Source organism: Pseudoxanthomonas sp. SE1, from assembly GCF_029542205.1.
Taxonomy (GTDB): Bacteria; Pseudomonadota; Gammaproteobacteria; order Xanthomonadales; family Xanthomonadaceae; genus Pseudoxanthomonas_A.
Genome location: NZ_CP113783.1, coordinates 2,528,487 through 2,637,895, shown reverse-complemented (window position 1 = coordinate 2,637,895; position 109,409 = coordinate 2,528,487). Strand labels below are relative to the sequence as shown.

Genomic DNA, 109,409 nt, shown 5'->3' with positions numbered 1-109,409 from the left:
CGACTGGGGTTATCCGGACCGTTCGGACCGTTTCCTCGAACTGGACGACTACATCAACCGCTTCATCGACGGCGCAGTGGACCACCTGTGCGACAGCAGCGGTCGCGATGCGGTCAACGTGCTGGGCATCTGCCAGGGCGGCGCGTTCTCGCTCTGCTATGCCTCGCTGCACCCGGAGAAGGTCAAGAACCTCATCACCATGGTCACGCCGGTGGATTTCCACACGCCGGACAACATGCTGTCGCACTGGACGCGCGAGCTGGACGTGGACCTGTTCGTCGAGGCGCTAGGCAACGTGCCGGCCGACATGATGAACGCCTGCTACCTGATGCTGAAGCCGTTCCGGCTGAACCTGCAGAAATACGTCGGCCTGGTGGACATCCTCGACGACAAGCGCGCCATCGAGGACTTCCTGCGCATGGAGAAATGGATCTTCGACTCGCCTGACCTGGCGGGCGAGGCCTTCAAGCAGTTCATCAAGCAGTTCTACCAGCGCAACGGATTCATCAAGGGCGGCATCGAGATCGGTGGCGATGCGGTGGACCTGGGCTTCGTCGACATGCCCGTGCTGAACATCTACGCCGAACAGGACCACCTGGTGCCACCGGATGCCTCGCGCGCGCTGAAGGACGTCGTGGGTACGGCGGACTACACCGAGCTGAGCTTCAAGGGCGGACATATCGGCATCTACGTGTCCAGTCGCGCGCAACGCGAAGTGCCGACGGCCATCCACCACTGGTTGGGCCAGCGCGCGCGCTGACCACGCGCGCCGCGCCTTTCGTAGGAGCGACGTGAGTCGCGACCGCACGGCCCGATGCTCCAGCATCCCATCGTTCGCCTACCGGGCGCGTTGCGACGCGTTCACGATCGCGATACCCGGGATCCATCGCGGCGCGATCGCGACTCACGTCGCTCCTACGAAAGAAAACGGCACGCTTCCTTCACCTGTCTTGCGCCAGGGTAATCACATGCTGTCACGCCTCACCGTCGCCGCCTGTCTGCTCGCCTTCGTCGGGCCGGTGCTGTCCGCACCGTCGGCGACCGCTAAACGCGAGATCCAGGGTTTGATGGAAGCGCTGTCGGCGTCGTCGTGCGAGTTCCAGCGCAATGGGACCTGGCATGGCCGCGACGAGGCGCGCAAGCACCTGCAGCGCAAGTACGACTACCTGCTGAAGCGCGACCTGGCCGACACCGCCGAGCAGTTCATCGAACGCGCCGCCAGCAAGAGCAGCATGAGCGGGCGGCCCTACCAGGTGCGGTGCCCGGGGCAGCCGGCGCAACCGGCGGCGACATGGTTCAAGGCCAAGCTCGATGCGCTGCGTGGTTCAGGCGCACCCGGCGGCTGACGCGCTAGACTTGGCCACGGACAATCGTGGGGAGTTGCTGGCGATGAATGACACTGCTTCCAAACCGTTCGCACGTTCGCTGAACGACCGCATGATCGCGGGCGTGATGGGCGGCATCGCGCACCGTTACGGATGGAGCCCCACGCTGCTGCGGGTCATCTTCGTGATCGTGTCGATCGCGTCCGCGGCGTTTCCGGGCATCCTGGTCTACCTGATCCTCTGGCTGCTGATGCCCAACGAACAGGACTGACCCATGGCGCCGGCCGGGCTCTGGATCGCGCGCGTACTCGGCGTCGTGTGGGCGGTGCCCAATACGCTGGTCGGCCTGATGGCGGGTGTCGCCGGAATGGCGTTTGGCGCGCGCGCGGAATGGAGCCGGCGCGACTTCGCACTGGTGTTCCACCGCTGGCCGTGGGGACCTGGCGGCGCCATCACCTTCGGCAACAGCATCCTGCACACGGGCGACACGCTGGAGTCCGAGTGCATCACCTACGAGCACCGTGCCGGCCATCGGCAGCACCCGCCCATCCGCCTGGGCGACCATGAACGCGCGCACGTCTACCAGTACATGGTGCTGGGGCCGCTGTTCCTGCCGGTCTACCTGCTGTGCGGCGGTGTCAGCGTGCGCAATCCCTTCGAACGCGCCGCTGACCGTTACGCGTTGACCGGCAAGGGCTGGTGGCCCTCGGGTTCGCCCTAGGTCAGTGGTGCTTCGCGCGACCCGAGCCCGACTTCTTGCCGCCGCCATCCTGCTTGTTGACGGTGGCCCAGGCGATGCGTTCGGCATCTTCCTTTGAACGGCCGCGTTCGCGCTCGCTTTCCTCGATGTGTTCCGCCTGGCGTTTCTGTTTTCCGGTGTAAGCGGATTTGTCGCCGCGGGGCATGATGGCGCTCCGTTGTGGATGTGCCGCCAGCCTGCAATCCGCCGCGTAATCGCGGCATGACGGCGATGTCAACGGCATGCAAAAGCGTGGCGGATGTTCAGCGTTGCAGGCGCTCGAACGAGAACAGTGGCCATAGCGGATGCTTGCGCCGCTCGATCAGTGCGCGCAGCAAGCCGGCACCGAGCATGCTGTAGGTGATGCCATTGCCGCCGTACGCCATCGCAAAGTGCACGCGCGGCCCCCATTGCGCGTGCGGACCGAAGAAGGGCAGGCCATCGGCGGTCTCGGCGAACGTGCCGGCCCATGAGAAGGCCGGCGTGATCTCAAGCCCCGGGAACAGATCGTGCAGTCGCTTCAGCAGCGTCCGTGCCTTCTTGTGGACGCGGGCATCGCGTTTGGCCGGGATGTCCACGGCATCGTCTTCGCCGCCCAGCAGCAGGCGACCATCGGCGGTGCTGCGCGCATACAGGTAGGGGCGTGCGGTTTCCCACAGCAGTGTGTCGCGCAGAAAGCCGAGTTGCCCATCCGGCAATGGATCGCTGATGACGGCATAGCTGCTGCGATTGCGCGCCACGTTCTGCCGCAGCCAGTGCTGGCTGGCATAACCGGCGGCGACCACGAGATGCGAGGCGCGCACGCTGAATCCCGTTTCGGTGCGCAGCGTTGCGCCACGCGATGTCGCATGCAGGTCTGTCACGCGTGTGCGGTCGAACACCGCGCTGCCCTGGCGCTGCAGGCGCTGCAGCAGCCGGTGCGTCAGCCGGTACGGATCCACGCGTGCGGCATGGGCGCTGAGCAATGCGGCTTCCGCCTCGAAACCGTAGTCTTCGCGGACGCGATCCGCGGACAACAGCGTCACGTCCAGTTTGTGGCGCACGCGCAGGGCATGCTCTTCCTTCATCGGTCGGACATCGCGACGACGGCTGGCGTAGTACAGGCTCTTGTTGCGCGCGAACCCCACATCGCGCCACGGTGCAGCGACCTCCCGCAGCTGGTCGATGGCCCCGGCGCAGGCGAGGTAGGCGAGGGCGGCATCGTCTTCGCCATAGCGCTTGGCCAGGTCGACCATGTGGGTGTCGATTTCGTACTGCAGCAGCGCCGTGCTGGCGGCCGTGCTGCCCCAGCCGATGTCGCGCTGCTCGAGCACCGCGACATCGAAGCCATGTTGCGCGAGTTCATCTGCGATCAGCGCACCCGTGATGCCGCCACCCAGCACCGCGACATCGCAGCGATGGTCGGACGCCAGTGGCGGGAAGGCCTGCATCAGGCCATTGCTGACCGCCCAGAAGGGATACCCGCTCTTGAGATCCATGCACGTCCCGCGCCATCACGATGCCGCCATGCTGGCAGGGACGGCAGCAGGGCGGAGTGAAAGCGTTGTGCGGTCAGCGCGGCAGCGCGCCTTGCAGGAACAACTCCACCGATGCCAGCGCCTGGGCTTCCAGCGTGTCGACATCGGGCAATTGCGGGCTGCCGGCGGCCAGCCGGAAGATCTGGTCGCCGAACAGGCTCATGTAGAACTGCGCCGCCGCTGCCTTGGGCGATGCCAGTTGCATGCGTCCGGCGGCCACCTGCTGTTCGAAATAGTCCGCAAGCGTGGCGCGGATGGACGCCACCGCGTGGTCCAGGAACCAGTCGCGCAGGGCGGGGAAGGATTGCCCCTCGCCGATCACGATGCGGTAGACCACCTGCGAATCGGTACGCGCCATCACCTGCGCCATGCGGATCGCCACCCGGCGCAGCGCCTGTTCGGGCGGCAGCTCGGTCAGGTTGAGGTCGCTGAGCAGGTGGATATGCATGTCCAGCCGGCGCTCGAGGATCGCACTGGCCAAGCCCTCCTTGTCGCCGAAGATGCGGTACAGGGTGGCCAGCGAGCCACCGGCGCGGGCGACGATCTCGCTCAGTCGCGCATGCTGGTAACCCTTTTCGGCGAAGACGTCGGTAGCGGCGTCGAGGAACTTCTCCGCACGGATCTCACCACGGCGGCACAGGTCCACCTGCGGGCGCGGACGCAGCGGCGAAGCCGGCGAGGACGCATCGTTGAAAACGTTTTCCAGATATTCGGTAGAAATGCTCACGGGAACTCCCTGCGCACGTCCGGTTGCGACGATATCCGCAGCCTAGCAAAAAGGTCATGTGACTGTTGCAACGGCGTTACATCCGGAGGGCGACCCTGCGGGCGTCCGACCGGCGCGAAGCCTCGCGGCCTTGGCCTAGACTGCGTGTCGGGGCCCACGGGCCGACGGACGGGAGTGGACATGCGGCGGATATCGGGATGGGCGCTGGGCGTCCTGCTGTGCATTTGCGTGACGACGGAGACGGCGTGGGCGCAAACCTGGGTGATCGAGCGGGCGACGGTGGTCGCATCGCCCGACGCTGCACCGCTGGCCGACGCCGTGGTGGTGGTACGCGACGGCCGCATCGCGTCGGTCGGCTCCGGGAGCGAGGTGGAGGTGCCGGGCGATGCGCGGCGTATCGATGCGGCTGGCCGGGTGCTGGTCGCGGGCTTCTGGAATAGCCACGTCCACTTCCTCCTGCCCGGGCTGACGGAGGTGGCCGAGGCACCGGCCCCGGTGTTGGAGCTTGAAGTCCGTTCGCTGCTGTCGCGCTGGGGTTTCACCAGCGTGTTCGACCTGGGCGGCCTGCCGGGCAATGCGCGCCGCCTGCGCGCGCGCATCGAGGCGGGTGAACTGCGCGGCCCGCGCATCCTGACGGTGGATGCGCCTTTCTATCCTGCCGACGGCACGCCGCACTACGTCCGCGACGTGATGAAGCAGCACGGCGCCCCATCGGCCGAGGTCGCCACACCGGAGCAGGCGCGCGGGCGCGCTCGCGCGCAGCTGGAAGAGGGCGCTGACGGCGCCAAGCTGTTCATCGGTGCCCTGGTCGGCGGGCCCCAGGGTGTCGTGCACATGACGCCGGCGGTCGCAGGTGCCGTGGCCGAGACGGCGCATGCCGTGGGCCGTCCGGTGTTCGCTCATCCCAGTACGACGCAGGGGCTGGAGATCGCCCTGCAGGCGGGCGTGGACGTGTTGGCGCACAGCACGCCCATCGACGGTCCCTGGCCCGAGGACATGGCGGAACGGCTGGTGGCGGCCGATGTCGCACTGGTGCCATCGCTCAAACTGTTCGAAGTCGAGTTGCGCAAGGAAAGCCTGCCGCCGCCGGTCATCGAACGCTTCCTGGGCATCGGTCAGCAGCAACTGCGCGCGTTCCGCGAAGCGGGCGGGCAGGTGTTGTTCGGCACCGACGTGGGCTACATCACCGACAGCGATCCGCACCGCGAGTACGCGCTGATGGCCGGCGCCGGCATGGACTGGCGCGCGATCCTGACCAGCCTGACGACGGAGCCGGCACGCCGCTTCGGCCATGCCGCGCGCAGCGGCCGCATCGCGCCGGGCATGGATGCGGACCTGGTGCTGCTGGGGCACGACCCCGCCACCGATGTGCTGGCGCTGGCCGACGTGGTGTGGGTGATGCGCGCGGGCCAGATCCAGTACGAAGCCGCCGAGTAACCGCGCGCGGCTCAGAGGTACCGCGTGATCGCCGGCGCCTGCTGCCAGCTGTCGTGCGCCCCGTCCACGTAGGTGATGGGGGCGGCGTCCAGCTCCTCGGGCGTGGCGTCTTCCAGGCACCCCAGGTTGACGCCGTAGATCCGCTCGCCATCCGGCACGTTGTTGCCGATCCCGAACGGCCGCACGCCACAGGTACGGCAGAAGTGATGCGAGTTGCGCAATGAATTGAACCGGTATTCGACCAGCTCGCCTTCGCCGGCCAGCAGGCGGAAGGCGTCCGGCATCACGATGGCCGGCCAGAACCGGTTGCGCCGGCACACCGAGCAGTTGCAGCGGTAGGTGGGCAGGGTCAGATCGATGTCCGCCTCGAAGCGGACCGCGCCGCAATGGCAGCTTCCCCGATAGGTCTTCAGCATGCGGCCTCCCGTGCCGATATCGTTCCGGGGGCTGACGGGGTCGCCCCGCCGTGCCTGGCCGATGGGCGGGAGCATACCGGACCCCTCCACTCCCGGAGTCCCGCATGCTGCAGACCCTCGACGTTGCCGAGCTTCGGCCCGGCATGTACGTGCAGAAGCTGCTGGGGCCGTGGATGCAGCACCCGTTCTGGCGCACCTCGTTCGTGCTGGACGAGGCGCGCCTGGCGCAGCTGCAGGACAGCGGCGTGGAGCAGGTGGTGGTCGACCTGTCGCGCAGTCGGGGGGACGGAGAGGACGGAGGCGAGGAAGAGGCCGTTTCCTCACCCGTCGACGCCGCGCCCGTGGCCGAACCTGCGGAAGCGCGGCGACGCCTCATCGTGCCCGACAGCACGGTCAGCCTGGCCTCGGAGCTGGCCCGCGCACGCCGCATCTGCGATGAGGGTCGTGAAGCCGTGGAAGCCATGTTCCGCGAAGTGCGGCTGGGCAACGGCGTGGATGCCGGTCGCGTGCTGCCCCTGCTGGACGAGATCACCGGCTCCGTCGATCGCCACCCCACGGCGCTGGTCAGCGTGGCGCGGCTGAAAGACGCCGACAGCTACACCTACCTGCACTCGGTCGCCGTCGGCGCGCTGATGGCCATGCTGGCGCGGCAGCTGCAGTTGCCGGAGGAGCAGGTGCGCGATGCGGCGCTGGGCGGTCTGTTGCACGACATGGGCAAGGCCATGCTGCCGCAGGAGGTACTGAACAAGCCCGGCAAGCTGACCGATGAAGAGTTCGACATCGTCCGCCAGCACCCGGTCCATGGCGAACGCCTGCTGCGCGAGGGCGGCGTGACCCAGGAGGCGATCCTGCACATCGCCCGCCACCATCACGAGAAGATCAATGGCGCCGGCTATCCGCAGCGATTGTCCGGTGCGGAGCTGCCGCTGCTGACCCGCATGAGCGCCATCTGCGACGTCTACGACGCCATCACCTCCGACCGCCCGTACAAGGCCGGCTGGGATCCGGCAGAGTCGCTCCGCCGCATGGCCAGCTGGCAGGGCCACTTCGACGAGATGCTGATGAAGGCGTTCGTGCGCAGCATCGGCATCTATCCGATCGGCGCCCTGGTGCGGTTGTCCAGCGACCGCCTGGCAGTGGTGGTGGAACAGAGCCCGGCCACGCTGCTGGCGCCGCGCGTGCGCGTGTTCTATTCCGCCAAGTCGCGCACGCACCTGCTGAGGGTCGACGTGGACCTGGCCACCGCGGGTGAGCGCGAACGCATCGTCGGCGTGGAGTCGCCTGCCAAGTGGGGTTTTCGCGACCTGGAGAAACTCTGGCTGCCCTGAGCGCCTGTCGCTGTCGATCCCGGCCGCATCCGTTCGTCGCAAGGTCAGTTCCCATGCCCCAGGAGGCAGACCATGCGATTCCTTTCGATGATCCGGATCGACGAAACCACCCGCCAGCAGCCCAGCGAGCGGCTGATGACCGACATGATGGCGTTGATCGGCGAGATGTCCGCCGCAGGCATCCTGCTGGATACCGCAGGCCTGCTGCCCACCGCGCAAGGCGCCCGCGTCCGCTCGCGTTTCGGTGAGATCCGGGTCACCGACGGTCCGTTCACCGAGGCGAAGGAGGTCATCGGCGGCTATGCCATCCTGCGTGCCGGTTCACTGGACGAGGCCATCGCCCACACCCGCCGTTTCCTCGACGTGCATGGTGATGAATGGGACATCGAGTGCGAAGTGCGCCCCATCGAGGAACCGCCCGCCGACGCCCTCATCGCCAGCTGACCCGAGGAGAAACCCCATGCAGACCTACACCGGCAGTTGCCATTGCGGCGCCGTGCGCTTCGAGTGCGACCTCGACCTCGCCGCCGGCACGCGTCGCTGCAACTGCAGCTTCTGCCTGAAGACGCGCATGTGGAAGGTGTTCGCCCTCGGCGAGGGCTTCCGCCTGCTCCACGGCGCCGACGCCCTGTCGGATTACCAGGCCCACGCTTCCGAATGGCCCGCCGGCCATGTGCACCACTACTTCTGCCGCCATTGCGGCGTGCGCGGATTCAGCAAGGGATACCTGGAGATGGCGCCCTTCAACGGCTGGTTCCACGCCGTCAACGTCGCCACCCTGGAGGGGTTGGACGATGCACGGTTCGCCGCCATCCCGGTGCAGTACGAGGACGGTCGCCACGACGACTGGGACCATCCGCCGGCATCGCCGTCGTACCTGTAGGTGCCGGCCCAGTGTGGACTTCCGGCACGTGTACGGAGCGCGGACCTTCCCCATGATCGCTCTCCGTCGATGACGCGACCGAAGGCGAACGCCATGTCACTGCTGTCCCTCGTCCTGGCCGCCGCCAGTGCTTCCGCTCCGGCCACGCCAGCAGCCGATCCCGCCACGCTCGCCGCCATCGAGGCGACCTGCTTCGACTACGTCGACGGCCAACTGGAAGGCGATCCGGCGCGCGTGGCGCGCGCGCTGCATCCGGACCTGGCCAAGCGCGCTGTGCTCGGCGATACACCGGACGAGCGCCTCGGCCTGCGCCGCATGTCGAAGGAAGAACTGGTCAGCCTGACCCGGCAGGGCGTTCTGAAAACGCCGAAGGAGGCCTGGAACCGCACCTGCCGCGTGCTCGACGTCACCGCCGAGACGGCCGCTGTGCGCCTGGAGACCCCGTGGTTCGTCGACCACTTCCACATGGGGCGGTTCGATGGACGCTGGATCATCGTCAACGCACTGTGGCATTCGAAGCCACGTTGATCACCCGGCAGCAAGTGCCTTGGCCGCCTTGTGGAACAGCAGAGCGGACGACAACCATGCAACGACATACAGGCCAGTGAAGGTCAGCACGAACGCGGGCGATTCCTGCGTCGCCATGCCCGTCGCGATGCCGCCTGCCGCCATCTGTGCCAGCGCCATCGCGACAAGCACGTACGACATCCCGCGCGCCTGCAGTCTGGCAATCCCGGTGCCGATGGCGCCGACCGCCAGTACGCCAAGGAAGAGCAGGTTGGCACGATGGTCCGGCTCATCGACGATGCCGACCGCCAGGTTCGCCCACAGCATCAGGAAGGCGGCGCCGATTGCGATCATGCTGGCCAGCAGGTAGCTGGGGACGCGCGTCACCCGCGTGGTGGCCTCGAAAGCAGCGCAGACGGTCAGCAGCATCGCGCCGGAGACCACGAAGTCGCTGCCGGTCCAGGCAACCTCATCCGTGAAGCGCATCGCCAGCCATGGGGCCAGCAGCAACAGGGCCGCGCCACCCCAGATCACAGGCCGGAGAACGCGGATCCATGCGAGCGCGTTGGGGTAGGTGTCGTGGGTCATGACCATGTCTCCGGTGTCGGCGGCGGGTGCGCCGGACGCAGGATCGGCTGCCGGCGTGCGCCGGTGAGGGGGGCTGTGTGAAGCGAGTGCGAAGTGCAGGGTCGGCGTCGATGCCGGTCCGCGAACTCCCGGTTAAACTCGGCGCCCGTTCCGGGGAAACTTCGTCCATGCGTTCTTTAGTCCTGTCGTGTCTGCTGCTGTCCATTGCGATGCCCGCCCATGCTGACGGCACCACGGAGGCGCGGGCGCTGTTCCAGCGCTATGAGCAGCTGGCCGCCACCTACGATCCGGCCTTCGCCGATCTCTACTGCGATGCGGCACTGGTGCGCAACACGCGGCGCTTCCCCGACGGCACCGAGCGCACGCTGGAGTTGCCGGCGGCGCAATACAAGGATCTCGTACGCGCAGCGATGCCGGTCGCCCGACAGCGCAGCGACCGCAGTACGTTCTCCTCGGTGGCGTTCACGCGCGAAGGCGATGCCGTGCGCATCACCGCGTCCCGCTATTCGCTGCTGAAGGATTACACAAGTCCGATATCGCTGAAGGTCGCTGCGTGCGACGGTGGCGCCTGGGGCATCCTGGAAGAGATCAGCGAAAGCCGTCCCTGACGGACGCGCGCTTCAGCGCGTGGCCGGCCGGTGCGCATAACTCAGCACGCGCGTGACCTGCCATTGGCCGTCGCGTTCGCGCCAGACCATCACGAAGTCGGCTTCGCCTTCGCAGGTGCCGGACGACAGCGCGCAGAACCGGTGCGTGCCCTGCGCGATCGCACCGAAGCCCTTGATCGGGAACACCGCCAGCGTGCCCGGTACGCGTTCGCGCCGATAGTGGCCGCACACGTTGGCGCGTGTGCGCTCGATCATCTCGTCGCGGGTCCACGTGACGCCGCCGTTGTCGTGGTAGAACTCCACGGCCTCGTCGAAATAGGCGGCATGTTTCGCCAGTTGCGCGGGGTCGGCGCAGGTGTTGAACGAGCCGAACACCGCCGCATCCAGTGCATCGATCACCTGCGTGAGCTGTTCGGGCGTGCGTTCGGCCGCAGCGGCGGATTCCACCGCGCCGAACAACAGCACGGTGCCCATCAGGCCCGCCAGCGCGGCCTTCGCCACACGTGACCGGACGGCGCTCATGCCGACACCAACGGTGCGCGCGGACGCCCGCCCAGCAGCCGCGCCGGCAGCATCAGCACGGCGTGCAGGAAAGAGAACAGGGCGGAGAAGGTGATGCCCACCAGACGGAACGGCAGCGACAGCAGCCACACCAGCGGCCACGCCACCAGCGCCAGCAGGGCGAGCGGCCAGCACAGCACGAACAGCAGGCACCAGGCGAGCAGGGCGATGAGGGTCTTCACGGAGAGGCTCCTTCGGTCGGCGCGCCACCAACGGGCGGCATGCGGACAGCGTGCCGGGGCAGGGTGCGGCGGACAATGCGCGCGCGACGAAAGCACGGCACGGGCGACCAAGCCCGGTGCATGGTGGACGAAATATATCTGTGCGCAGGCCTCCGCGACCCGGTGTTCAGTCCGCAGCGTTGATCGTCTGCAGCAACTGGGTGACCCGGTAGGGCTTGGGCAGGTAGCGCACGCGGTCCGGCAGCGGCGGCAGTTCCGCGCGCGGATGGCCCGAGGCGAGGATCACCCGGGCATCGGGATGCAGGGCGGCGGCTTCCCGCGCCACATCGATGCCGGAGATGTGGCCCGGCATGGCCATGTCCGAGATCACGACGTCGAAACGCGTGCCGTCGTGCAGGCATGCCATGGCCTTCTGGCCATCGATGGCCGTCACCACCTCGAACCCGGCGATCTCGAACGCATCGGAGAGGATGTCGAGCAGGTCGGCCTCGTCGTCGATCAACAGCATGCGTCTGGCGTCGGTCATTCCGGGTCTCGTGGCACGGGAAGGCAAAGGGAAACCGTGGTGCCTTCGCCGGAAGCGCTTTTCAGTTCCGCGAATCCGCCCGACTGGCGCGCGAATCCGAACACCTGGCTGAGGCCCAGCCCGCTGCCCTTGCCCACCTCCTTCGTGGTGAAGAAGGGCTCGAACACGCGTGCCTGGTCGTCCGCCGGAATGCCGTCGCCGTTGTCGCTGACTTCGATGCAGATGAAGCGGCTGGCGGCCGCATCCGCGGCATGTGGCGGCGCACACTCTCGCAGCGTCGCCGTGATCGCGATGTGACCTCCGGCGGGCATCGCGTCGCGGCTGTTGGACACCAGGTTCAGCAACGCCGCCTCCAGTTGCTCCCGGTCCACGTCGATCCCGGGCAGATCGTCATCGAAGCGGGCATACAGGGTCACGCCGTCGTGGCATGCGCGTCGCAACGTGTCCATCGCCTCGTGGATGACGGTGGCCACCGAATGCCGTTCCGACACCAGCACGCGTCCTGTGCCGAAGGTCAGCAACTGCCGGGTGAGCAGCGCGCCACGCTCAGCCGCCCGCATCGCGCCCTGCAGATGCTTCTTCGCCTTGGGCTGCATCGTGTAGTGATCCACGAGTTCCAGGCTGTTGATGATGATGTTGAGCAGGTTGTTGAAGTCATGCGCCAGGCCCAGCGTCAACTTGCCGACGGCTTCAAGCTTGTGCGCCTGCAGGAGGGCATCGCGGGATTGTTCCAGCCGTTCCTGGTCTTCGAGGCGGTCGGTGATGTCGCGCGTGACTTTCGCGTAGCCGACCAGCACATCGTCCTGCCAGATGGGGTCGATCACCACGCTGGCATGGAACACGGCGCCGCCCTTGCGCACGCGCCAGCCCTCGGCGGTGAAGCGTCCCTCCTCGCGCGCGATCCGGAGGCCCCGCGCGGGTGCGTCGCTGGCGATGTCTTCCGGCGTGTAGAAGCGCGAGAAGTGGGTGCCGATCACCTCTTCCCGGGTGTAGCCCTTGATGCGCTCGCCGCCGGTATTCCAGCTGCGCACATGGCCTTCGGTGTCCAGCATGTAGATGGCGAAATCGACCACGCCGTCGATCAGGCGTTTCAGCTGTTGCGTGTCGTCGTCCAGCAGCGGGATGGCGGCGGCATCGCCAAGGGCACGCGGTGTGCGCGCGGGATCGGGCCCGGCGGCCGGCGGCGACGTGTCGGACATGATCGGCGGACGAGGCGTCAGGAGACGGGCGGCAGTTCCGCGACCGCGCGGATCAGGGCAGACTGGCGTTCCAGCATCCAGCGCGTGGCCCACGCCGCACCGGCCTCCAGCGAGCGCACGGCCACCTGCTCCTGCGAAATGCCTTTGCCCGAGACCAGGATCCTCGCCATCCACCCCTGCCGTTCGGGGCCGATCTCGACGATGGGCCGGCCCTGGCATACAAGGGTCCTCCGCTGGTTTTCCACCTGCCACGAGAAACCCTCGGGCAACGGAGCCGATACGCGCGTGATCACGATGGATTCCCCTGGGACGTGATGCACCTTCGCACGGACCGCGTTCCCGATGCGTGACGAAACGCAGCCCCACACGCCCGGCCGGGCCTCACGCGTCCTTTGCCTTGGGCCGATGCTGGGTTACGGGGGGGATGCGTAGTCCGCCAGCACTTCGCCGTCCACCGCGACCAGGTGGTCCAGGCGGATGCGTTCGCCGGTGTCGAGTTCGGCGTACTCGCTGCCGCCGCTGGCGTACAGCGCGACGATCCGTGCGTTGCGCTGCTGCAGCACGCCGTCTCCATCGATGAACCGGATCGAGGCCGTGCGGCGTCGTGTCGCCGTGGCTTCCAGTACGTCGTGGAATTCGCAGTTGATCGGTGCGTAGGGCGTGGAGGGCCGGGTCATGGCGTGGCGCCTGGGCAGGTGGGCGCGCAGGGCGCGGGGTGGAGTATCGTGCGCCCGGAAACGCCGGGAAGGGAACCGCCAGCCATGGAACACGACACGTGAGCACGCCGGTACAAGGCCGCACGGGCCAGGATCCCGATCTGCTGCGCCGCCTGTTGCGCGCGAAGGATCGGATGGATGCCGCCTCGCACGAAGCCTGGCCTGTGCAGCGCCTCGCGCGCGTGAGCCATGTGTCCGAGGCGCACTTCGCGCGGTCCTTCAAGGATGCCTTCGGCATTCCACCGCACCGCTACCTGCTGACGCGCCGCATCGAGCGCGCCAAGGCGCTGCTGCGCGACACCGATACGCCCATCCTCGACATCGCCCTGCAGACCGGATGGAACAGTCTGGGCACGTTCGGCCGTACCTTCCGCGACATCACCGGCGAAAGCCCGGGTGCACTGCGCGCGCGTGAACAGGCCGCGCGCCACGCGCTGGAATGCGTGCCGCACTGTTATGTCAGCGCCGCCTACCGGCCCGACCTCACCACCGCAGTTTCGGAGAAGCGACGGCAGGAGGGCGGTGATACAAAAGCGCCCTCATCCACGCAGGAGGTTCCATGAGTCAGGGTATCGGGGTGGTCGGTCTGTATGTCCGCGATCAGGACGAAGCACTGGCGTTCTATGTCGACAAGGTCGGGTTCCGCGTGCATACCGATGCGCGCAACGGCGACTACCGCTGGCTGACCGTGCAGCATCCGGACCAGCCGTCCGTGCAGCTCGGTCTGTTCAAGGCACAGGCGCCGGTGCTGGACGACGCCACCGCACAGGCGGTCAACGCGATCGTCGCCAAGGGCGCCATGCCACCGCTGGTGCTCAACGTGGACGATTGCCGCGCCGAGTACGAGCGCATGCGCGCCAACGGCGTGGAGTTCACCCAGGCGCCGGAAGCGCGCTACGGCAACGTCGATGCCAACTTCCGCGACCCCTCGGGGAACGGCTGGAAGATGATCGAGTCCCGGCGCGCGGCGCACTGAGTGTCCACGCCATCGTGCCGCTTGCGCAGGAGATCGCTATGAACGGGAGCGCGTGGATCCGTCAGTTCCACCGTTGGCTGTCCATCACCTTCACGTTGACGGTCATCGCCAACCTGCTGGTCATGGGGCAGGAAAAGATCGCGCTGTACGTCGGGCTGTTCACGCTGCTGCCGTTGGCGTTGCTGCTGCTCACGGGCCTGTATCTGTTCGCACTGCCGTATCTTGCGAGGCGGCGCAGCGGCGCAAGCAGCGGGTAGGTCGACGCTCGACCGGTTCCGTCACCCCGCCCAGCAGAGGACGCCCGATGAAGTATCTGATTTCCTTTCCCAGCGCTGCGATGGTCGTATCCGGCGACGAACTTGAAGCAGCGGGTCGCGAGTCGCGCGCGGTGATCGAGCAGGCGAAAGTCGCGGGGGTGTACGTCTTCGGTGGAGGCATCGACGAGAGTGTGTCGCCGATGCTCGTGTCGGGCGATGGCGCTGTCGCCGAGGGCGGATACCCGTGGGCGCCGCCGCTCAACGGCGGTTTCACCGTACTCGAACTGCCATCCCGCGAGGAGGCCATCGCCTGGGCGGCGCGCATCGCGAAGGCGTGTCGCTGCGATCAGGAACTGCGGGTGTTCATGTTCGATCCGGCGTCGTGAGGCGGTGGGCGCGCGGTCAGCGGGATAAGGTGGGCTGAGCCTGCGAAGCCCGACATCGGAGTGTCGGACGATGCGCGATGTTGGGCTTCACTTCGTTCAGCACAGGCTATTGAGGGTGTTTTCCGCTAGCTGCGCACTATGCGGAGGCAGTCGCCCTCAGTCCTCGATGGCTTCCACGCCCTGTCGATCCAGTTCCGCCAGGCGATCGCGCATGGTGGTGAGTTGCTCGGGCGTGTGACCGATCCAGCCCTTCACTTCGGCGACCACGCGCAGTGGATCGCGCGTCCGATACGACCGGGTTGGATTGCCCGGGAAGCGCTGGTTGGTGAGGTTGGGATCGTCCTCGAACGGGCCGGTCGGTTCGACAATGTAGATGTGCCCGTGGCCTTCGCCGACAGCGAGTTCCGCGCCCCAGGTGGCCGCTTCCAGCATGGCGGTGAGGTAGACGTACCTGGCGATGCGGCGCTCGCCGAAGTTGGAGGTGTAGCCCGCGACGATCAGGTCGCCGGGAGCCAGTTTCGCCTTGGTGCCGTGGTAGTAGATCTCGGTATCGCGCATAGGGGGTGGTGTTCCGGTGGCCTGCCGTATCGACAGGCCGGCGATACTGCAGTCCGCACCGGGCCTTGCCGCAAGCCCCCGGGGGTTATATAAATTGATGGTGGGAGGCGCAGCGCGCCTCCCTTTTTTGTGCGCGGATCGCGATATCGGGTGCGAAGCACGGCCTGCCAGCACGCAGGATGGGTTGAGCGAAGCGATACCCATCGTCGTGAGCCGGCACGCTGCGATTGATGGGTATCGCCTGTGGCTCAACCCATCCTACGGCGCTTTTTGTGCTTTGCGATGACGCGAATGGCTGGCAGGATGGAGGCAGGAATGTCGTGTCGCTTGGGAGTCGGTCAGTCATGAAGCAGCTGTCCCGCATCGTGGTTTCTTGTGTGTTGCTGTGCGGCCTGACCGCCTGCGGTTGTGTGGACGAATACGTCGACACGCTGCCATCTCCCGACGGTACGCTGAAGGCCGAGCTGCGCCATTGCGGCTGCAGCCTGACCACCTACCGGCGCACGCAGGTGACGGTGCTGGAGTCTTCGCGCAAGGCCGAGTGCATGGCCTCCACCGGCGTTGCCGGGTTCGATGCCCCCTTCGACCATGCACCGCTGAAGTTGCGGTGGCTGTCCAACGACACGTTGCATGCGAGCTACCCGGACTATCCCGACTTTCCGCAGACGCAGTACAGCGCGGGTGATCCGGCGAGGCCCAAGGTGACGCTGGTGTTCCAGGGCGAGCCTTAGCGTGCGCTTGGCTGATGACTGATGCCCGGCATGCGCCGCGCTATGGCGTCGCGAGGTTCACCGGTCGTCCGGAAGCAATTGCGCTCTGCCCCCTGTTTCCTGGCCCAACCCAGGGTTCTACTCAACTTGGCGAGAGGCCCGGTCACCCGCACGGCGGGCTTCTTCAATCCAATCCAGGGCTTCGCGGTAGCCGTCTTCGCTTTCCAGGACGCGGTCCGTCAGGGGCCTCCCTGTCAGTGTGAAGTACGCACCGATGTCCGCAGGCGTGAGTCCGGCGGCCTCAGCGGCCTGGTGGAACAGGTGCCAGCGCATCGCGCGCTTCTCGAGTTCGTAGCGCGGCCAGAACTCTGGAAGGACCTCTGCACCTGCGCGTACGCGACTGACCGGCTCTCCCAGGCGCTTGTCCTTGGGGGCGAGGCGCTTGGCTGCGGCGAGGAGCAGGTGCGCCATATCCTGGCGCTCTACTGACCCATTCGTTGTCTGCAGCTGGCCTGCACACCGATTCAGGGCAGCGGATAGCTCGCGGAGCGAGGCCTGGATGTACGGGTTCGGGTGGTCTTTTATCATCGTTCGTCAGTGCACGGGCCGCGAATAGCGCCCATCCATCAAGGTAGACGTCTGACGAGGCCGTTTCCCTATGGCGATGGGTGCGATATCTCCCACGGCGATGAACCCGATGTTCGCGAACTTAACCCGCAGCACATGGGATGGCTTGAGCGAAGCGATACCCATCGTCATGATGCAGATACGCTGTGATTGATGGGTATGGCCTACGGATCAACCCATCCTACGAGACTGCGCGACGGAGAAGAAATGACGGGTTATGGTCGTCCCGAAACAGTACATGTGGAAAATGACTGGTACGACGGCCCGCGCGCCGGCGTTGCTAACATCGGCGGCGAGCCACATCGTTTCAAGTCCCTTTTCGACGAGACGGATGATGAGTACCTGGGGACGTTCCTCGTCTGGCCGTTAGAGGAGGAAGTGCTCGATCTGGAGCGTGAGCAATGGCAGATATTCGTCGCTTGGAACGCGCGCTACGAATCAGGTGAGGTAAGCGGCGATTCCCATCCGGGATATCACGGAACGAACGCTCGCTGGGATGAAATCGAGGCCATCCTCAAGCCCGGAAGGGACGAAATTCCCGCATCTGCCAGGCGAGCCATCGCTGAAATGACGTACCTGGATCGCGAGGTCCGCTACGCGAACTCCGGGCCCGCTTACATGCTGGGCTGGAAATTTCTGGAGAACGGATAGGTCGCTTTGGCCGCAGGCGATATCCGTCATTGCACTTGGCTGAGTCATGGGAGGTGAGCCACGTCGTCGTCGAACGCGGCCTGCGTCTTGCCCATCCTCTGAAAAAGCCCAAGCGCCACAAACGAAAAAACCCCGGGAGCCCGGGGTTTGATCTTGGTGCCGAAGGTGGGACTCGAACCCACACGCTTTTAAGGGCGGCGGATTTTGAGTCCGCTGCGTCTACCATTCCGCCACTTCGGCGCGGACGCGGAGTATAGCTGAGCCAGGCCCCCTACCGACAGGGGCAGGGTCCCGCAGCGCCTCAGTTGACCTGGTCCGTCCCCAGCAACCGCTCGCCCCGGCGCTGCCAGCCGTCCGTGCCGGCCTCTTCCTCCGGCGTGAAGATCCCGCAGCGGACCATCGTGCGCTGGTACACATGCAGACTGACCGCAACGGCCTTGTCGCTGGGATTGCGGATGGTGTGGTACTCGTGCGGCGGGATCAGGCTGCCCGCCGAGCCCGTGCCGGCCTCGATGGTGCCCGCCGGCACGAAGCGGTAGCGCACATCGTCGTGCTCCGCCAGCTCGTACTGCGTGATCTCCAGCCGCCCGCGCCACACCCCTTCCACACACCACATCCCCGAATGATCGTGGATCTTGGTGCCCTGGCCCGGCCCCCACGTCATCGCGATCACGCTGTAGCCGTGCTCCGGACTGGTGTACAGCTCGCGGCGCGCGTAATGGTCGGAGATCGGCTCCAGCACGCAGGACGGCAGATGCACGTCCTCGTCGCAGATCAGTTCGCACAGCGACTTGCGCAGCGCATCGGTGACGGCACGGTCGTCGCCAAGGGCGACGGCGGCGTCCAGCGACGCGATCAGCTTGTCGGCGCCGGGGAAATCGAGGGTCATGGGACGAGCCCGGTGAAAGTGTGGGCCCATTTTAGCCGCGTGGGGCGGGGAGGGCGTCGTGCGGTGCGGGATGGGTTGGATGAGCCCCTCTCCCGTCGGCGACCGAAGGAAGTCCCTGTGGGAGAGAGGGGTTGGGGTGAGGGGCGGCGGAGTGGTGAGGATTCGGCGGCTCGCACACCCTCATCCGGCGCTGCGCGCCACCTTCTCCCGGAGGGAGAAGGGAACGGCGGGTGCTCATACCCCTGCCAGAAACCCTGCCACTGCCGGCCCGAACCGCTCGAAATCCACCAGGAAGGCATCATGCCCCTGTGGCGATTCCAGCGGCAGGAACTCCGCCTGCGCCCCACCGGCCGCGAGCCCCTCGGCGATCTGCTGCTGCTGTTGCAGCGGGAACAGGATGTCGGTGGCCGCCCCGATCGCCAGCGCACGCTGCACGCGGATCTTGGCCAGCCCCTTCATCACGTCGCCGTCCGCGCGGTCCTCACCGGCGTATTCCGCCAGATCGAACCAGTCCATCGACCGGCTGAGATAGAGATAGCAATTGGGATCGAAGCGGCGCACGAACCGGCGCGCATGGCCTTCCAGATAACTCTCCACCTGGAACTCCAGGCCGAACGGATCCTCGTCCGGACGGTCCGACTCCAACCGCACGCGACCGAAGCGGCCATCCCACTCCAGCGCCGAACGGTAGGTGATCACGCCCAGCTTGCGCGCCATGCGCATGCCGGATTCCGGATACGTCTCATCGTCGTACTGGCCGTGGTTCCATTGCGGATCCAACCGGATCGCCTCGCGCTGCAGCGAGCGGATCGCGATGGAGAACGGCAGCGCCTGCGCACTGCCGGAGATGTTGATGTGCGTGCGCGCCGCGCCCGGGTGCAACAGCAGGTAGGCCAGCGCCGTCATCCCGCCCATCGAGTTGCCGATGATGCAGGCCAACTGCTCGATGCCCAGCCTGCGCACCACGTCGAAGGCCGCGTTGGCGCCGTCTTCCACCGACAATTCGGGGAAATCGAGGCGGTAGAGGCCACCCGTATCCGGATTCACCGAGGCCGGGCCCGTCGAGCCCTTGCAACTACCCAACGAGTTCACGCAGACCACGAACCAGCGGTCGGTGTCGATCGGCTTGCCGGGGCCGAGCATCGCTTCCCACCAGCCCTCCGCTTCGTTGCCCGGATTGCGCGCCGCATGCGCATCCGGCGACAGCCCGGTGACGATCAGCACCGCGTTGTCGCGGCGCTCGTTCAAGCTGCCCCAGGTTTCATACGCCATCCGTGCGCCGTGCAGCGCACCGCCGCGCTTCATGAGGAACGGCGAGGGCAGGGGATGGAAGCGGGTGCCGGGGGGGATGAATTCGGTCATGCGCCAAGTGTAGCGATCCGTGCGGCGCTATTCGCCCTGCCAGTGCACGCCGACACGGACTGGCAGGTGGTCCGAACCGATGTCGGGGCCGCGTTCCGCGTCCGTGCCGGCAAACTCGGACGAGACAAGCACGTGATCGATGCCGATGCCGAACCAGCCGCCGGTCTCGCTGGGATAGGTAGGTGCCCATCCTGAAACGCGACGCAGGGAGCGCAGGTCGCTGCCGAGCAACGCACTGGACCACGGCGTGGCATTGAGGTCGCCGGCGACGATGGTCGGTCGGGCGGTTGCCGCCAAGGCGAGTTCGCGCAGCAGGCCATCGCGTGCCTGATACTTGCGCGTGGCCATCGGTGGTTTCGGGTGTGCGGCGATGAAATGGACGATATGGCCGTCGATGTCGATATCCGCCTCCATCCGCAGTGCGCCCAGTCGGTCGGGCAGCACACGCACGTTGTGCAGTGGATGGTCCGAGAGCACGCCCAGGCCGGGCGGCGATGCGAGCGGATGCAGCGCGTAGTGTGCGAAGCCGCCGTACTGCCGTTCGGCCAGCGCGGCAGCGTAGTTCGGCGACAGTTCGGTCAGCACCACGAGGTTGGCCGGCTTCCGACGCAGCCAGTCGAGCAGTGCGGCGGGGTCTTGCTGGCGGATGTTGACGTTGGCGACCGCCACCACGAGATCCGGCGATTCCTGCGAGTGCGGCGCGACGGGACTGGCGGTGAGCCATGGCAGGGCCAGCAGTGGCAGGCCGAGCAGCCAGCGCCTGTCGCGTACGGCGCCGAGCAGGCAGGCGATTAGCCAGGCGGCGCCATAGAGCGGCTGCCAGTGCGAGAAAAGGTCCAGCGCCCAGCCGATGGATCCTTGGCCAGGCATCCATGCGCGTTGCAGCGGGAGCAGCAGTCCGAGCAGCGCAGGTGCGGAGAGCCAAAGCGCTAGCCGTGATACGACGCGTGCGCGCTTCATGCAGTGGGCAGGAGATGGATCATCGCCGGAGTGTAGGGAAGGCGGCTTATCGATGCCATGTCGTGCAGGTGCAAGCAGGGCACGGATACATCGCAACGCAGTGTCCGTATCCCTCGCCCTGCGCAGCGGGGAGAGGGTGCCCAACGGGTGGGTGAGGGGCGAACGGAGTGGGAATGCTCGCGCTGCGATTGACGGTCAACGCGCGTCTACGGCGGTGCGCGGAGGGTTCTGCGCGAAGAGCGCCCCTCATTCGGCCTTCGGCCACCTTCTCCCCGCTTCGCAGGGAGAAGGAACATCCCGCGCGAAGAAGGAAATGCTGTACTTACGGCACCACGCGGTCGATCGTCAGCGTGTAGGTGTTGCCGGCCTTGACCTCGGCGGTGACGGCAGCGGCTTCCAGGTCGCCGGTCTGCGCAGCAGGACCATTGCCCTTGGCGATGCGGGCGACCAGCTGCACCTGCGGTAGCTGCGAGAGCTTCAGCGTGGGCATGGGGCTGTCGCCGTCGCCGAGCGGCACGGTTACCGGGAAGGTGTCCACCGGCAGGCGTTTGGCGGCGACCGGCATCGGCGGGCCACCCACCTGGCGGGCGAACACGAACAGCGTGTCGCCCGGCGCCAGCTTGTCCTTCAGGGCCGGCGCCAGACCGACCGTGACCGTGAGCAGTGCAGGTGTGGCGTCGGCGACGGGTGCCGGCGCCGTGTCCGCCAGTGGCGGCAGGCCGGCGTCGGTACGGGCTTCGTTGATCTGCGTGCGCAGGGTGGCGGCGGTGTTCGGGTCGACCTTGGCCAGCAGCGGCTCCCAGGTCTTCGCCGCTTCCGCATGCTTGCCTTCCTGTCGCTGCGCCAGGCCGACGAACCACAGCGCCCGCTGATGATCGGGATTGATGGCGATGGCCTTGTCCAGCAACGCCATCGCCTGCGCGTCGAGCTTGCGTTCGGCGTTGTTGAACAGCCGTGCCTGCGCGGCTTCGACCAGCAGGTCGGCGTCGGTCGGCAGCAGTTGCACGGCGCGCTCGAAGGCTTTCAGCGCATCGTCGTAACGTTGCAGCGCGGCGTAGGACTTGCCCAGCAGGCGCCAGCCTTCCGGCTCGTTGGGCTGCTTCGCGAGCTCGGCTTCGAGCTGGGTCACGGCATCGTCCAGCGTCGTGGGCATTGCGGCGGTGGCCTGCGGCGACAGCGCGGCAGGCGTGCCCACCACGCGGTACAGCGCGAACGTGGCGATGCCGAGTGCGGCGACGCCGCCCAGCACCAGCCCGCGCGCGTCGCGCCACAGCGGCCACAGCACCGCCAGCAGTACGGCGGCGGAGAGCACGATGGAGAGGATCACGAACGTGGTCATCACCACTCCTGATTGTCGTCGTCGGTGGTCGGCGCGGGTTGCTTCGCGCGCTTGGCGACGATCCGGCCGACCCAGACACCGCCGGCCAGCAACAGCAGCAGGGGGCCGAACCACAGGATGTACGTGCCGGGTGCGACCTCGGGTTTGTACAGCACGAACTCGCCGTAGCGTTCGACCAGGAACTGCTTCACCTGCGCGTCGTCCTTGCCCTGGCGCATCAGGTCCAGCACTTCACGCCGCAGGTCGTGCGCGATCTGCGCATTGGAATCGGCCAGCGACTGGTTCTGGCACATCACGCAGCGCAGTTCGGCGGTGAGTTTGTGGAAGCGGGCTTCCTCGGTGGCGTCGTTGAACTGCAGCGGGGTGGGGTCGCTGGCCTGCGCGAAGGCGGGCAGCGCGCAGAGCGCCAGCAGCAGCGCTAACACGCCCCGTAGAGCCGAGCTTGCTCGGCTGCTCTTGGTTCCGGCATCGCGCAGCCGAGCAAGCTCGGCTCTACGGGGGGCACGTGGGGTGGCGAACATGTTCATCGGCCGGCTTCGATCTTTTCCAGCGCCGGGATCAGCTGGTGGTCGATGATGGCCTGATCGATGGCGCCGACGTGCTTCCAGCGGATCACGCCGTTGCCGTCGACGAGGAAGGTTTCCGGCGCGCCGTAGATGCCCCAGTCGATCGCCGTGCGGCCCTCGATGTCGGCGATGACCATCATGTACGGGTTGCCGAACTGCTCCAGCCAGCGCAGCGCATCCTCGCGTTCGTCCTTGAGGTTGTAGCCGATGAAGCGCACGCGCTTGGTCAGCGCGAATTGCGTGAGGATGGGGTGTTCGACGCGACATTCGGGGCACCAGCTGCCCCACACGTTCATCACGTAGGGCTGGCCGGCCAGGTCGGCGTTGGTGACGCGCTTGGCGGGGTCGTGCAGCAGCGGAAGGTCGAACGCGGGCGCGGGCTTGCCGATCAGCGGCGACGGCAGCGCGTCGCGGCCGGCACGGTCGGACTGCGACACGCCGTAGTACAGCAGGCCCATCAGGCCGACGAAGAACAGGCCGATGATGACCAGGGCGAACGTCAGCGCGCCGCGCGAACGCGGTGGCGAGGGCGGAAGTTCGGATGCGTTGTTCATGCGGGTCGCGCCTCGGAGCTGCGGTGGTTGCGGAACCGGCGGTCGGCGGCGGTGACGAAGCCGCCGAGGGCCATCAGGGCGGCGCCGAGCCAGATCCAGCGGACGAAGGGTTTGATGTGCACGCGCAACGCCCAGGCATCGTTGCCGAGCGGCTCGCCGATGGCGACGTAGACATCGCCCAGCACGCCGGGCTTGATGCCGGCTTCGGTCATCACCTGGCCACCGCTGGCGTAGGCGCGCTTTTCCGGATGCAGCAGCACCACCGGCTTGCCATCGCGCAGCACCTGCACGTGGCCACGGTCGGACAGGTAGTTGGGGCCCTGGGTTTCGTCCACGCCCTGGAAATGGAATCCCCAGCGGCCTACTTCGACGGTCTGGCCGGGTTTCACTGCAAGTTCGCGCTGCACGTTCAGCGCTTCCACCAGCAACGCACCGACCAGGAACACCGCGATGCCGGTATGCGCCAGCGTCATGCCGAGCATCTCCGGAGTGAAGCGGCCGTTCGCGCGCAGGCGCGACCAGACGAAGCGCAGCGTGCCCAGGCCGACCCAGGCGGCACCCAGGATGCCGGCGGCAGCCTTGAGCTTGCCCTGTGGCGCCACGAAGTAGGCGAGAACAGCCAGCACGATCGACAGCAGCGCCCATGGCAGCAGCATCGCGCCCAGGCGGGAGGCCTTGTCGCGCTGCCACTTGGTGAGCGGACCGAACGGCACCAGCGCCACCAGCGGTGCCATCAGCACGATGAACAGCAGGCTGAAGTAGGGCGGGCCGACCGAGATCTTGCCCAGGTCGAGCGCATCGGCGATCAGCGGGTACAGCGTACCCAGCAGGATCATCGCGCAGGCCGCGGTCAGCAGCAGGTTGTTGGCGAGCAGCAGGGTCTCGCGCGCGTTGACGGCGAAGTACGACTTCTCCGATGCGTCATCGGCCAGTTGCGGCGCGCGCCACGCATACAGCAGCAGCGAGCTGCCGATCACGATGCCGAGGAAGATCAGGATGAAGACGCCACGCGTGGGATCAGCGGCGAAGGCGTGCACGCTGGTGATCACGCCGGAGCGCACCAGGAACGTGCCCAGCAGCGAGAGCGAGAACGCCGAGATGGCGAGCAGCAGCGTCCAGCCGCGGAACGCGCCGCGCTTCTCGGTGACCGCCTGCGAATGGATCAGCGCCGCGCCGACCAGCCACGGCATGAAGCTGGCGTTCTCGACCGGATCCCAGAACCACCAGCCGCCCCAGCCGAGCTCGTAATACGCCCACCAGCTGCCCAGCGCGATGCCCAGCGTCAGGAAGCCCCAGGCGACGTTGGTCCACGGCCGCGTCCAGCGCAGCCAGCGCGCATCCACGCGGCCGTCGAGCAATGCGGCGATGGCGAACGCGAACGGCACCACGAAACCGACGTAGCCCACGTAGAGCAGCGGCGGATGGATGATCATCCCCGGGTCCTGCAGCAGCGGGTTGAGGTCGCGGCCTTCGCCCGGTGATGGCAACAGGCGGATGAAGGGGTTGGACGTGAAGATCAGGAAGGCGAGGAAGCCGATGGCGACTACGCCCATCACGCCCAGCACGCGTGCGATCACGACGTCCGGCAGTCGTCGCGAGAACAGCGCCACGGCGCCGGTCCAGATCGCCAGCACCAGCGCCCACAGCAGCAGTGAGCCTTCGTGCGAGCCCCACACCGCGGTGTAGCGGTAGACCATGGGCAGCAGGGAATTGGAATTGTCGGCCACGTACTTGACCGAGAAGTCCTGCTGCACGAACGCGACCGTCAGCGCGATGAAGGCCAGCATCACCAGCCACAGCTGCGCGTAGGCGGCCGGGCGCGCCACGTCCATCCACGCGGATTTGTTGCGATGCGCGCCGGCCAGCGGCAGCACCGACTGCAGGATCGCGACCAGCAGCGCCAGGATCAGCGCGATTTGTCCGAGTTCAGGGAGCATCGATCATCCAATCCCTCTCCCTGCGCAGCGAGGAGAGGGTGCCGAAGGCGGGTGAGGGGCGAGCGGAGTCGCGGGTGTTCAAACAACAGGTCTGCGTCCGGGCGCGCTGACTGGGCTTCAAGCACATGTGCCGTGAAGCAAAAGCGCCCCTCATCCGCCCTCCGGGCACCTTCTCCCCGCGAGCGGGGAGAAGGGAGCGACCGGCAGGTGCGAGGGTCAATTCGGCGCCCCGGCAGGCGCGGCCGGCACGTCATGCTTCTGGTGCGCCTTGCCCATCTTGTCGGCGACTTCCTTCGGCATGTAGGCCTCGTCGTGCTTGGCCAGCACGTCGGTGGCGACGAACACACCGTCCTGCATCGAACCGGTGGCGACCACCGCCTGCCCCTCGCGGAACAGGTCGGGCAGGATCTTGTCGTAGCGCACCGTCAGCTGCGCATCGCCGTCAGTGACGCCGAACTGCGAGACCAGCGAGCCGGGTTCGCGCTTGAACGAGCCTTTCTCGACCATGCCGCCCAGGCGGAAGCGCGATTCGCCGGCTTCGCCGCGCAGCACTTCGGCCGGGGTGTACAGGTAGGCCACGTTGCGTTGCAGGGCCATCGCGATCAGCGTGGTGGCGATGCCGGCCACCACGACGGCAAGCAGCACGAACAGCAGGCGGCGGCGGCGGACGGGGTTCATCGGTCAGCGTTCCAGGTCGGTGGGGGCGGCGCTGCGGCGTGCGTCGCGCGCCACGCGTTGGCGGGCGGCGCGCAGTTCGCGGCGCACCTGCAGGCGCGGGGCGAGGAAGTCCCAGCCCAGCACCACGGCGAACACGGCGTAGGCGCCGATGACGTATTCGAGGTAGCTCACGGCGCGGCTCCCTTGCTGGCGGCGAGTTTCGCCACCCAGTCCTTGCCGGCTTCGCGGCGCAGGTTGTCGGCGCGGGCGCGCGCCAGCAGCGAGCCGGCGAACCAGAATTTCGTCGCGACCACCATCAGCACCAACGGCAGGATCATGCTGTCGTCCATGCTGGATTCGCCGAACACGCGGATGGTCTGGCCCTGGTGCAGCGAGTTCCACCACACCACCGAGTAGCGGATCACCGGCAGGATCGCCACGCCGACGATGGCCAGCAGGCCGGCCGCGCGCGCGGCGTTGCGGCGGTCGTCGATGGCGCCGTACAGGCCCATCACGCCCAGGTAGAGGAACAGCAGGATCAATTCGGTGGTCAGGCGCGGGTCCCAGTCCCACCAGGTGCCCCACATCGGCTTGCCCCAGATGCTGCCGGTGGCCAGCGTGATGACGGTGAACGCGGCGCCGGTGGGCGCGCACGCCATCGCCAGGATCTCGCACAGCTTGATGCGCCAGACGAGTGCGATGGCGGCGTAGAAGGCCATCAGGCCGAACACGAACATGCTCATCCACGCGCTGGGCACGTGGATGTAGAGGATGCGGAAGCTGTCGCCCTGCTGGTAGTCGGCCGGCACCACGAACAGCGCCTGCCACAGGCCCAGGCCGAGCAGCACGATCGCCGCCAGATAGCACCACGGCGTCCAGCGCGCCGCGAAGCGGTCGAAGTACGGGGGCGAACCGAGTTGGTGGAACCAGCGGACGAGGGGATTCATGCGGCGGCGTGGGTCTTCAGGTCAGGGCGATGCGGATCGCCGCGGCGGCGGCCACGGGCGCCAGCAGCAGCGAAAGCAGCAGACCGGCGCCCAGCCAGAGGAGGGCGCCGGAGGCATCCAGCCCTTGTGCGCTGGCGGCGACGGCGCCCGCACCGAACACCAGCACGGGTACGTACAGCGGCAACGCCAGCAGGGCCACAAGGATACCAGAGCGCCTCATGCCGACCGTCAGCGCCGCGACCACCGCGCCCAGCAGGCTAAGCAGCGGCGTGCCCAGCGCGAGCGTGGCGAGCAGCATCGGCAGTTGGCTGTGCGGCAGGTGCAGCATCTCGCCCAGCAGCGGCGTGGCCAGCACCAGTGGCAGGGCGGTGGTCGCCCAGTGGGTCAGCACGCGCACCAGCACCAGCCAGGCCAGCGGTACCGGTGCGAGGATCCATTGTTCGAGCGAGCCGTCCTCGGCGTCGCCACGGAACAGGGTGTCCAGCGACAGCAGGCCCGCCAGCAGCACGGCCACCCACACCACGGCGGGCGCGACCTTCGACAGCACCAGGGGCGCGGTGCCCAGGCCGAGGGCGAACAGCACCACCACCAGCAGCGCGAACAATGCCGGCTGCAGTGCATCGCCACGGCGGCGCCACAGCAGTTGCACGTCGCGGACGACCAGCGCGCGGGCGGTCTGCAGCAGGGACGGCGCGGTGCTCATGCCGGGCGCTCCATCACCAGCATCCGCGTCTGCACCGGTGGCGCGGCGTAGGCGCCGTGGGTGGTGACCAGGGCGGCACCGCCATCGCGCAGATGGGCCGAGATCATCCGGTTCACCAGGTTGATGCCTTCCAGATCGAGGTTGGCGTAGGGCTCGTCCAGCAGCCACAGCGGCGACGGCGACAGCCACAGGCGGGCGAGCGAGAGCCGCTTCTTTTGCCCCGCGGAGAGCTGGCGGGCGAGGGCGTCCTCGTACCCGGCCAGGCCGACCATCGCCAGCGCGTTGCCGGGCATCTGGCGGGCGCGGCGGCCATGCAGGCCGCAGAGGAAGTTGAGGTTTTCCAGTGTGTTCAGGTCGGCCTTCAGTGCGGGCAGGTGGCCGAGGTAGGCCATCGCATGCGCCCGGCGCGACGGTCCGGCGGGCTGTCCGTCGATGTCGATCTGGCCGGCATCGGCCCGCAGCAGGCCAGCCAGCACGCGCAGCAGCGTGGTCTTGCCAACGCCGTTGCCGCCCTGCACCAGCAGCGCCTCGCCCGCGTCCACGGCGAAATCCAGCGGCCCGAAGACCGGCTCGTCATTGCGCGAGAACGCCAAGGCGCGGGCGGCCAGCAACGGCGGGTGGCGGGAAGCGGCGTCGGTCATCGGATCGGGCGTTCCCGGGCGGGAGGCTGGGGTGTCCTGGGGCTCAATCGCCCATTCTAAACGGAGGGGCCGGTCCGGCCGCCTGCGACAGACGGTCGCGGTCCGTCACCCCACCCAGTCGGTATGCAGGTCGCCGTCGGCCTGCGGCGGGCGCGGCCACATCATCCGCAGTCGCACCGGCGTGTCGGCGTGCCAGAACAGCGTGCCGCCCTGGCCGAACTCGCGCGCCAGGGCGTCGGCCTGTTCCAGCGTGGCGTCCAGCACCAGGCAACCGTGCTCGACCATGCCGCCCTGGTTGTTGCAGCCCAGCGCCGGGTGGAATGACAGCCCCAGCGTGTGCAGGCGCGCGTGCAAACGCTCCTGCGCGGCGTCGTTGACCGGGCGCGGCGCCTCGCCGGGTGGAGGATTCCACGCGGTGATGAACAGATAGCGGGTCGCCATGACCTGGCGTTCGACGTCCGGCGCGGTCGAGCCGGTGCGGAACAGCCATTCCTGCCGACCCACGGTGACGAAGTAGTGCGCGGCAGCCCAGGCCGTGGCCAGCCGTGCGCGTTCCGCCTCGGGGACATCCCCGAGGGTCGTGCCGGCAGCGGGAACGCGGTGGTCGGCCATGGCCGCATCATCGCGCGTAACGCCCAGCGCGTACACTCCGTGTTCCCCTTCATCGAGTGCCCGAACCAGGATGTCCCAGCCGCAGACCAAGCTGCCCAAGGTGGGCACCACCATCTTCACCGTGATGTCGCAGCTCGCCGCCGAGCACGGCGCGGTCAACCTGGGGCAGGGTTTCCCGGACTTCGCGGTGCCGCAGCGGCTGGTGGACGAACTGGATGCCGCCATGCGCGCCGGCCACAACCAGTACGCACCGATGACCGGTGTGGCGCCGCTGCGCCAGGCCATCGCGGAGAAGGTGCTGCGCTGCTACGGCCGTGAAGTGAACCCGGATACCGAGATCACCGTGACCAGCGGCGCCACCGAGGCGCTGTTCAACGCGATCCACGCCGTGGTGCGCCCGGGCGAAGAAGTCATCGTGCTGGACCCGGCCTACGACAGCTACGAACCGGCCATCGACCTGGCGGGTGCGCGTGCCGTGCATGTGCCGCTGGATCCGCAGACGTTTGCGGTGGACTGGGACCGCGTGCGCGCCGCCATCACGCCGAAGACGCGTCTGCTGATCATCAACAGCCCGCACAACCCGTCCGGCGCGATGTTCGACGATGCCGACATCCGCGCGCTGTCGTCGCTGCTGGAAGGCACCGGCATCTATCTGATTTCCGACGAGGTCTACGAGCACATCGTGTTCGACGGCCGTCGCCACGAATCGATCCTGCGCTATCCGGAACTGGCCGCGCGTGCGTTCGTGGTGTCCAGCTTCGGCAAGACCTACCACTGCACCGGCTGGAAGATCGGCTACGCCATCGCGCCGCCGGCGCTGAGCGCGGAGTTCCGCAAGGTCCACCAGTACAACGTGTTCTGCACGTTCGCCCCGGCGCAGTTCGCGTTCGCCGCGATGATCCGCGACGAGCCGGAACACTACGAACAGCTGGGCGCGTTCTACCAGGACAAGCGCGACCGCTTCCGCGAACAGCTGCTGGGCACGAAGTTCACGCCGCTGCCGGTGCCGGGCGGGTATTTCCAACTGGTCGACTATTCCGCGGTCAGCGACCTACCGGATGCCGAGTTCGTGAAGTGGCTGACCGTCGAGCACGGCGTCACCGCGATTCCGCTGTCGCCGTTCTACGAGACGCCGCCGGTCGGGCAGCGCCTGGCACGCCTGTGCTTCGCCAAGAACGAGGCGACGCTGGATGCGGCGATCGCGCGGTTGAAGACACTCTGATCCCTGTAGGAGGGGCTTTAGCCCCGATGCCTTCGCCGGGATATCCGGAAGATTGATGGAAAAGCGTCGGGGCTAAAGCCCCTCCTACAATGCACGTCCTTTCCGACACGATCAGGAATACCGAACCCATGCAGGACCTTCGCATTTCCCTCGTCCAGGGCGAAACGCGCTGGCACGACCCGGCAGGCAACCGCGACTACTACGGCGGCTTGATTGCGCCGCTGGCGGGACAGAGCGATCTGGTGATCCTGCCGGAGACGTTCACCAGCGGCTTCAGCAACGAGGCGATCGACCAGGCCGAGGGCATGGACGGCGCTACCGTCGCGTGGATCCGCGAGCAGGCCACGACGTTGGGTGCCGCCGTTACCGGCAGCGTGCAACTGCGCACGCCGGAGGGTGTGTTCAATCGCCTGCTGTTCGCCACGCCCGACGGCGCGTTGCAGTACTACGACAAGCGCCACCTGTTCCGTTATGCGAACGAGCACAAGCGGTATGCAGCCGGCAATCAGCGCCTGACGGTGGAGTGGAAGGGCTGGCGGATCAATCCGCTGGTCTGCTACGACCTGCGCTTCCCGGTGTTCGCGCGCAACCGCTACGACGTGGAGCGGCCGGGGCAACTCGATTTCGATCTGCAACTGTTCGTCGCGAACTGGCCGGCGCCGCGCGCGTATGCATGGAAGACGCTGCTGCGGGCGCGGGCAATTGAGAATCTCTGCTACGTGGGGGCGGTCAATCGTGCGGGCACGGATGGCAATGGGCACGCTTACAGCGGCGACAGTGCGGTGATCGATTTCTTGGGCCAGCCGGTGGTGGAGTTGCCGGCGGGCGAGGGTGTGGCGACGTCGACGATCTCGGCGGAGGCCTTGGCGGCGCATCGGGAGAAGTTTCCGGCGATGCTGGATGCGGATAGGTTCGAGCTGCGCTGAGCGCAACGTCTCCGCGCGTCGAAGCCCCTCTCCCTGCGGGAGAGGGGTGGGGGTGAGGGGCAACGGAGTCCGTTACCTGTGCGGACCTTGGGCGTGTCCATAGTCGTTTGGGACGTGCTGGCCTGACGGGAAGGTTCTTTCAGCGTGCAGGCATGGCGCGCTCGCCGCGGGGCCCTACTTTTCTTTGCGTGTGCAAAGAAGAGTAGGCAAAAGAAAGCACACCCCGGCGGTCCGCCCGCCGCAAGCGGCGGGTGCGCAGTCCCGGCGGGAATTTCCGGAAGACACATCCTGTGTCATCCGGAAACGACGCACATCCTTGTGCGTCGCCCCTGCGGGGTTTGACCCGCCGTGACTGCCGGACCTCAGGGGCCCCAACAGCCGCACCTGAAGCATCGTGCGCGGGTTTCTTTTTTTGCTCTTGCCTTTGGGTCCCCTTGAGGCACGGCGAGTGGGCCGGGTAAAACCCGTAGGGCGCCGCCATGGATGGCGGCGTTTTCGTATGGCACAGGATGTGCCTTACGGAAACTCCCGGACCGCTCGCGAACCCGGAGCGCGCAGCGCGGAGGGCGTGCCGCCTGGGGTGTGTTTCTTTGGTTCCTTTCTTTGCACAAGCAAAGAAAGGGACGCCCCCGCGGCGAGCGGCACCATGCCTAAACCCACGGCTACTTCGCAGCAAACTCATGAGCCCAATAGGCTCATGGGCGCGTGTGTGTATCGCGTTCGCGGCGGTTGTTGTCGAATCGCGGGACATCAGGCGTGTCGTCTTCGTTGCCCCTCACCCCAACCCCTCTCCCGCAGGGAGAGGGGCTTCAAACTCAAGCGCTTTTCTGCGGCAGGATCTGGCACACCGCCTGGCACATCACCAGCACGCGTCCCGCGTCATCGCGGACCTCACCGGTCAGGAACAGCTGGTTGCGCGTGCGCTCCACCAGCCGCGCACGGCAGGTGATGTGCGGCATGTCCGGCGTCACCGGTCGCAGGTACTGCGTGTTGAGCGACGTCGTCACGCTCGGCGGGGCGATCAGGTACGAGAACGGCCCAAGCGTGTTGTCCAGTGCGGCGACGATGAAACCGCCCTGCATGTGCCCGATCGGATTCTGGTAGCGCGGCAGCACGGGAAAACGCATCGCCAGCGATTCGCCTTCCACGTAGGCGACCGGCTCGCCCTGCATGTCGAGCAGGCATGGCGGCGGGATCTGCAGCGGCGCACCGGCCGGCAGGCGCGCGCGCAGCAGGGCGTTGATGTCGGTGCCGTCGTTCATGGCGTGAAGCTCAGCTCGAACGAGGTGAAGAAAGGCGCGCGCCCTGGCGCCGACAGCGTCCTGCCCGCGATCTGCTTCTGCACGCAGATCGCCAGGGGCGTCGCGCCTTCCCGCCACGTACGTACCACCTTGCCGGTGGCGTCCAGCTCCGCAACGACCACGAACGGCGAGGTGTCCGCCGTGGGGGTCGCGCATGCGCTGACGCCGGCATCGAGCGCGATGGCCTGCGCATCGCGCAGCGAGGCCGCCTGCTCCGGTGCCAGCGCGGCTTCGTCGGCATCCGCGCGTTGCTTGGCTTGTGTGTAGTCGAGCGTTGCCTGTGCGTGCGCCACGGAAGCGCAGCACAACCCGAATGCGAGCAGGAGGTGTTTCATCACCGGATGCTCCTCACGGCGCTTTCGGCGGTTCGATCCGCCAGATCTTGCCGTCGTCTTCATCGGTGACCACGTAGACGTTGCCGTCCGGCCCGACGCGGACATCGCGCACACGCTCACCGATCTCGTTGAGCAGGCGTTCTTCGCCGACCACCTTGTCGCCGTCCAGGGTCAGGCGGATCAGGTTGCGTTCTGCCAGCGAGCCGAGGAACAGGCTGTCGTTCCAGGGGCTCTCCGGGCGTCCGGTATAGAACGCCATGCCGGACACACCCGGGGATTTCTCCCACAGGTGGTGCGGTTGCTCCATGCCGTCCTTCGCCTTGCCTTCCGCTTCCGGGATCGGCTGGCCGGAATAATTGATGCCGTGGGTGATGACCGGCCAGCCATAGTTCCTTCCGGGCTGGGGCAGGTTGATCTCGTCGCCACCGCGCGGGCCATGCTCGCTCTGCCAGAGCGTGCCGGTGCGCGGGTCGCGCGCCATGCCCTGCATGTTGCGGTGGCCGTAGCTGTATATCTCGGGGCGCGCGCCGGACTGGCCGACGAAGGGATTGTCCTGCGGCACGCTGCCGTCCAGGTTGAGGCGCACCAGCTTGCCCTGCAGCTTGTCGAGTTCCTGCGACATCGCGCGCTTGTTGCGCTCGCCCTGGCTGATGAAGAGGTGGCCGGCATCGTCGAAGACCAGGCGCGAGCCGAAGTGGTTCGGGCCATCGACCTTCGGTTCCTGGCGATAGATCACCTTGACGTCGGCCAGCGCGCCGTCGGCCAAGGTGCCGTAGGCCACGGCGGTGCCGGCGGTGCCGTCGTCGCCCGGCTCGGCGTAGCTCAGATAGATGCGCTGGCTGCTGGCGAAATCCGGCGCCAGCACCACGTCGAGCAGGCCGCCCTGGCCGGTGGCGAAGACCTTGGGCACACCCGTGATCGGCGCGGACACCGCGCCATCGGTGCCGACGCGTCGCAACTGCCCGCTGCGTTCGGTGACGAGCATGCTGCCGTCAGGCAGGAACGCGAGCCCCCAGGGATGATCCAGGCTGCTCGCCACCTGCGTGGCCCGGACCTGGCCCTTGGCGCTGGTCAGCGTCTGCGTGGGCTGGCTTGCGGGTGCAGGCTGCTCCGCCGCGGCGGTGGCGTTGCCTTTGGCTTCACCGTTCGCTGACGAATTGCACGCGGCCAGCGGCAGCGCGAGAAGCAGGGCGGTGGCGAGTCGATGGGATGCGTTGCGCAACGTCGTATCTCCTGTGGGGAACATGATCAGCGGTAGCCGTATCAGCGGTAACCGGCGGCCTGCAGTTCGAACAGTTCGGCATAGCGGCCGCCTTCGGCCAGCAGTTGTTCGTGGGTGCCGCTGGCTTCCAGGCGTCCTTCATCGAGGACCAGGATGCGGTCCGCCATGCGTACGCTGGAGAAGCGGTGCGAGATCAGCACTGCGGTCCGATTGTCCGACAATTCCTTGAAGCGTTGGAAGACCTCGAATTCCGAGCGGGCGTCCAGCGCGGCGGTGGGTTCGTCCAGGATCATCACCTGCGCATCGCGCATGTAGGCGCGCGCGATGGCGATCTTCTGCCATTGCCCGCCGGACAGGTCCACGCTGTTCTTGAAGCGGCGGCCGATCATCTGCTCGTAGCCCTGCGGCAGCCCGGCGATCACTTCGTCCGCCATCGAACGGGCAGCGGCGTCGCGGATGCGGGCCTGGTCGTGCATCGCGTCGATCTGGCCCACGCCGATGTTCTCGCCTGCAGTCAGGTGGTAGCGCACGAAATCCTGGAAGATCACGCCGATGTTGGCGCGCAGGTCGTCGATGTCGTAGTCGCGCAGGTCGCGCCCGTCCAGCAGGATGCGGCCCTCGTCCGGGTCGTACAGGCGCGCCAGCAGCTTGACCAGCGTGGTCTTGCCGGCGCCGTTCTCGCCGACCAGCGCCAGCACTTCGCCGGCCCGCAGTTCGAAGTCCAACCCCCGCACCGCCCAGCGTTCGGCATCGGGATAGCGGAAGCCCACGTTCTCGAAGGTGAAGCCACGGGTGATCGGCTTCGGTACCGGGATGGGATCGTTGGGCGAGGTGATCTCCGGTTCGATCTCGAAGAACGAAAACAGGTCGTCCAGGTACAGCGCCTGGCCCGCGACCTGTGAAAAGCCGACCAGCAGGCCTTCCAGCAACTGGCGCAGGCGGCGGAAACTGCCGGCCAGGAACGTCAGGTCGCCGATGCTGAAGTCGCCGCGCACCGTGCGCCAGGCGATGTAGCCGTAGGCCACGTAGTAGCCCAGCGTGCCCAGCGCCGCCAGCAGCGTGCCCCAGACCGCGCGGCGTCGCGCCAGTGCGCGGTTGGCGATGAAGAACTTGTCGGCCAGGGTGCGATAACGGCTGATCAGGAAGCGGTGGAGGTTGAAGATCTTCACCTCTTTCGCCGTTTCCACGCTGGCACCCATCTGCCGCATGTACTCCAGCTGCCGCCGCTCCGGCGTCCACTGGAAATTCAACGAGTAGCCCACCGCATTGAAGTGCGCCTCGCCGATGAAGGCGGGGATCAGCGCCACCGCCAGCAGCACCATCAGCCAGGGCGCATACACCAGCAGGCCCGCGGCGAAGCCGACCACGGTGATGGCGTCCTGCACCTGGCCGAACAGCTGGCTCATCAGGTTCATGCGGCCCATGGTCTGGCGGCGCGCGCGGTCCAGCTTGTCCTGCAGGTCCGGGTCTTCGAAGTCCTCCAGGTCCAGCGTGGCCGCGTGTTCCATCAGGCGGATGCTGGTGGCGTTGGTGAACAGCTCCGACAGCAGGGCGTCGGCGTAGCTCACCATGCGGCCCAGCAGGTCGGACAGGATCGCCAGCGCGAACTCCACCGCCAGCAACCACAGCAGGTGGTCCAGCACGCCGCTGCGCCAGGCAGTCAACAGGCCTTCCTGCGGCACGCCGGCGCCGACCAGACGGATGGCTTCGTCGATGATCAGCTTGCCGATGTACAGCGTGACGATGGGCAGCAGGGCGCGGATCACGCGCAGGCCCAGGCTGGCGGTGGTCAGGACACGGCTGGTCTGCCAGATCTGGCGCAGGAAAGGCGCCAGGTTGCGCATCGCGTCGAAGCGCTCGCGCAGGTTGGGCTTGTTGGCGGGGCGCGGAGCGGCGCCCTTGGGCTTGCCCGTGGGCGGTGGGGACGAGGCCATGCGTGGATTGTGCCTGCCCGGGATGGGTTTTGGGTGAAAGCCCGACTGTCTGCGGGGTGGGAGCGACGTCAGTCGCGATCAGGGATTGCGTCCGTCAAGTCGCGACTGACGTCGCTCCCACGGTGGCCTCTGGGGCATCATCGGGAAGCGGCGCGGATCGCGACTGACGTTTTCCGTGCATCCGCGCCCCACGGACGCGTCGGTGCCCGTAAGGCGAGAACGCGCCGCAGCGCGGCAGCAGCGGCGAACGATCATGCCGGAAGCGACGCGGATCGCGACTGGACGTTTTCCGTGCATCCATATCCGATTGCTCGGGGAAGCGGTATGACCCCGTTCGATCGGACCTCTCCAGGTGACGGACAACGCCAGCCGCGATCCGCGCCGCCTCGCAAGGCGATGCCGAGCGCTCAGCGCATCGCGACGGCCAGCGATGCCGGCTGGATGCTGACCGCCTGGCCGGGCTCGACGCGTTCGCCGCCACGCACGATCAGCCGGTCGCCGGCACGCACGTTGCCGGTGACTTCCACCAGACCATCGACTTCCGCGCCGGTTTCCACGGGCAGGCGCTCGGCCTTGCCGGCGCTGTCCACGCGCAGCACGAAGTCGCCCTCGCGGCGCAGGATCACCGCATCTCGCGGTACGGCGACGACGTTGCGCGTGCCCGCGCTGGGGAGGCCGACATCCACCGCACTGCCGACCGGCATCTGGGTGGCGTCGATGGCGATGCGCAGTTCCAGCTGCCGCGAGGATTCGTCGCCGACCGGCACCAGGGCGGTCACCGGCCACGCGCGCTCGGTGTCGCCCGCGCGCACGAGCACCTGAGTGCCTGTGCCCAGATGCTGCGCCAGGTCCACCGGCGCGCGCACACGGACTTCCTGCGAGGCGGTGTCCACCAGGCGTGCCACGGACGCGCCCGTAGTCAGGTATTCGCCCAGCTGCGTGTGGCGTTCGGCGACGATGCCGGTGAAGGGCGCGCGCACCACCATCTGCCCACGCTGGTGACGCGTCTGCGCCAATTGCGCCAGCGCGCGTGCGCGCTCCTGCACCAGCATGTCGCGGTCGGCCCGCAGTTGTTCGTACTGCGCGCGCGCGATGTTCTGTTGTGCGGCCAGTTGCGCGTAGCGCTGCTCCTGCCGGGCCGCGAGATCGAGCTGGGCCTGGATGCGGGCGAGGTCGGCCTGGCCTTCCTGCTCGCGCAGCCGCAGCGCCGTGTCGTCCAGCACCGCGAGCGCCTGGCCGGCGCGTATGCGTTCGCCTACCTCGACCACTTCGACGACACGCCCGCCCTGTTCGCTGGCGACACGTGCGTCCTGTCGGCTGATCACGCTGCCGGGCGACCAGTGGCGCGGTGCGAACTCGGCGTTCACCGCCGGGGCGACGCTGACGATCGCTGGCGGTGCGTCCGGCGTTTCGGGCGCGCTGGCGTCGGCATCCAGTTTCAGCAGGGGCAGGGCGAGGACACCTGCCAGTGCGGCGGCGATCAGGGTCTTGTGCAGGGTGCGCATGTCGTTCTCCGGGGGAGGATGGGTGTCAGATCGCGGGCGAGGGAAGCGTGGACGGTGCGGTGTGGAGCGGTTTGGCTTGCGATGCCCGCGTACCGGCCAGACGCAGCAATGCCGGCACCAGCACCACGGTGAACATCAGGCTCAACGCCACGCCGCCGACCGAGACAGCGGCGAGGCCGCGATAGATCACCGCGCCGGGGCCGGGATTGATCGCCATCGGCAATGCGCCCAGCACACCGGTCAGCGCCGCGATCAGGATCGGTCGCAGGCGCTGGTCCAGGGCCTGTTTCAGCGCTTCGTCCAGCGATGCGCCGCCCGCCTGGGCCTCGCGCGCCTGCGCCACCAGCAGGATGGCGTTGTTGATCACCATGCCCAGCAGCATGATGAAGCCGATCATCGACAGCAGGTCCAGCGTCTGCCCGGCGGTCAGGTCCAGCACGCGCAGGCCCAGCACGCCCCCGAGCACCGCCATCGGCAGGGTGGCCATGACGAAGGCGCTGTCGCGCAATGACTTGAACATCGCCGCCATCAGCATGAACAGCACCGCCAGCGCGATCACGAAGTTCGTGCCCATGCTGCGCACCACTTCGCCGAGCCGGTCGGCACTGCCCGAAATGCGGATGGCGGCGTCGGGGGGCAGCCCATCGCGCAATGCAGGCACGATCTCGTCATTGACGATGTCCAGCGCTTCTTCCAGCGACATCGCGGCGGGCGGATCGACGGTCAGCGTCACCGTGCGGCGACGGTCTATGCGGCGCAACTGGTTGGGTGCGAGCACCGTGTCCACCTGCGCGAGTTCGGCCAGGCTCAACACGCCGCCCTGGGGTGTCGCCAATGGCGCCGCGCCCAGCCGTTCGACATCGTCGGCGCGGTCGCTGCGCAGGATGATGGCCAGCCGACGGTCGCCGTCGAAATGCTCGCCCAGCCACTGGCCGTCGCCCAGCGTGCGCACGACGGTGCCCAGCTCGGGCCGCCGCCATCCGGCTTCCGCCAGGCGGCGGTCGTCCGGATTCACCCGCAGCTCGGGCGTGCCGGCATCGGCATTGGGCCACGCCTGCACGTTGGCGCCGGCGAAGCGCTCCGACAGCAGTTTCCGTCCTGCTTCCGCCGCGCGGGCCAGCGCGTCGCCATCGCTGTGCTGCAGGTGGATGGCGATGGCGCGTGCGGACCCGCCGAAGCTGCCGAACAGTTCGCCTTCGCTGGCGAAGGCGCGCGTATCCGGAAAGCCGACGACGATCTCGTCGCGCACGATGCGTTCCAGTTCGCCGATGTCGTCGGGATCGACCACGCGTGCGCCGAGCGAGCCACCACCGGGCCACAGGTTGAGGTACCAGTTGCTCAGCTGCGGCCCCTTCTCGCCGTCCATGTAAGGACGCATGCGCTCGAGCACGACGGGGGCGATCTCGCGGTTCACGCGTTCCGGGCTCATGCCGGGCGGGAAGTTGAAGAAGGCATCCACCGCGGCGCGCTTCACCGGCGGCAGGTAGTCGATCTGCGGCATCAGCAGCGTCGCCAGCAGCACGGGCGCGAGCACCAGCGCGGCGACCCACGCAAGCTGGCGCGGACGGCCCTCGGTGGCGCGCAGCGCCCAGTCGCTGACGCGCGACCAGGCGCGGTGCCGGGTGGCGTCGCCGGCGCGTGTCCGCAGCCAGCTACCGGCGGCGGCGGGCAGCACGGTGACGGCGATCAGCAGCGAGATGCCCACTGCGATGGAGATGGTCAGCGCGAGGTCGGCGAACAGCTGGCCCTCCACGTCATCCATGAAGATCACCGGCAGGAACACCGCCACCGTCGTCAGCGTGGACGCGATCAGCGCGCCCCCCACCTGGCGCGTGCCTTCCAGCGCGGCTTTCGCTGCCGGCATCCCTTCCTCGCGCAGGCGCACGATGTTTTCCGCCACCACCACGGCAGCGTCCATCACCATGCCCACCGCGAATGCAAGCCCGGCCAGCGAGATGACGTTGAGGCTGCGGCCGGTGAGTTGCAGCACGATGAAGGTGGCCAGCAGCGAAATGGGGATGGCACAGGCGATCAGCGCCGTCGCGCGCACATCGCGCAGGAACCACCACAGGCAGCCGACTGCGAGCAGCACGCCGGCGAGCAGGCTGCCCGACAGCAGGCCGATGGCGCGGTTGATGAATACCGAGGCATCGAAGCTCTGGGCGATGTCCAGACCGAGCGGCTCCAGTTCCTGCTCGCGGACGTCCGCCACCACGCGCTTCACTTCATCCAGCGTGTCCAGCACGTTGGCGCCGTTCTCGCGCAGGATGCGCAGCCCGATGGCAGGGTTTCCGTTCTGGTAGGCGAAGAAGCGCTGCTCGGGTCGCTTCACTTCGACGCGCGCGACATCGCCAAGCCGTACCGGCCGGCCATCGCGCCAGGCCAGGATCAGCTCGCCCAGGGCCTCGGGCGAATAGCGTCCGGCGAAACGCAGCACGTACTCGCGCCGCCCGGCTTCCACCACGCCGCCGGATACATCGGTGGCGCGTGCCGCGACGGCGGCGATGTCGGGAATCTGGATGCCCAGCGCGGCGGCACGTTCCAGGTTGAGGGTGATGGTCAGCTCTTCCTGCGCGCCACCGTTGATTTCGACGCCGGCCACCCCTTGCACCGCCGAGATGCGGGGAACGATGCGGTCCTCGATCATCTGCCGGTAGTCGAGGATCTCGCCAGGCGTGCCCGGCAGCTTCTGCACGAAGAAGTACGTGAGCGAGTTGTTGGCGTTGTCGGCGCCCGCCTGCACGACCGGCGGTGTCGCGTCGCGCGGCAGCGGCTGCAACCGGTTCATGCGCGACAGCACTTCCACCAGCATGGTGTCCATGTCGCTGCCGACGGCGAAGGTGAGGTTGATGAAACTGTTGCCCGCGTTGACGTTGGAAGAGATTTCCTCCAGCCCGGGCAGGCCCTGCATCACGGCTTCGATGGGTTCGACGATCTCCGACTCCATCTCCTGCGGCGAGGCCGCGCGCCAGCCGGTCTGGATCGACATCTGCGGCCGCTCGATGTCGGGGAACAGCTGCAGGGGCAGCTTCATCAGGCTCATCAGGCCGAAGGCGCAGACCATGGCCACGACCACCGCGACGGCAGCAGGATTGCGCAGGGAGGCTTCGGTGAGTTTCATCGTGCAGGTCCGCTCTGGTCTCGGCGGAGCGCACGATGCGCGCGTCTTCAGTGATGGTTATGGCCCGGAAGTCATGCCGCGTGCCGTATTGCGGCAAGTGGTGGAGCGGGCACGATGAACCGAAGGTCGAGAATTATGGTTACACGCCATTGAGGCGAAATGCCGTGGGAGCGACGTAAGTCGCGATCGCTTTCCGACCACGCATTCGGTGAACACGACAGCGCATGCGCCGCGGGTCTTGAATTGGCAGAGATTGCTGGCAGCACCTGTTCCCGCGCGTGCCGTCGCGACTTGCGTCGCTCCCACACTAGTCCGGCGGTACTAAAGCAACACCGCCAGCTTGTCGCGATGGCTGCGCGACAGTTTCAGTTCCTGTCCGCAGTCCAATCGCAGGAAGCTCTCCCCGTTGGTATGCGGTCGCATCTCCACAACACGGCGCGCATTGACGATGGTGGAGCGGTGGATGCGCGGGAAGCGCTGTGGATCCAGCTGCTTCTCGAGCTCGCGCATGGTGGCGCGCAGGATCAGGGTGGTGCCGGTGTGGCCTTCCCCATCCACGTGGATGCACATGTAGTCGCCCGCGGCATCGATCCAGCGGATGTTGTGCAGGTCCACGCGCACGGTACGGCCACCGTCGCGGATCGCGAGTTTTTCCTCGCGCCGCAGCAGGTCCAGCGCATCGGGCTTGAGGGCCTCGTCCAGCTGCAGGGGTGGACGGCCGCTCAGTTCGCCCAGCAGGCCGAGCAGGGTGGCGCAGTGGCCGCTGGCCTCGCGCTGCGCGCGCGCCTGGCGCACGCGCGACAGGGCCTGCGCCAACCGTGAATCGTCCACGGGCTTGAGCAGGTAATCGGTGGCCGAGGCCTCGAAGGCGCGGATGGCGTAGTGGTCGTAGGCGGTCACGAACACCACCAGCGGCATTTCGCTGGCGGGAATCGCGCGCAGCGTCTGGAAACCGTCCATCCCCGGCATCTGCACATCCAGGAACATCAGGTCCGGCCTGTGTTCACGCAGGCCTGCGATGGCCGATGCGCCATCGCCGTACTGGCCGACGATGTCCACGTCGGCATGCGCGGCCAGGCGGATTTCCAGCCCGCGCCGCGCCAACGGTTCGTCGTCGACGATGAGTGCACGCAGTCGTGCAGGTCGGGGCGGTGACGTGGCGTTGTCCATCGGCTCAGTCCGCCAGTGTCTGCGAGGTTTCGAACGGCAGTCGCAGGGTGACTTCTATGCCGCGCTCCAGGTTGCGTACCCAGAAGCCACTGGATCCGCCGTACAGCACGCTCAGGCGCTCGCGCGTATTGCGCAGGCCGACGCCCTTGCCGGGCGGCAGTTCATCTCCCTCCAGGCTCCCGCAGCCGGGGCCGTCATCGATGACGCGCAGCACGAGCTGCGCACCGTCCCGTTCGGCTTCGATGCGCAACAGGCCGCCTGCCACCTGCCGGGCCACGGCGTACTTGATGGCGTTCTCCACCAGTGGCTGCAGCAACAGGCTGGGCAGCAGCGCACGCCAGCAGTCCTCGTCGATGTCGGTCTCGATGCGCAACCGCTCGGCGAAGCGGATCTTCTCGATGTCCAGGTACAGGGTCAGCGCATCGAGTTCCTGGCGCAGCGTGACGCGCTGCATCGGGTCGTTGTCCAGTGAGTGCCGGAGGAACGACGACAGGCCCTGCACCATGCGGTTGGCGGTGACGTTGTCGCGGTCCAGGATCAGCGTCGAAATCGCATTGAGCGTGTTGAACAGGAAATGCGGGTTGAGCTGGTAGCGCAGCATCTTCAGTTGCGCCTGGTGCGCCATGCTGCGCGCGGCCAGCGTGCGTTCGGTTTCGCCCTGCAGCTGCTGGTAGTACTTGATGCCCATGTAGGCACCGACCCACGCCAGCACCACGTAGATGTAGCCCAGCGAATAGGCGATGAACTCCAGTTGGGTGGTCGGCTTGCAGGTCTCGCAGAAATCGACCAGGACTTCGCGTGTGACGAAGTCGATCAGCGCGGAGCTGGCCAGCACCAGTGGAATCATCAATGCCAGCAGCCGGCGGGGCGGAAGGCCCCAGTAGGTCCTCAGCAGGAAGCGCAGGCCCAGCGTGACCAGTGCACCCATGGTCGCGGCGGTCGCGGGCACCACCCAGTAGCCGGACGGCTTGCCGTGGGCGACGGCATACAGGCAGCCCTGCGCGAAGTAGGCGCCCCAGCCCGACAGGTGCAGCAGCCAGAAGACGCGCTGGCGGGGCAAGTCCAGCGGATGGGAGGTGGCGATGGCCATGGTGTCGATCAGGACGCAGGTGGCGCCATGCTAACGCCACCGGGCTTGGCGTTCCGCTCGGTTCGTCGGTGCCGGGCCACGCTTGGGCGCAAGGCCGCCGGCGTTGCGCTACTTCAGCGGACCGGGCGGCTCGCCATCGCCGCCGGATTGCAACGCCACCGGCAGGTGCCAGCCGTAGGTCACCGCCATCATGCGCAGGCCGAAGCAGAGCGCCGCGCCCACCACGGCGCAGGGCACCATGGGCAGGTCCAGCCAGTGGCCGACGGCGACGACCAGCGCGCCAGCCAGCGCCGCGACCGCATAAAGCTCGGCGCGCAACACCAGCGGTACCTGGGCCAGCAGCAGGTCGCGGGCGATGCCGCCCCCGATGCCGGTCAGCATGCCCATCGCCGCGGCCATCGGGGGCGAGATGCCGTACTCCAGGGCCTTCTGCGTGCCCGCCACGGCGAACAGCGCCAGGCCCATGGCGTCGAACAGCCGCACCGGATGGTGCAGCTTCTCGATCAGCGATGCGCGGAAGAACGTCACCGCGCCGGCGGCCAGCGACGTGACCGGATAGCGCCAGTCGCTGAGCGCTGCGGGCGGGGTGGCGCCGATCAGCAGGTCGCGGGTGATGCCGCCCGCGGTCGCGGCGATGAACGACAGCACCAGCACGCCGAAGATGTCCAGCCGGCGACGCACGCCCAGCGTGGCACCGCTGAGCGCGAACACGAACGTGCCGACCAGGTCGAGAATGAGGACCAGGGTTTCCATGGCCCCCATTGTGCCGCCTGGGGCGTCCCCGCGATCAGGGCAGGATCGGCTGCATGCCCACGCCCAGCCGATTCCAGGCGTTGATCGTGGCCACCGCCATGGTCAGCTCGGCGATGCCGGCCTCATCGAAGTGTTCCTTCAGCGCTTCATAGGTCGCATCGGCGGGCGCGCCCGAGGGCAGGGTGGTCAGCTGTTCCGCCCACGCCAGCGCGGCGCCTTCGCGGGCATCGAAGAAGCGGCTGTCTCGCCAGCCGGCCAGCGTGTGAAGCTTGCGCGACTCCACCCCGGCCTTGACCAGTGCGCTGCTGTGCATGTCCATGCAGTAGGCGCAGCCGTTGATCTGCGAGACGCGCAGGAAAATGAGTTCGAGGAACTCCTTTCCCAGTACGCCGTTGTGGACGGCCGTGCTGGTGGCGTAAAGGCCGCGGAAGGCCTCGGGAACGTACTTGGGATAGTCGACGCGATGGAACTTCTGGCTCATGGCAGGGCTTCCGTGGCGGCCACCGTGGCCGCCTTCACTACCAGGACGCACCACCGTCCTTCGCCGTGACAGCCGTGCCCAACTTGTCCGGATTGGCGACGGTGAACAGCTCGCTGATGCGTTCACCATCGCTCACCGCCACCATCACCGCCGCCAGCGTGCCGTCGCGGTAACGCAGGATGGCGGGCTCGCCGTTGACGGTCCCCATGCGCCAGGTGATCGTCGGATCCTGTCGGCGATACGCCGCCCAGAACAGCCGCGCGATCCGTACCGCGCCCAGCAGCGGACGGATGACCGCCACGGCCTTGCCGCCGCCGTCGGAGACCAGTTGCGCGTCCTCGCGCAGCAGGGCGGTGATAGCGGACTGGTCGCCGCGCCGCGCGGCCTGCATGAAGCGCTCCAGCAGGCGGCGGTGGTTCTCGCTGGGGACATCGAAGCGCGGCCGGCCCGCCTGCACGCGCTCGCGTGCGCGGTGCACCATCTGCCGGCAGTTCGCTTCGCTCTGGCCCAGCAGCGGCGCGATCTGCGCGTAGTCGTAGTCGAAGGCCTCCTTCAGCAGGAAGGCCGCGCGCTCTTCCGGGCCCAGCCGTTCCAGCACGGCGAGGAAGGCCAGCGAGACCTGCTCGGCGACCTCGGCGGAATGCTCGGGGGTCGGAGACTCGTCGATCTCCGAGGGGGCGGGAAGCCATGGCCCGGTGTAGTGCTCGCGCTGCATGCGTGCGGCGCGGAGGCGGTCGATGCCCAGTCGCGTGGCGGCGGTGACCAGCCAGGCCTCCGGGTCGCGGATGCCGGTCCTGTCGGCCTGCTGCCAGCGCAGCCAGGTGTCCTGGACGACATCCTCGGCGTCGCTGCGGCTGCCCAGCAGGCGGTAGGACAGCCCGAACAGGCGGGAGCGATGGGTTTCGAAGGTGATTTCGGCGTTCATGCGACCAGGGACGGGCGAGGGTGCCCGCGCGTGACAGCTGGGTGGGGTGTCACTTTGGCCTAAAATGGGCGCTTCCGCCCGCGACCCCTCCGGCAGCTCCGGCATTCCGCTCCCATGACCTCGATCAAGCAAGAAGACCTCATCCAGTCCATCGCCGATGGCCTGCAATACATCAGCTACTACCACCCCGTCGACTACATCCGGAACCTTGCCGCCGCCTACGAGCGCGAGGAATCGCCGGCCGCGAAGGACGCCATCGCCCAGATCCTGATCAATTCGCGGATGTGCGCCGAAGGCCACCGCCCGATCTGCCAGGACACCGGCATCGTCACCGTTTTCCTCGAGATCGGCATGGACGTGCGCTGGGACGACGCGACGATGGGCGTGGAGGACATGGTGCATGAGGGCGTGCGCCGCGCCTACAACCACCCGGACAACAAGCTGCGTGCCAGCGTGCTGGCCGACCCGGCCGGCAAGCGCACCAACACCAAGGACAACACGCCCGGCGTGGTCAACGTGAAGGTGGTGCCGGGCAACACCGTCGACGTGATCGTCGCTGCGAAGGGCGGCGGTTCGGAGGCGAAGTCGAAGTTCGCGATGCTCAATCCGTCCGACTCCATCGTCGACTGGGTGCTGAAGACCGTGCCGACGATGGGCGCCGGCTGGTGCCCGCCGGGCATGCTCGGCATCGGCATCGGCGGCACCGCCGAGAAGGCGATGCTGCTGGCGAAGGAATCGCTGATGGAGCCGATCGACATCACCGACCTGCAGGCGCGCGGCCCGTCCAATCGCGCCGAAGAACTGCGCCTGGAACTCTACGAAAAGGTCAACGCGCTCGGCATCGGTGCGCAGGGGCTCGGCGGCCTGACCACCGTGCTCGACATCAAGGTCAAGGACTATCCGACCCATGCGGCGAACCTGCCGGTGGCGCTGATCCCGAACTGCGCCGCCACCCGCCATGCGCACTTCACCCTCGACGGCAGCGGCCCGGTGATGCTGGACCCGCCCTCGCTGGAGGACTGGCCGGAGCTGACCTACGACGCGTCGAAAGGCCGTCGCGTCAATCTCGACACGCTGACGCGCGAAGACGTGGCCAGTTGGAAGCCGGGCGAGGTGCTGCTGCTCAATGGCAAGCTGCTGACCGGCCGCGACGCCGCGCACAAGCGCATGGTCGACATGCTCAATAAGGGCGAGGCCTTGCCGGTCGATCTGAAGGGCCGCTTCATCTACTACGTGGGCCCGGTCGATCCGGTGCGCGATGAAGTCGTCGGCCCGGCCGGCCCGACCACCGCCACCCGCATGGACAAGTTCACCGAGCAGGTGCTGGCGCAGACCGGCCTGCTGGGCATGGTCGGCAAGGCCGAGCGCGGCCCCGCGGCAATCGAGGCGATCAGGAAGCACCAGTCGGCCTACCTGATGGCGGTCGGCGGTGCGGCGTACCTCGTGTCGAAGGCAATCAAGGCGGCGAAGGTCGTTGGCTTCGCCGACCTGGGCATGGAAGCGATCTACGAGTTCGACGTGCAGGACATGCCGGTGACGGTGGCCGTCGACTCGCAGGGCACCTCGGTGCATCAGACCGGACCGAAGGAATGGCAGGCGCGGATCGGGAAGATTCCGGTGGTCGTGGCCTGACGCTGGTCCCTTCTCCCTGCGGGAGAAGGTGCCGAAGGCGGATGAGGGGCGAACGAAGCCGGTGCGCTTGCAGCTCTCCTGACCTTCGTCGCCCCTCACCCCAACCCCTCTCCCGCGGGGAGAAGGGCTTTCAGTTCCAGGAGCCACTGCATGTCCACCAAGTTGTACTACTCCCGCAGCACCGCCAGCCTGGTCGTGCACTGGCTGCTGATCGAACTCGGCATCCCGCACGAACTCCACGAGCTGGACTTCGACAAGCGCGACCAGAAATCCGACGACTACCTCAAGCTCAATCCCGCCGGCGTGGTGCCCACGCTGGTGATGGATGGACAGGTGATCACCGAGACCGCGGCCATCCTGATGCACCTGGCCGATACGCATCCCCGCGCGGAACTGGCGCCGGCCGTGGCGACCACGCAGCGCGCGCAGTACTACCGCTGGATGCTGTTCTGCGCCAACACGCTGATGCCGGCGTACCGTGCATGGTTCTATTCGGACGAGATCGCCGGCGAGGCCAACATCGAGGCCACGCAGCAGCACGCGCGCGCGAAGCTGGAGAAGGCCTGGGGACAGGTCGCCGATCATCTGGAGGCGCACGGCCCCTACCTGCTGGGGGCGCAGCGCAGCGCGGCCGACTTCCTGCTGACCATGCTGATGCGCTGGTCGCGCAACATGCCCAGGCCGACCGACAGCTGGCCGGTGTTGCATGCCTACGCACAGCGCATGAAGGCGCTGCCGAGCTTCAGGGAAGTCTATGCGCGGGAAGGGCTGACGGACTGGACGTGACGGTCGCGCAATCCACTGTAGGAGCGACGTAAGTCGCGACCGCGGCTCCTGAGTGGCCTGAACCCGGGGCCATGTGTGCGCTTCGCCTGAGCATGCGTCGCCTGGAGCAGCGATCACGTTTGTCTTGACGTGCGGTCGCGACTTACGTCGCTCCTACAACAGGCAACAGCGGGCGCTCAGTCCACGTACTCGTCGAACTTCCGTCCGCCCTGGAACGGCATCAGATGCTGGCGCAGGATGCCGCGTGGCACGGTCTCCAGCTTCATCACGCCATACTCCTCGGGCCAGTCTTCCTGTTTCGGCGGCAGCTTGAACGTGCCCATCAGCATGTCCACCAGCGGCAGATGGATGGCGTAGTTCACGTCCAGATAGTCCTTGTGCCGCGCATGGTGCCAGTGGTGGTAACGCGGCAGCACCAGCAGGTACTCCAGCACGCCGAAGCGGATGCCCAGGTTGGCATGCGCCAGCACGGCCTGCAGGCCGACCAGGATCACGTACGCGTTCACCGCCGGTGCCGAGAAGCCGAGGATCAGCAGCGGCAGCAGCACCGCGCTGCGGGTCAGCACGATCTCGACAAAATGGATGCGCGAACCGGCCAGCCAATCCATTTCGCGACTCGAGTGGTGGACGGCGTGGAAGCGCCAGAGCCACGGAATGTTGTGGTACGCACGGTGCAGCAGCGCCTGGGCCAGGTCGGCCACGAACACCGCGATCAGGAACTGCGCCCATACGGGCAGCGACTGGATGGCGTCCTTCAGTGCCGGGAAGGCCGCCAGGCCGGCAATGGTGGAGGTGGATGCCGTCACCAGGATCAGGATGAACTGCACCAGCACATGGCTCATGAAAAAGTAGCCCACGTCCGTGCGCCAGCCGGGGCGCAACGGCGAAATGCGGCGCTTGCCCAGATAGTGCTCCAGCGGCACGAACACCAGCGCCGAAAAGAACAGCGAGATGACGAACCAGTCCAGGCCCAGCGAGTAGGGCGTCTTGCCGATGGCATCGAACTGCACGTTGGTGCCGCCCAGCAGCACGGCGAGCGTGGCGCCGCCCACGCCGACCAGGGCGATGCGCTTGTTGCGGTCGCGCAGGATGGCCAACGTGCCCATGCCGAACGCCGCTGCCAGGCCGACCAGCAACAGGTGGCGCGCGAACTGCTCGTTGTAGACCGCGCGGAACTCCTTGCTTGTCAGCAGTTCGGGATGGTGGAAACAGAGCACCGCCATCAGGCTGAGCAGCCCGAGCAGGGCGGAGGCATAGGCGAAGAACGAACGGCGCGGGCGGGGCATGGTGCTTCCTTGGCAGGTCGAGTGGCTTCCTGCGCCCGATTTTACGTCAGACGATGCGATTTCCGGCCGCGTCCACCACGCGTTCTCCATCTTCCTTCGCGAAGGCGCCCTGTTGCGGTTGCGGCAGGAAGTCCAGCACGCGCTCCGAGGGCCGGCAGAGTGCGGTTCCCATCGGCGTCACCACGATCGGCCGGTTGATGAGCACCGGGTGGACCAGCATCGCATCGACCAGCGCGTCGTCGTCCGCATCGGCCAGGCCGAGGTCCGAGTACAGGGCCTCCTTGGCGCGCACCACCTCGCGAACCGGCACCTGCATCGCCGCGATCAGCGACAGCAGGGTGGCGCGGTCCGGCGGCGTCTTCAGGTACTCGATGACCTGCGGCTCGATGCCGGCGTTGCGGATCATTCCCAACGTGTTGCGCGACGTACCGCAGGCCGGGTTGTGGTAGATCGTCACGTCGTCCATCAGTACCAGTCCAGCAGCGAGATGCCCAGGCCGATATAGGTGGCCTTGTGGTTGTAGTCGATCAGGCTTTCGCCATAGCCGTGGAACAGCTGCACGTGCGCGCGGAAGCTCCGGTTGATCGGAAACCCGTAGTCGACCTGCACGGCGCCATGCGAATCGTCGCCTCCGCGCAGCGAATGCCGGCCCAGCACCGTGAACACATGGCCGTTGCGCGCGTAGGTGAGCATCGCATCGCCGCGGCCGATGTAGTCCTCGATGTCGGGGTTGTCGTCGTCGTTGCCGTCCGGCACGCGGTACCAGGGACGCAGCACCAGTGCCCAGTTGTCGCGGTCCAGGCCGATGGTGGCGATGACGCGGTTCCAGCTGCGCGACAGCGGATCGCTGCGCCCATTGGACTGGTGGTTGAGCGCGATGCCGGCCATGCGGCCCTTCCAGCCGGCGATGCTGTAGTTGTTGCGGAACACCAGCATCACTTCCGGCTCGTAGTTCGTCTCCCGGAACGGGCGCGACTCGTCGCCGTTGTAGACCTGCCAGCGCGAGCTCTGGGTGTAGGCGCCCCAGACGTCGCCGTTGTCGCCGAACAGGTTCTCCGCGAACTTGGTCTTGAAGCTCAGCTGGAATTTCGCCTCGATGTCCTGCAGGTCCTGCGGCTCGGTGACGGTGTTGTCCGGGTTGGGTGAAGACGGCGTTTCGTTGACCTGGCTGGTCCAGAATGCGGGCAGCAGGTACATGGGCTTGTAGGCGCGCAACTGGAACACGCCGAGCTTGGAGTCTTTGGCCAGTTCCCAACGGCTGTCGAGCAGTGAGCCGCGTCCGGCATTGGCGATCAGGTCGGCGTCGGCTGGATCGTCCGTACGGAACCATGCGCCCAGGCGGCGGCGCGTGCGCTGGCTCAGGGGCACATCCTGGCCGCTCTCCATGTCGGCGGCCGCCTTGGCTTCGGCGCGGGCCTGCGCGCGCGCCTGGATTTCGGCGTCCCTGGCGGCCAGCGCCTGTTCGTCGGCCTGCCGGGTGTCGGCCGCCGTGCGTCCGAGCGCGGCGTCATAGCAGGCCAGGCGTGCGGCGTCGTTCTCTAGCGAGAAACAAGCCTCGGCGGACGTTCCGCCTGAGGCGTTGTCCTGGGCCTGGGCGCTGAGCGCGAAGGCAACTCCGATTACCAGAGGCAGAAGCCGGGTGGTGTGCGTCATGCAGGGGCTCGAAGGGTGGGGGCGGCGACATTCTGCCAGCCGGCGTGGATAGCGCGTGCGATACCGACTTCAGAAGATCCAGGCGAACACGAAAAGCCCCAGCATCGCGAATGCCAGGCCCAGCTTGAGCACCACGCCCAACAGGATGCCAAGCCAGGTGCCCAGGCCCACCTTGGTGGCCTGTCGGAATTCCCGGCCATGCCACAGTTCGCCCAGCAGCGCGCCGATGAAGGGGCCTGCCAGCAGGCCGATGGGCATGAAGAACAGGCCGGCGAACGTGCCCAGCACGGTCCCCAGCAATGCCTTGCGGCTCGCGCCGACCCGCTGCGCACCGATCGCGGTGGAGAAGACATCGACAGCGAAGGACAGCGCGGTCAGCAGGCCCAGTACGACCAGCGTGACCCAGCCGATCTGCTGGAAGCCACCCGCCCAGGCCGCCAGCAGCATGCCGCCGAAGACCAGCGGCAGGCCGGGCAGGGCAGGCAGGATCACCCCTGCGATGCCGACCAGGATCAGTACCACGGCCAGGGCGTAGTAAAGCATCTGGATATCCAAACAATTCTCCTAGTGAATCAAGGGGTTGGCAGGGGGTTGACTTTCTCGTTCAAGCGTTTGCATTTTGCCAAATGCCGGGTTACTGTGCGGCCGCTGCCGTTGCCAAGGTCACCGTGAATCGTGGCCTGATGGGGTAGATCCATGATCCGCTGCATCCTTGTACCTCGCTTCCTCCTTGCAACCAGCCGCCCAGCAGGCGTATCCACCACCCGTTTCAAGGAGCAAGTAGATGTCTGATCGTGAAACCGGAACCGTGAAATGGTTCAACGATGCCAAGGGCTTCGGCTTCATCAGCCGTGAGAATGGCGAAGACGTGTTCGTGCACTTCCGCGCCATCCAGACCCAGGGCTTCAAGAGCCTGAAGGAAGGACAGAAGGTCAGCTTCACCGTCGTGCAGGGCCAGAAGGGCCTGCAGGCGGACGCCGTGCAGCCCGTCTGACCTGACCGCCGAACCGCGCGACAGCGCGTGCTCCGCAAGAAAAAGCCCGGCTGATGCCGGGCTTTTTCTTTGCGTGGGTCGAGGTCGCGGTCAGCGCAGCACCACGCGACCGTTCTGGATACGCACGTAGGTGTTCTCGCGGATGCCGCCCAGGTCGCGCTGGCTGATCGTGACGCGGCGGCCGTCGTCCATCCGCACGGTCACGTTGTAGGTATCGCCGGTGGTACGGTTCTGGATCGCGTTGCCTGCGGCTGCGCCGGCGACAGCGCCTGCGACGGTGGAGACGTTCTTGTTGCCTTCGCTGCCGCCGGTGCGGTCGGAGATCTGGCGACCGGCGACCGCACCGACGATACCGCCCAGCACCGCGCCCGTGGCCGACGGTGCGCTGCGACCGGACGACACCACGTCTATGCGCTCGACGATGCCGCAATCCGCGCAATAGCGGCTGGCCGGCGCGCTGTTGTAGCCGCCGCCATAGCCGCTGTTGCCATAACCGGGTGAGGTGCTGGCGCAGCCGGCGAGGGCGACGGTGGCAGTCAGGCCAATGGCGATAAAACGCATGTTCATGGGAGCCTCCTGTGGGTGGTGGGCCGTCGACGGCGCGAAGTCCCTTCGACGCGCATGCTCCGCATCACCGCGTGAACATCATGACAATCGGGCCGCTTGCGCGGCCCGATTGTCAGGTGCGATTCAGTCGTGCGACGCGCTCTATCCGCGGAAGTCCTGATGGCAGGCCTTGCAGTCAGCGCCAACTTTCTCGACCAGCGTTGCCGCTGCGGCGCAGTCGGTGGGAGGCGTACTCAGTGCGGCATCCAGATCGGCGCGGAACTGGCTGGTGTGCGTCTTGAAGCGCTGGTCGTCCGCGATGCCGGGGAACGCCATTTCCAGGTCGTTCGCCATGGCCCGAAGCGTACGCACGTGGGGGATGGTGTCAGTGGCGGCGCAGCGGTTCTGCTTCACCTTGTCGGCCAGAAGTCCGGAATGCTTGGCCATCACGTGCATCACGCTGCCCGGAAACGCGTCCTGTCTCGCCTGGAGGGCGCGCAGTGCCATGACCGTGCAGATGGCGCCCACCACCAGGCCAACCAGGAACAGGAACAGATAACGTGAGGCGGCGGAAGGCTTCTTGATCTCGGGCTGGCTGGCCATGCGGCGGGCTCCATGTGGTTGACGCCGCGATGGTACGACGCGCGTCACGGTTCGCGCCACGCTTTAAACTGGTGACATGAAGAAAGAACTCAAGGATCGCTTCGGCGGCATCGACCGGTTATATGGGGTGGGGGCGGTGGCCCGCCACGCCGTCGCACGCGTGGCCGTGGTCGGCATGGGTGGCGTGGGCTCGTGGGTGGTGGAAGCGCTGGCGCGCTCGGGCGTGGGCCATCTGACGCTGATCGATGCGGACGACATCTGCGTGTCGAACACCAACCGGCAATTGCCTGCGCTGGAAGGCCAGTACGGACGCAACAAGGCTGAGGCGATGGCGGACCGCTGCCGCGCGATCAATCCACTGATGGACGTGGACGTGGTGCCGCAGTTCCTCACCGGCACCAATATGGTCGAACTACTTGACCGGGACTTCGACCTGGTGCTCGACGCCTGCGACAGCTTCCGGGTGAAAGTCGAGATGATCGCGTGGTGCCGCCGCTGCAAGCTGCCTATCGTGGTGTCCGGATCGGCGGGTGGGCGCACCGACCCCACCCAGATCCGGCTGCGCGACCTGTCGCGCACCGAGCACGATGCGCTGCTCGCACTTGTGCGCAAGAAGCTGCGGGCGGAGTTCAATTTTCCCAAGAACAAGGACCGCTATTTCGGCGTGCAGGCGGTGTACTCGCTCGAGAACGTCAAGTATCCGCAGGCCGATGGATCCGTCTGCGGCCTGCGACCGCAACTGGGCGCGGATGCCGCACTGAAACTGGACTGCGGCGTCGGCCTGGGAGCGGCGACGCACATCACCGGCGCGTTCGCGTTCGCCATGGTGGGCAAGGCGCTGGAGCTGCTGGCCAAGCCTCGCAAAGAGCCGCAGGTGCGCCTACTGCGCGGGTAGCCCGAACAGCCGCTCGGCGTTGCGCGTCGTCGCCGCCGCGAGATCGTCCGGCGAAGCGCGACGCAGGTCTGCAATGACATCGCGCACCACGGTCAGCCGCGACGGTTCGTTGCGTTGTCCACGGATGCCGGCATCAGGCTGGTCCGGCGCATCCGTTTCCAGTAGCAGGAAATCGAGCGGCATCGTGCGGGCGAGCGTGCGCAGGCGGTTCGCGCGCTCGTACGTGACCGGTCCGCCGAGTCCGATCAGGAAGCCCAGCTGCCACAACTGGCGCGCCTGTTCCGGACTGCCTGAAAAGCTGTGCACCACACCGCGCAGGCCACCCACGCGCTTGAACGACGCGATCACCGCATCGACGGCGCGGCGCGCATGCACGATCACCGGCAGGTCGAATTCGCGCGCCAGGTGCAGCTGCCCATCGAAGTAGCGCTGCTGATCATCCGCATCCAGGCCTTCGACGAAGAAATCCAGGCCGCACTCGCCGACGGCCACGGGGCGTTCGCGTTCGATCCATTGGCGCAGTTCGCCCAAGTGCGCAGGCTGGTGTTCGGCCAGGTACATCGGGTGGAGTCCATAGGCCGGGAACAGGCCTCGATCACGCGTGCAGACATCACGCAGCCTGGACCAACTGTTCGCTGCCACCGCGGGTACGATTTGCCGGGTGACGCCCGCTGCGCGCGCGCGCGCCAGCGCAGCCTCACGGTCCGGGTCGAATTCCGGTGCGTCGAAATGGCTGTGGCTGTCGACCAGCATCTCGCTCAATGCTTCGAGGGTTCGATCGTCTGTGGCGGGTCCTTGCGCCGTTTCCAGTTGGCAAGCAACAACGTGCCGAGGCCGAACAGGATTTCATCAACGAACGGGAACGGATCAGGCAGGACCAGGGTGACCATGAAAAGCGCCGCGGTGATCTTGAACAGCGTGGGGTAACGCAGCTTTCGCGCCCACTCGAGCAGTGGCAGCAACAGGGGATTGGGCATGGCGGTGATGGCTCTCGGCGGTATGGAACGGGCATCACGCTAGCATGATCGGCGCGTGGCGAAAGCGTTCACTTTTCGTTGGTTTTCGTGGTCCTGGACGGGGACTTTGTTCAGGTTGGCAATGGTGCAATGATGGCCAATGTGAATCGGGCGCCGCCCGACCTGGAGCCAGCGATGAAGAGCAATACAACAACGATTCTGGTCGCCGTCGGCGCGCTGCTGGTGGGTGCCGTGGCCACTGCAGCCTTCCTCAAGGGCGGCGAAAAGGGCGCAGCCGGTCAGGGCGAACTGGCGACAACCGCAGATGGCGCGTTGATCGCCGATGATGCGGCGGCGACCGACAACGAGATCCCGATGGGCACACTTCAGTACGCCACCGTGGTGAAGGCCGACCCGGTGACCAGTTCGGAGAAGCTGTACGCCACCGTGATTGGCACCGAACCCGTGCGCGAGACCACCACCACCAGCACGCCGCGGGAAGTCTGCGAGGACGTGGTGGTGCAGGAGCGGGCGCCCGAGCGCGACGGCAATGTCGGCGGCACCGTGGCCGGCGCGGTGATCGGTGGTCTGCTGGGCAACCAGGTGGGCAGTGGCAGCGGCAAGAAGGCCGCCACCGTCGCGGGTGCCGTCGCTGGCGGCGCCATCGGCAACCAGGTGGACAAGCGCCACGTGGGTGGCAAGGTCGTCAACCGCACCGAGCGGCAGTGCCACACCGAGAACGCGACCTCCGAGTCCTCGCGCGTGACCGGCTACAACGTGACCTACCGCAATCCGGATGGCACCACCGGCACCATGCGCATGGACAGCAAGCCGGGTACCCGCATCGCCATGGGCACCACCGACAAGGTCATCGGTTATGACGTGACCTACCGCTTCGAGGGTCAGGACAAGACCATCCGTATGGACCAGAAGCCGGGCGAACGCCTGCCGGTGGTCGATGGCCAGGTCGTGACCCAGACCGCCAGCGTGGACACGCCTGAGCAGGGCTGAAGCCGGGGGCCCCGCCGGGACCTGCGTTTCAACGTGGCACCCCTCGAAGGCCGGCGTTTCGCCGGCCTTCGCTTTGCGGACTGGCGCTTACCGGCGCGGAGGCCACCGCATACAATCGCCGGATACCTCAAACGCCGGTTGAAGCACGATGGCTCTGAACCCGTACGACCTGTTCGATGTCCGTTCCCTGCTGAGCGAAGAAGAGCGTGCCGTGCAGGACGCGGTGGCCCGCTTCACCGACGAACGGGTGCGTCCGATCATCGGCGACGCCTTCGACCAGGGCCGGTTCCCGAAGGAACTGGTGCCCGAGATCGCCGAACTCGGCCTGCTGGGTTCCTCGCTGCCGGAGAAGTACGGCTGCGCCGGCCTCAACGCGGTCAGCTACGGCCTGATCTGCCAGGAACTGGAGCGCGGCGACAGCGGCATCCGCAGTTTTGTCAGCGTGCAGTCTTCGCTGTGCATGTATCCCATCCATGCCTACGGCAGCGAAGAACAGCGCCAGCGCTGGCTGCCCGACATGGCCGCCGGCAAGGTCATCGGCTGCTTCGGCCTGACCGAGCCGCACGGTGGCTCGGACCCCGCCAACATGAAGACCACGGCGCGCCGTGACGGCGACGACTGGGTGATCAACGGTTCCAAGATGTGGATCACCAACGGCAACCTGGCCGACATCGCCATTGTCTGGGCGCAGACCGACGAGGGCATCCAGGGCTTCCTGATCGAGAAGGGCACGCCCGGTTTCACCGCCCAGGAGATCAAGCACAAGATGAGCCTGCGCGCGTCGGTGACCAGCGCGCTGTTCTTCGACAACGTGCGCCTGCCCGACAGCAGCCGCCTGCCCAACGTCAAAGGCCTGAAGGGCCCGCTCGGCTGCCTGACGCAGGCGCGCTACGGCATCACCTGGGGACCGATCGGCGCGGCGATCGCCTGCCTCGACGAAGTGCTGGGCTACACGAAGGAACGCATCCTGTTCGAGCGCCCGGTCGCTGCCACGCAGAGCGCACAGATCAAGATGGCCGAAATGGCCCGCCGTATCACCCTGGCGCAGCTGCTGTCGCTGCAACTGGGTCGTTTGAAGGATGCAGGCACCATGGCCCCGTCGCAGGTGTCGCTGGCGAAGTGGAACAATTGCCGCATGGCCATTGACATCGCGCGCGAGTGCCGCGACCTGCTCGGCGGCGCCGGCATCACCACCGAGCACGCCGCGATCCGTCATGCGCTGAACCTGGAATCGGTGATCACCTACGAAGGCACGGAAACCGTGCACCAGCTGGTGATCGGTCGTGAGCTGACTGGCATCAACGCATTCTGACGCTGGCGTGCGTGCAGGGAAGTCGAGCCTCGCTGCTCGTTGTGTCCGGTTCTCTGGTGGGATGGTGTGGCGTCGATGGACCTTTCCGATCTCCAGCTTGAAACTCCGCGCCTGCTGCTGCGCTTGCCGCGGCTGGACGACTACGAAGCCTGGGCGGCGTTCGGCGCCGATGAGGAAGCCACGCGCTTCATAGGCGGCATGCAGGCACGGTCGCCCGCGTGGCGAAGCCTCGCGGCGACGCTGGGCAGCTGGCACCTGCAGGGGTTCGGGATGTTCTCGGTGATCGAGAAGGCGACGGGTCGCTGGGTTGGCAGGATAGGGCCATGGCAACCAGAAGGCTGGCCGGGTACCGAGGTGGGCTGGAGCATCGCGCGGGAAGCCTGGGGTCGCGGCTATGCCCCGGAAGCGGCTGCGGCCAGCATCGACTGGGCGTTCGAACATCTGGGCTGGGACGAGGTGATCCACACCATCGATCCGGCCAACGCCAATTCCAAGGCGGTAGCCGCCAAGCTCGGATCGACCTACCTGCGCATGGATCGCCTGCCAGAACCCCACCACGAGAAACCGGTCGAGGTATGGGGTCAGGCACGGATCCAGTGGCACGCCCGCAGGGCCGCCCAGACGTGACCCCGATGTCCGCGCTGCATGCAGGCTTGCACGCTGCCTTGCCGCAGATGGCGCGGACGTTCCGTGATCCCTGGTGGATCATTGGCAGCGCGGCGATGGTGCTGGCGGGCATCCCCGGCATCGTGCCGCAGGACATCGATGTGCTCTGCGGCCGGCAGGATGCGCTGCGATTGCGCGAGGCGTGGAAAGAGCATGTCGATACCACCTACCGTCCTGCGGACGGAACCCGCTTCCGTTCCACCTTCGCGCGCTTCGCGCACCTGCCGATGCCTGTTGAAGTCATGGGCGGGCTGGAACTGATGACGGTGGCGGGATGGCAGCCCGTGCGGATACACGACGACACGCGCATCGATATCGCAGGGATCGCCGTGCGCATCCCGACGCTGGAAGAACAACGCCGCATCCTGCTTGCGTTCGGTCGCGGGAAGGATCTCGACAAGGCTGCCCGCATTCCCGTTCCGCCGGAGTATCCGCATGACGCCTGATCCCGTCACCGTCCATGGCATGTCCACCTCGGGCAACTGCCACAAGGTGCGCCTGCTGCTCGAACAACTCGGGCGGCCCTACACCTGGATCGAGGTCGACAGTGCCAATGGCGGCACCCGCACGCCCGGTTACCTGGCGAAGAACCCGAACGGCAAGGTGCCGATGCTGGAACGCGGCGATGGCGCCATCCTCGTGGAGTCGAACGCGATCCTGTGCTGGCTGGCCGACGGGACATCGTTGTTGCCCCCGGATGCGTGGCAAAGGGCACAGGCGCTGAGCTGGCTGTTCTTCGAACAGTACAGCCACGAGCCCTACATCGCGGTGGCGCGCTTCATCTGCGGCTGGACGCCGCTGGACTCGCCGCGCCGCGCCGACCTGCCGCGCCTGCACGAGCGGGGCGCACAGGCGCTGGCCGTGATGGAGAAGCATCTCGAACAGGCGGACTGGTTTACCGGTGCCGCCTACGGCGTGGCCGACATCGCGCTGTTCGCCTACACCCACTGTGCGGACGACGGCGGTTTCGATCTGTCCACCTATCCCCGCATTACCGACTGGCTGGCGCGCGTGTGCGCCACGCCGGGTTTCGTTCCCATGCCGGGCGTGAGCGACGACGTCGCCGCGCGCCTGGCGTCTTCCTGATTCCGAGCGACTACATGACTGCACATCATCCGATTCCGGCCCGCATGAAGGGCCTCAACCGCGCCGAGATCTGCGACCAGAACTTCATCGAGTTCGTGAAGGGCTGGAGCGGGCATGTCGGCACGAAGCCGGCGGCCGGCGACGCGGTACTCCCCGGCAGCAGGCTGGATGCGAAAGGCTTCATGGAGTTGTTGGAATCCCAGCTGATCTCGCGCCACCTCGACCTGATGGCGCGCGTGCTGCGCGTGCAGAACAAGGTCTTCTACACCATCGGCAGTTCCGGGCACGAGGGCAACGCGATGGTCGCGCGCCTGACGCGCCACACCGATCCCGCTTTCCTGCATTACCGCAGCGGTGGTTTCATGGCCGAGCGCTTCCGCAAGCTGCCGGGCATGGACCCGGTGATGGACTCCGCGCTCAGCTTTGCCGCGAGCGCGGACGATCCCGCCTCCGGTGGTCGCCACAAGGTGTGGGGCAGCAAGCCGTTGTGGGTGCTGCCGCAGACCTCGACGATTGCTTCCCACCTGCCCAAGGCACTGGGTACGGCCGTGGCCATCGAACAGGCGCGCCGCATCGGCCATGCGTTGCCGATCCCCGACGACAGCATCGCGATATGCTCGTTCGGCGATGCCTCCAGCAACCACGCCACCGCGCAGACCGCGTTCAATGCGGCGGCATGGACCGCGTACCAGAAGCTGCCTGCACCGGTGCTCTTCGTCTGCGAGGACAACGGCATCGGCATTTCGGTGAAGACGCCGGACGGTTGGATCGGGCGCAATTTCCGTGATCGCAAAGACCTGGACTACTTCCACGCCGACGGCCTCGACCTGGCGACCGGCTACGGACAGGTGCAGGCGGCGGTGGATCACTGCCGGCGCACGCGCAGCCCGACCTTCCTGCACCTGCGCACCACGCGGATCATGGGGCACGCGGGTACCGACTTCGAAATCGAGTGGCGCCCGCTCGAAGAACTGTGCGCGGTGGAAGCGACCGATCCTCTGCTGCGCTCGGCGGCGATCGCGCTGGAATCCGGACTCGTATCGAAGGATGCGCTGCTCGGCCTGTACGAAGCCACGCGCAAGCGCTGTTTCGCCGCGGCCGAGGACGCCGACCGTCGTCCGCGCATCACCACGCTGGAACACGTCATGGCGCCACTGGCGCCATATACGCCCGATGCCGTGGCGGCGGAGGCGGCGCGCACGGCGCCGCACGACAAGCGCGTCGCGGCATTCGGCAGCGAGGACAAACTGCCGGAGAAACTGCCGCCGCGCCACTTGGCCATCCAGATCAACAACGCGCTGCACGACCTGTTCTGCAAGTATCCGGAAGCCCTGCTGTTCGGCGAGGACGTGGCGCAGAAGGGCGGTGTCTATACGGTGACCAAGGGACTGCAGAAGGCGTTCAAGGGCACGCGCGTGTTCAACACGCTGCTCGACGAGACCATGATCCTCGGCCTGGCGCAGGGTTACGCCAACCTGGGCATGCTGCCGATCCCGGAAATCCAGTACCTGGCGTACTTCCACAACGCCTGCGACCAGATCCGTGGCGAAGCCGCCAGCCTGCAGTTCTTCAGCAACAACCAGTACCGCAATCCGATGGTGGTGCGGATCGCCGGGCTGGGATACCAGCGTGGATTCGGCGGCCACTTCCACAACGACAACTCGATCACGGCGTTGCGCGACATTCCCGGCATCGTGGTCGGCTGCCCGTCGCGTGGCGACGATGCCGCCATGATGTTGCGCACCCTCGCCGCGCTGGCGAAGGTGGACGGCCGCGTGACGGTGTTCCTGGAGCCCATCGCGCTTTACATGACCAAGGACTTGCACGAAGCCGGCGATGGCCAATGGCTGTTCCCGTATCCCGCACAGGACGAGGCGATGCCGCTGGGCGAAGGCCGCGTGTATGGCGGGGACGCGGAAGACCTGGTCATCTTCACCTACGGCAATGGCGTGCCGATGAGCCTGCGTGCGGCCCGCAGCATCGAGAAGAAGCACGGCTGGAAGGTGCGGGTGGTCGACCTGCGCTGGCTGGTGCCGCTCAATGAAGGGTTCATCGCCAGGCAGGCGGCGTCCGCCAAGCGCATCCTGGTCGTCGACGAAGGCCGCCACGCCGCCGGCGTGGGCGAGGGCATCATCACCGCGATCGCGGAAGCGGGTTACCGTGCGCGGCCCTTCCAGCGCGTGGTCGGGGCCGACACCTATACCCCGCTGGCGGGTGCGGCGTTCCTGGTACTGCCGGGTGACGAGGACATCGTCGCGGCGGCCGACCGGCTGGCATGATGGCGGCCCCGGCCCGCTGAGGACCAGACATGTCAACGCGTCGCATCGGCGTCATCATCGGCAGCCTGCGCACCGGCTCCTTCAACCGCCAGCTGGCCGGCGCCGTGCGTGCGCTGGCGGGCGACCGTTTCGTGTTTGAAGAGATCGGCATCGCCGACCTGCCACTGTACGACCAGGACGACGATGCGGACTTCCCCGCGGCCGGTGCGCGCTTCAAGCGGCAGGTGGAAGCCTGTGACGCCTTGCTGTTCGTCACCCCGGAGTACAACCGTTCCATCCCGGGCGTGCTGAAGAACGCCATCGACATCGGATCGCGGCCCGGTGGCAGCAATTCGTTCGCGGGTAAGTACGCTGCCGTGATCGGCACGTCGCCCGGCGCGCACGGCACGGTGTCGGCGCAGCAGCACCTGCGCAACGTGCTGGCGGCGGTGGATGTCGCGCTGCTGCCGCAACCCGAGATCGCCATCCAGTACCGCGAAGGCCAGGTCGACGCGGACGGCGCCATCAACGACGAGCGCCTGCGCAAGCGGCTGCAACTGTTCCTCGACCGCTTCGAAGCCTGGCTGACCTGAGCCTCAGCCGGGACGCAGCAGCGCGAAGCCATCGCGCAGGCGTTGCAGCGGGTGCCGGTCCAGCGGTCGTTCGTCGGCCAGCGTGCGCGCCAGCACGCGCCGGAACGGAGTGAACCGGCGGCCGGCACGCAGTACGGTTTCGCGCACGATGCGGGCGGGTGCGCGGTCGTTCGTGTACAGCTCCACGATCGCGCGCGTGGCCAGGTACAGCGGCCGCGATCCACGACGGTGACGGCGCTCGTAGCGCGCCAGACCTTCTGCGCAGCCGAGGTCGCCGCCGCAACGCAGCGCTTCGCGCGCCATGCCGGCCAACCGTTCCACGCTGGCGAGTCCCAGGTTGAAGCCGTGCGCCGTCACCGGGTGCATGCCCACTGCCGCATCGCCCACCAGTGCAAAGCGGCGGCCGATGAAGCGGCGCGCGTACACGCCCACCAGCGGGTACACGTGGCGGCTGCTCTCCAGCCGCATGTGGCCGAGGCGATGCCCGTAGCGCTGTTCCATCTCGCGGGCGAAGGTGTCCACGTCCAGTCCCGCCAGCCGCTTCGCCGCGCTGTCGGGAAGGGTGACGACGATGGAGGACTGGTGTTCCTGCAGCGGCAGCATCGCCAGTGTCTGGCCGTGACCGAACCATTCCCAGGCCACGCCCCGGTGCGGCTGCTCATGATGCATCCGGCACACCAGCATGCTCTTGCCGAAATCGTACTGGTCCGCGCCGATCCCCATCGCGCGGCGCGTTTCGGAGAAGCGGCTGTCGGCGGCGACCAGCAGCGGCGCTTCCAGTCGCAGGCCGTCCCCCAGCGTGACGCAGGCATGGTCGTCGGTCGTGCGGACGGCATGGATCCGCGCGCTGTCGAACACGTCTACGCCGGGCAGGTCGCAGACCGCCTTCCAGGCCGCCTCGCGGATGCAGTGATTGGGCACCAGCACGCCCAGTTCCTGCTTGTCGGCCAGGCCGGCATCGATGCGCATGTCGTGCAGGCAGTTGCCTTCCATGACGCGCGCCGCGCGCAGTGACGAGCAGGCACCCTCCGGCAGGTGCTGCCAGATGCCGAGATCGCGCAGCTGCCGCATCGATGCATGCGTCAGGGCGATCTCGCGGCCATCGAAGGCGGGTTCGGCGATGGCGGCGCGTGGCTGGCGTTCCACCAGTGCCACCTTCAGATCGAGGTCGCACAGGGCCTTGGCCAGGCACAGGCCGGCCGGGCCGGCGCCGATGATGATGACGTCATGATGCATGCGCATGCCTCCGCTCGGGTTCCGAGGCAGTCTAGGCGGCTGCGCGCAGGCGTCATTGACGTGGATCAATCCGCGCGCAGAAGGCGTCAGCGGCGCAGGCCGTCCAGCAGCGGTTGCCGGGTGAGCGGATGGCCGTCGGCGACAAGGCCAGTGCCTGCATGCTCCAGCGGCATCACCGCCAGCAGTACGCTGCCTTCGCCCTCCGTCGACACGCAGGCGACTTCGCCGACATCGCGATCGTCTTCGCGCACGGGCGTACTCACCGCGACCGTGCCGCCGGCACTGAAGCACTGCAGCGAGCGCTTGGCCTTGCCGAGGAAATGCGTGCGCGCCACGATTTCCTGGCCGGGATAGCAGCCCTTCTTGACGCTGTACGCGGACAGGCGATCGAGCGCGAGCTGTTGCGGCGTCCATTGCTCGCGCTGCGAGTCGGGCAGGCGGGGCAGGCCATGGCGCAGGTCGGCGACCTGCCAGGCAGCCTGCAACGCCGGATCCTCCGCGGCGGGAGGACCGATGCGCCACATGCGTGGACCGCCGTCGCCACCGGCATCGAGTTCGATCGCGCCTTCGGCTTCGTCCAGCACTGCACCCTGGGCACGGATCGGCGCGGCGAAGGCGCCGTTGACCGCGATGTCGTCCGGGACATCGATCTTCAACTTTCGTCTAAACACGAACCGGCGCAGCGCCTCGGCGAAGGGGCCGGCGGGATGATCGGGCAGCACCAGCCACAGGCGATCTCCGGACAGTCTGGCCAACGAGAACACCGCGATCACGCGCCCTTTGGGCGTCAACCATGCATTCCATTGCCAATGTCCCGGCGCCAGCGCGGCGACATCGTTGGCGAACTGGGCGTGGGCGAAAGCCACGGCGTCCGGGCCTTCCAGCGTCACCAGCGCATGGTCGGGCAGGCTGAAAATCGGCGTAGTGGTAGGGGAAAGGTTGTAAGCCAAGGGGGCGGGGATTAAAATTTTGTGCATTGCGAGACCGCCATGATAGGTCAAACTCCCCCGACTCCCGACCCCGATCCCGGAACACAGCCGTCCGATACCTCAACGCCGACACCCGGCGAAGGGGCAGCAGGCACGGCCGTGCAGAAGGAGATCGGTGGCCGCGACGGGCCCGAGCCCACGCGTTACGGGGATTGGGAAAAGAACGGACGCTGCATCGATTTCTGAGCAGTGCACGTAAAGCCAACGCGGTCCTGACCGCCCAGCCGAGACAACGAGCGCAACGAATGGCGACTCCACAACGTCCGCTTTCCCCCCATCTGCAGGTCTACCGTTGGCAGATCCAGATGGTGACCTCCATCCTGCATCGTGCCACCGGCATCGTCCTCGCCGCAGGCGCCTTGCTGATCACGGCGGGCCTCGTCGCGCTGATGATCGGCCCGGATGCCTGGAACTGCTTCACCGGACATGCGGGCGCCTGGTACGGCCAGGTGTTCCTGTTCGGCTGGACCTGGGCCTTCGCCTACCACCTGTGCAACGGCATCCGCCACATCGTGCAGGACTTCGCCATCGGCTACCGCATCGCCACGTTCGTGCGCAGCAGCTGGCTGTCGGTGATCGCCAGCCTGGTCATCACCGGCCTGGTGTGGGGCTACGTGCTGCTGGGAGGTGGCGCATGAGCGATTTCCGTACCCCCATCAAGAACGCGCGCGGCCTCGGCTCGGCGAAGACCGGTACCGAACATTTCGTCCACCAGCGCCTGACCGCCACCGCGCTGGTCGCGCTGACGATCTGGTTCCTGGTGTTCGTGCTGAGCCTGTCCGGCGCCGACTACGTCGCCGCCACGGCCGCCATCGCCAAGCCGTGGAATGCGATGCTGCTGGTCGGCTTCCTGGTCGCCATGTTCTGGCACGCCCAACTCGGCCTGCAGGTCGTGCTGGAAGACTACGTGCACAACTCGCTGCTCGCCCTCGCGGTGCAGACCACCGTCAAATTCATCGCCGTGCTGGGCGCCATCGTGAGCGTCTTCGCCGTGGCCCGCATCGCGCTGGGGAACTGAGCCACATGTCCGCTTACAAGATCACCGAACACAAGTACGACATGGTCGTGGTGGGCGCCGGCGGCGCCGGCCTGCGCGCGACCTTCGGCCTGGCCGCCAAGGGCCTGCAGACCGTCTGCCTGACCAAGGTCTTCCCGACGCGCTCGCACACCGTGGCGGCGCAGGGCGGCATTTCCGCCGCGCTGGGCAACATGGGCGAGGACGACTGGCGCTACCACTTCTACGACACCATCAAGGGCTCGGACTGGCTGGGCGACCAGGACGCCATCGAGTACATGTGCCGCGAGGCCATCCCGGCCATCATCGAGCTGGAGCACTACGGCGTGCCGTTCTCCCGCACCGAGGATGGCAAGATCTACCAGCGTCCGTTCGGCGGCATGACCACCAAGTTCGGCGAAGGCCCGCCGGCGCAGCGCACCTGCGCCGCCGCCGACCGCACCGGCCACGCCATGCTGCATACGCTGTACCAGCAGTCGCTGGCGCACGACGCGCGCTTCATGGTCGAGTACTTCGCGCTGGACCTGATCTTCGACGAAGAAGGCGCCTGCCGAGGCGTGCTGGCCCTGGACATGGCCACCGGCACGCTGCACCTGTTCCGTTCGCATGGCGTGGTGCTGGCGACCGGCGGCTACGGCCGCGCCTACTTCTCGGCCACGTCGGCGCACACCTGCACCGGCGACGGCGGTGGCATGGTGATGCGTGCCGGCCTGCCGATGCAGGACATGGAGTTCGTGCAGTTCCATCCCACCGGCATCTACGGTGCGGGCTGCCTGATCACCGAGGGCGTGCGCGGCGAAGGCGGCATCCTGCGCAACAGCAACGGTGAGCGCTTCATGGAGCGCTATGCGCCGCACTACAAGGACCTGGCCTCGCGCGACGTGGTCAGCCGCTCGATGACCATCGAGATCCGCGAAGGCCGCGGCGTGGGCGAACACAAGGACCACATCCTGCTCGACCTGACCCATCTGGGCCCGGAAGTCATCAACGAGAAGCTGCCCGGCATCGCCGAAAGCGCCCACATCTTCGCCGGCGTGGACGTGACCAGGCAGCCGATCCCGGTCATCCCCACCGTGCACTACAACATGGGCGGCATCCCGACCAACTACCACGGCGAAGTGGTGCGCAAGGTCGGCGACAACCCGGATGCCGTGGTGCCGGGTCTGTATGCCATCGGTGAAGCGGCCTGCGTGTCGGTGCATGGCGCCAACCGCCTGGGCTCGAATTCGCTGCTGGACCTGGTGGTGTTCGGCCGCGCGGTCGCCAACCGCTGCGCCGAGACCATCAAGAGCGGTTCGTCGCACAAGCCGCTGGCCGGCGACGCCTGCGACAAGGCGCTGGCGCACCTGGACAAGCTGCGCAATGCCAATGGCGACACGCCGACGTCGGTGATCCGCGACAACATGCAGCGCACGATGCAGGCCGATGCCGCGGTCTTCCGCACCAGCAAGACGCTGAAGGAAGGCTGCGACAAGATGGCCGACATCTTCTCCAGCTTCCAGGACGTCAAGGTCAGCGACCGCTCGCTGGTCTGGAACTCGGACCTGATCGAGACCTACGAGCTGCACAACCTGCTGCTCAACGCCGTCGCCACGATCAATTCGGCCGAACAGCGCCACGAGAGCCGCGGCGCGCACGCGCACGAGGACTTCCCGGAGCGCGACGACGTCAACTGGCAGAAGCACACGCTGGTCAACGTCGCCGACGACGGCACGTGCAGCTTCGATTCCCGCCCCGTGCACATGTACACGCTCAGCAAGGACGTGGATGTGGTGCCGCCCAAGCCGCGCGTTTACTGAGCCGGGAGACCTGACACATGGCTGAATTTTCCCTCCCGAAGAACTCGCGCGTCACCAAGGGCAAGCACTTCCCCGCGAAGGGCGCCAAGCACGTGCGTACCTTCAAGGTGTACCGCTGGAACCCGGACGACGGCGCCAACCCGCGCACCGATACCTACGAGATCGATCTCGACAAGTGCGGCCCGATGGTCCTGGACGCGCTGATCAAGATCAAGAACGAGATCGATCCCACACTGACGTTCCGCCGCTCCTGCCGCGAGGGCATCTGCGGTTCGTGCGCGATGAACATCGACGGCACCAACACGCTGGCGTGCACCAAGGCGATTGGCGACTGCACCAAGGCGGAAGTGCCGATCTATCCGCTGCCGCACATGGACGTGGTGAAGGACCTGGTTCCCGACCTGACCCATTTCTACGCGCAGTACGCCTCGATCAAGCCCTGGATCCGCACGCAGACGCCGGCCCCGCCGGATCGCGAGCGCCTGCAGTCGCCGGAAGACCGCAAGAAGCTCGACGGCCTGTACGAGTGCATCCTGTGCGCCTGCTGCTCGACCAGCTGCCCGAGCTACTGGTGGAACGGCGAGCGTTACCTCGGCCCGGCGATCCTGTTGCAGGCCTACCGCTGGATCATCGACTCGCGCGATGAGGACACCGGTGCGCGCCTGGACGATCTGGAAGATCCGTTCAAGCTCTATCGCTGCCACACGATCATGAACTGCGCGCGGACCTGTCCGAAGGGCTTGAACCCGGCGCTGGCGATCGCCGAGATCAAGAAGCTGATGATGGCGCGTCGCGCCTGATCGCATGGGCGCCGCACCTGCCACGGCGATCCTCTGGCCTGCGGTGGCGATGGCCGGCCTGACCTGCCTGGTGTGGGTCAGGCTGTACCAGCTGCGCCTCGGCGAGATGGCGCGCAAGCGCATCGATGCGCAGGATCTGGCCAGTGCTGCCGATTCGGCGCGCCTGCTGGTCGATACGCGTGCGTCGGACAACTTCCGCAACCTGTTCGAGTTGCCGGTGCTGTTCTACGCCGGCGTGCTGCTGGCCGCACAGCTCGGCGTGACGGATACCGCGTCGCTCGTGCTGGCGTGGTCCTTCGTCGGCTTGCGTGCCGTGCACAGCGTGGTCCACTGCACGTTCAACCATGTCATGACGCGCTTCGTGGCCTATGCGCTGGCGACGCTGGTGCTGTTCGCGCTCTGGGCGCGGCTGGCCCTGGTCCTGGTCGCCGCATGACCGACGATCCCGAGCTGAAGCGTATCCGCTGGCGTTGCCGCCGCGGCATGCGCGAACTGGACCAGCTGTTCGACCGCTATCTGGCGCGCTGCTGGGCGACCGAATCCGAGCCGCAGCGGGTGGTTTTCCTACGCCTGCTCGATTGCGAGGACGATAAGCTCTGGCGCTGGTTCATGGGCTATGAGCAGTGTCCCGATGCCGAACTCGCCGCGCTGGTCGAACGGATCCGTCAACTGCCGGCTTGAGTGGCGGCCATCGCGCCTGCTGCAGGCGGTCCTGATCCTGCTGGGGCTGTTGGGCGCGATGTCGGTGCTGGCCAGCGAGATGCCTGGCCTGTTCGCTTGGCCTCTCGCCGTCGCTTCGCTCGGCTACGGCGCGTGGCGTGCGCGCCGGGAGGGGAGATTGGAGCGTCTCCGGTTCTGGTTCCCCGGCAATGGCCGCCCACCCACCGTCGACGGCCGGCCGATGCTCGATGCGCATCTGCAGTGGCGGGGTCCGCTGGCGTTCCTGCGCTGGCGAGCGTGCGCAGGCGGGCGCTGGCGGCATGCAGCCTGGTGGCCGGACACGCTGCCCGCCCCGCAGCGGCGTGAACTCCGGCTTGCTGCGGGCGACGGGGACGCTGGGCGGCACCGGAGGGATCGGGCACCATAGGCCGATGTTCAAACCCATTCCTGTCGCCATCGGCCTGCGCTATCTCCGCGCCAAGCGCCGCAACGGTTTCATCTCCTTCATTTCGCTCGCTTCGGTCCTGGGGATCGCGCTGGGCGTGATGATCCTGATCACCACGCTGTCGGTGATGAGCGGATTCCAGCGCGAGATCCGCGACCGCCTGTTGCAGGCCACCGCGCATGCCACCGTGATGGGCGCGGGCGAGGCGATGCAGGACTGGCCGCACGCGACCAAGGTCGCCATGGACGATCCGCGCGTGGCCGGTGCCGCGCCCTTCATCCATGTGCAGGCCATGCTGACCGGGAATGCCGATCCGCAGGGCGCGCTGGTCACCGGCATCCTGCCGGGTGAGGAGCCCAAGGTCTCCGTCATCGGCGACAAGATGAAGGCGGGCTCGCTGGATTCGCTGAAGCCCGGCGAATTCCACATCCTGCTCGGACAGGAACTGGCGGCCTGGTTGCGTGTCGGCGTCGGCGACAGCGTGGTGGTCACTGCGGGCGATTTCCAGGGCACCCCGATGGGGGCGATGCCCAAGATCAAGCGATTCACTGTTTCCGGCATATTCTCCGTGGGCCACAACGACGTCGACCGCAACCTGGCGCTGGTCCATATGAGCGATCTGCAGCGCGTGTTGCGGATGGGCGAGGGCGTCACCGGCGTACGCATGAAGCTGCACGACATGTACCAGTCCTGGGAGGTCGCGCGCGATCTGGCGTTGCGTCTGCAGGGACCGTACCGGATCAGCGACTGGACCAGCGAGAACGCCAATCTCTACCACTCGCTGAAGATGGAAAAGACGGTGATGGGCATCCTGCTGTCCTTCATCATCCTGATGGGCGCGTTCTCGCTGGTGAACTCGCAGGTCATGCTGGTGACCGACAAGCAGGCCGACATCGCCATCCTGCGCACGCTCGGCCTCACGCCGCGCGGCGTCATGCAGGTGTTCATGGTGCAGGGTGTCCTGATCGGCGTGATGGGCACGGTACTGGGCGTGGTCGGCGGCATCCTGCTGACGATCAATCTGGAATACATCCTTGCCGCCATCGAAGCGGTGTTCAAGGTGACGTTGCTTCCACCGGATGTGTACTACATCACTGGGCTTCCGTATGAACTCGACGCGGGCGAGGTGGTGCTGATCGCCGCCGTCGCGCTCACCATGAGCTTCCTGGCCACGCTGTATCCCGCATGGCGCGCCGCCCGCACGCAGCCGGCGGAGGCGCTTCGCTATGAGTGAACCGAATCGCATGAACGACGCCATCCGTTCCGCCGTCATCCACGCCGAGGCGCTCGGCAAGACCTACGCGGAAGGCAAGCTGCGCACGCCCGTGTTCGATGGGCTGGAGCTCAATGTGCAGCCCGGCGAAACCGTGGCGATCGTCGGGGCGTCCGGTGCCGGCAAGAGCACGTTGCTGCATCTGCTCGGTGGACTGGATACGCCGACCTCGGGCGAGGTGTACGTGGCCGGGCAGAAGATGTCTTCATTGTCGGATGCCGCGCGTGGCCAGTTGCGCAACAGGGCGCTTGGCTTCGTCTACCAGTTCCACCATCTGTTGCCTGAATTCACCGCGCTGGAGAACGTCATGATGCCGGTGATGCTGGGCGGTGCCGCCACGGATGATGCGGGCAGCAAGGCCAGGTCGCTGCTCGACGCGGTGGGGCTTGGCCATCGTCTGGCGCACAAGCCGGGTGAACTGTCAGGCGGCGAGCGCCAGCGTGCCGCGGTGGCGCGCGCACTGGTGAATCAACCTGCCTGCGTGCTGGGCGACGAGCCCACCGGCAACCTGGACGAGAAGACGGCTGCGACGGTGTTCGATCTGATGCTTGAGCTCAATCGTGCGCAGAAGACAAGCCTGGTGCTGGTGACCCACGATCGCCGGCTGGCGCGCCGACTGGACCGTGTGCTCGAACTGCATGAGGGCAAACTGCGCGAACTGGCGCAAGATGCGGTCTGACCTTTGCGGAAACCGCTGGGTCATTACATCTGAGCGCTGGTTGGAAGACAGTTGCTGAATCAAGCCGACCCACGAAGCGGCGTCGGCTTGAATGAACCGTCAGGCGGCGCCTGTATGCACACCTCCGAATAGACGCCCCGCGTTCTTGCGGCCTCGCTCAAGACCTTCTGGCGAGAGATAGACCGACTTGGACTTGCCTTTCGGGTCACTAATCAGTCCTTGTGCGTGCAGGCGATCCATTACGTCAAAGTCAAAGCCCTTCCACGCCCGGCCACCATCGAAGCTGAAAGTGGCTAGGAGAGCAAGGACCGCGTCCTCGATGCAAGCTTGATCATAGTTCATGGTTTTCACTCCACGTTGCCGCTATCTAACTTTGCTGCCTAACGCCTGAGTTAAGCCGACCCGCGAAGCCAGCTCGGCTTGAATGACTTGTTAGCTACGGCCATAAACTCCCCATGCAGTTTTACTGTATGAAATTGTCCCGCCGCTGTTTACTCTCCACCGCCGCGAGCCGCAAAAATCAATCCTCATCTTCGAGGCGGTGACCGCGCGTACAAGATGGCAGCGTCTCATAGAGCGCGTGCTAACAACGATAGCTGGTTCTCTAATCTTTGATCCGGCCACGACGGTGTACAGAACACCTATGTCATGCGTAAAGACTGCAGATAAGAATACATAAAGCAGCGCAAGTTTCTTGCTGTGAGCGTAATTAGATGAAGCTCTGTCAAATCTGTGCCACAGAACCAGCGCAACCGTCGATGCCACCAGAAATGCGACGAACCATAGACTTCCGGAAGCATTGAACGACCGAGATGGAGCGCGCGCTGCGGCGATCACAATGACGCAGAGGAAAAGAGCCGCAACTCGCAGATAGATCATTGATAGCTAACACCTGAATTAAGCCGACCCGCGAAGCGGGGTCGGCTTGAATGAATTGTTAGGCTGGAGTTGCGGTGCCCGGGAGCCACGAAGGCGAAGCACCTCTTCCTTGTCCTGGAGTGGCCGCATAAAGACCCCAGGCTTGATGCCCTGGAAAGCTGGCCCCTTCAGAAGGATCAGCCGCTTCTCGGACTCTTGGGCGTGGGCAGTCTGGATTTGGCCAAGGCTGTAGTGGAGGTGAGAGGCCAGTGGTACGTGGAGGACCGCCGGGACCTTCTGGGCATTTGTGGCAACAACCTCGTCAACAGTGATGCGCAGCCTGATCTGATTGTTGAGCCCGGGGCCGGTTCGTGCCTCCGGGTGGCGGATCTGCCTGCCGGAGCCGCTGACCATGTCCACTCCCGTCACGCGGCCGACTAGGATGTGGTCTGCGCTCGTGGCCATCTCTTCCAGCGTAGCCTCAAATGGGAAGCCCGCCAGTGCAATAGCTGGCAGAAGAGAAAAGACGGTTAGCAGGATGCGACGCATGTTTTTCTCCAGCCTAACGCCTGAGCTAAGCCGACCCGCGAAGCGGGTTCGGCTTGAATGACTTGTTAGGGCCCAAGCGTGCGATCCCGAGAGCCCTTGAACCACGCCCAGCCGAGAGCCGCGAAAACCACAGCGCATAGGAGTGTGACTAGAAGTGCTAGCGTCGCAGCAACGGGTTGGTCAGAGAACATGAACGACGCATAGTTGCCGCGGCGACCAATGCCAACGACCCCATGAGCAAGGGCTCTGTACGCTACCCACGCTGCGCCGGACAGTCCGAGTAAGGCCACATACACACCGGAGATCATACCCGCAAGTCGCTCGCGCTCCGCTCGGGATCTGTCAAAAAAAAACGGAATGATAAGAGGAAGAATAAACCCTGCTAAAAGAGCGAAAAAGATCTCCATTCTTGGGCCCTAACGCCTGAATTAAGCCGACCCGCGAAGCGGGTTCGGCTTGAATGATTTGTTAGGCCCCGTCACGGTGAGCATATGGTCTCTACAGTGGTTGCCACATTGGCTTGAAAGCTGATCCGAAGCCAGCAGCCATCGTCCCAGAGATAGTCCCTGAATACGTGCCCGTCGCGCTCGTAGGCATCTGCGTGGCCGTACGCCTCCGTAACCTGCGCATATGTCATGCCAGGACAGACTCTTGCAAGAGTGCAGAATTTTTCACTGGAGCTGTGAACGCTGCCGACACCTTGCTCATCGAGAGAAACGACCAAGCCCGGGTAGGACAAGGTTATGGGCAGAAAGAAGTCCGACTCTTCAGTGCGTTTCTTGGGATTACCTAGCAACGCAATAACAGAGGCCTGGCTTTGACCAATCGCAATCCCACCCAATGTCAGGCCCTCTTCGGGGGAAGCAACGGAACTGACGCCGGCATGCGCTGGCATCAGTTGAGCAAAGATCATCATCAGTGCCGCGAGTGCCTTCATAGGGGGCTAACGCCTGAATTAAGCCGACCCGCAATGGATCGGCACCGAAGCCGATAGTACCCAGAACGACCCGAAGTTAGCGAACCTGATGCGGGTTCGGCTTGAATGAATTGTTAGGCGCCTACTGAGCAAGCTGTGCATCCGACGCGCTTGCCACGCACTGCGCGAGTGCCCCCATCGTGCCGCTGTGTTCTGCTTGGCACTGCAATAGTGCCGCACTCATCTCAGGCTTGTACTTTACGAAACCGTTGCGGGAGAACTCCTCGATGCACCGGTTGGCACGAAAAACCCAAAGAGTGTCGCTGTTCAAGTCTGGGTTGTCGTAGACATCGTTAACCCGCTCGATCATTAGTTGCTTACCGGCAACATCCAGTCCGCCTGAGCTGACTGAGTCTATAAATTGCTTGCGCGGAGTCTTAACGTCATCGCGCGCCATGACTAGCAATGCAATCGGTTGACCCTCTCGCTCCTGGCAGTAACGAGGAACCTGCTGCGGAGTGGAAGGAGGCGTCAATTGTTGCTGCGCATTAGCGAGCATTGGCATAAGTAGCAGTGCAGCAGCTGTAATGAATCGCATAAATCCCCTGTGGTGTTGGATTGGCACCTAACACCAGAATTAAGCCGACCCGCGAAGCGGGTTCGGCTTGAATGAATTGTTAGGCCCCGCCCATCTAGACAGACATGGCCACTGCAAGAAATCCTGAACTAAGCCACACGAGAAAGCAAAGCCCGGCACAAGGCAGCACAAGCACGCGCGAACACGCGCCAATAGCTGCGACGACCGCAACCACGAGAGTGGAGCCCCAGAACATGGTGTGTGCCCCGGGCCCCCAAACGAGCCAATAAGGTGGACCAATAAGCGAGGCACTCAAGATTGAACCGGTAGGTAGCCAGTCGGGCTTGTGCAGCACGACTAGACAAAGGGCGACGTAAGAAAGAACAAAGAGAAGCAACGACGTCGTTGCGACTACTACGAATAGCCGGCTATCTGATGCTGTCAAGGACTGCGTGGCCATCTTGAACCCTGCTGCGGGGCCTAACACCTGAATTAAGCCGAACCGCGAAGCGGGTTCGGCTTGAATGAACTGTTATGCGCCAAGGTAAGCCCGAAGCCCGCGGCCTGCAACGGGGTCGGAACATCCGGGAGCAGGAAATCACTCGCCGTCAGCCCGTAGCAGGGTGGGGCCCGTAAAGACCGAAGCCGACCGCGACGCCGGTCCGCAAGCCGGAAGGTCATCCGGAAGCCGTGCGGCGCGAGAGCGATGTACCCGAAGCCGAGTGAAGCGAAGCCAGAAGGACGCGCCTGTTGCCTTGTATCAACAATCGATCAGCACCGAAGCCGCGGCTGCCGCACGATCGACTGGCAACCGAAGCCGACAACACCAACACACCCACCCACGTATAACGCCTGAATTAAGCCGACCCGCGAAGCGGGTTCGGCTTGAATGAATTGTTAGCGCGCTCTAGGACCACTCCTAAAGCAGCCCCAGCTGCACCATAACAGCTAAAGACAAGCGCTAGCCCCAAGGAAGAAATTTCATGGGTTGAGTAGTACTCCGAAGGAACCCAACCGGAACGAACGTAGCTATCAATCAGGCTAGTAATGAAGGCTGCTGCAGTGCCGGAGAGAACAGGACGATGAGCGGCCGTGATCCCAACGATGAGCCACGGAGCAAGGTGGAGAAACATCCATTGCAAGTTGGAACCGACAAGTTTGCTGAAGTTAATCCAGAGCTCTGTAGAGACGGAGACTGTGGTGGCAGGTTGCTTAAGTGCCCACGAAACGGCCCCCCAGATTGAAACGCCTAGGGCAATGCTAAAGCCAGTGCGAATCCATGCAGCCATAGAGCGCTAACGCCAGAATTAAGCCGACCCGCGAAGCGGGTTCGGCTTGAATGAATTGTTAGGCGACATGGTGAGGTGCATCCGGCCCCCAAGCAACACCCTTGGCGCTTACCTGTAACCCCGCATAGCGTTCGACCAATGCCCATGGCACAGACGAAGTGTCGTACTCAATGATCTGGTAATCGCGGCCGCAAGTGCGCCAGCTTTGACAGGGGGCGGCGTTGGGCTGCGCATCCCAAGGAACTTCAGACAGCCGCCGCAACTCCGCCCAGGCCAATTGAAGCGTAGAAAACTCTCCGACATGCTCGGCGTGGCTCTCATCTTCGATCACGAAGGTCTTTGGCATGACGCCTAACACCCGAATTAAGCCGACCCGCGAAGCGGGTTCGGCTTGAATGAATTGTTAGGCCCCGGCATGAAACTGCTCGTAGGCCTCAGTCTCAATGTCCGAAATAACGTTTCCGTCCTCGTCCCTGATGCTGTAGGCCTGCTGATCTCCGCCAATGCTGGCGCACCCATCCAACCCTAGCAAGAGCGTGTACATCACATCAGTCAAGATGGTGTCCAGCAATTGAGGGAACTGGCGAGCTTGAAACTCAGATAGATGCAAGGCGGACAGTTGCTTGGCTGCGAGGCTGCCTGGCTCGTTTACGTACTGAAGAAAGTGATCTTTCTCGGCCTTCCAGTTTGCTACGAATTGCTTGGCGTCCATGATTGTCTCGTAGGGGCCTAACGCCTTGAGTTAAGCAGCCGCCGCCCCGGAAGCATGGCTTTCGCCAGGTGTCGATGCGGCGGTCTGCTTGAATGATTGGTTAGGCCAACGCTAAGCCACGGGCCGCGTGCCTGCAAGCGCAAGGAGGCCGTGGCCCCGACACAAGTCGTCTCGGACGCCCACGATTGGCCGCCTTGGACCGAGGGTTGTCGCCGGATCGATCCGGCAGCCGCGGCCGTGATATGCGTGATGGTGAGGCGGGGCCAACGCGCGCTGCGGTGATGTCGCGCAGCGCGAGAAATGCGGGCCGCTGCTTGAACGGAAGAACCCGCGCTGTTGAAGGCCTAACGCCTTGAATTAAGCAGCCGCCGCCCCGGAAGCATGGCTTTCGCCAGGTGTCGATGCGGCGGTCTGCTTGAATGATTGGTTAGGCCAACGCTAAGCCACGGGCCGCGTGCCTGCAAGTGCGCGGTGGTCGTGGCCTCGAGGCAAGGCGCACCGGAAGCCAACGATACGCCGCCCAGGATAGTCGGTTGTCGACGCATCCGAGCCGGCAGCCGCGGCCGCGATGTGCGTGATGGTTGGGCGGGGCCAGCGCGAACTGCAGTGATGCGGCGCAGCGCGAGAGATGCGGGCGCTGCTTGAGAGGGAGAGGCCGTGCCGCTTAAGGCCTAACACCTGAATTAAGCCGACCCGCGAAGCGGGTTCGGCTTGAATGAATTGTTAGGCCGCATTGGCGACCTTGGGAAGGTAGAAGTAGGCCACCAGAAGCGTAGTGGTGAAGAACATGGCCAAAAAGTAGTTGATGGCGCCAATAACCACTGCAGCCTTGAGCTTGCCGTCTGCAGGCTGCCGAGAGCGCCACACAAGCAGTCCGATGACTGCAGAGACCGCAGCAATTGCCCAGGTAGCCGACTGCACCGCGGGCAACCAAGCGGCGTGAATTTTAGATATGGCCGGGACGACCGGCCCGAACGAAGCCAGGTGCGTGGGTGGATAGAGCGCGAGGACGGACGAAACAAGACCGCCCGTGACAAGCACAGCGAGAATGCTACCAACGTAGATCAAGATGGATATGAACTTGAACATGCGGCCTAACACCGGAATTAAGCCGACCCGCGAAGCGGGTTCGGCTTGAATGAATTGTTAGGCGGGCTAGCGTGTAACCGCATCTCGCCACTCCAGTAGTTTGCCGGCGGCCAAGGCAGCGCGACTCTCTGTGCCAGTGAGGCCCATATGCTCATCAGCTATCTGCACAAGATGCTGAGCAAGTTGAGCGTTGCTTGCACCGCGCCATAACAGACTGCAGACGTGATCGACGTAGCCATCGTACTCATCACGGGCTTGCGGCACGCCTGCTACCCCAATTGGATCCCAAATATAGTGCAGCACCTCGCCAACGGCCTGGTGCAATGCTTTCTGCTCTGGTCCAAGACTGTCTGTCATAGCCCGCCTAACGCCTGAATTAAGCCGCGCCGCGAAGCGGCGTCGGCTTGAATGAATTGTTAGGCCTGCTGCTGGAATGCCAAGTGGTAGCCATTGCAGTCCCTAACGCCAAACTCTCTGGAGCCATACGGCATGTCTTGGATGGGCCAAAGAACGGACGCCCTGTCCTTGACCGAAGCAAAATAACTGTCCACGTCCGGAACTGTGAAGTAGATGGTGCCAGAGAAGCCTGGCGAGTCGCCCCATGGGTGGCTTGATGTAAAGATCAGTGCGCTTCCGGATTGCTCAACAGTAAGCGAATCCTCTGCAGTGCCTCGGACGTTGAAGCCGAGCACTGACTGGTAGTACTGGCGAGTCTGATCAAGGTCTGGGCAATGAAGGAGAACTGTCAGCGGCATGAGTGCTCCAAAGCAGGCCTAACGCTTGAGTTAAGCCGCGCCGCGAAGCGGCGTCGGCTTGAATGAATTGTTAGGCGCGCTAGTCGACGATACTGAGCTTGACTTGTGCGCCATCTGGTAGGCCTTCAATCTGTTGAGCAACGTCGCCGGAAGCGGAGATGAGCCCGCTCAGTGAGATGACGGCGAGGTTATCACCACTATACTCTCCGCCAAGTGCGCCCGGGATTTTGAGGCAGTACTTGAAGCCAGGGCCGAGCGGACCGAGGCGCTCACGGGCTTGTTGAACCAACTCGCTCATATACCAGTCCCGCAGGAACTCTTGGTCTTGGGAAAGTCGATCAAGTTCCTCTCTCGACTGCGCAACGACCTTGCAGTAGAGATCCTCTGGGCAAAGACGCCAGTAGCGTCCGCTCTGATCTTTGACCATCAAGTTGCCAAAATCGTTATCTCCGACGATTTGGCTAGGCTCCAGGCCAGTCCAGCCCCACGCCTCTTTGACGATCGCGATTAGTTCCATGCGCGCCTAACACCTGAATTAAGCCGACCCGCGAAGCGGGTTCGGCTTGAATGAATTGTTAGGCGCGCAGCAACTATGCACGACGGAACGGACGCATGAGTACATTGCCTATTGTCTCCAGCACGGGTAACACTTTAAGCGCAAATATAATGACCCAGATGGCAAGGCCTACTCTCCAGTTTAGGATCAGGAGAGCGATGAGGAGGATCCAGTCCAGAATGTGTAGCGCGCCAAACCAGGTTGGCAGGTTCTGGTGGTCGGGCGGCAGTACGCCAGACTTTTTGGCTTGGACGATTCGCTTGTCGAGCGTGGTGATTGATGAGCTCACAAAGAGCGCTATGGCAAAGCCTATCAGCCAAGGTGACGCTAAAAACTGGTTGACGATCGACATACTTTCTCCAGCGCCTAACACCGGAATTAAGCCGACCCGCGAAGCGGGTTCGGCTTGAATGAATTGTTAGGCCGATGGTAGCTCAATACTGCTCCAGCATACCTCTAGTCCGGTATCAGGACTGTCCTGCCGCCGACGGAACTCTGCCGCTGCCAAGATCTTGGGAGACGAGTCTGCATCTCCAAGCCGACTAAGCTCAAAAATATCCGCAGACTCGAAGTCGCCCCGATACTCCGTGACGTCAAGCGTCCGAGAGCGAAATGCGTGCGGTACGCCGCGATAGAGGGCGATACCAGCCCGAGGGCCGTCGTACCAGTCGTCTAGTTGCAAGACTTCTTCGAACTCTCGCATCTTAGGCCTAACACCTGAGTTGACCGGACCCGCCATGGGTCCGCTCCGACGCCGATGATAGCCGGATCCCTGCCGAAGACGCGGGCCCCGATGCGGGTTCCGGTTGAACGACTAGTTATGCGGCAGCGGTCCGGATGCCTGCAATGCGGAGCGTCCCTCCTGGCCATGCCTGCTACCTGAAACCCCTCCGCGGAAGCGCCCGGTAAAAGCGGCTGACCAGAGCACCGCAAGCCCCGGCTTGTGGCGCGCCGGTTGCGCCGCTTTTGTAGCAGGTGAGCGAAGCGACCGACAATCGGAAAGCGGCGCGCAGTGATGTCAGACCTTGCCCATGCCAAAGGGATCTGATTCCGCCCTGCCGTATAACACCTGAGTTGACCGGACCCGCCATGGGTCCGCTCCGACGCCGATGATAGCCGGATCCCTGCCGAAGACGCGGGCCCCGATGCGGGTTCCGGTTGAACGACTAGTTATGCGGCAGCGGTCCGGATGCCTGCAATGCGGAGCGTCCCTCCTGGCCATGCCTGCTACCTGAAACCCCTCCGCGGAAGCGCCCGGTAAAAGCGGCTGACCAGAGCACCGCAAGCCCCGGCTTGTGGCGCGCCGGTTGCGCCGCTTTTGTAGCAGGTGAGCGAAGCGACCGACAATCGGAAAGCGGCGCGCAGTGATGTCAGACCTTGCCCATGCCAAAGGGATCTGATTCCGCCCTGCCGTATAACACCAGAGTTAAGCCGACCCGCGAAGCGGGTTCGGCTTGGACGATTTGTTATGCGCGCCAAGGTAAACCCGAAGCCGACGGCCCGCAACGGCTGCGCTGCACCAGGGAACACGGACAAAGCATCCGCAGGCCCGGAATAGGTCGAGGCCAGCAAAGACCGAAGTCGACAGTGCCGCAAGTCCGAAGGTCATAAGCCATCCTTTGCCGAGCGGCACGAACGCGATGCGTCCGAAGCCGAGTGAAGCGAAGTGCGGAACTGCCAGTCGTCCGGATGAGTCAGCGAGCGACCAACGCCGAAGCCAGCGGTAGAGCGGAAGTCGCAGCGTCACCGAAGCCGACAACACCAACACGCCAACCCACGCATAACACCTGAATTAAGCCGACCCGCGAAGCGGGTTCGGCTTGAATGAACTGTTATGCGCCAAGGTAAGCCCGAAGCCAGCAACCTGCAACGGGTCCGGAACATCCGGGAGCAGGAAATCATTCGCCGGCAGCCCGTAGCAGGGTGGGGCCCGTAAAGACCGAAGCCGCTGGCGACGCCGGTCCGCAAGCCGGAAGGTCATCCGGAAGCCGTGCGGCGCGAGAGCGATGTACCCGAAGCCGAGTGAAGCGAAGCCAGAAGGACGCGCCTGTTGCCTTGTATCAACAATCGATCAGCACCGAAGCCGCGGCTGCCGCACGATCGACTGGCAACCGAAGCCGACAACACCAACACACCCACCCACGTATAACGCCAGAATTAAGCCGACCCGCGAAGCGGGTTCGGCTTGAATGAATTGTTAGGCCCATTGAAGCGTGGGTTACGCCACAAGGCAATAAACCAGAAGGCAATCCCTATCGCGACTGCCCATGACCACGCGAATGTGGTGAGCTCAAACCAGTTTTGGAGGAACTCCTCCCGTGTGGAAGTGGCAACCCACAAGACCAAGCAGACACTAGAAACTAACAAACTACCTAGAATCGATTGCCACCAGGCTACCCAACGCTTACGAACAAATAGGAAAACAAGTGGAACGCCGAACAGCAGCATGGCTATGTAGGCGGCAATGAGAAGGAAGTGGTTGAAGTGCCAATGCGTGAAGCGCCAGAGAGTCGGAAGCTGGATAACTAGTGGGCTTAGCAGCAAGCCGAGCAGAAGCCTGATCATGGGCCTAACACCGGAATTAAGCCGACTTGGCCGCGCTAGCGGACAAGTTCGGCTTGAATGAATTGTTAGGGCCCATGCCGATCTACTGCGGGACCTAGCCGGGAAACGAGATCATCCATCTGGGCTAACCATTCTTCGGCACCCTGGTCAGCCCATAACTCATAGAGTTCGGAGTCGCGCGGGCCGCGTACACGCTTTACCGCGGCGAGTGCCTGTGGCGCCAGTGCGCGCAGCTGATCCGAAGGTTGGCGTTGTATCCATGCGGCTAGATCTGTCGGGAGGTCCTTGTTGGGCTTGCCCAAGGACGCAGCTACGACCTCAGCAGCTACGAGCGCGTCCTCAGCGTCCGAAGACTCCAGGTATCCAGCGGAGATAGCTAAGCGAAGCGCCTCTCGAACCGAGTCGACGGTGCCAGACTCTGCCCAGGTTAAAGCAGTGTCCAGCGACTGATCGTTGTCAAAGTGCCCGACGCCCCACGTACCTGCAGAGGCAGGCGCTGCAATGATTAGAAGCAAGAACGCGATGAACTTTCTCATGGGCCCTAACACCGGAATTAAGCCGACCCGCGAAGCGGGTTCGGCTTGAATGAATTGTTAGACCGCATTAGTGCATGACTCCCCAAGACTCGCAAACGCCGCCGAACTGCTCCATTGCCGCGCTAGCCTGGCGTTGGACTGATGTCACACCCTCGTATGAGACCTTGCCTAGAACCTGGAATTGGACATAACCGTCGCCGCGCTCGTCAGGCGGGTACAGGCCGAGCTCGCCATACATTGCCCGAAGAAGGTCGAGGGCGGCTGCCTGAGGGGGCCAGCTCTCGAAGTCCACGTTGTAGTCGACGGAGTACTGCTTGGAGAAATCGAAGGCATTGGCAGCGAGCTTGCGGAATACGCCGCCATCCGCATCATCAGGCCAATCTTCAGTGAACTCTGTCATGCGGTCTAACACCGGAATTAAGCCGACTTGGCCGCGTCAGCGGACAAGTTCGGCTTGAATGAATTGTTAGGGCTTATGCCGAGAAGGCTGAAGCATGAGCGTGTTGCTGTCATAAGTGGGGCCCGACCAGTATTTGATGTTGGTGATGCCTGATATGCGTACGTATGGGTCAAGCATATGTAGCTGGCGCTGGACAGGGATCTTCGGGCTAGACAACTTGAAATCTACCTGAAATAACCTGTTTGCCTGAGGAGCGACCAAACAGCCACGGCTGGCGATAGTCGTTTTTGATCGAGAGATGAGACTGGCTACTTCCTGCTCTGGGGTTTCCCGGCACTCTGACTCCAACACTGGACGAACGAGCACAGAGAGGTAAGCACCATCTATAAATCGAACTATGAGAAGCCGACTGCCGTTTGCAGATTGTTGGTAGGTACGGTCCTTAACGAGGTCCGGGGAGCCCTCCACGATTGAAAGGCAAAGGACGTCGTAGCAAAGATTGGTGCGCGGGAGAGTTGCCAAGCAAGCGAATGAAGCCAAGCAGGCGGAAATACCTAGCAACCACTTGCCGAGACACTTGCTCATAAGCCCTAACACCTGAGTTAAGCCGACCCGCGAAGCGGGTTCGGCTTGAATGAACTGTTAGGCCTCATCGTCGCTATCTTCGTACGCGTCCCGGGCCCAGTCGCTTTGCGGGTCGTTGCGGATGGCCGACCAGCCGCGAGGTAAATCCGCCAGCTTGGCGAGCGATGGATCACGGTCAAGCATACACCCCATACAGACGAGCTTGAGGTTTGCGGCATCCGTGGTCGTTCCGCAAAGAAACTGCCAGTCTCCGTCGTGATCGTGATAGACCTCGACAATCGGGTTGAGGCCGTCAAGCACCTGCCTTGTTGTGTAGGAAGCGGTGTTGACTGCATCTGCAAAGGGCCATGACTCGAAGTTGTGAGGGTGGCTCATATGAGGCCTAACGCCTGAATTAAGCCGACCCGCGAAGCGGGTTCGGCTTGAATGAATTGTTAGGGCGCAACCGGAAGCTTGGCTACGCACTGGTCGCGGATACCGGGTACTTTGTCATATGCCGAACGATACTCCGCATCGAGGTTGGCATAGCCATTCTGTTCTTTGGAGCGAGTAGTGATTGCCACGTAGTCAGCGAAAGACCAAGCGACAGGCAGCGCGTCCATGATGCAGTCACAGAATGGCTCATAGCCGAAGGCTCGCCTGCATTCAGCCCTGCGAACACGAATCAGGGAATCAAGCTTGGCATCGACTTGGTCGATTACCTCGACGGCTTTCTCCAGTCGCTCCAGCTGCTCGAGTCTTTCAAGCGACTGAGCCCATCCCACAGAAGGCCAGGTAAATAGCAAGGCTAGAGCTACGAGGCATGCCTTCATTGAACTCTCCATTGCGCCCTAACACCTGAATTAAGCCGACCCGCGAAGCGGGTTCGGCTTGAATGAACTGTTAGGCCGCGTCACTCGAATGCGCCCTTGAAGAATACGTAACGCTTCCACCAAGGATGCTCATCTCGTAGAACTGAGACAGCTGGCGATTGACTCCAGAGTGAGTTTAGGTAGTCAGTGGGCGAGCTAAGAACATCCTGCCATGACGCACCCGGAAAAATCGTCACTCTTGCATGATCTCCGTCAAAAGCAGCAAATGATTGCTCAAAGGGCAGATAAGTGAGCAAGTGATCAGGCTCATAGTGCTCGCAAGATGCGACGAGCGAGATAGCTGGAATCCGGTAGACACCAGACTCATCAAGATTCGGGTCTTGTGGAGAGTGGGCGGCAACGTAGATGCGGCCTACCCGCAGATCTTGAGCGGAGTGAAGGCGAATTTGACCTGTCTCGGTGTGAGCAGGGTCATACCTGAGTTGGCCTCCCGTTGTCAGGAAGGTCCAGAGGTCAGCTGGCACGAGTGTTTGCACAAGTCTCCAAGCGGCCTAACACCTTGAGTTAAGCCGACCCGCGAAGCGGGTTCGGCTTGAACGAGTGGTTATGCAGCCTAGGTAGTAGGTACCCCGGGCTGCTGAAGCGATCTTAGCCGAGAACAGTAGGCGAAGAGGAAATCACGGGATGGAGCCAGGGGCAGTGAGTGGCCCGTGCTTGTAAGGCCGAAGCCAGCGGCGCCGCCCGCATGGAGTTGATCCTGCATCAGCTGACCGAGCGGCGCGAACCTGCTGCATCCGAAGCCGACTGAAGCGAAGCCGGGAGGCGCGAGAGACCAAGCTAGGTCAGCGACCGACCAATGCCGAAGCCGCGATCGAGTGAGAAACCAAGGTGTCACCGAAGCCGACGACACCAACACGCCAACCCACGCATAACACCAGAATTAAGCCGACCCGCGAAGCGGGTTCGGCTTGAATGAATTGTTAGACCTGCAGCCGGGACCGCAAGTCAGTCACCTCAGCTTGCCAGTCACTGAAGTCCTCGGTGTCCTCCCACAACTCTCGAAGCTCGGATTCTGGGCCTAGGATCCGATCAATCGCTTGCTGGGCGTCAGACACAAGCTTAGCGTCAGGCGATGGCTTTACCCGGGCGATCCACTCTAGGAGTTCAGTCTCATTCTGAGCTTCCGTCGTGGGGCGACCGAGTGCAGCGACTACGACCTCAATCGCAGCCAGTGCGTCAGTTGCATCTGGCGAGTCCAAGTACTCTTCTGCAACCAGGGCCCGTGCGATGGTCTCGCGAACAAGTGAAAGGTCGCTTGTTTTTGTGAGATCGATCAGCCAATCCGCTGCGCTGTCATTGCCAAAAGAACCAATTGCCCAGCAACCCATGAACTTGCTCCTGCAGGTCTAACACCAGAGTTAAGCCGACCCGCGAAGCGGGTTCGGCTTGAATGAATTGTTAGGCGGCTAGCTCAAATCTAGCAGCCAGATCCCCAGACGAGTTTGCCACTCTAACCGCGTAGCGCGGCTCCATGCCAATGAGGGGCAGCATGTACACGGCGCCAGTAGCGTCAAAAGCCAAAACCTCACCGCCGCCGTTGCCAGCGAAAGCCAAGTAGCCTGGCGCGTGCTCTTGAATCACAATGTCTGCGTTGTTGCCAGAAATCTCGGCCAACGGCCAAAGAGCAACATAGCCGGGCATATCGTCCCCGACAGTGAAACCCTCAAATACGCCGTGAGTTGCAAGGAACTGCTCGTACTCAACTGGGATCGGTAGGTTCATAGCCGCCTAACACCTGAATTAAGCCGACCCGCGAAGCGGGTTCGGCTTGAATGAATTGTTAGGCGCACGGCCGATAAGCCTGAGAGCCGCGCGCCGAACTGCCGATGTGGTGTGGATTGTTGCAAGTAGTGTGTACAGCCAAGCCTTTTGCCAACGGCGCCGAATCACGAACACGTGTACGTGCAAGTTGTGACGTTTGCGAACGAATCCGCCACTGTGAACTATGACGAACGAGTGGGCATTGCCAGTTACGCGAGCGGATAGCTCATGTGCCTCGGTAATAAAGAAGCTCATGACGGAGGGGTCGATGCTGGGGTGCTCTGGATCACTGGGCTCATGGCAGAGCACAAAGCAGGACTTGCAGAGGGGCATCTCGTAGGAGACGAGAAAGCACTCTCGCTCCGCATAGCCCGGAGGGGTAGTGATTCTTCTGCGCCTGACAAGAATATTCACGAGTGCGCCTAACACCTGAATTAAGCCGCGCCGCGAAGCGGCGTCGGCTTGAATGAATTGTTAGGCCGCGCCTCATGCTGCTGAAGCAACAGCCGCGGGCTGACCCAAGGTGCCGAAATCTGGTTGCCGATTTGAATCCGAAGGCGCACGCAACCCTCATGCATGGTTCTTCCTCCTTGCTTGAAGGTAGCGTCTAAGACCGTAGCCGATCAGGCGAAGTAACAACAAATAGATAATTACCGCCGTAACAAAGAGCGCGCCCCCACCAAGCGCAGACTTAACCGGCGCATAGAAAATTCCTAGAGCGACAACTCCCACAATGTATACGGCGAATTCCATAGCGGCCTAACGCCTGAATTAAGCCGACCCGCGCAGCGGGTTCGGCTTGAATGAATTGTTAGGCGCGTCGCCGCCGAAGTAGCGGTCCACAGATGGCTCCGAGCCAGCCTGCAAGTAAGTAGCTTGCCACTACCCAGAGAAGAGCGCCTTGATCCTCTCCAGCGGAGTGTTGGAACAGAATAGCCATGATCCCACAGCTGAGGCCAGTGGCTAGAAGGCCGGTTAACATCGAATGGTCGGCGGACAAGTAGGAGGCCACCAATCCACAAAGGAATGGCGCTAGATACGTGGCCCCATGTACTACGAGCCAGATGGCGTTACCAAAGGGATCTCCCGTCGAAGTAGAGCCTACGGAGATTACGAACAGTCCTGCCATGAGCTGGCCAAGAAAGAATGCCGCTAGTCCTGCGCCAATCGCTGCGATTCTCATGGTGCCCCTGAAGCGCCTAACGCCTGAATTAAGCCGAACCGCGAAGCGGGTTCGGCTTGAATGAACTGTTATGCGCCAAGGTAAGCCCGAAGCCCGCGGCCTGCAACGGGGTCGGAACATCCGGGAGCAGGAAATCACTCGCCGTCAGCCCGTAGCAGGGTGGGGCCCGTAAAGACCGAAGCCGACCGCGACGCCGGTCCGCAAGCCGGAAGGTCATCCGGAAGCCGTGCGGCGCGAGAGCGATGTACCCGAAGCCGAGTGAAGCGAAGCCAGAAGGACGCGCCTGTTGCCTTGTATCAACAATCGATCAGCACCGAAGCCGCGGCTGCCGCACGATCGACTGGCAACCGAAGCCGACAACACCAACACACCCACCCACGTATAACGCCAGAATTAAGCCGACCCGCGAAGCGGGTTCGGCTTGAATGAATTGTTAGGTGCTGACTCGGGAATGTCCATCAGCTGCTCCAGGCTAGGTGACCGGCGACAAAAGTGGATAGAAGCAGCATCAGGCATAGCGTGCAAAGCCAGAAGCTAATGCACTGTGGGGCGGTCCGTAGCGCCTTGTTGGTGATCAGGGCATAACCTGCGGCCGGAACAACAACAAGCATGACAACGGAAGACAGGCCCATAAGAATGAGAAGCGGGCCTCTGAAGGGAGTACGGAAGTCGAGGGCGATCAAGCTTGCTAGCGAGATAAGCCAAGCTCCAGATAGAGTGAAGAGCAAAGGTGTTGGCATCCCGACCGCCGCACGCATCTCCATATCAGCACCTAACACCTGAATTAAGCCGACCCGCCATGGATCGGTACCGAAGCCGATAGTACCCAGAACGAACCGAAGCTAGCGAACCTGATGCGGGTTCGGCTTGAATGAATTGTTAGGCCCCACCTAGAGTTCTCTGTGTGCGGCCTAGCTGATTAATCTTAGAGTCGAAGGTGCTGAGCAAGCTTAAAAGAGTGCTTGCCTCATCTACGCCGTCAAGGTTGCGGTACGCAGCGCCCGCTACTTGGCTTGATGCGGGGAGATTGCCAGTCTCTACTGCTTCCCGTGCACTCGGCAGAAATACTTGCCCCAGCCATTGCTCAAACGATACTTGCCCATAACCGAAGGCTGAGGTTATGCCGGCAAGCCGAGCGCCGTCGCCTTGAAGGTAACCGAGCTGGCGTAACTCAGCCTCAATGGTGTCTAGCAATTTTATGAGCGAAGCATTTTCCATGTGGGGCCTAACGCTTGAATTAAGCCGCGCCGCGAGGCGGCGTCGGCTTGAATGAATTGTTAGGCCGCGGCTCCGGCGGCTCGCCGTCACCGAAATCGTTGTGCCAAGCGATAAATGGTGGAGCGCGGCCCTCTGACTGGAAATACTCTATAGCTCGCGTGACTGTTGCAACAGGGTAGGCCCAAGCGGCTGGGTAGCTGTCCAATTGCCCGTTGGACAGAAAGTAGTCAATGCATGCATCTGGAGGACCGTTGTAATCAGGGTTGCGCGAGCTAAAACCCGCATCCCCCTGCTCACGTAGATACATGAGCCAACCTACATCGTTGTTTATGAGGGCGCAGAGCGATTGCCCATGTGGGCCATCTACCCAAATCTCTTGACAGTCGCTCGGATCGGTCATGCGAGGCCTAACACCTGAATTAAGCCGACCCGCGAAGCGGGTTCGGCTTGAATGACTTGTTAGGCCCCGGTGCCGCACGGGCCCGGTGGGGATTGTGCTGCTACAGCCCTGGTCGACTCAAGGAAGTCGTGGATGGCAGCCGGATCGGTTGTTTGGCCGGGAGCAGTAAGGCCCGCGTAGCAGAACAGAAAGTCCGATACCGACGTGTCGCCGCGCGCGAGATATGCGCTGACGAAGTGCTCCATGACGCGGTGTGCATCTTGGACCGAGATCACTTGTCGTAATGAGTTCTCCAAATCGGGAAGATCTTTCATACGGGGCCTAACACCGGAATTAAGCCGACCCGCGAAGCGGGTTCGGCTTGAATGAATTGTTAGGGCCCATTAGCTGGTCCTCTATTGGCTAGAACCCATTCTTTAAACCGAGGGCCCTCGGAAGGAAGGGATTGGTAGGCGACGAGCATGTTGGCCAAGCCGCGTGCGATGTACTGAATGGCCTCATCCACTAGCTCGAAGTCTTCGTACTCGGCGTCCTGACCCAGCGACCAATGCTTTAGCCAGTTCTTTGCTTTGTTGAGATGCTGTTGCGACAGAACTTTGGGATCTACTCCGTGCGATGCGCCAAAGCTACGCACCAGATCTTGGAAAGCAGATTTGGTCCCTAGGCTGGCACCAAGTATCTCCTCCGCTGCGCCCGCAAGGGTGATCGCGGGGAGCGGAGCATCATGATCAATGAGTAGCCGTATAGCCCAGTCGAGCTGGTGCGAAGCGGCCTCCATCTTTCCGACTTTGTGAGGCATGGAATGGGCCCTAACACCTAGTAGACCCCATTCCGGGGTGATAACCCGGAGTATTCAGGCTCGCCTTGTGGGCGTCAATCGGGGTTTTCCTATGCTGGTTCAATCGCTTGCCCGATGGCTTGAGTGAGCTTCACATGCGAAGTTGCCCGCATTAGTCGCATGGAATGCGGGAGCTATGGAATATCAGCCGGGAGACGGGGCGGTATCGGGTTCGGGGGCGGTGGGGCGTGTGGGGTTGATGGAGGAAGTCACGCGCAGGTTGCGCGTGGGTCACTACAGCTTGCGTACCGAGCGGGCTTACCTGGGATGGATCCGGCGATTCATTCTGGCCAACGACAAGCGTCATCCGCGCGAGCTTGGGGTGGCGCAGGTCGAGGCGTTCCTGACGGAACTGGCGGTCGAAGGCAGGGTGGCGGCGAGTACGCAGAACCAGGCGCTTTCCGCGTTGCTGTTCCTGTATCGCGAGGTCCTGGGCCTGAAACTCGCGTGGATGGACGATGTGGTGCGTGCCAAGCGGCCGTTGCGTGTTCCCACGGTGCTGTCGCAGTCCGAGGTACGGGCCTTGCTGGCCCACATGGATGGGCGCATGGCGCTGCTTGCCCGGCTGCTGTATGGCAGCGGGATGCGGTTGATGGAAGGCGTTCGCGTGCGTGTGAAGGATGTCGACTTCGCCCGCAACGAGATCACGGTGCGCGAGGGCAAGGGTGGCAAGGACCGTCGGACGGTCCTGCCCGCATCGCTGGTGCCTGCGTTGCAGGCGGAGGTGGAGCGCGTGCACGTCCTGCACCAGCAGGATCTTGCGCAGGGTGCGGGAGAGGTCTGGTTGCCGCATGCGCTTTCGCGCAAGTACCCGGGTGCAGGGCGCGAACTCGGGTGGCAGTATGTGTTTCCTGCGCGGAACCTCAGTCTGGACCCGAGGGATGAGCGATGGCGACGGCACCACCTAGACGAGGCGATGCTGGCGCGGGCACTCAAGCGTGCACGGATCGCGGCGGGCATCACCAAGCCGGTCACCGCGCACACGCTGCGCCACTCGTTCGCCACCCATCTGATCGAGAGCGGCTACGACATCCGTACCGTGCAGGAGTTGCTCGGGCACAAGGATGTCGCAACCACGCAGATCTACACGCACGTCCTCAACCGGGGCGCAGGTGCGGTGCTCAGTCCGCTGGATCGCTGACGTGGAGCCGATGGGCATGCGGAAACTGCCGTTGCCGCCGTTCGGACTGGCCTGCACGGTGGCCTTGCTGCTCGGCATGGTCATCATGCTCTGGCGCCCTGCACTGCCGGGGATGGCGATCCTGTGGGGCGCTTTCGCGCTCGGGCTCGGCGGGTGGTTCTGGCCTTCCCGCTGGCGTTGGCTGGGTGCCACGCTGGCCGGCATCGGGTGGGCAGGGCTGCATGCGGCATGGAGCCTCGGTGCGCAGCTGCCGGTGGCATGGGAAGGGCGCGACGTACTGGTGAGCGGACAGGTGGTCGGCCTGCCGGACCCGCAAGCACGGCGAACCCGTTTCCTGCTGCGCATCGACGATACGGAACAGCAACCCGCGCCGCTGCGTGGAAGGCAGGTCAGGTTGGCGTGGTACGACGATTTCGGTGCGACGGAGCCGGGGCCGCGCATGCAATTGCGTGCCGGCGAGCGTTGGCAGTTCGAGGTTCGCGTGCGGGCGCCACGCGGACTGGCCAATCCCGGCGGCGTGGATGCCGAACGCCATGCCGCGGCTCAACGCATCAGCGCGATGGGCTATGTGCGCAATGCCACGCATGCGCGCCGGCTGTCGCCGGGACGGGGTATTGATGCGTGGCGCAGCGACATGGCCGACAGGATGGGACATGCGATGCCGGTTCCGTCGGCGCGCTTCGTACAGGCGCTGGCGCTGGGGGACACGCGGGGGCTGGACGATGCAGATTGGCAGGTGCTGCGTGCCACGGGACTGACCCATCTCATCGCGATCTCCGGATTCCATGTGGGGCTCGTGGCGGGATTCTGCGCCCTGGGCGGGGCGGGATTGTGGAGATTGTTTCCTGCGCTGTCGCGAAAGATTCCGCGTCCGCAGGCGGCAGGCGCATGGGCATTGGCCGGCGCGCTGGGATACGCCGCAGTCGCAGGCTTCGCATTGCCGACGGTACGCACGGTGCTGATGATCGCCGTGGTGGTGGTGGCGCGGTTGGCGCGACGCCATGTGCGTCTGGTCGACGCGTTGGCGCTGGCGATGCTGGCGGTACTGGTATTCGATCCCTTGTCGCTGCTGGCGGCGGGATTCTGGCTGAGCTTCGGTGGTGTGGCGTGGCTGGCGTGGTGTCTGCCGGTCTCGCAACACTGGGCGAGGGCGTTCCTGCCAGCCCAGGGGGTGGCTACGGTAGGCCTGCTGCCCTTTACCGTCGTGTTGTTCGGCCAGGCTTCATTCGCCGGTCCGCTGGCCAACCTGGTCGCGATTCCATGGTGGAGCCTGGTGGTGGTGCCGCTGTCCTTGCTCGGGACAGGGCTGGAAACGGCGCATGCGGGTGCGGGCGCGTGGGCATGGCGCGCCGCTGCGGCGTGCTTCGAGTGGAGCTGGGTGCTTTTCGACAGCATGTCGAAGCATCCCTACGCCCTGTGGTGGCTGCCGGAAAGTCGCGCCTGGGCGCTTTGGCTGGCATTGGGCGGAGGCTTCTGGCTGCTGTTGCCGCGTGGTGTACCGGGCAAATCGCTGGCGTTGCTGCTGTGGTTGCCACTGCTGTGGCCGGATCGCGAGTTGCCGCGTGAGGGCGAAGTCGAGCTGGTGGTCGTCGACGTGGGACAAGGACTGGCCGTGCTGGTGCGCACTGCACACCATGCTTTGCTGTTCGATGCAGGGCCCGCCGTCGAGGAAGGTTTCGATGCGGGCGAGCGGGCCGTCGTGCCGGCTCTCCGCGCGCTGGGGGTGTCGCGCCTGCACGCGATGGTGATCAGCCATGCCGACAACGATCATGCCGGCGGCGCCGATGCTGTCCGCGATGCCCTTCCGGTGCAGGCGGTGCTGGCGCCGCCAGGCAGCCCGCTGGATGCGCGGGCGCCCTGCGTGGCGGGTGCGTCATGGACGTGGGACGGTGTGCGTTTCAGCTTCCTGCATCCGGGCCTGTACTTTCCGTACCTGGGCAACGAGGCGAGCTGCGTGCTGAAGGTGGACACGCCGCATGGGGGCGTCCTGCTGCCGGGGGACATTGGCGCCATCGTCGAGCGTGGACTGGTGCACCGCGATGCCGCCTCGCTCAGGTCGGAGGTCGTCGTGCTGCCGCATCACGGCAGTGCCGGGTCATCCGATCCGGCGTTCGTGGCCGCCACCTCGCCCCGGCTTGTCGTGAATTCGAGCGGGGCAGACAACCGCTTCGGGCATCCGCGGGCCAAGGTGGTGGCCAGATGGCGGGCACGGGGAGGGGAGTTGCTGGACACGCAGTCCGGTGGCGCGTTGCGCGTATGGCTGGGTCGCGACGGGCTGCACGCGCGTGAACGGCGTCACGACCGGCCACGCTGGTGGGATGCGGTGCGGCGCCAGCGGGCCGGTGGGCTATCCTATCGGCTGGAAGAAGGACGGCCCGATGTGCCGGAGGACTGAACGTGCTGGAACTGGTGAAGGCCGGCGGTTGGCCGATGATCCCGCTGCTGCTGCTCGGCATACTGGCCCTGGCCATCGTGGTGGAACGCTTCTGGTCGCTGCGTCGAAAGGAAATCCTGCCGCCCGGCCTGGGTGAGGAAGTCCGTGCCTGGGCCGGCCGCGGGCAACTGGAGGCGGCGCACATCGATTCGCTGCGCCGCAACTCGCCCCTGGGTGAAGTGCTGGCGGCTGCGCTGGACGTGCGCAACAAGCCGCGTGAGCAGATCCGCGAGCGCATCGAGGACACCGGCCGGCATGTCGTCCACCGGATGGAAAAGTTCCTCAACGCCCTCGGCAGCATCGCCTCCGCCGGTCCGCTGCTGGGCCTGCTGGGCACCGTGGTGGGCATGATCCAGATGTTCCTCGGCATCCAGGGCAGCGGTGTCGGCGATGTCAATGCGCTGGCGGGCGGTATCGGCAAGGCACTGGTGTGCGCGGCGGCGGGCATGATCGTGGCCATCCCGGCGCTGCTGTTCCACCGCTATTTCCGCGGCAAGGTCACCGGCTACGTGATGGAGATGGAGAAGGAAGCCACGGCGCTGGTCGATGCGCTGGAAGCCCGCCATCCCCGCCCGGTGCCGCGCCCGTCCGGCGTGGTCGCGCCGGCGCCCGCCAGCGCCTGAGGCCGGCGCATGCGCATCCGCGACGACCGCGCGCAGGAAGAGCCCGAGATCAACCTCGTACCGTTGATCGACGTGATCCTGGTGCTGATCATCTTCTTCGTCATCACCACCACCTTCGATGCACGTTCAATGCTGCAACTCCAGCTGCCGAGCGCCCATGGCGAGCCGGTGGCGGCGCAGGTCAAGGCGCTGAGCGTGCTCATCAATGCCGACGGGCGCTATTTCGTGGACGAGCATGAAGTCCTCCGCCCCGACATCGATGCCCTGAAGCAGACGCTGCAGCAGGTGGCGGGCAATGACCGTGGCCGCCCCGTGCTGTTGCGCGCCGATGCGCGCACGCCGCACCAGGCGGTGGTGACGGCGCTGGACGCGCTGGGCCAGTTGGGTTTCCGGAAAATCAACATCGCCACCGCGCCGGAGGCGAAGAAGTGAGCCGCGACGGCTCTGCCTGGCAGGTCTACAAGCGGCTGATGGGCTTTGCCAGGCCGTACCGCGGGCTGCTCGCGCTGGCCGCTGTCGGCATGCTGATCGAGGCGGCGGCAGGCGGCGCGTTCAGCAAGCTGATGGAACCGGTGGTCAACGAGACCTTCATCGATCGCGACAAGGCCAAGAGCCTGCTGTTGCCGCTGGCCATCGTGGGTCTGTTCGTCATCCGCGGCATCGCCGGTTATGTCACCGACATGGGCATGGGCAAGGCGGCGCGCAGCATCGCGCGCGATGTGCGCGTGAACGTGCTGGGCAAGTACCTGCGGTTGCCGGGCCTGCGCTTCGATACCGAACCCGTGCCGGCCATGCTGGTCCGCCTGGGATCCGATGCCGACCAGATGGCGCAGGCCGCCGTCGATGCGATGAAGGTCATGCTGCAGCAGGTGCTGCAGATCATCGCCGCGCTGGTGGTGATGTTCTGGACCAGTTGGCAGGTCACGCTGGCGATCCTGATCATGGCCCCGCCGCTGGCGTGGATCATGGACAAGGTGGCCAAGCGTTACCGGCGCATCAGCCATCGCATCCAGGAAAGCGGCGCCGAGATGATGCAGGCCGCGGACCAGACGCTGTCCAACCAGCAGGAAGTCAAGGTGTACGGCGCGCAGGGCAGCGAGCTGGCGCGCTATGAAGGTCTGGCGAACGCGAACCTGAAGCTGGCGATGAAGGTCGAAGCCACCCGCAGCGTTTCCTCCGCGATGGTGCAGCTGATGGGCGCGATCGGCCTGGCGCTGCTGCTGTTCTTCGCCGGCCGCGAAGCGATGGCGGGCCGGCTGACGGCGGGCGGTTTCGTCACGCTGATGATCTCGATGATGGCGATCATCCCGGCACTCAAGCAACTGACCAACGTGCAGAACATGCTGCAGCGGGGCGTCGCTTCGGCACAGCGCCTGTTCTCCGTGCTCGACGCGGAAGACGAGCGCGATACGGGCAGCCGCGCGCTCGAGCGCGCGAAGGGACTGCTCGAATTCCGCGACATCACCACGCGTTATCCCGGCCAGAGCCGGCCGGCGCTGGAGGGCATCAGTTTCACCGCGCGCCCGGGCACCGTCACCGCTATCGTCGGGCGTTCCGGCAGCGGCAAGTCGACGCTGATCAAGCTGATCCCGCGCTTCTACGAGGCAGAATCCGGCCAGATCCTGCTCGATGGCCATCCGTTGCAGGATTACCGGCTGGCGGACCTGCGCCGGCAGATCGCGCTGGTGGGGCAGCAGGTGATGCTGTTCGACGGTACCGTGGCCGCGAACGTGGCCTATGGCGAACTGCAGGGAGCCGAGGCCACGGCGATGGAAGAGGCCGTCCGTGGCGCCAACGCGATGGAATTCGTGCAGGAAATGCCCGAGCGCATGCAGGCGCCGATCGGCAACAAGGGGGGGCGCCTGTCCGGTGGTCAGCGCCAACGCCTGGCGATCGCGCGCGCGATGTTGAAGGACGCGCCGATCCTGATCCTCGACGAGGCCACCGCCGCGCTCGACAATGAATCCGAGCGGCTGGTGCAGAACGCCCTGCAGAAGTTGATGCCGGACCGCACCACGCTGGTCATCGCGCATCGCCTGTCGACCATCGAGCACGCCGACCAGGTGCTCGTGCTGGACCAGGGCCGCCTGGTCGAGCAGGGCACGCACGCCGAACTGCTGGCACGAGGCGGCCTTTACGCGCACCTGCACCAGATGCAGTTCCGCGAGGGTGAGGCGGGGTGAGCCAGCGCGCGATGCCGCAACCGCCGGACTACTGGTTTGGCGACGGGCGGGTGCCCCTGTGGGCCCGCGCACTCGCGGGTGTATACGGCGTGCTGGTCGCCCTGCGCAGCAGGCTGTACCGGGCCGGGCTGCTGCGCCAGCAACGGGTGGGCGTGCCGGTCATCGTGGTGGGCAACATCACGGCCGGCGGCACCGGCAAGACGCCGCTGACCATCGCGCTGATGGAGCGATTGCGCGCAGCGGGTTTCAGGCCGGGCGTGGCAAGCCGCGGTTACGGTCGCCGAGACGAGGCGCAGGCGCGCTGGGTGGATGCGGCGACCCCGCCGGAAGAGGGGGGTGATGAGCCCGTCCTCATCGCGCGACATACCGGCACGCGGGTGCGTGTGGACCGTGATCGTGTCGCAGCGACCAAGGCCCTGGTGGCCGCCGGGTGTGACGTGGTGATCTGCGACGACGGACTGCAGCACTACCGCCTGCAGCGCGACGTGGAGATCGAGGTGATCGATGGCGCGCGCCGCTACGGCAATGGACGGCTCATGCCCGCCGGCCCGCTGCGCGAGCCCGTGGCGCGCGCGGCGGCGTGCGGGTTCCGGGTGGTGAACCTGCCGTCGTCCGATGACACGGCCGCCTTCGGTGAATGGCCGATGCAGTTGCAGGCCGATGACGCGCTGCCGTTGCAGGGTGGCCGGCCGAAGCCGCTGGCGGGCTTTGCCGGCCAGCGCGTGCATGCCGTGGCGGGCATCGGCAATCCGGCCCGTTTCTTCGCCATGTTGAGGCGGCAGGGGCTGGGCGTGGTGCCGCATGCGTTCGCGGACCACCATGCGTACCGTGCGGAAGATTTCGCGTTCGGCAGCGAACTGCCGGTGCTCATGACAGAAAAGGATGCCGTGAAGTGCGCCGCGTTCGCCAACAGCTGGTTCTACAGCGTGCCGGTGGCGGCGAAGCTGCCGGAGGCGTTCTGGATCGCATTGCTGGACCGGTTGGGCCGCGCGCGCCCGCCGGCAGCGGATGCGACGTAGACAGCTCCCTTCATCCCTGACCCGATCCGGACCCCGATGACCGATTTCATCGTCGCCATTCCCGCCCGCTATGCCGCGTCGCGGCTGCCCGGCAAACCGCTGCGCCTCCTCGGCGGCACGCCACTGGTCGTCCATGTGGCGCGCCGCGCGCTGGCCGCCGGTGCGCGGGAAGTCTGGGTTGCCACGGACGATGCCCGCATCCGCGACGCATTGCAGGCCACCGAGGTGCGCGTGGCGATGACATCCGAACGGCATGCCTCGGGCAGCGACCGCCTCGCGGAGTGTGCCGACATCGCCGGCTGGGCCGACGATGCGCTGGTGGTGAATCTGCAGGGCGACGAACCGTTCGCGCCGCCCGCCGGCATCCGGGCGGTTGCCGACACACTGGCGTACACCGGCGCGGAGATGGCGACGCTGGCAGTACCCATCGACGATGCTGCCACGCTGTTCGATCCGAATGCGGTCAAGCTGGTGCGTGCCGCCAATGGCGATGCGCTGTATTTCAGCCGCGCTCCGATCCCCTGGCACCGCGATGCCTTCGCGCAGTCGCGCGACGCGCTTCCTGCCGGTCAGTGGCTGCGCCACATCGGCATCTACGCCTATCGCGCCGGCTTCCTGCGCCGGTTTTCGCAGATGCCGCCCGGCCGGCTTGAACAGGTCGAGTCGCTGGAGCAGTTGCGGGCCCTCGAAGGCGGGCACCGGATCGCCGTGGCGCTGACGCCCGAGCCGTTTCCGCCCGGCGTGGACACCCCCGAAGACCTTGCCCGCGCGGAGTCCATCCTGCGGGGCGTGGACCAGTGAAGCTGCTGGTCGTCTGCCTGGGCAACATCTGCCGCTCTCCGATGGCTGAAGGCGCGTTGCGCGCCCGATTGGAGGCATCTCCGCTGGCCGGTCGGGTAGAGGTGGACTCGGCCGGCACCGGTGGCTGGCATGCCGGTGAATCGCCGGATCGCCGCGCCATCGCCTGCGCTCGCGGCCACGGCGTCGATATCGCCAAGCAGCGCGCGCGCCAGCTGTCCGCGCGCGATTTCGATACCTTCGACTGGCTGCTCTGCGCCGACCGCGCGAACCTGCGCGACGTGATGCAGCTCGCGCCTGCGACCCGGCGCGACCGGGTGGCACTGCTGCTGGAATGGGCCGGCATGCAGGCCGGGAGCGAAGTGCCTGACCCCTATACGGGCGGGCCGGAGGACTTCCAGCGGGTCTGGCGACTGGTCGATTCCGCCGCACAGGCGGTCGTGGCCCGGCTCTCCCCAGAATGAGACTTGGGCATAATCAGGGACGATGACCGACATGACCTTGGCTCCCGAACTGCCTCGCGCCCTGCAGTGGCTCAATGCGCCGGCGACCACGCTGCATGAGCAGCGGGGGCGCATCGTCGCGCTGGCGTTCGTCAACAGCGCCTCGGCCTGGTGCGCGCAGCGGCTCAACGACCTGGCTGTGCTGCAGGCGCGTCACCTGGGCCGGCTGCAGGCGTTGGCCATCCATGTGCCGCGCTTCGACAGCGAGCGCGACCCGCACAGCGCCCTGAAGCGCCTGCGGCGGCACGGCAACGGATTGCCGCTGGCGCACGACGCGGACTGGGTGGCGTGGCAGCGCTTCGGGGTGGAATCGTGGCCGACGGTACTGCTGATCGATGGCGAGGGCCAGGTCCAGCACCGGATCGTCGGAGCGGATGGGCTGGCCGACCTGGAGCGGCACATCGCGCGCCTGTGCGACGGACTGCATGTGCCGCCGGACGATGATCTGCGGAGTTTCCGGGAAGCCCAACCGGAACCCCGGATGCCGTTGTGCTTCCCCACCGGACTGGTGGCCACGCCCGACCGCCTGTTCGTCGCCGACAGCGGCCACCACCGCGTGCTTGAGTGCAATCACCTGGGGCGGGTGATCCGGCAGTTCGGCATGGGCACGCCCGACCTCGCCGATGGCGAGCTCAACCACGCCGCGTTCCGCCGACCGCAGGGGCTGGCACTGGTGCGCGAATCGCTGTACGTGGCGGACACAGGAAACCATGCCCTGCGGCGCATCAACCTGCCCACCAGCACCGTGGACACCCTCTGCGGCAACGGCCGCGCCGGCGAACCGGTCGAGGGCGTGGTCGCCGCGCCCCGCAACGTGGCGCTCAACCAGCCGCAGGCGCTGGTGGTGAACAACAACCAGATCTTCCTCGCAATGGCGGGCGACAACCGGGTGTGGAGCTACGACCTGGGCACGCGCGAGATCCGCGCGCGCGCAGGCTCCGGGCAACTCGATGTCCGCGATGGCAGCGGGCCGATGGCGGCCTTCGCGCAGCCGGCGAGTCTGGCGGCCGTGCTGCAGACGCTCTATGTCTGCGATGCGGTCGGCTCGGCGGTACGTTCCATGCAGTTGCGTGGCGATACGGTGCAGACGCTGATCGGGCAGGGCGCATGGACGTTCGGTGCAGAGGACGGCCCGCGCGACCGCGCGCGCCTCCAGCATCCGCAGGCCATCGCACTGAGTCCCGATGCCCCCGTCATGTGGATTGCCGACAGTGGCAACGGCAGCCTGCGCACGCTCCGCCTGGGGGGCGGCGAACTGACCACGGTGGCGCTGCCCCGCGCCCTGCAAGGCCCGGCCGGCCTCTCCGTTGCCGCTGGTGCAGTGTGGATCGCCGAGACGGATGCACACGCGGTGCTGCGCTACGATATCGCCACCGGCGAATTGAGCCACGTTCCGATCGACGAATGAGCGGCAGTCCCCAGGCGGAATTCGACGGCAAGGCGTTCGCCGCCGGCTTGAGCACGGCGCCCGGCGTGTACCGCATGTACGCCGCAGACGATGCCCTGCTGTACGTCGGCAAGGCCGGTGCACTGCGCAAGCGTGTCGCCAGCTACTTCAACAGCTCGCCCAAGTCGCCGCGCATCCTGTCCATGCTGACGCAGGTGGTGCGGATGGACGTGACCGTCACCCGCACCGAAGCCGAAGCGCTGCTGCTGGAGAACCAGCTGATCAAGTCGCTGACGCCGCGCTACAACGTGCTGCTGCGCGACGACAAGAGTTATCCCTATGTGCTGCTCACGCGCGAGGAATGGCCGCGTATCGCATTCCATCGTGGCGCCCGCGCGGTGCCGGGGCGCTATTTCGGCCCGTATCCCAGCGTGGTCGCGGTTCGCGAAACGCTGAACCTGATGCAGAAGCTGTTCCGCATCCGCAACTGCGAGGACAGCGTGTTCCGCAACCGCTCCCGCCCGTGCCTGCAGTACCAGATCGGCCGCTGCAGCGGGCCGTGCGTGGGGCTGGTGGAAGTGGCGGACTACGCGGAATCGGTACGCCGCGCGACGCTGTTCCTGGACGGACGCAGCGACGAACTCACGCGCGAACTCGGCACGGCGATGGAACAGGCCAGCGCGGAGCTCGAGTTCGAGAAGGCGGCCCGCCTGCGCGACCTGGTGGCATCGATCCGCACACTGCAGGCGCGCCAGTACGTGGATGGGCATGCCGCCGACCTGGACGTGCTCGCCTGCGCCATGCAGGGCAGCCACGCTTGCGTGCTGCTGCTGGCCTTCCGTGACGGCCGCAACCTGGGCACGCGTACGTTCTTCCCGAGAACCAATGGCGAGGACAGCGCGGAGGAGGTGCTGGGTGCTTTCGTATCGCAGTACTACGCCGAGCAACCCGCGCCGCAGGAGATCGTCCTTGACCGCGAGATTCCGGAGGCGGAACTGATCGAGCATGCGCTGGCTTCGGCAGCAGGCCGCAAGGTCCAGTTGAAGTGGAATGTCCGCAGCGAACGCGCCGGCTACCTGGACCTCGCGAAGCGCAACGCCGAAATCGCCCTGGTGACCGAACTGGGCAGTCGCAACGCACAGACCGCGCGCAGCGAAGCGTTGAAGGAACTGCTCGCGCTGCCCGACGTGGCCAAGCGCATCGAATGCTTCGACATCAGCCACACGATGGGCGAGGCCACGGTGGCTTCGTGCGTGGTTTTCGATGCCAACGGTGCGGTGCGCTCCCAGTATCGGCGCTACAACATCACCGGCATCACGCCGGGGGATGATTTCGCCGCCATGCACCAGGCCATCGAGCGCCGTTTCCGGCGTGCGGTGGAGGAGGGTGGGGTACTGCCCGATGTCCTGCTGATCGACGGCGGTGCGGGCCAGCTGGCCCAGGCCCAGGCTGCGCTCGCCGACCTTGGCGTGGACGGCGTGGCCCTGGTCGGCGTGGCCAAGGGCGTCGAGCGTCGGGCCGGCCACGAGACGCTGGTGCTGCCTGACGGACGGGAAATACGGCCCGGCGCCGCGTCGCCGGCATTGCAACTGATCCAGCAGGTGCGCGATGAAGCGCACCGTTTCGCGATCACCGGTCATCGCGGCAAGCGCCAGAAGGCGCGCATGACCAGCAAGCTGGAAGACATTCCCGGCATCGGCCCACGGCGTCGCGCCAGCCTGCTCAAGCATTTCGGAGGATTGGCGGGTCTCAAGGCCGCTGGCGCCGACGAAATCGCGCGCGTGGAAGGTGTGAATGCCGCACTGGCCGAGCGAATCTACGCTAACCTGCACGGGCTGCCGATGCCCGAGGCCGGAACCGAGTAAGCCTGCGATGAAGTTGACCGTCCCCACCTGGCTCACGCTGCTCAGGATCGTGCTGATCCCGGTGCTGGTGCTGGTGTTCTACCTGCCGTATTCGTGGACCAATTTCGCGGCTGCGTTCATCTTCGTGCTGGCGGCGGTCACCGACTGGCTGGATGGCTGGATCGCACGTCGCTACCACCTGTACTCCGCTTTCGGCGCGTTCCTCGATCCGGTGGCCGACAAGCTGATGGTGGCGGTGTCGCTGTTCCTGATCGTGCAGGACAATCCGACCATGTGGATGGCCATTTGGGCTGCGGTCATCGTCGGTCGCGAGATCGCGGTTTCCGCGTTGCGTGAATGGATGGCCGAACTGGGCCAGCGCGCGACGGTCAAGGTGGCTGCGCTCGGCAAGATCAAGACCATCGTGCAGATGGTGGCGCTGTCCTGTCTGCTGTATGCGTCCACCCCTGGCAAACAGGTGCTGGGCGATATCTGGATGGGACGCTGGGTGTTCCTGCTCGGCGACTGGCTGCTCGCCATCGCGGCCCTGCTGACACTCTGGTCGGGCATCCAGTACCTGCTCGCGGCATGGCCGATCCTGCGCAACGGCGAGGAAAAGAGTGTTGACATGCCAAAACAAGACGCTACAATTTCGTCCTTCTCGACGCGGGAATAGCTCAGTTGGTAGAGCACGACCTTGCCAAGGTCGGGGTCGAGGGTTCGAGTCCCTTTTCCCGCTCCAGATTTCGTCCTGAGAAGGATGGTTCCCAAAGCCCCGTTCGCGGGGCTTTGTGTTGCAGGACGCTTGAAAAGGCGTCGTGATTGCGCCAGTCTGGCGTGGTCGCCACCGGCCTGGTGGCAGAGTGGTTATGCAGCGGACTGCAAATCCGCGTACGCCGGTTCAATTCCGACCCAGGCCTCCAGATCCGGGGATCGCAACGATCTCCAATGCGGGAATAGCTCAGTTGGTAGAGCACGACCTTGCCAAGGTCGGGGTCGAGGGTTCGAGTCCCTTTTCCCGCTCCATATGCGCTCCTCCGGGAGCACGGAAGAAGCCCCGCATGCGGGGCTTCTTCTTTTCCGTCCGCGCAGCGAGCGGCCTGCGCCAGCGCTTTCCAACGCGGCGCGACTGAGGCAGGCTATCCGCATGCCCGGATGGCGAAACTGGTAGACGCATCGGACTTAAAATCCGCCGGCCGCGAGGCCATGCCGGTTCGATTCCGGCTCCGGGCACCACCGCGGCGTTGTCGCCTCAGCGCTGTCGCTTCTTCTCTTCCTCGCGCACCTTGCGGCGCACGAACAGCGCCACGAAGGCGCCGATCCCCACCATGACGATGCTGCCGCCGATGGCCAGCCAGCCGACCGGCTCCATCAGGATCTCGCGCAGGATCGGATGCATGTCGTGTTCTCCCCGGTTGTGGTGGCGCCAACGTCGCACCGTGCGCGTCGCCGGGCATTGATCCGGATCAACCCCGCGCGCCAGCTGCGGCATGCGGTCGCAGGGCATGGCATAGAATCGTGGCTGGCCCACGGGAGACTGCCGGATGCAGCGTTACCTCGCCTACGTCACCAGCATCGTGCTGGCGGTCGCCTCTCTTGTACTGGCCCTGGCATGGCCGGCCGCGTGGTGGGGCGTCGCGGTGTTCGGTGGATTTGCGCTGCTGGGGACATGGGACGTGCTGCAGACCCGCAGCACCCTGCGGCGCAACTACCCGGTGCTGGCGCATTTCCGCTATGGACTGGAGTCCGTCGGTCCCGAGATCCGCCAGTACTTCATCGAGGGCGACACGGCGGAAGTGCCGTTCTCGCGGCAACAGCGCGCGCTGGTCTACCAGCGCGCGAAAGGCGTCAGCGACGTGGTGCCGTTCGGCAGTCAGCAGGACGTCTACGGCGTGGACTATGAATGGATCAACCATTCGATGGCGCCAGCGCACGTGGATTCCCACGACTTCCGCGTGGTGATAGGCGCCAGTACCGCGCAGCCGTACTCGGCCAGCGTGTTCAATATCTCGGCGATGAGCTTCGGTTCGTTGTCGGCCAACGCGGTGCGCGCGCTGAACGAGGGCGCGCGGCGCGGCAACTTCTACCACGACACCGGCGAAGGCTCGATCTCGTCCTACCACCGCGAGAAGGGCGGGGACCTGGTGTGGGAAATCGGCTCGGGCTACTTCGGCTGCCGCGATGAGCAGGGACGATTCGACGAACAGCGCTTCATCGAGAATGCGCAGTCGGCGCAGGTGAAGATGATCGAGGTGAAGCTCTCGCAGGGTGCCAAGCCCGGTCATGGCGGCGTGCTGCCGGCCGCCAAGGTCAGCGCGGAGATTTCTGCCACGCGCGGCGTGCCGATGGGGCATGACTGCGTCTCGCCGGCGAAGCATTCCGCGTTCTCCACGCCGGTCGAACTGCTGCAGTTCGTCGCCAGGTTGCGGGAGCTGTCGGGCGGCAAGCCGACGGGCTTCAAGCTGGCGATCGGGCATCCGTGGGAATGGTTCGGCATCGCCAAGGCGATGCACGAGACCGGCCTGCTGCCGGACTTCATCGTGGTGGACGGCGCGGAGGGCGGCACCGGCGCGGCGCCCGCAGAGTTCATCGACCACGTGGGCGTCCCGATGCACGAGGCGTTGCTGCTGGTCCACAACACGCTGGTCGGCCTGAACCTGCGCGACCGCATCCGGGTCGGCGCGGCCGGCAGGATCATCAGTGGCTTCGATATCGCCCGGACCATGGCGATGGGCGCCGACTGGTGCAATGCCGCCCGCGGTTTCATGTTCGCCCTGGGCTGCATCCAGTCGCAGAGCTGCCACAACGACCGGTGTCCGACCGGTGTGGCCACCCAGGATCCGAAGCGCTGGAAGCACCTGGACGTGCCGGACAAGTCGGTGCGCGTGCAGCAGTTCCACGACAACACGCTCAAGGCGCTGCGCGACATGCTGTGCGCGGCAGGGCTGGAGCACCCCCAGCAACTCGGGCCGGAGCACATCCTGCGGCGGGTGTCGCCGATCGAAGTGCGGTCGCTGGCGGCGCTGTACCGCTTCCTCGAGCCGGGTGAGCTGCTGGATCGCGTGCCGACGCATGCGGTGTTCCGCGATTTCTGGCCGGAGGCGCGCAGCGACGCCTTCGCGCCGCCCAGGCGGGTCAGCGCGCTGTGCGATACCAAGGATCGCTGAGGGCGGGCGCGTTGACCGGCCCCCCGGTCCGCGCTTATCATTCGCGCCCCGATGATTTCGGGCGGTTAGCTCAGCGGTAGAGCACTGCTTTCACACGGCAGGGGTCACAAGTTCGAAACTTGTACCGCCCACCAGCACCAACGAAAAAGCCCGGCCTTGGCCGGGCTTTTCCGTTTCCGGTCCGCCGCGGTCCGCACGGTCGTCGCGCCGATGTTCCCGCACGCTGCCCGGCGCCGTCATAAGTGCTTGTTTCTCTGAGTGAAACGGCCCGCTGGATGGGGTGTCTGTGATACACTCCGCAGGCTGCAGAACCTGCCGGAATCCCCGCCCGATCCTGCCCCGCCGTACTTGTCCCGGCCGGGAGGGTGTTGGCCCGGATTCGGGCCCGAGACAACCAAAGAAACACGGAACCCGAATGGCCGATACCGCCAAGGAAATCATCCCCGTCAACCTCGAAGACGAGATGCGCCGCAGCTACCTGGATTACGCGATGAGCGTGATCGTGGGGCGCGCGCTCCCGGATGTCCGCGATGGCCTGAAGCCCGTCCACCGGCGTGTCCTGTTCGCGATGAACGAACTGGGCAACCACGCCAACAAGCCGCACGTGAAGTCCGCCCGCATCGTCGGCGACGTGATCGGCAAGTACCACCCGCACGGCGACCAGTCGGTCTACGACACGCTGGTGCGCATGGCGCAGCCGTTCTCGCTGCGCTACATGCTGGTCGACGGGCAGGGCAACTTCGGTTCGGTCGACGGCGACTCCGCCGCGGCCATGCGTTACACCGAAGCCCGCATGGCAAAGCTCACCCATGAGCTGCTGGCCGACATCGACAAGGAAACCGTCGATTTCCAGCCCAACTACGACGAGAAGGAGCAGGAGCCGACGGTCCTGCCGACGCGCTTCCCGAACCTGCTGGTCAACGGTTCGGCCGGCATCGCGGTGGGCATGGCCACCAACATCCCGCCGCACAATCTGTCTGAAGTCGTCAATGGCCTGATCGCGCTGATCGACAATCCGGAGCTGGATGTCGACGGTCTGATGCAGTACATCCCCGGCCCGGATTTCCCCACCGGCGGCATCATCAACGGTACGGCCGGCATCATCGCCGGCTACCGCACCGGTCGTGGTCGCGTGCGCATGCGCGCCAAGGCCGACATCGAGGTCAACGACGACAACGGCCGCGAGTCGATCATCGTCACCGAGATCCCGTACCAGGTGAACAAGGCGCGGCTGATCGAGAAGATCGCCGAGCTGGTGAAGGAAAAGAAGCTCGAAGGCATCAGCGAACTGCGCGACGAGTCCGACAAGGACGGCATGCGCATCTACATCGAGGTCAAGCGCGGCGAATCGGCCGAAGTCGTCCTCAACAACCTGTACCTGCAGACGCCGATGGAGTCGGTGTTCGGCATCAACATGGTTGCCCTGGTCGACGGCCGTCCGCAGCTGCTCAACCTGAAGCAGATGCTGGAAGCCTTCGTGCGCCACCGTCGCGAAGTGGTGACCCGCCGGACCATCTTCGAACTGCGCAAGGCGCGCAACCGCGCGCATATCCTGGAAGGCCTGACGGTCGCGCTCGCCAACATCGACGAGATGATCGAGCTGATCAAGACGTCGGCCAATCCGCAGGAAGCGCGCGAGCGCATGCTGGCCAAGACTTGGGAGCCGGGCCTGGTCGGCGCGCTGCTGGCGGCCACCGGCGCCGAGGCCTCGCGTCCGGAAGACCTGCCGGCGGCGATCGGCTTTGTCGACGGCCGCTACCAGCTCAGCGAGGCCCAGGCCACGCAGATCCTGGAAATGCGCCTGCACCGCCTGACCGGACTGGAACAGGAAAAACTGACCGAGGAATACCGGCAGTTGCTGGAAGTCATCGCCGGCCTGATCCGCATCCTGGAGAACCCGGACGTGCTGCTGCAGGTGATCCGCGACGAACTGCTGAACGTCAAGGCCGAATTCGGCGACGAGCGCCGCAGCGAGATCCGCCACAGCGAAGAGGACCTCGACATCCTCGACCTGATCGCGCCGGAAGACATGGTGGTCACGCTGTCGCACGCCGGTTACGCCAAGCGCCAGCCCGCCAGCGCCTATCGCGCGCAGAAGCGCGGCGGCCGTGGCCGCAGTGCGGCGGCGACCAAGGAAGAGGATTTCATCGACCAGCTGTGGCTGGTCAACACGCACGACACGTTGCTGACCTTCACTAGCAGCGGCAAGGTGTTCTGGCTGCCGGTGTACCAGTTGCCGGAGGCAGGCTCCAATGCGCGCGGTCGCCCGATTATCAACTGGATTCCCCTGGAACCCGGCGAGAAAGTCCAGGCGGTGGTGCCGGTGCGCGCCTATGAAGAAGGCCGTTACGTCTTCTTCGCCACCAGGAACGGCACGGTCAAGAAGACCCCGTTGACGGAATTCGCCTTCAAGCTGGCACGCGGCAAGATCGCGATCAACCTCGACGAAGGCGATGCGCTGGTCGGCGTGGCCCTGACCGACGGCGAGCGCGACGTGATGCTGTTCGCGTCCAACGGCCGTGCGGTGCGCTTCTCCGAGTCGCTGGTCCGCGCGATGGGCCGCACCGCCACCGGCGTACGCGGCATGCGCCTGGTTGCGGGCGCGGATGCGGAAGTCGAGGGCGACCACGACGAAGGCGAGGCCGCCGACGCCGATGGCGTGCCGTCGTTGTCCGAAGCGGGCTCCGAGGTCGTGAGCCTGGTGGTGGTGGATGGCGAGGGCGACATCCTGACCGCCAGCGAACGCGGCTACGGCAAGCGTACGCCCGTGGCCGACTACCCGCGCAAGGGGCGCGGCACCCGCGGCGTGATCGCGCTGAAGACGACCGAACGCAACGGCCGTCTGGTCGGTGCCATCCAGTTGTCCGATCACCACGAGGTCCTGCTGATCTCGGATGGCGGCACGCTGGTGCGGACCCGTGCGGCGGAGATCTCGCAGGTCGGCCGCAACACCCAGGGCGTCACCTTGATCCGCCTGTCCGATGGCGAGACGTTGCAGGCGGTGGAACGCCTGGATGCTTCGCTGGACGAAGAGGACGGCATCGAGGGCGTTGCCGGCATCGTGGCCGCGACACCCGAGGCCACCGACACGCCACCCGAAGCCTGACCATCGATTCACATGAAAGTGTGCGGGGATGACCCCGCCACTTTCATCCCTGCGTTCTATACTGCCGATACGACCACGGCAGGGAACGGCACATGGGATCGGTACGTCGGAACACGAAGAACGCGCGCAACCGCTGGATGCGCGCGTTTTTTATTGGATTGCTCGCGGCGGCGGCACTCGCCGGCTGCAAGCGCAACGAGTCCGGGCAGTTGCCCGAAGCCAGCGGCGAGCCGATCAAGGCGCAGGCCGCGAAGGTGGAAGGCTTCGCTCTGGTCGGTGCCTATCCCGATCAGCACGACGGCGACCTGGCCATCGCGCTGGAGTTCAGTCGGCCGTTGGTCAGCTCGCAGGATTTCGATGCGTTGCTGGTGGTGAAGGACGCCAACGGGGCGGCGGTGAAAGGCAGCTGGGTGCTGGACGACAAGGGCCTGATCCTGCGTTTCCCCTCGGTGGAGGCGGCCAAGGACTACGAAGTCACGCTGAAGGCCGGCCTTTCGGCTGCGGATGGCACGCGACTCGGCAAGGACGACACGCGCAAGGTGCATACCGGCGAACTCGACCCGGCCGTGGGCTTCGCCTCGCAGGGCAGCGTGTTGCCGGCGCGCGAGAGCCGCGGCTTGCCGGTGGTGTCGATCAACGTGCCGGAAGTGGACGTGGAGTTCCTCCGGGTCAGCGAGAAGCAACTGCCCAAGTTCTTCGCCGAGTACCAGCGCGGCGGTCGCCGTGGCAGCTGGGACCTGGACAGCGACTACGGCGACAACACGCCGCTGGGCAAGCTGGCCGAACCGGTCTATCTCAACCGCTTCGTGCTGGGCGGCAAACCCAACGAACGCGTGCTGACCTACCTGCCGATCCAGGACATCCGCGAGTTGCAGGATCCGGGTCTCTATTTCGCGGTGATGAAGCGCACCGGCAAGTTCGCCGGCGAATTCGAGACCGCGTTCTTCACGGTCAGCGACATCGGCCTGCACACGCGCGCCTACAAGGACAAGCTGTTCGTCCATACGGCATCCCTGCAGGACGGCACCGCCACTGGCAGTGTCGAACTGAAAGTGCTGGATGCCCGCGGTGAGAACATCCTGGCCGGCAAGACCGACGGCAACGGCAATGCGCTGCTGAACTACACACTGGACGCCGCGCACGTGCTGGTCGCCACGCGCGGCAAGGACGTGTCGATGCTGCCGTTCAACCAGCCGGCGCTCGACCTGTCCGAATTCACCGTTGCCGGTCGCGAGCAGGCGTGGTTCGACGTGTTCGCGTGGTCCGGTCGCGACCTGTACCGCCCGGGCGAGACCGTGCGCATCTCCGCGCTGCTGCGCGACAACGACGGCAAGCCGGTACCGGCACCGAAGCAGGGTGGCGGCCAACCGGTCTTCCTGCGCCTGAAGCAGCCGGATGGCAAGGTGTTCCGCGAGACGCGCCTGCAGCCGGGTGCGCAGGGGTATTTCAGCTTCGAGCAGGCGATTCCGGTGGAAGCGCCGACCGGTCGCTGGCAGGTGGAGTTCCGCACCGATCCGGCCAGCAAGGAAGCGGTGCAGGGCATGACGCTGCGCATCGAGGAGTTCCTGCCCGAGCGGATGAAGCTGGACCTCGACGCAGCGCAGCCCGTGCTGAAGCCGGGCCAACCGTTGAAGCTCAAGGCGACGGCAGCCTACCTGTATGGTGCGCCGGCCAGTGGCAATCGGTTCACCGCCAAGCTGGCGGTAGCGGTGGAGCAGCATCCGCTGGAACAGCTGCCGGGCTACTTCTTCGGCGACCCGACGATGGAACTGCCGAAGGACGCCAAGGACGTCATCGACACCGCGCTGCCCGAGAACGGCGTGCTGCAGCAAGACATCGCGCTGCCCGCCGAGGCCAAGCCGCGCAGCACCATCGCCGCCATCGTGTCCGGGAGCGTTTACGAGACCGGCGGCCGCACGGTGAACCGCACGCTCAAGCGCGTGCTGTGGCCGGCGGATGCGCTGGTGGGCATCCGACCGTTGTTCGACGACAAGGACGGTGCCGACGCGAATGCGAACGCCGGCTTCGAGGTGGTCCGCGTGGATGCCGCTGGCAAGCCGCAGCCGGGCAAGGGGCTGAAGGCCACCCTGGTGCGTGAGTTGCGCGACTACCACTGGAACTACGATGAGGACGGTGGTTGGGACTACGACTTCACCCGCCGTTTCGAGAACAAGGACACCCGCACGCTGGATGTCGGCGCGGGCGCATCGAAGATCGACTTCCCGGTGGAATGGGGCGAGTACCGGCTGGACGTGTTCGATCCTGCCACCGGCCTGACGACGCGCTATCCGTTCCGTGCCGGCTGGAGCTGGGACGACCAGAACCGCGGCCTGGATGCGCGCCCCGACAAGGTCAAGCTGGCGCTGGACAAGACCGGCTACAAGGTCGGCGACACGTTGCAGGTCACCGTCACCCCGCCGCACGCAGGCAAGGGCCTGCTGATGGTCGAGAGCGACCGCATGCTGTACGTGCAGGCGATCGACGCCAAGCCGGGCAGCACGTTCTCGATCCCGGTGACCAAGGACTGGGAGCGGCATGACGTGTACGTCACTGCGCTGGTCTTCCGCGGCGGTTCGGCACCCAGCAAGATCACCCCGGCGCGTGCGGTCGGCGTGGTGCACGTGCCGATGGATCGTCGCGACCGCCGCGTCGCCGTCGGGTTGTCGGTACCGAAGCAGATGCGTCCCGAGCAGAACCTGCCGGTGACGGTCAGCGTGCCCGAGCTTGCCGGACAACTGGCGCACGTCACCGTGTCCGCGGTGGACGTCGGCATCCTCAACATCACGCGCTTCCCGGTCCCGGATGCGAACGCGCAGTTCTTCGCGCAGCGTCGTTTCGGCGTGGACGCCTACGATATCTACGGACGCGTGATCGAGAGCTTCGAGGGCGGCAGCGCGAAGATGCGCTTCGGCGGCGACATGGCGCTGTCGGCCTTGCCGCAGGCGAAGCGGCCGACCTCGCGCGTGCAGACCGTGGACCTGTTCTCCGGCCCGGTGAAGCTGGACGCCAAGGGCAATGCGCGCGTCGCGCTGAAGGTGCCGGACTTCAACGGCACGTTGCGCGTCTCGGCGCTGGTCTACTCGGACACGCGCTACGGCAATCGCGATCGCGAAACCGTGGTGCGTGCGCCGATCGTGGCCGAAGCCAGCCTGCCGCGCGTGCTGGCGCCGGGCGACAGGAGCACGGTGACGCTGGACGTGCAGAACTTCACCGGCAAGGCCGGCGCCTTCAAGGTGCTGGTGAATGGCGAAGGTCCGCTGGATATCGGCGAGGGCAGCCGCACTGCCGACCTGTCCATGGACGCCAAGCGCACGCTGACGTTCCCGATCACGGCGGGCGAGGGTTACACCACGGCGCAGGTGCGCGTGCGCGTGGAGGGCAATGGCTTCAAGGTTGACCGTCGTTACGACGTGCCGGTGCGCGCGGGCTGGCCGGCAGTACTGCGCTCGCGTACGCAGGTCATGGACAGCCTGGCGCCGGTGGAGATGGGTGCGGGCTTCGCGGATGGACTGATGCCCGGCTCGGTCACCGCGCGCATGACGGTCAGTGCGCTGCCGCCGATCCCGTTCGCAAGTGCCCTGAAGGGCGCGCTGGAGTACCCGTATGGCTGTGCCGAGCAGACCACCAGCAAGGGCTACGCTGCGCTGGAACTGGACGATGCCACGGCGAAGATGCTGGGCATCGACGGTCTGGACGCCAAGAAGCGCGGCGAGCGCATGGAGGGCGCGTTCGGTCGCCTGGCGTCGATGCAGGTGTCCAACGGCCACTTCTCGATGTGGGGCGACGACGATTACGT

General features: G+C 65.5%; 115 protein-coding genes and 6 tRNA genes (2 of these 121 cut by a window edge). 58 read left to right on the top strand and 63 right to left on the bottom strand.

Going from position 1 to position 109,409, the window contains the following annotated elements; all coding sequences use genetic code 11:
- The 4 genes from OY559_RS12485 to OY559_RS12470 form a co-directional block, all read left to right on the top strand.
- Positions 1–760, top strand: partial view of a class III poly(R)-hydroxyalkanoic acid synthase subunit PhaC gene (locus tag OY559_RS12485; protein ID WP_277726568.1) — the 3' portion only. It extends 311 nt beyond the left edge of the window; 760 of the gene's 1,071 nt are visible here — the last part of the coding sequence; the start codon falls outside the window, past its left edge; it ends in the stop codon at positions 758–760.
- A 208-nt stretch (positions 761–968) separates the two neighbouring features.
- Complete coding sequence (locus OY559_RS12480; protein ID WP_277726567.1) at positions 969–1,346, top strand: YfeK family protein; 378 nt, start codon at positions 969–971, stop codon at positions 1,344–1,346.
- Between the two features lie 43 nt (positions 1,347–1,389).
- Complete coding sequence (locus OY559_RS12475; RefSeq protein WP_142124221.1) at positions 1,390–1,596, top strand: PspC domain-containing protein; 207 nt, start codon at positions 1,390–1,392, stop codon at positions 1,594–1,596.
- Positions 1,597–1,599: 3 nt separating this feature from the next.
- The gene (locus tag OY559_RS12470; RefSeq protein ID WP_277726565.1) at positions 1,600–2,046 is read left to right on the top strand and encodes a hypothetical protein; all 447 of its coding nucleotides are present in this window, start codon (positions 1,600–1,602) and stop codon (positions 2,044–2,046) included.
- A gap of 1 nt (position 2,047) precedes the next feature.
- Here the strand turns inward: OY559_RS12470 and OY559_RS12465 are convergent, their stop codons facing one another.
- The 3 genes from OY559_RS12465 to OY559_RS12455 form a co-directional block, all read right to left on the bottom strand.
- Positions 2,048–2,230 (bottom strand): hypothetical protein, encoded by a 183-nt coding sequence (locus OY559_RS12465; protein ID WP_277730074.1) that lies wholly within the window; start codon positions 2,228–2,230, stop codon positions 2,048–2,050.
- A gap of 97 nt (positions 2,231–2,327) precedes the next feature.
- A complete protein-coding gene (locus OY559_RS12460; RefSeq protein ID WP_277726564.1) occupies positions 2,328–3,542 on the bottom strand; it encodes an NAD(P)/FAD-dependent oxidoreductase in 1,215 nt (404 codons plus the stop codon).
- Between the two features lie 73 nt (positions 3,543–3,615).
- Positions 3,616–4,308 (bottom strand): TetR/AcrR family transcriptional regulator, encoded by a 693-nt coding sequence (locus OY559_RS12455; RefSeq protein ID WP_277726563.1) that lies wholly within the window; start codon positions 4,306–4,308, stop codon positions 3,616–3,618.
- A 180-nt stretch (positions 4,309–4,488) separates the two neighbouring features.
- Here OY559_RS12455 and OY559_RS12450 point away from each other — a divergent pair, with 180 nt between their 5' ends.
- Positions 4,489–5,745 (top strand): amidohydrolase family protein, encoded by a 1,257-nt coding sequence (locus OY559_RS12450; protein WP_277726562.1) that lies wholly within the window; start codon positions 4,489–4,491, stop codon positions 5,743–5,745.
- A gap of 11 nt (positions 5,746–5,756) precedes the next feature.
- Here the strand turns inward: OY559_RS12450 and OY559_RS12445 are convergent, their stop codons facing one another.
- Entirely contained in the window at positions 5,757–6,161 is a 405-nt protein-coding gene (locus tag OY559_RS12445; RefSeq protein ID WP_277726561.1) for a GFA family protein, read from the bottom strand.
- Between the two features lie 104 nt (positions 6,162–6,265).
- On the opposite strand from OY559_RS12445, the gene OY559_RS12440 reads away from it, so the two are divergent.
- From OY559_RS12440 to OY559_RS12425, 4 genes are all read left to right on the top strand, one after another.
- A complete protein-coding gene (locus OY559_RS12440; RefSeq protein ID WP_277726560.1) occupies positions 6,266–7,489 on the top strand; it encodes a cyclic di-GMP phosphodiesterase in 1,224 nt (407 codons plus the stop codon).
- A gap of 72 nt (positions 7,490–7,561) precedes the next feature.
- The gene (locus tag OY559_RS12435; RefSeq protein WP_277726559.1) at positions 7,562–7,933 is read left to right on the top strand and encodes a YciI family protein; all 372 of its coding nucleotides are present in this window, start codon (positions 7,562–7,564) and stop codon (positions 7,931–7,933) included.
- A gap of 16 nt (positions 7,934–7,949) precedes the next feature.
- Positions 7,950–8,372 (top strand): GFA family protein, encoded by a 423-nt coding sequence (locus tag OY559_RS12430; protein WP_277726558.1) that lies wholly within the window; start codon positions 7,950–7,952, stop codon positions 8,370–8,372.
- Positions 8,373–8,465: 93 nt separating this feature from the next.
- Positions 8,466–8,900 carry a nuclear transport factor 2 family protein gene (locus tag OY559_RS12425; protein WP_277726557.1) on the top strand — a complete coding sequence of 145 codons (435 nt, stop codon included), beginning with the start codon at positions 8,466–8,468 and terminating at the stop codon, positions 8,898–8,900.
- On the opposite strand, the gene OY559_RS12420 is transcribed toward OY559_RS12425, so the two are convergent.
- The gene (locus tag OY559_RS12420) at positions 8,901–9,467 is read right to left on the bottom strand and encodes a hypothetical protein (protein ID WP_277726556.1); all 567 of its coding nucleotides are present in this window, start codon (positions 9,465–9,467) and stop codon (positions 8,901–8,903) included. It lies immediately after the preceding gene.
- Between the two features lie 167 nt (positions 9,468–9,634).
- Between OY559_RS12420 and OY559_RS12415 the strand changes: the two genes are divergently transcribed.
- Positions 9,635–10,075, top strand: a complete 441-nt coding sequence (locus OY559_RS12415) for a hypothetical protein (RefSeq protein WP_277726555.1) — start codon at positions 9,635–9,637, stop codon at positions 10,073–10,075.
- A gap of 12 nt (positions 10,076–10,087) precedes the next feature.
- Here the strand turns inward: OY559_RS12415 and OY559_RS12410 are convergent, their stop codons facing one another.
- The 6 genes from OY559_RS12410 to OY559_RS12385 form a co-directional block, all read right to left on the bottom strand.
- The gene (locus tag OY559_RS12410) at positions 10,088–10,597 is read right to left on the bottom strand and encodes a nuclear transport factor 2 family protein (protein ID WP_277726554.1); all 510 of its coding nucleotides are present in this window, start codon (positions 10,595–10,597) and stop codon (positions 10,088–10,090) included.
- Positions 10,594–10,818, bottom strand: a complete 225-nt coding sequence (locus OY559_RS12405; protein WP_277726553.1) for a hypothetical protein — start codon at positions 10,816–10,818, stop codon at positions 10,594–10,596. Before OY559_RS12405 ends, OY559_RS12410 begins: the two co-directional genes overlap by 4 nt.
- A gap of 166 nt (positions 10,819–10,984) precedes the next feature.
- Positions 10,985–11,344, bottom strand: a complete 360-nt coding sequence (locus tag OY559_RS12400; protein WP_277726552.1) for a response regulator — start codon at positions 11,342–11,344, stop codon at positions 10,985–10,987.
- Positions 11,341–12,543, bottom strand: coding sequence for a two-component system sensor histidine kinase NtrB (locus OY559_RS12395; RefSeq protein ID WP_277726551.1), 1,203 nt, complete (start codon positions 12,541–12,543; stop codon positions 11,341–11,343). Before OY559_RS12395 ends, OY559_RS12400 begins: the two co-directional genes overlap by 4 nt.
- 17 nt (positions 12,544–12,560) lie before the next feature.
- Complete coding sequence (locus OY559_RS12390; protein ID WP_277726550.1) at positions 12,561–12,836, bottom strand: hypothetical protein; 276 nt, start codon at positions 12,834–12,836, stop codon at positions 12,561–12,563.
- 120 nt (positions 12,837–12,956) lie between these two features.
- Positions 12,957–13,220 (bottom strand): hypothetical protein, encoded by a 264-nt coding sequence (locus OY559_RS12385; protein ID WP_277726549.1) that lies wholly within the window; start codon positions 13,218–13,220, stop codon positions 12,957–12,959.
- A gap of 173 nt (positions 13,221–13,393) precedes the next feature.
- On the opposite strand from OY559_RS12385, the gene OY559_RS12380 reads away from it, so the two are divergent.
- Genes OY559_RS12380 through OY559_RS12365 form a run of 4 tightly spaced genes read left to right on the top strand, consistent with a single transcriptional unit; the run spans position 13,394 to position 14,878 of the window.
- Positions 13,394–13,822, top strand: a complete 429-nt coding sequence (locus OY559_RS12380) for a helix-turn-helix transcriptional regulator (RefSeq protein WP_277729999.1) — start codon at positions 13,394–13,396, stop codon at positions 13,820–13,822.
- Positions 13,819–14,235, top strand: a complete 417-nt coding sequence (locus tag OY559_RS12375) for a VOC family protein (RefSeq protein ID WP_277726548.1) — start codon at positions 13,819–13,821, stop codon at positions 14,233–14,235. The genes OY559_RS12380 and OY559_RS12375 overlap by 4 nt, the downstream gene beginning before the upstream one ends.
- A gap of 38 nt (positions 14,236–14,273) precedes the next feature.
- Positions 14,274–14,492, top strand: coding sequence for a hypothetical protein (locus tag OY559_RS12370; RefSeq protein WP_277726547.1), 219 nt, complete (start codon positions 14,274–14,276; stop codon positions 14,490–14,492).
- Between the two features lie 47 nt (positions 14,493–14,539).
- On the top strand, positions 14,540–14,878 hold the full coding sequence (locus OY559_RS12365) for a YciI family protein (protein WP_277726546.1): 339 nt from the start codon (positions 14,540–14,542) through the stop codon (positions 14,876–14,878).
- A 156-nt stretch (positions 14,879–15,034) separates the two neighbouring features.
- Here OY559_RS12365 and arr read toward each other — a convergent pair whose 3' ends face one another.
- Positions 15,035–15,436: an NAD(+)--rifampin ADP-ribosyltransferase gene (gene arr, locus OY559_RS12360; RefSeq protein WP_277726545.1), complete on the bottom strand. Its 402-nt coding sequence runs from the start codon at positions 15,434–15,436 to the stop codon at positions 15,035–15,037.
- A 344-nt stretch (positions 15,437–15,780) separates the two neighbouring features.
- On the opposite strand from arr, the gene OY559_RS12355 reads away from it, so the two are divergent.
- Positions 15,781–16,167 (top strand): hypothetical protein, encoded by a 387-nt coding sequence (locus OY559_RS12355; RefSeq protein WP_277726544.1) that lies wholly within the window; start codon positions 15,781–15,783, stop codon positions 16,165–16,167.
- A 117-nt stretch (positions 16,168–16,284) separates the two neighbouring features.
- Here the strand turns inward: OY559_RS12355 and OY559_RS12350 are convergent, their stop codons facing one another.
- Positions 16,285–16,617 (bottom strand): hypothetical protein, encoded by a 333-nt coding sequence (locus OY559_RS12350; RefSeq protein WP_277726543.1) that lies wholly within the window; start codon positions 16,615–16,617, stop codon positions 16,285–16,287.
- Between the two features lie 309 nt (positions 16,618–16,926).
- Here OY559_RS12350 and OY559_RS12345 point away from each other — a divergent pair, with 309 nt between their 5' ends.
- A complete protein-coding gene (locus OY559_RS12345; protein ID WP_277726542.1) occupies positions 16,927–17,424 on the top strand; it encodes a hypothetical protein in 498 nt (165 codons plus the stop codon).
- A gap of 154 nt (positions 17,425–17,578) precedes the next feature.
- Here the strand turns inward: OY559_RS12345 and OY559_RS12340 are convergent.
- From OY559_RS12340 to OY559_RS12275, 14 genes are all read right to left on the bottom strand, one after another.
- Positions 17,579–17,664: transfer RNA gene (locus OY559_RS12340), tRNA-Leu, on the bottom strand.
- Between the two features lie 61 nt (positions 17,665–17,725).
- Positions 17,726–18,313, bottom strand: a complete 588-nt coding sequence (locus OY559_RS12335; protein ID WP_277726541.1) for a cysteine dioxygenase family protein — start codon at positions 18,311–18,313, stop codon at positions 17,726–17,728.
- 234 nt (positions 18,314–18,547) lie between these two features.
- Positions 18,548–19,675: a homoserine O-acetyltransferase MetX gene (locus OY559_RS12330; RefSeq protein WP_277726540.1), complete on the bottom strand. Its 1,128-nt coding sequence runs from the start codon at positions 19,673–19,675 to the stop codon at positions 18,548–18,550.
- 27 nt (positions 19,676–19,702) lie between these two features.
- Positions 19,703–20,545: an endonuclease/exonuclease/phosphatase family protein gene (locus tag OY559_RS12325; RefSeq protein WP_277726539.1), complete on the bottom strand. Its 843-nt coding sequence runs from the start codon at positions 20,543–20,545 to the stop codon at positions 19,703–19,705.
- Between the two features lie 412 nt (positions 20,546–20,957).
- On the bottom strand, positions 20,958–21,974 hold the full coding sequence (locus tag OY559_RS12320; RefSeq protein WP_277726538.1) for a tetratricopeptide repeat protein: 1,017 nt from the start codon (positions 21,972–21,974) through the stop codon (positions 20,958–20,960).
- Positions 21,974–22,399 carry a cytochrome c-type biogenesis protein gene (locus OY559_RS12315; RefSeq protein ID WP_277726537.1) on the bottom strand — a complete coding sequence of 142 codons (426 nt, stop codon included), beginning with the start codon at positions 22,397–22,399 and terminating at the stop codon, positions 21,974–21,976. Before OY559_RS12315 ends, OY559_RS12320 begins: the two co-directional genes overlap by 1 nt.
- A 98-nt stretch (positions 22,400–22,497) precedes the next feature.
- Positions 22,498–22,998, bottom strand: a complete 501-nt coding sequence (locus OY559_RS12310) for a DsbE family thiol:disulfide interchange protein (protein ID WP_277729998.1) — start codon at positions 22,996–22,998, stop codon at positions 22,498–22,500.
- Positions 22,999–23,090: 92 nt separating this feature from the next.
- A complete protein-coding gene (locus OY559_RS12305) occupies positions 23,091–25,031 on the bottom strand; it encodes a heme lyase CcmF/NrfE family subunit (RefSeq protein WP_277726536.1) in 1,941 nt (646 codons plus the stop codon).
- 216 nt (positions 25,032–25,247) lie between these two features.
- A complete protein-coding gene (gene ccmE / locus OY559_RS12300; protein ID WP_277726535.1) occupies positions 25,248–25,709 on the bottom strand; it encodes a cytochrome c maturation protein CcmE in 462 nt (153 codons plus the stop codon).
- Positions 25,710–25,712: 3 nt separating this feature from the next.
- Complete coding sequence (locus tag OY559_RS12295; protein WP_277726534.1) at positions 25,713–25,880, bottom strand: heme exporter protein CcmD; 168 nt, start codon at positions 25,878–25,880, stop codon at positions 25,713–25,715.
- Complete coding sequence (locus tag OY559_RS12290) at positions 25,877–26,635, bottom strand: heme ABC transporter permease (protein ID WP_277726533.1); 759 nt, start codon at positions 26,633–26,635, stop codon at positions 25,877–25,879. Before OY559_RS12290 ends, OY559_RS12295 begins: the two co-directional genes overlap by 4 nt.
- Before the next feature lie 16 nt (positions 26,636–26,651).
- Complete coding sequence (ccmB, locus tag OY559_RS12285; RefSeq protein ID WP_277726532.1) at positions 26,652–27,338, bottom strand: heme exporter protein CcmB; 687 nt, start codon at positions 27,336–27,338, stop codon at positions 26,652–26,654.
- Positions 27,335–27,979, bottom strand: a complete 645-nt coding sequence (ccmA, locus tag OY559_RS12280) for a heme ABC exporter ATP-binding protein CcmA (protein WP_277726531.1) — start codon at positions 27,977–27,979, stop codon at positions 27,335–27,337. Before ccmA ends, ccmB begins: the two co-directional genes overlap by 4 nt.
- A 105-nt stretch (positions 27,980–28,084) precedes the next feature.
- On the bottom strand, positions 28,085–28,591 hold the full coding sequence (locus OY559_RS12275; protein WP_277726530.1) for a DUF3293 domain-containing protein: 507 nt from the start codon (positions 28,589–28,591) through the stop codon (positions 28,085–28,087).
- 70 nt (positions 28,592–28,661) lie between these two features.
- On the opposite strand from OY559_RS12275, the gene OY559_RS12270 reads away from it, so the two are divergent.
- On the top strand, positions 28,662–29,813 hold the full coding sequence (locus tag OY559_RS12270) for a pyridoxal phosphate-dependent aminotransferase (protein ID WP_277726529.1): 1,152 nt from the start codon (positions 28,662–28,664) through the stop codon (positions 29,811–29,813).
- 128 nt (positions 29,814–29,941) lie between these two features.
- Positions 29,942–30,739 carry an amidohydrolase gene (locus tag OY559_RS12265; protein ID WP_277726528.1) on the top strand — a complete coding sequence of 266 codons (798 nt, stop codon included), beginning with the start codon at positions 29,942–29,944 and terminating at the stop codon, positions 30,737–30,739.
- Between the two features lie 815 nt (positions 30,740–31,554).
- On the opposite strand, the gene OY559_RS12260 is transcribed toward OY559_RS12265, so the two are convergent.
- From OY559_RS12260 to OY559_RS12210, 11 genes are all read right to left on the bottom strand, one after another.
- On the bottom strand, positions 31,555–32,001 hold the full coding sequence (locus OY559_RS12260) for a PaaI family thioesterase (protein WP_277726527.1): 447 nt from the start codon (positions 31,999–32,001) through the stop codon (positions 31,555–31,557).
- Complete coding sequence (locus OY559_RS12255; protein ID WP_277726526.1) at positions 31,998–32,375, bottom strand: hypothetical protein; 378 nt, start codon at positions 32,373–32,375, stop codon at positions 31,998–32,000. Before OY559_RS12255 ends, OY559_RS12260 begins: the two co-directional genes overlap by 4 nt.
- Positions 32,376–32,388: 13 nt before the next feature.
- On the bottom strand, positions 32,389–33,597 hold the full coding sequence (locus OY559_RS12250; RefSeq protein WP_277726525.1) for a PQQ-dependent sugar dehydrogenase: 1,209 nt from the start codon (positions 33,595–33,597) through the stop codon (positions 32,389–32,391).
- Positions 33,598–33,638: 41 nt separating this feature from the next.
- Positions 33,639–35,531, bottom strand: a complete 1,893-nt coding sequence (locus OY559_RS12245) for an ABC transporter ATP-binding protein (RefSeq protein ID WP_277726524.1) — start codon at positions 35,529–35,531, stop codon at positions 33,639–33,641.
- Between the two features lie 407 nt (positions 35,532–35,938).
- Positions 35,939–37,036 (bottom strand): efflux RND transporter periplasmic adaptor subunit, encoded by a 1,098-nt coding sequence (locus OY559_RS12240; RefSeq protein WP_277726523.1) that lies wholly within the window; start codon positions 37,034–37,036, stop codon positions 35,939–35,941.
- 25 nt (positions 37,037–37,061) lie between these two features.
- Positions 37,062–40,157, bottom strand: coding sequence for an efflux RND transporter permease subunit (locus OY559_RS12235; protein ID WP_277726522.1), 3,096 nt, complete (start codon positions 40,155–40,157; stop codon positions 37,062–37,064).
- 321 nt (positions 40,158–40,478) lie between these two features.
- The gene (locus OY559_RS12230) at positions 40,479–41,327 is read right to left on the bottom strand and encodes a LytR/AlgR family response regulator transcription factor (protein WP_277726521.1); all 849 of its coding nucleotides are present in this window, start codon (positions 41,325–41,327) and stop codon (positions 40,479–40,481) included.
- Between the two features lie 4 nt (positions 41,328–41,331).
- Positions 41,332–42,417 carry a sensor histidine kinase gene (locus OY559_RS12225; protein ID WP_277726520.1) on the bottom strand — a complete coding sequence of 362 codons (1,086 nt, stop codon included), beginning with the start codon at positions 42,415–42,417 and terminating at the stop codon, positions 41,332–41,334.
- Between the two features lie 108 nt (positions 42,418–42,525).
- Positions 42,526–43,170 (bottom strand): trimeric intracellular cation channel family protein, encoded by a 645-nt coding sequence (locus OY559_RS12220; RefSeq protein ID WP_277726519.1) that lies wholly within the window; start codon positions 43,168–43,170, stop codon positions 42,526–42,528.
- A 34-nt stretch (positions 43,171–43,204) separates the two neighbouring features.
- On the bottom strand, positions 43,205–43,651 hold the full coding sequence (locus tag OY559_RS12215; protein ID WP_277726518.1) for a carboxymuconolactone decarboxylase family protein: 447 nt from the start codon (positions 43,649–43,651) through the stop codon (positions 43,205–43,207).
- Positions 43,652–43,688: 37 nt separating this feature from the next.
- On the bottom strand, positions 43,689–44,576 hold the full coding sequence (locus OY559_RS12210) for an RNA polymerase sigma-70 factor (RefSeq protein WP_277726517.1): 888 nt from the start codon (positions 44,574–44,576) through the stop codon (positions 43,689–43,691).
- A gap of 114 nt (positions 44,577–44,690) precedes the next feature.
- Between OY559_RS12210 and OY559_RS12205 the strand changes: the two genes are divergently transcribed.
- Both OY559_RS12205 and OY559_RS12200 read left to right on the top strand, forming a co-directional pair.
- A complete protein-coding gene (locus OY559_RS12205; RefSeq protein ID WP_277726516.1) occupies positions 44,691–46,208 on the top strand; it encodes a fumarate hydratase in 1,518 nt (505 codons plus the stop codon).
- Positions 46,209–46,358: 150 nt separating this feature from the next.
- Complete coding sequence (locus OY559_RS12200) at positions 46,359–46,994, top strand: glutathione S-transferase family protein (RefSeq protein WP_277726515.1); 636 nt, start codon at positions 46,359–46,361, stop codon at positions 46,992–46,994.
- A gap of 176 nt (positions 46,995–47,170) precedes the next feature.
- Here OY559_RS12200 and OY559_RS12195 read toward each other — a convergent pair whose 3' ends face one another.
- The 4 genes from OY559_RS12195 to OY559_RS12180 form a co-directional block, all read right to left on the bottom strand.
- A complete protein-coding gene (locus OY559_RS12195; RefSeq protein WP_277726514.1) occupies positions 47,171–48,280 on the bottom strand; it encodes a sterol desaturase family protein in 1,110 nt (369 codons plus the stop codon).
- A 46-nt stretch (positions 48,281–48,326) separates the two neighbouring features.
- Positions 48,327–48,746 (bottom strand): arsenate reductase (glutaredoxin), encoded by a 420-nt coding sequence (gene arsC / locus OY559_RS12190; protein ID WP_277726513.1) that lies wholly within the window; start codon positions 48,744–48,746, stop codon positions 48,327–48,329.
- Positions 48,746–49,933 carry a phospholipase A gene (locus tag OY559_RS12185; RefSeq protein WP_277726512.1) on the bottom strand — a complete coding sequence of 396 codons (1,188 nt, stop codon included), beginning with the start codon at positions 49,931–49,933 and terminating at the stop codon, positions 48,746–48,748. The genes arsC and OY559_RS12185 overlap by 1 nt, the downstream gene beginning before the upstream one ends.
- Positions 49,934–50,002: 69 nt before the next feature.
- Positions 50,003–50,488 carry a DUF456 domain-containing protein gene (locus OY559_RS12180; RefSeq protein ID WP_277726511.1) on the bottom strand — a complete coding sequence of 162 codons (486 nt, stop codon included), beginning with the start codon at positions 50,486–50,488 and terminating at the stop codon, positions 50,003–50,005.
- A 229-nt stretch (positions 50,489–50,717) separates the two neighbouring features.
- Between OY559_RS12180 and OY559_RS12175 the strand changes: the two genes are divergently transcribed.
- The gene (locus OY559_RS12175; protein ID WP_055944114.1) at positions 50,718–50,927 is read left to right on the top strand and encodes a cold-shock protein; all 210 of its coding nucleotides are present in this window, start codon (positions 50,718–50,720) and stop codon (positions 50,925–50,927) included.
- Between the two features lie 90 nt (positions 50,928–51,017).
- Here the strand turns inward: OY559_RS12175 and OY559_RS12170 are convergent, their stop codons facing one another.
- Together OY559_RS12170 and OY559_RS12165 are read right to left on the bottom strand one after the other, a co-directional pair.
- Positions 51,018–51,494, bottom strand: coding sequence for a glycine zipper 2TM domain-containing protein (locus OY559_RS12170; RefSeq protein WP_277726510.1), 477 nt, complete (start codon positions 51,492–51,494; stop codon positions 51,018–51,020).
- Positions 51,495–51,635: 141 nt separating this feature from the next.
- Positions 51,636–52,076 carry a hypothetical protein gene (locus tag OY559_RS12165; RefSeq protein ID WP_277726509.1) on the bottom strand — a complete coding sequence of 147 codons (441 nt, stop codon included), beginning with the start codon at positions 52,074–52,076 and terminating at the stop codon, positions 51,636–51,638.
- A gap of 76 nt (positions 52,077–52,152) precedes the next feature.
- Here OY559_RS12165 and OY559_RS12160 point away from each other — a divergent pair, with 76 nt between their 5' ends.
- Positions 52,153–52,971, top strand: coding sequence for a tRNA threonylcarbamoyladenosine dehydratase (locus OY559_RS12160; protein ID WP_277726508.1), 819 nt, complete (start codon positions 52,153–52,155; stop codon positions 52,969–52,971).
- Here OY559_RS12160 and OY559_RS12155 read toward each other — a convergent pair.
- Complete coding sequence (locus tag OY559_RS12155) at positions 52,957–53,724, bottom strand: TatD family hydrolase (RefSeq protein WP_277729997.1); 768 nt, start codon at positions 53,722–53,724, stop codon at positions 52,957–52,959. The two genes, OY559_RS12160 and OY559_RS12155, sit on opposite strands and share 15 nt — an antisense overlap.
- Before the next feature lie 5 nt (positions 53,725–53,729).
- Positions 53,730–53,948: a DUF6116 family protein gene (locus OY559_RS12150; RefSeq protein WP_277726507.1), complete on the bottom strand. Its 219-nt coding sequence runs from the start codon at positions 53,946–53,948 to the stop codon at positions 53,730–53,732.
- A gap of 174 nt (positions 53,949–54,122) precedes the next feature.
- Here OY559_RS12150 and OY559_RS12145 point away from each other — a divergent pair, with 174 nt between their 5' ends.
- The 7 genes from OY559_RS12145 (at position 54,123) to OY559_RS12115 (ending at position 60,853) form a co-directional block, all read left to right on the top strand.
- On the top strand, positions 54,123–54,938 hold the full coding sequence (locus tag OY559_RS12145; RefSeq protein ID WP_277726506.1) for a glycine zipper 2TM domain-containing protein: 816 nt from the start codon (positions 54,123–54,125) through the stop codon (positions 54,936–54,938).
- A 148-nt stretch (positions 54,939–55,086) separates the two neighbouring features.
- The gene (locus tag OY559_RS12140; RefSeq protein WP_277726505.1) at positions 55,087–56,250 is read left to right on the top strand and encodes an acyl-CoA dehydrogenase family protein; all 1,164 of its coding nucleotides are present in this window, start codon (positions 55,087–55,089) and stop codon (positions 56,248–56,250) included.
- A gap of 75 nt (positions 56,251–56,325) precedes the next feature.
- Entirely contained in the window at positions 56,326–56,877 is a 552-nt protein-coding gene (locus tag OY559_RS12135) for a GNAT family N-acetyltransferase (protein WP_277726504.1), read from the top strand.
- A gap of 5 nt (positions 56,878–56,882) precedes the next feature.
- On the top strand, positions 56,883–57,362 hold the full coding sequence (locus OY559_RS12130; protein WP_277726503.1) for a nucleotidyltransferase family protein: 480 nt from the start codon (positions 56,883–56,885) through the stop codon (positions 57,360–57,362).
- Positions 57,352–58,002, top strand: a complete 651-nt coding sequence (locus OY559_RS12125; protein ID WP_277726502.1) for a glutathione S-transferase family protein — start codon at positions 57,352–57,354, stop codon at positions 58,000–58,002. The genes OY559_RS12130 and OY559_RS12125 overlap by 11 nt, the downstream gene beginning before the upstream one ends.
- A gap of 14 nt (positions 58,003–58,016) precedes the next feature.
- The gene (locus OY559_RS12120) at positions 58,017–60,281 is read left to right on the top strand and encodes a thiamine pyrophosphate-dependent enzyme (RefSeq protein WP_277726501.1); all 2,265 of its coding nucleotides are present in this window, start codon (positions 58,017–58,019) and stop codon (positions 60,279–60,281) included.
- Between the two features lie 29 nt (positions 60,282–60,310).
- Entirely contained in the window at positions 60,311–60,853 is a 543-nt protein-coding gene (locus tag OY559_RS12115) for an NADPH-dependent FMN reductase (RefSeq protein WP_277726500.1), read from the top strand.
- A gap of 3 nt (positions 60,854–60,856) precedes the next feature.
- On the opposite strand, the gene ubiM is transcribed toward OY559_RS12115, so the two are convergent.
- Together ubiM and OY559_RS12105 are read right to left on the bottom strand one after the other, a co-directional pair.
- Positions 60,857–62,089: a 5-demethoxyubiquinol-8 5-hydroxylase UbiM gene (gene ubiM, locus OY559_RS12110; protein ID WP_277726499.1), complete on the bottom strand. Its 1,233-nt coding sequence runs from the start codon at positions 62,087–62,089 to the stop codon at positions 60,857–60,859.
- 86 nt (positions 62,090–62,175) lie between these two features.
- Positions 62,176–63,039, bottom strand: coding sequence for a CAF17-like 4Fe-4S cluster assembly/insertion protein YgfZ (locus OY559_RS12105; protein ID WP_343228716.1), 864 nt, complete (start codon positions 63,037–63,039; stop codon positions 62,176–62,178).
- A gap of 39 nt (positions 63,040–63,078) precedes the next feature.
- Between OY559_RS12105 and OY559_RS12100 the strand changes: the two genes are divergently transcribed.
- From OY559_RS12100 to lolD, 10 genes are read left to right on the top strand one after another with little or no spacing between them, the layout of a single operon-like run.
- Positions 63,079–63,264, top strand: a complete 186-nt coding sequence (locus tag OY559_RS12100) for a DUF1674 domain-containing protein (RefSeq protein WP_277726498.1) — start codon at positions 63,079–63,081, stop codon at positions 63,262–63,264.
- Positions 63,265–63,323: 59 nt separating this feature from the next.
- Positions 63,324–63,716 carry a succinate dehydrogenase, cytochrome b556 subunit gene (gene sdhC, locus OY559_RS12095; RefSeq protein WP_277726497.1) on the top strand — a complete coding sequence of 131 codons (393 nt, stop codon included), beginning with the start codon at positions 63,324–63,326 and terminating at the stop codon, positions 63,714–63,716.
- A complete protein-coding gene (gene sdhD, locus OY559_RS12090) occupies positions 63,713–64,096 on the top strand; it encodes a succinate dehydrogenase, hydrophobic membrane anchor protein (RefSeq protein WP_277726496.1) in 384 nt (127 codons plus the stop codon). Before sdhC ends, sdhD begins: the two co-directional genes overlap by 4 nt.
- A gap of 5 nt (positions 64,097–64,101) precedes the next feature.
- Complete coding sequence (gene sdhA / locus OY559_RS12085) at positions 64,102–65,892, top strand: succinate dehydrogenase flavoprotein subunit (protein WP_277726495.1); 1,791 nt, start codon at positions 64,102–64,104, stop codon at positions 65,890–65,892.
- A 17-nt stretch (positions 65,893–65,909) separates the two neighbouring features.
- Positions 65,910–66,692, top strand: coding sequence for a succinate dehydrogenase iron-sulfur subunit (locus OY559_RS12080; protein ID WP_277726494.1), 783 nt, complete (start codon positions 65,910–65,912; stop codon positions 66,690–66,692).
- Positions 66,693–66,696: 4 nt separating this feature from the next.
- Positions 66,697–67,128 carry an MAPEG family protein gene (locus OY559_RS12075; protein ID WP_277726493.1) on the top strand — a complete coding sequence of 144 codons (432 nt, stop codon included), beginning with the start codon at positions 66,697–66,699 and terminating at the stop codon, positions 67,126–67,128.
- The gene (locus OY559_RS12070; RefSeq protein WP_277726492.1) at positions 67,125–67,373 is read left to right on the top strand and encodes an FAD assembly factor SdhE; all 249 of its coding nucleotides are present in this window, start codon (positions 67,125–67,127) and stop codon (positions 67,371–67,373) included. The genes OY559_RS12075 and OY559_RS12070 overlap by 4 nt, the downstream gene beginning before the upstream one ends.
- Entirely contained in the window at positions 67,324–67,779 is a 456-nt protein-coding gene (locus tag OY559_RS12065) for a hypothetical protein (RefSeq protein WP_277730073.1), read from the top strand. Before OY559_RS12070 ends, OY559_RS12065 begins: the two co-directional genes overlap by 50 nt.
- A 4-nt stretch (positions 67,780–67,783) precedes the next feature.
- Positions 67,784–69,031 (top strand): lipoprotein-releasing ABC transporter permease subunit, encoded by a 1,248-nt coding sequence (locus OY559_RS12060; protein ID WP_277726491.1) that lies wholly within the window; start codon positions 67,784–67,786, stop codon positions 69,029–69,031.
- The gene (gene lolD, locus OY559_RS12055) at positions 69,024–69,749 is read left to right on the top strand and encodes a lipoprotein-releasing ABC transporter ATP-binding protein LolD (protein WP_277726490.1); all 726 of its coding nucleotides are present in this window, start codon (positions 69,024–69,026) and stop codon (positions 69,747–69,749) included. The genes OY559_RS12060 and lolD overlap by 8 nt, the downstream gene beginning before the upstream one ends.
- Before the next feature lie 99 nt (positions 69,750–69,848).
- On the opposite strand, the gene OY559_RS12050 is transcribed toward lolD, so the two are convergent.
- The 14 genes from OY559_RS12050 to OY559_RS11985 form a co-directional block, all read right to left on the bottom strand.
- Positions 69,849–70,091 (bottom strand): DUF6429 family protein, encoded by a 243-nt coding sequence (locus tag OY559_RS12050; protein WP_277726489.1) that lies wholly within the window; start codon positions 70,089–70,091, stop codon positions 69,849–69,851.
- Positions 70,092–70,646: 555 nt separating this feature from the next.
- Complete coding sequence (locus tag OY559_RS12045) at positions 70,647–71,156, bottom strand: hypothetical protein (RefSeq protein WP_277726488.1); 510 nt, start codon at positions 71,154–71,156, stop codon at positions 70,647–70,649.
- A gap of 478 nt (positions 71,157–71,634) precedes the next feature.
- Positions 71,635–72,093 carry a hypothetical protein gene (locus OY559_RS12040; protein ID WP_277726487.1) on the bottom strand — a complete coding sequence of 153 codons (459 nt, stop codon included), beginning with the start codon at positions 72,091–72,093 and terminating at the stop codon, positions 71,635–71,637.
- A gap of 121 nt (positions 72,094–72,214) precedes the next feature.
- Positions 72,215–72,529 carry a hypothetical protein gene (locus OY559_RS12035; RefSeq protein WP_277726486.1) on the bottom strand — a complete coding sequence of 105 codons (315 nt, stop codon included), beginning with the start codon at positions 72,527–72,529 and terminating at the stop codon, positions 72,215–72,217.
- 1,467 nt (positions 72,530–73,996) lie between these two features.
- Complete coding sequence (locus OY559_RS12030) at positions 73,997–74,284, bottom strand: hypothetical protein (protein ID WP_277726485.1); 288 nt, start codon at positions 74,282–74,284, stop codon at positions 73,997–73,999.
- A gap of 57 nt (positions 74,285–74,341) precedes the next feature.
- A complete protein-coding gene (locus OY559_RS12025) occupies positions 74,342–74,650 on the bottom strand; it encodes a hypothetical protein (RefSeq protein ID WP_277726484.1) in 309 nt (102 codons plus the stop codon).
- Positions 74,651–75,373: 723 nt separating this feature from the next.
- Positions 75,374–75,739: a hypothetical protein gene (locus tag OY559_RS12020; protein WP_277726483.1), complete on the bottom strand. Its 366-nt coding sequence runs from the start codon at positions 75,737–75,739 to the stop codon at positions 75,374–75,376.
- Positions 75,740–76,573: 834 nt separating this feature from the next.
- On the bottom strand, positions 76,574–77,011 hold the full coding sequence (locus tag OY559_RS12015) for a T6SS immunity protein Tdi1 domain-containing protein (protein ID WP_277726482.1): 438 nt from the start codon (positions 77,009–77,011) through the stop codon (positions 76,574–76,576).
- Positions 77,012–77,084: 73 nt separating this feature from the next.
- On the bottom strand, positions 77,085–77,402 hold the full coding sequence (locus OY559_RS12010) for a hypothetical protein (protein ID WP_277726481.1): 318 nt from the start codon (positions 77,400–77,402) through the stop codon (positions 77,085–77,087).
- A gap of 2,816 nt (positions 77,403–80,218) precedes the next feature.
- Positions 80,219–80,551: a ribonuclease E inhibitor RraB gene (locus tag OY559_RS12005; RefSeq protein ID WP_277726480.1), complete on the bottom strand. Its 333-nt coding sequence runs from the start codon at positions 80,549–80,551 to the stop codon at positions 80,219–80,221.
- A gap of 642 nt (positions 80,552–81,193) precedes the next feature.
- On the bottom strand, positions 81,194–81,511 hold the full coding sequence (locus OY559_RS12000) for a hypothetical protein (protein WP_277726479.1): 318 nt from the start codon (positions 81,509–81,511) through the stop codon (positions 81,194–81,196).
- A gap of 59 nt (positions 81,512–81,570) precedes the next feature.
- Positions 81,571–81,948, bottom strand: coding sequence for a hypothetical protein (locus OY559_RS11995; RefSeq protein ID WP_277726478.1), 378 nt, complete (start codon positions 81,946–81,948; stop codon positions 81,571–81,573).
- A gap of 1,458 nt (positions 81,949–83,406) precedes the next feature.
- Positions 83,407–83,730 carry an SMI1/KNR4 family protein gene (locus OY559_RS11990; RefSeq protein WP_277726477.1) on the bottom strand — a complete coding sequence of 108 codons (324 nt, stop codon included), beginning with the start codon at positions 83,728–83,730 and terminating at the stop codon, positions 83,407–83,409.
- Between the two features lie 3,213 nt (positions 83,731–86,943).
- Positions 86,944–87,348: a hypothetical protein gene (locus OY559_RS11985; RefSeq protein ID WP_277726476.1), complete on the bottom strand. Its 405-nt coding sequence runs from the start codon at positions 87,346–87,348 to the stop codon at positions 86,944–86,946.
- A gap of 259 nt (positions 87,349–87,607) precedes the next feature.
- Here OY559_RS11985 and OY559_RS11980 point away from each other — a divergent pair, with 259 nt between their 5' ends.
- From OY559_RS11980 to OY559_RS11910, 15 genes are all read left to right on the top strand, one after another.
- Positions 87,608–88,549 carry an integron integrase gene (locus OY559_RS11980; protein WP_277726475.1) on the top strand — a complete coding sequence of 314 codons (942 nt, stop codon included), beginning with the start codon at positions 87,608–87,610 and terminating at the stop codon, positions 88,547–88,549.
- 16 nt (positions 88,550–88,565) lie between these two features.
- Positions 88,566–90,944, top strand: a complete 2,379-nt coding sequence (locus OY559_RS11975) for a DNA internalization-related competence protein ComEC/Rec2 (protein ID WP_277726474.1) — start codon at positions 88,566–88,568, stop codon at positions 90,942–90,944.
- A 2-nt stretch (positions 90,945–90,946) separates the two neighbouring features.
- Positions 90,947–91,606 (top strand): MotA/TolQ/ExbB proton channel family protein, encoded by a 660-nt coding sequence (locus OY559_RS11970; protein WP_277726473.1) that lies wholly within the window; start codon positions 90,947–90,949, stop codon positions 91,604–91,606.
- A 9-nt stretch (positions 91,607–91,615) separates the two neighbouring features.
- A complete protein-coding gene (locus tag OY559_RS11965) occupies positions 91,616–92,038 on the top strand; it encodes an ExbD/TolR family protein (RefSeq protein WP_277726472.1) in 423 nt (140 codons plus the stop codon).
- A 38-nt stretch (positions 92,039–92,076) separates the two neighbouring features.
- Positions 92,077–93,789 (top strand): lipid A export permease/ATP-binding protein MsbA, encoded by a 1,713-nt coding sequence (gene msbA, locus OY559_RS11960; RefSeq protein WP_277729996.1) that lies wholly within the window; start codon positions 92,077–92,079, stop codon positions 93,787–93,789.
- Positions 93,786–94,808 (top strand): tetraacyldisaccharide 4'-kinase, encoded by a 1,023-nt coding sequence (gene lpxK, locus OY559_RS11955; RefSeq protein ID WP_277726471.1) that lies wholly within the window; start codon positions 93,786–93,788, stop codon positions 94,806–94,808. Before msbA ends, lpxK begins: the two co-directional genes overlap by 4 nt.
- Positions 94,809–94,844: 36 nt before the next feature.
- On the top strand, positions 94,845–95,609 hold the full coding sequence (gene kdsB / locus OY559_RS11950; RefSeq protein ID WP_277726470.1) for a 3-deoxy-manno-octulosonate cytidylyltransferase: 765 nt from the start codon (positions 94,845–94,847) through the stop codon (positions 95,607–95,609).
- The gene (locus OY559_RS11945) at positions 95,606–96,070 is read left to right on the top strand and encodes a low molecular weight protein-tyrosine-phosphatase (RefSeq protein WP_277726469.1); all 465 of its coding nucleotides are present in this window, start codon (positions 95,606–95,608) and stop codon (positions 96,068–96,070) included. The genes kdsB and OY559_RS11945 overlap by 4 nt, the downstream gene beginning before the upstream one ends.
- Positions 96,071–96,101: 31 nt before the next feature.
- Entirely contained in the window at positions 96,102–97,517 is a 1,416-nt protein-coding gene (locus OY559_RS11940) for a hypothetical protein (protein ID WP_277729995.1), read from the top strand.
- Positions 97,514–99,361: an excinuclease ABC subunit UvrC gene (gene uvrC, locus OY559_RS11935; RefSeq protein WP_277726468.1), complete on the top strand. Its 1,848-nt coding sequence runs from the start codon at positions 97,514–97,516 to the stop codon at positions 99,359–99,361. Before OY559_RS11940 ends, uvrC begins: the two co-directional genes overlap by 4 nt.
- 7 nt (positions 99,362–99,368) lie before the next feature.
- Entirely contained in the window at positions 99,369–100,016 is a 648-nt protein-coding gene (pgsA, locus tag OY559_RS11930) for a CDP-diacylglycerol--glycerol-3-phosphate 3-phosphatidyltransferase (protein WP_142125023.1), read from the top strand.
- Positions 100,007–100,082 (top strand) — tRNA-Gly (locus OY559_RS11925). The genes pgsA and OY559_RS11925 overlap by 10 nt, the downstream gene beginning before the upstream one ends.
- Positions 100,083–100,189: 107 nt before the next feature.
- Positions 100,190–100,263 (top strand) — tRNA-Cys (locus OY559_RS11920).
- Between the two features lie 27 nt (positions 100,264–100,290).
- Positions 100,291–100,366: transfer RNA gene (locus tag OY559_RS11915), tRNA-Gly, on the top strand.
- Between the two features lie 123 nt (positions 100,367–100,489).
- Positions 100,490–100,576 (top strand) — tRNA-Leu (locus OY559_RS11910).
- Positions 100,577–100,592: 16 nt separating this feature from the next.
- Here the strand turns inward: OY559_RS11910 and OY559_RS11905 are convergent.
- The gene (locus OY559_RS11905) at positions 100,593–100,739 is read right to left on the bottom strand and encodes a DUF3149 domain-containing protein (RefSeq protein WP_185742092.1); all 147 of its coding nucleotides are present in this window, start codon (positions 100,737–100,739) and stop codon (positions 100,593–100,595) included.
- A gap of 145 nt (positions 100,740–100,884) precedes the next feature.
- Here OY559_RS11905 and OY559_RS11900 point away from each other — a divergent pair, with 145 nt between their 5' ends.
- The 4 genes from OY559_RS11900 to OY559_RS11885 form a co-directional block, all read left to right on the top strand.
- Positions 100,885–102,507, top strand: coding sequence for an FMN-binding glutamate synthase family protein (locus tag OY559_RS11900; protein ID WP_277726467.1), 1,623 nt, complete (start codon positions 100,885–100,887; stop codon positions 102,505–102,507).
- Positions 102,508–102,566: 59 nt separating this feature from the next.
- Positions 102,567–102,641 (top strand) — tRNA-Val (locus OY559_RS11895).
- Positions 102,642–102,922: 281 nt separating this feature from the next.
- Positions 102,923–105,613, top strand: coding sequence for a DNA gyrase subunit A (gyrA, locus tag OY559_RS11890; RefSeq protein ID WP_277726466.1), 2,691 nt, complete (start codon positions 102,923–102,925; stop codon positions 105,611–105,613).
- 137 nt (positions 105,614–105,750) lie between these two features.
- On the top strand, positions 105,751–109,409 hold the 5' portion of the coding sequence (locus OY559_RS11885) for an alpha-2-macroglobulin family protein (RefSeq protein ID WP_277729994.1). The gene runs 1,240 nt beyond the window's last position; only the first 3,659 of its 4,899 coding nucleotides appear in the window; its start codon is at positions 105,751–105,753; its stop codon lies beyond the right edge, outside the window.

Excerpts from the sequence above, each read along its gene's own strand:
- ccmB (WP_277726532.1), bottom strand. The coding sequence starts at position 27,338 with ATGAGCACCGCGCCGTCCCTGCTGCAGACCGCCCGCGCGCTGGTCGTC.
- OY559_RS12245 (WP_277726524.1), bottom strand. The coding sequence starts at position 35,531 with ATGGCCTCGTCCCCACCGCCCACGGGCAAGCCCAAGGGCGCCGCTCCG.
- OY559_RS12010 (WP_277726481.1), bottom strand. The coding sequence starts at position 77,402 with ATGTCGATCGTCAACCAGTTTTTAGCGTCACCTTGGCTGATAGGCTTT.
- OY559_RS12195 (WP_277726514.1), bottom strand. The coding sequence starts at position 48,280 with ATGCCCCGCCCGCGCCGTTCGTTCTTCGCCTATGCCTCCGCCCTGCTC.
- OY559_RS12265 (WP_277726528.1), top strand. The coding sequence starts at position 29,942 with ATGCAGGACCTTCGCATTTCCCTCGTCCAGGGCGAAACGCGCTGGCAC.
- OY559_RS12320 (WP_277726538.1), bottom strand. The coding sequence starts at position 21,974 with ATGACCACGTTCGTGATCCTCTCCATCGTGCTCTCCGCCGCCGTACTG.
- OY559_RS12470 (WP_277726565.1), top strand. The coding sequence starts at position 1,600 with ATGGCGCCGGCCGGGCTCTGGATCGCGCGCGTACTCGGCGTCGTGTGG.
- OY559_RS12380 (WP_277729999.1), top strand. The coding sequence starts at position 13,394 with ATGGATGCCGCCTCGCACGAAGCCTGGCCTGTGCAGCGCCTCGCGCGC.
- OY559_RS12185 (WP_277726512.1), bottom strand. The coding sequence starts at position 49,933 with ATGACGCACACCACCCGGCTTCTGCCTCTGGTAATCGGAGTTGCCTTC.
- OY559_RS12445 (WP_277726561.1), bottom strand. The coding sequence starts at position 6,161 with ATGCTGAAGACCTATCGGGGAAGCTGCCATTGCGGCGCGGTCCGCTTC.
- OY559_RS12480 (WP_277726567.1), top strand. The coding sequence starts at position 969 with ATGCTGTCACGCCTCACCGTCGCCGCCTGTCTGCTCGCCTTCGTCGGG.
- OY559_RS12240 (WP_277726523.1), bottom strand. The coding sequence starts at position 37,036 with ATGCGCACCCTGCACAAGACCCTGATCGCCGCCGCACTGGCAGGTGTC.
- OY559_RS12130 (WP_277726503.1), top strand. The coding sequence starts at position 56,883 with ATGTCCGCGCTGCATGCAGGCTTGCACGCTGCCTTGCCGCAGATGGCG.
- msbA (WP_277729996.1), top strand. The coding sequence starts at position 92,077 with ATGGGCTTTGCCAGGCCGTACCGCGGGCTGCTCGCGCTGGCCGCTGTC.
- sdhD (WP_277726496.1), top strand. The coding sequence starts at position 63,713 with ATGAGCGATTTCCGTACCCCCATCAAGAACGCGCGCGGCCTCGGCTCG.
- OY559_RS12260 (WP_277726527.1), bottom strand. The coding sequence starts at position 32,001 with ATGAACGACGGCACCGACATCAACGCCCTGCTGCGCGCGCGCCTGCCG.
- OY559_RS12235 (WP_277726522.1), bottom strand. The coding sequence starts at position 40,157 with ATGAAACTCACCGAAGCCTCCCTGCGCAATCCTGCTGCCGTCGCGGTG.
- OY559_RS12330 (WP_277726540.1), bottom strand. The coding sequence starts at position 19,675 with ATGACCGAATTCATCCCCCCCGGCACCCGCTTCCATCCCCTGCCCTCG.
- OY559_RS12215 (WP_277726518.1), bottom strand. The coding sequence starts at position 43,651 with ATGAGCCAGAAGTTCCATCGCGTCGACTATCCCAAGTACGTTCCCGAG.
- OY559_RS12370 (WP_277726547.1), top strand. The coding sequence starts at position 14,274 with ATGAACGGGAGCGCGTGGATCCGTCAGTTCCACCGTTGGCTGTCCATC.
- OY559_RS12125 (WP_277726502.1), top strand. The coding sequence starts at position 57,352 with ATGACGCCTGATCCCGTCACCGTCCATGGCATGTCCACCTCGGGCAAC.
- OY559_RS12385 (WP_277726549.1), bottom strand. The coding sequence starts at position 13,220 with ATGACCCGGCCCTCCACGCCCTACGCACCGATCAACTGCGAATTCCAC.
- OY559_RS12015 (WP_277726482.1), bottom strand. The coding sequence starts at position 77,011 with ATGGAACTAATCGCGATCGTCAAAGAGGCGTGGGGCTGGACTGGCCTG.
- OY559_RS12170 (WP_277726510.1), bottom strand. The coding sequence starts at position 51,494 with ATGAACATGCGTTTTATCGCCATTGGCCTGACTGCCACCGTCGCCCTC.
- OY559_RS12465 (WP_277730074.1), bottom strand. The coding sequence starts at position 2,230 with ATGCCCCGCGGCGACAAATCCGCTTACACCGGAAAACAGAAACGCCAG.
- OY559_RS12025 (WP_277726484.1), bottom strand. The coding sequence starts at position 74,650 with ATGGACGCCAAGCAATTCGTAGCAAACTGGAAGGCCGAGAAAGATCAC.
- OY559_RS12210 (WP_277726517.1), bottom strand. The coding sequence starts at position 44,576 with ATGAACGCCGAAATCACCTTCGAAACCCATCGCTCCCGCCTGTTCGGG.
- OY559_RS12080 (WP_277726494.1), top strand. The coding sequence starts at position 65,910 with ATGGCTGAATTTTCCCTCCCGAAGAACTCGCGCGTCACCAAGGGCAAG.
- OY559_RS12350 (WP_277726543.1), bottom strand. The coding sequence starts at position 16,617 with ATGGCGCACCTGCTCCTCGCCGCAGCCAAGCGCCTCGCCCCCAAGGAC.
- kdsB (WP_277726470.1), top strand. The coding sequence starts at position 94,845 with ATGACCGATTTCATCGTCGCCATTCCCGCCCGCTATGCCGCGTCGCGG.
- OY559_RS12420 (WP_277726556.1), bottom strand. The coding sequence starts at position 9,467 with ATGACCCACGACACCTACCCCAACGCGCTCGCATGGATCCGCGTTCTC.
- uvrC (WP_277726468.1), top strand. The coding sequence starts at position 97,514 with ATGAGCGGCAGTCCCCAGGCGGAATTCGACGGCAAGGCGTTCGCCGCC.
- OY559_RS12230 (WP_277726521.1), bottom strand. The coding sequence starts at position 41,327 with ATGGACAACGCCACGTCACCGCCCCGACCTGCACGACTGCGTGCACTC.
- OY559_RS12345 (WP_277726542.1), top strand. The coding sequence starts at position 16,927 with ATGGGTATGGCCTACGGATCAACCCATCCTACGAGACTGCGCGACGGA.
- OY559_RS12150 (WP_277726507.1), bottom strand. The coding sequence starts at position 53,948 with ATGCCCAATCCCCTGTTGCTGCCACTGCTCGAGTGGGCGCGAAAGCTG.
- sdhC (WP_277726497.1), top strand. The coding sequence starts at position 63,324 with ATGGCGACTCCACAACGTCCGCTTTCCCCCCATCTGCAGGTCTACCGT.
- OY559_RS12035 (WP_277726486.1), bottom strand. The coding sequence starts at position 72,529 with ATGGCGCGCGATGACGTTAAGACTCCGCGCAAGCAATTTATAGACTCA.
- OY559_RS12165 (WP_277726509.1), bottom strand. The coding sequence starts at position 52,076 with ATGGCCAGCCAGCCCGAGATCAAGAAGCCTTCCGCCGCCTCACGTTAT.
- OY559_RS12030 (WP_277726485.1), bottom strand. The coding sequence starts at position 74,284 with ATGCCAAAGACCTTCGTGATCGAAGATGAGAGCCACGCCGAGCATGTC.
- ccmA (WP_277726531.1), bottom strand. The coding sequence starts at position 27,979 with ATGACCGACGCCGCTTCCCGCCACCCGCCGTTGCTGGCCGCCCGCGCC.
- OY559_RS11980 (WP_277726475.1), top strand. The coding sequence starts at position 87,608 with ATGGAGGAAGTCACGCGCAGGTTGCGCGTGGGTCACTACAGCTTGCGT.
- OY559_RS12425 (WP_277726557.1), top strand. The coding sequence starts at position 8,466 with ATGTCACTGCTGTCCCTCGTCCTGGCCGCCGCCAGTGCTTCCGCTCCG.
- OY559_RS12175 (WP_055944114.1), top strand. The coding sequence starts at position 50,718 with ATGTCTGATCGTGAAACCGGAACCGTGAAATGGTTCAACGATGCCAAG.
- OY559_RS11905 (WP_185742092.1), bottom strand. The coding sequence starts at position 100,739 with ATGCATCCGATCCTGCGCGAGATCCTGATGGAGCCGGTCGGCTGGCTG.
- OY559_RS12120 (WP_277726501.1), top strand. The coding sequence starts at position 58,017 with ATGACTGCACATCATCCGATTCCGGCCCGCATGAAGGGCCTCAACCGC.
- OY559_RS12410 (WP_277726554.1), bottom strand. The coding sequence starts at position 10,597 with ATGAGCGCCGTCCGGTCACGTGTGGCGAAGGCCGCGCTGGCGGGCCTG.
- OY559_RS12060 (WP_277726491.1), top strand. The coding sequence starts at position 67,784 with ATGTTCAAACCCATTCCTGTCGCCATCGGCCTGCGCTATCTCCGCGCC.
- OY559_RS12070 (WP_277726492.1), top strand. The coding sequence starts at position 67,125 with ATGACCGACGATCCCGAGCTGAAGCGTATCCGCTGGCGTTGCCGCCGC.
- OY559_RS12375 (WP_277726548.1), top strand. The coding sequence starts at position 13,819 with ATGAGTCAGGGTATCGGGGTGGTCGGTCTGTATGTCCGCGATCAGGAC.
- OY559_RS12450 (WP_277726562.1), top strand. The coding sequence starts at position 4,489 with ATGCGGCGGATATCGGGATGGGCGCTGGGCGTCCTGCTGTGCATTTGC.
- OY559_RS12275 (WP_277726530.1), bottom strand. The coding sequence starts at position 28,591 with ATGGCCGACCACCGCGTTCCCGCTGCCGGCACGACCCTCGGGGATGTC.
- ubiM (WP_277726499.1), bottom strand. The coding sequence starts at position 62,089 with ATGCATCATGACGTCATCATCATCGGCGCCGGCCCGGCCGGCCTGTGC.
- arr (WP_277726545.1), bottom strand. The coding sequence starts at position 15,436 with ATGCGCGATACCGAGATCTACTACCACGGCACCAAGGCGAAACTGGCT.
- sdhA (WP_277726495.1), top strand. The coding sequence starts at position 64,102 with ATGTCCGCTTACAAGATCACCGAACACAAGTACGACATGGTCGTGGTG.
- OY559_RS12365 (WP_277726546.1), top strand. The coding sequence starts at position 14,540 with ATGAAGTATCTGATTTCCTTTCCCAGCGCTGCGATGGTCGTATCCGGC.
- OY559_RS12155 (WP_277729997.1), bottom strand. The coding sequence starts at position 53,724 with ATGCTGGTCGACAGCCACAGCCATTTCGACGCACCGGAATTCGACCCG.
- OY559_RS12145 (WP_277726506.1), top strand. The coding sequence starts at position 54,123 with ATGAAGAGCAATACAACAACGATTCTGGTCGCCGTCGGCGCGCTGCTG.
- OY559_RS12270 (WP_277726529.1), top strand. The coding sequence starts at position 28,662 with ATGTCCCAGCCGCAGACCAAGCTGCCCAAGGTGGGCACCACCATCTTC.
- OY559_RS12400 (WP_277726552.1), bottom strand. The coding sequence starts at position 11,344 with ATGACCGACGCCAGACGCATGCTGTTGATCGACGACGAGGCCGACCTG.
- OY559_RS11965 (WP_277726472.1), top strand. The coding sequence starts at position 91,616 with ATGCGCATCCGCGACGACCGCGCGCAGGAAGAGCCCGAGATCAACCTC.
- OY559_RS11900 (WP_277726467.1), top strand. The coding sequence starts at position 100,885 with ATGCAGCGTTACCTCGCCTACGTCACCAGCATCGTGCTGGCGGTCGCC.
- OY559_RS12205 (WP_277726516.1), top strand. The coding sequence starts at position 44,691 with ATGACCTCGATCAAGCAAGAAGACCTCATCCAGTCCATCGCCGATGGC.
- OY559_RS12200 (WP_277726515.1), top strand. The coding sequence starts at position 46,359 with ATGTCCACCAAGTTGTACTACTCCCGCAGCACCGCCAGCCTGGTCGTG.
- OY559_RS12335 (WP_277726541.1), bottom strand. The coding sequence starts at position 18,313 with ATGACCCTCGATTTCCCCGGCGCCGACAAGCTGATCGCGTCGCTGGAC.
- ccmE (WP_277726535.1), bottom strand. The coding sequence starts at position 25,709 with ATGAACCCCGTCCGCCGCCGCCGCCTGCTGTTCGTGCTGCTTGCCGTC.
- OY559_RS12140 (WP_277726505.1), top strand. The coding sequence starts at position 55,087 with ATGGCTCTGAACCCGTACGACCTGTTCGATGTCCGTTCCCTGCTGAGC.
- OY559_RS12290 (WP_277726533.1), bottom strand. The coding sequence starts at position 26,635 with ATGAATCCCCTCGTCCGCTGGTTCCACCAACTCGGTTCGCCCCCGTAC.
- OY559_RS12135 (WP_277726504.1), top strand. The coding sequence starts at position 56,326 with ATGGACCTTTCCGATCTCCAGCTTGAAACTCCGCGCCTGCTGCTGCGC.
- OY559_RS12000 (WP_277726479.1), bottom strand. The coding sequence starts at position 81,511 with ATGAGCCACCCTCACAACTTCGAGTCATGGCCCTTTGCAGATGCAGTC.
- OY559_RS11975 (WP_277726474.1), top strand. The coding sequence starts at position 88,566 with ATGCGGAAACTGCCGTTGCCGCCGTTCGGACTGGCCTGCACGGTGGCC.
- OY559_RS12305 (WP_277726536.1), bottom strand. The coding sequence starts at position 25,031 with ATGCTCCCTGAACTCGGACAAATCGCGCTGATCCTGGCGCTGCTGGTC.
- OY559_RS12460 (WP_277726564.1), bottom strand. The coding sequence starts at position 3,542 with ATGGATCTCAAGAGCGGGTATCCCTTCTGGGCGGTCAGCAATGGCCTG.
- OY559_RS11940 (WP_277729995.1), top strand. The coding sequence starts at position 96,102 with ATGACCTTGGCTCCCGAACTGCCTCGCGCCCTGCAGTGGCTCAATGCG.
- OY559_RS12075 (WP_277726493.1), top strand. The coding sequence starts at position 66,697 with ATGGGCGCCGCACCTGCCACGGCGATCCTCTGGCCTGCGGTGGCGATG.
- arsC (WP_277726513.1), bottom strand. The coding sequence starts at position 48,746 with ATGGACGACGTGACGATCTACCACAACCCGGCCTGCGGTACGTCGCGC.
- OY559_RS12355 (WP_277726544.1), top strand. The coding sequence starts at position 15,781 with ATGAAGCAGCTGTCCCGCATCGTGGTTTCTTGTGTGTTGCTGTGCGGC.
- OY559_RS12415 (WP_277726555.1), top strand. The coding sequence starts at position 9,635 with ATGCGTTCTTTAGTCCTGTCGTGTCTGCTGCTGTCCATTGCGATGCCC.
- OY559_RS12065 (WP_277730073.1), top strand. The coding sequence starts at position 67,324 with ATGCCGAACTCGCCGCGCTGGTCGAACGGATCCGTCAACTGCCGGCTT.
- OY559_RS11985 (WP_277726476.1), bottom strand. The coding sequence starts at position 87,348 with ATGGAGGCCGCTTCGCACCAGCTCGACTGGGCTATACGGCTACTCATT.
- OY559_RS12225 (WP_277726520.1), bottom strand. The coding sequence starts at position 42,417 with ATGGCCATCGCCACCTCCCATCCGCTGGACTTGCCCCGCCAGCGCGTC.
- OY559_RS12325 (WP_277726539.1), bottom strand. The coding sequence starts at position 20,545 with ATGCCTGGCCAAGGATCCATCGGCTGGGCGCTGGACCTTTTCTCGCAC.
- pgsA (WP_142125023.1), top strand. The coding sequence starts at position 99,369 with ATGAAGTTGACCGTCCCCACCTGGCTCACGCTGCTCAGGATCGTGCTG.
- OY559_RS12040 (WP_277726487.1), bottom strand. The coding sequence starts at position 72,093 with ATGAAGGCACTCGCGGCACTGATGATGATCTTTGCTCAACTGATGCCA.
- OY559_RS11990 (WP_277726477.1), bottom strand. The coding sequence starts at position 83,730 with ATGAACCTACCGATCCCAGTTGAGTACGAGCAGTTCCTTGCAACTCAC.
- lolD (WP_277726490.1), top strand. The coding sequence starts at position 69,024 with ATGAGTGAACCGAATCGCATGAACGACGCCATCCGTTCCGCCGTCATC.
- OY559_RS12395 (WP_277726551.1), bottom strand. The coding sequence starts at position 12,543 with ATGTCCGACACGTCGCCGCCGGCCGCCGGGCCCGATCCCGCGCGCACA.
- OY559_RS11995 (WP_277726478.1), bottom strand. The coding sequence starts at position 81,948 with ATGAAGGCATGCCTCGTAGCTCTAGCCTTGCTATTTACCTGGCCTTCT.
- OY559_RS12005 (WP_277726480.1), bottom strand. The coding sequence starts at position 80,551 with ATGACAGAGTTCACTGAAGATTGGCCTGATGATGCGGATGGCGGCGTA.
- OY559_RS12475 (WP_142124221.1), top strand. The coding sequence starts at position 1,390 with ATGAATGACACTGCTTCCAAACCGTTCGCACGTTCGCTGAACGACCGC.
- OY559_RS12435 (WP_277726559.1), top strand. The coding sequence starts at position 7,562 with ATGCGATTCCTTTCGATGATCCGGATCGACGAAACCACCCGCCAGCAG.
- OY559_RS12220 (WP_277726519.1), bottom strand. The coding sequence starts at position 43,170 with ATGGAAACCCTGGTCCTCATTCTCGACCTGGTCGGCACGTTCGTGTTC.
- OY559_RS12100 (WP_277726498.1), top strand. The coding sequence starts at position 63,079 with ATGATAGGTCAAACTCCCCCGACTCCCGACCCCGATCCCGGAACACAG.
- OY559_RS12160 (WP_277726508.1), top strand. The coding sequence starts at position 52,153 with ATGAAGAAAGAACTCAAGGATCGCTTCGGCGGCATCGACCGGTTATAT.
- OY559_RS12020 (WP_277726483.1), bottom strand. The coding sequence starts at position 75,739 with ATGTTCAAGTTCATATCCATCTTGATCTACGTTGGTAGCATTCTCGCT.
- OY559_RS12255 (WP_277726526.1), bottom strand. The coding sequence starts at position 32,375 with ATGAAACACCTCCTGCTCGCATTCGGGTTGTGCTGCGCTTCCGTGGCG.
- OY559_RS12050 (WP_277726489.1), bottom strand. The coding sequence starts at position 70,091 with ATGAACTATGATCAAGCTTGCATCGAGGACGCGGTCCTTGCTCTCCTA.
- OY559_RS12115 (WP_277726500.1), top strand. The coding sequence starts at position 60,311 with ATGTCAACGCGTCGCATCGGCGTCATCATCGGCAGCCTGCGCACCGGC.
- OY559_RS12430 (WP_277726558.1), top strand. The coding sequence starts at position 7,950 with ATGCAGACCTACACCGGCAGTTGCCATTGCGGCGCCGTGCGCTTCGAG.
- gyrA (WP_277726466.1), top strand. The coding sequence starts at position 102,923 with ATGGCCGATACCGCCAAGGAAATCATCCCCGTCAACCTCGAAGACGAG.
- OY559_RS12440 (WP_277726560.1), top strand. The coding sequence starts at position 6,266 with ATGCTGCAGACCCTCGACGTTGCCGAGCTTCGGCCCGGCATGTACGTG.
- OY559_RS12310 (WP_277729998.1), bottom strand. The coding sequence starts at position 22,998 with ATGGGCCTGCTGTACTACGGCGTGTCGCAGTCCGACCGTGCCGGCCGC.
- OY559_RS12045 (WP_277726488.1), bottom strand. The coding sequence starts at position 71,156 with ATGCGTCGCATCCTGCTAACCGTCTTTTCTCTTCTGCCAGCTATTGCA.